This window comes from Caenispirillum bisanense, assembly GCF_900230255.1.
Lineage (GTDB): Bacteria > Pseudomonadota > Alphaproteobacteria > Rhodospirillales > Rhodospirillaceae > Caenispirillum > Caenispirillum bisanense_A.
In genome coordinates, this window is sequence record NZ_OCNJ01000004.1 from 333,399 (window position 1) to 444,600 (window position 111,202).

Consider the following 111,202-nt stretch of genomic DNA (forward strand, 5'->3'; position numbering starts at 1 on the left):
ACGTCAAGCCGCTGCTCGCCCTGTCGCCGCCGCTGGAGGACGCAGCGGTGCTGCGGCCGGTGGTGGCGTTCCTGGAAAGCGTGCTCGGCCCGACGGCGCCGCGCTGAGGCCGGCCGTCAGTCGAAGCGGCCGAGGCAGGGCGCAGAGGCGCAGTCGCCCGGCGTCTCAGCCGGCCGGCCGGCGGCGGCGGCGGCCAGGGCGCCGCGGGCGGCTGCCTCGCTCGGGTAGACGCCGAGCAACCGCCCCGCGCCGTCGCGCGCCCGCCACGCCGCGCCGCCGGGCAGCGGCTCGACGGTTCCGGCAGAGGTCTGGGCGTCGCAGCGGGTCATGGCTGGCGAATGATACGATAGCGCGCCTGCACGAGGCCATAGATGCCGAAGGCCACCAGCCCCGCCGCCGTCAGCCCGAGCAGCCACGCCCCGTAGGGCTGCTGCCGCAGGGTGGTGAGCGCCGCCGGCAGGCCTTGCTGGGCCTGGCTCGAATCGCCGCTCAGGCCGGCCAGCACCAGGAAGGAGCCGATGAGCGCCAGCACCAGCGCCTTGGCGCACAGGCCGAAGCGGGCGATGCCGTCGACCCAGCCCTCGCCGGCGACGCGCGGGTCGAGGTTGCGGCGATACTTGCGCTTCACCGCCTTGATCACCAGCACCACGGCGACGCCCCAGGCCACGACGCCGAAGGCGGCGATCAGCCACATGCCCCAGGTCCGCCCCATGAGCCAGGCGGTCGCGCCGCCCGAGCCGCCGCCGGCCCCACCACCGCCGCCGCCGCTCATGGTGGCCGCGAAGGTCCACACCAGCGAGGCGGCATAGACCGCCAGGGCGCCGTTGACGACGCCGCTGCCGACCATGCCGGCCCGCACCGCAAGCCCCTTGGCGTCGGCGCCGTGGTGGTCGACGTCGGCGACGCCCTGCACGAAGCGCCACAGGGTGAAGCCGAACAGGCCGACGGCCATGGCGCCCACCATCCAGGTGCCGCCGGGCAGGCTGAAGATCTGCTGGATGGCGCCGCGCGCGCCCGTCGTCTCGCCGCCGCCGCCGAAACCCCGGACGGCCGCCATCAGCGCCAGGACGCCGACGACCAGGTAAACGATGCCACGAGCGGCATAGCCGCCGCGGGCGGCATAGACGAGGCCGGTGCGCCCGCCCTCCTCGGCCTTGCGGCCGGCGGCGTCGGCGGTGGAGCGTGCCGTATTGGCCATGGTCGCGACTCCTGCTGTTTCCCCGCCAACGCCGCCACGACGGGGGCAGTTCCTCCCGAAGTTCCGCAAGAGGTTGCGCCGGTAGAGTCAGATCACGCTGGAGTAGATCGCGGTCGACTTCCGTCTGAGGCAAGCATCCACAATAAGATCTGTCATCATTTTTTCTTCCTCAATCCTGTTGACTGCAACCCTTCGGCAACATTAGCAATGGCTTGACCACGCCCCTCCGCCCGGCGCCCCGTGTCAGGACCCCGCCATGCCGCCCGATCCCGTTACGCCCCCCCTTCGCACCGCCCTGGCGGCGGCCGAGGCATGCCCGACCGGACGCTGCCCGCTCGGCGAGCGCCTGCTGGCGCTGGCGCCGGACCTGGCGGCCCTGCCGCAGATCGAGGCCATCGAGGCCTTCCTCGCCCTCGCCCAGGACGCCATCGGCTGCGCCGACGCCTGCCCCTGCGCCGCGCCGCTGATCGACGGGCTGCAGGCCGCCGTCGAAGGGGAGAGCTGACCATGCCCATCGTCTGGCGCGACAAGATGAGCGTCGGCCATCCCGTCATCGACGAGGATCACCGCACCCTCATCGCCATCATCAACGACTTCGAGGACGCCGCGGCGGCCGGCAGCACGGCCGCCCTGTCGACCATCCTGCGCCGCCTGCACGGCTACGCCCGCGAGCACTTCGCCCGCGAGGAGGCGCTGCAGGTGCGCATCGGGTTTCCCTTCGCCCAGGCGCACGGACAGGAGCACCGCCGCCTCATCGCCCTGGTGGAGGACAAGGCGCGCGCCTGGTTCGTCGACCGCGCCCAGCCGCTCGGCCCGCAGGGGATGGAGGAAATGGCCGGCTTCCTGCGCCGCTGGCTGGTGGAGCACATCCTGACCCAGGACCGCGCCATGCAGCCCTACATCGAGGCGGCGCGCAGCCGCGCCAAGGCTCAGTCGGCGGCGGCGGCGGGCGACGAAGACGACGCGGATTCGAAGATCGCGTAGATCTTGCGGCAGGCTTCCAGGGTGCGCCATTCGCCGCGGAAGCCGGCCGGAATGACGAAGGCGTCGCCGGCGGCGAAGGCGCGCACGGCGCCGGCCTCGTCGGCCAGCTCGATACGGCCCGACAGCAGGACGCACAGCTCGTTCTCGGTATAGGCGACACGCAGGGTGCCGACGGCGCCTTCCCACAGGCCGCAGTGGAACTGCCCGGTGGTGTCGCTGAAGACGTTCCACACCGCCTGCTCGCCCGAGCCCGCCGCCAGTTTCTCCGGCGCGGCGGTGAACCGTTCTGCCGGCACGGCGGCGGGGTCGATGGGGCGGACGGCGTCGATGGGCAGGCTCATGGCGGCTCCGGCGAAGGGACGGTGGGCAGGCGCCAGAGTAGCGCGGCCGCCCCGCGCCTCACAACCGCCCGGCCACCACCCGGTGGCGCAGGTCCCAGCGGCGGTCTTCCTCCGGCGCCGGCGCCAGATCCCACCACCAGCCGTCGCCGCCCTGCGGGTGCGGATGGCCGAACAGCAGGTCTTCCGCCAGGCATTGGCCGTCGGCCCGCAGCACCCGCTCCGCCGTCACGTCGGTCACCAGCAGCGCGAGCCCCGGCGCCTGCGCCAGGGCCTGCACATGGGCGGCGATGACGGCGCGGCAGAAGGCGTCCAGCACCTCGGGCGTCGCTTCGGGCAGGTGTTCCAGCGCGTGGCGCGGGTTGAGCGGCAGCTGGCTGAGGCAATTGAGCGACAGCACCAGGTCGGCCTCGGCGAGGTGGGGAATGTCGGCCGGCGGCACCGCCGGCACCGCCGTGGCGTCCAGGCAGGCGGCGGCGATGCCGGTGACGTCGCGGCTCTCCAGCGTCACGGTGGGGAAGCGCCGCGCCTGCCGCCGGCTGCGGCCGAGCCAGCAGACGTCCACCAGCACCACCCGCCGGAAGGCTGCCGCCAAGGCCTCCAGCGGCACGTCGAGCAGCAGCCCGGCGCCGACCACGACGCAGAGGTCGCGCCCCGGCGTCGCCGCCACCGCCGCCTCCACCTGCGCCCGCGTCGCCTCCAGATGCGGCTGCCAGGCCTCGCGGCAGCGCCGCCACCGCGCCTCGACGGCGATCAGTCCGTGCAGGTAGCCGAGCCGCTTGAGCGGCCGCGGGCAGGGCGTCAGGGCGTGGACCAGGGCTTCGCGGATCACGGGCGGTGCAGCGGGCTCTGGTCCTTCACCCGGTCGATGATGGCGTCGACCAGGCTGCGCAGGGCGGAGACGGTATTCTCCGCCGCCCAGACCTCGTAGATCTCGTCGCAGGACCCGGCGCGGCAGGTGACGGGGCGGGTGTGGACGGCGCCGTAGATCTCGCCGGTCACCCGCCGCAGGTCCTCCATGCGGGCGCGGATGCCGCCGTCGCCGAAGGCGTCCTCGGGGTAGAACTCGCGCGCCAGCGTCGCCGCCACTTCCTCGAGGCAGGTCGCCTGAACCTTGAGCGCCGCCCGCATGCGGTGGGGCACGCCGCTCCAGTATTCGCGCTCCGACGCCTGCTCGCAGGTGGACGCCTGCTCGGCCATGGCGTCGAGCAGGGTGAAGTCGGGCCGCTCGGCGGCGCAGGCCGGCGTGGCGGCGGCGAGTCCGGCCCCGACGACGGCGGCGGCGGCCAGGCTGTGGGCGTTCATGGCGCTTCCCGGGTTCCCTCAGCGGCGGCCGAACAGGCGCTCGATGTCCTTGAGCTTGAGCTCGACGTAGGTCGGCCGACCGTGGTTGCACTGCCCCGAGTGTGGCGTCATTTCCATCTGGCGCAAGAGGGCATTCATCTCGTCGGCATTGAGCAACCGCCCGGCGCGCACGCTGCCGTGGCAGGCCATGGTGCCGCAGACGTCGGCCAGCCGGTCCTTGAGCGCCAGCGCCTCGCCCAGTTCGGCCAGTTCGTCGGCGAGGTCGCGGATCAGGCCCTTGACGTCGCAATCCCCCAGCAGCGCCGGCACCTCGCGCACCAGGATGGAGCCGGGGCCGAACGACTCGATGACGAGGCCGAGCGCCGCCAGCTCGTCGGCGCGGGCGGCGACACGGTCGGCGTCGGCCTCGTCCATCTCCACCACCTCGGGCAGCAGCAGGCCCTGGCGGGCGACGCCGTCGGCATCCAGCGCCTGCTTCATGCGCTCGTAGACCAGCCGCTCGTGCGCCGCGTGCTGGTCGACGATGACGATGCCGTCGGCCGTCTGGGCGACGATGTAGGTGCCGTGCAGCTGCGCCCGCGCCACGCCGAGCGGATGCTCGGACGGCGACGGCGCCGGCGTGGGGGCGGCACCGACGTCGCGGCCCTGCGGCGGGGCCGACAGGTTGGGCAGGCGGGTCGGCTGCTCCCACAGGCCGCCGCCGGCCGGCGCCTGCGCCGCGAAAGCCGAGGCGACGTCGCCGAGCGACGGCCGCGGCGGCGGCGTCCAGCTCCACGCCGACTGACCGCTCCGGCCGAGCGGCAGGGCGGGGCGGCGCATGTCGGCCGCTCCCTCGCCTTCCGGCCGCACCGCGCCGAGCGCCCCGATGGCGACGGTGGTGGAGGCGCGGTGCCCCGCTTCGGCCAGGGCATGGCGCAGGGCAGAGACGATGAGGCCGCGCACCAGCGCCGCATCGCGGAACCGCACCTCCGCCTTGGCCGGGTGGACGTTGACGTCCACCTCGCGCGGCGGCAGGTCGAGGTAGAGAGCCAGGATGGCGTGGCGGTCGTGGGCCAGGAAATCCTGGTAGGCGCCGCGCACCGCGCCGGTCAGCAGGCGGTCCTTCACCGGCCGGCCGTTGACGAAGAGGTACTGCTGCTGCGCGTTGCCGCGGTTGTAGGTGGGCAGGCCGATGTGCCCGGTGAGGCGGATGCCCTCGCGCTCGGCGTCCACCGGCAGGGCGTTGTCGAAGAACTCCCGCCCGATGACGCCCGACAGCCGGTCCAGCCGCCGCGCGAACAGGTCGCCCTGCGCCGCCCCCAGCTTCACCACGCTGCGGGTGCCGTCGGTCAGGGTGAAGCCGACCTCCGGGTGGGCCATGGCGAGGCGGTTGATGACGTCGGCGGCGTGCTGCGTCTCGGTGCGCGGCGCCTTCAGGAACTTGAGGCGGGCGGGCGTGGCGTAGAACAGGTCGCGCACCTCCACCCGCGTGCCGGGCGGGCCGGCGGCGGGCTCGGGCTCGGCCTTCACGCCGCCTTCGACCGCGATGCGCCAGGCGCTCTCGGCGGCGCGGGTGCGGCTGGTGATGGACAGGCGCGAGACCGAGCCGATGGACGGCAACGCCTCGCCGCGAAAGCCCAGGAAGCCGATGTCGAACAGGTCGTCGGTGGGCAGCTTGGAGGTGGCGTGGCGCTCGACGCAGAGGCTCAGGTCCTCGCGGCCCATGCCCTTGCCGTCGTCCTGCACCACGATGAGCGAGCGGCCGCCGTCGGCCAGGGTGACGTCGATGCGCCGGGCGCCGGCGTCGAGCGCGTTCTCCACCAGCTCCTTCACGGCGGAGGCGGGGCGTTCCACCACTTCGCCGGCGGCGATCTGGTTGACGAGCGTCGAAGGCAGCAGACGCAAGGACACGGGGTTCTCTCAGCCGGTGGGGAGGAACCACATACGGTATTGTCTGCGGGCCGGAACCGCAAGATGCCGGATCAGGAGAATTCGACTCGGGCGTTACCCGCGGGCGCCGCGGGATCGTCCTGCTTTACCCGCGGGCGCCGCGGGTCTGGGGCAAGCCGGGACCCGGGCGGGTGGCGCGCGGGGCGTAGACGAAGCCGTAGGCCGGATAGGTGCGGCTGCCGAGCGTGTCGCCGGGCTCGAACCAGAAGCGGGTCTGCGACCAGTCGTTCTTCGGGCTGACGTCGACGACGCGCATGCCGAGGTGCACCTTGCCCTTGGTGTCGCGGCTCCAGCCCCAGTTGGCGTGGTCGACCAGGATGGTGCGCTTGTCGATGACCTTGGACACGATGGCGACGTGGCCGGACCGCAGGTGACCGGTGCGCTTCAGCACCAGCACGGCGCCGGGCTTCGGCGTGTTGCCGCGGTCGTAGACGCCGGCGGCGTTGTCCCACCACTGCCAGCCGTCGCCGCGCAGGGCGACGGAGCCGTAGGCCTGCACGTACTTGACGCAGGTCCAGCGGATGGAGCGCGCGGCCGCCTGCTGCTGCTGCTGCACGGCCTTGGGCGGCTTGACGGTGGTCGCGGCGGCGGCCTGCACCACCGGACGCTGCGGCGTGGCGATGGCGCCGGGCTTGGCGGCCTGGCTGCTCGCCGCCTGTTTGGCGGCCTGGGTCGTCGCCGCCGGTTTGGCAGCCTGAGCGGGCGCCGCCTGTTTGGCGGCCGTCGGCGCGGCGGGCTTGGCCTCGGGCTTGGCGATGGCGGTCACGGCGACCGGCTTCGTCACGGCCACGGGCTTCGCTTGGGCGATGGCACCGGGGGCGACGGTGGTCTTGGCGGCAGGAGCCGGCTTCGGCAGCGGCACGGCGACCCGCTCGAGGCCCGGCTTGGCGGCGGGCAGCGGTGCCTTGCCGGTGCCGGCGGCGAGGGCGGGGGAAGCGGACACGGCCGCGCAAACGAAGCCCGCCATCAGCGTCTTCAGCGCGGTCGCGCCACGGCCCGGGGCCGTGGTCTGGCGGGTGGCAGCGGCGTCGGTGACGCGTCGCAGGAGCATCCGTCGTAGTCCGGGTCCATCAGTGGTAGGGCGGGAGTGTGATCGACGCCGACGATGCCGTCAACGGCCCCGTTCAAATCGAGGGGGATTTCTCGACAATTTTTGTCGATGCCCCGCCTTTCCGCCTCCACGGCGGGCGCCGGGGCACCGGCCTCCACGGCCGAAGCCGGTGGCGCCGTGGATGGCCGGGTCGAGCCCGGCCATGACAATTTTCTTCTGTCTTTTCAAAACATTGTCATGCCAGGCCACCGAGCCGGGCATCCACGGCGTGCAACGCGCCGGTCGTGACGGATGCCCCCTACACCTCCCCGCGCGCCGCCAGGGCCGTCATCCGGTCGGCGATGCGGCAGGCCAGCGCCTGGATGGTCAGCGACGGGTTGACGCCGCCGCTGGTCGGGAACAGCGAGCCGTCGCAGATCCACAGGTTGGGGATGTCCCAGGTGCGGCCGTCGGCGTCGGCGACGCTGGTGCGCGGGTCGGCGCCGAATCGGCAGCCACCCATGAGGTGCGCCGTCGACGACGACGAGAACACGTCGCTGCCGCGGATGGCGCGCAGGCCCTGCTCCATGAACCCCATGGCGTGCTGGAACAGCCGCTTGTCGTCGTCGTGGTAGCCGAAGGTCACCCGCGCCACCGGCAGGCCGTGCTCGTCCACCTGATCGGCGAGTCGCACCCGGTTGGCGTCCTGCGGCAGGGTCTCGCCGACGATGCGCAGCCCGGCGTAATGGTTGTAGTCGGTCATCTTCTGCCGCAGCGGCATGCCCCACAGACCCGTGTTGGCGATCTCGTGCGCCCATTCCACCGGCATGGGGCCCTGGCTCATGAAGGCGTAGTGGCCGGGGAAGTCCTTGCCGTCGTCGGTGTAGTTCCAGTGCTCGCAGGCGGCCATGGACGGTGGCCCCTTGTACGAGCGGATTTCCTCGGGGAAGCGCGCCCATGAGGCGTGGTTGGAATGCACCATCAGTGACGCCCCCACCAGCCCGCTCGAATTGGCGAGCCCGTCGGGGAAGCGGTCGGTGGCCGAGTTCAGCAGCAGGCGCGGCGTTTCCACCGAATAGCCCGCCACCACCACGTGGCGCGCCTTCTGCCGCCGCCAGTCGCCGCCGCCGCGGCGGTAGAGCACGCCGGTGGCGCGGCCGCGGTCGTTGGTCTCCACCCGCCCGACCATGGCCTGGTCGCGGATCTCGGCCCCCGCCGCCACGGCGCGCGGGATCCACACCGTCAGGGCGCTCTGCTTGGCGTTGGTGGAGCAGCCGTACTTGCAGAAGCCGCGGTAGACGCACGGGTGGGCCAGGCCGCGCGGCGCCGACAGAGTGGCGAGCGGCGTCGGCGACCACGGCACGCCCAGCGCCTCGCAGGCCTCGGCGAGCTTCAGGCCGGCGGCGTTCACCTCGTGCGGGCGGTCGGGGTAGGGCCCGCGCCGCCGCCCCCAGGGGTAGCGCACCGGGCCGGCGATCTTCAGCGCTTCCTCCACCTCCTCGTAATAGGGCTCCATCTCCTCCCAGCTGACCGGCCAGTCGTGGCCGTAGCCGAGCTGCGAGCGGGCCTTGAACCACTTGGGGCGGAAGCGCAGCGACACCATCTGGTAGTGCACCGTCGAGCCGCCCACCGCCCGGCCCGAGTTGTTGGAGCCGAGCGTCACCGGGTCGTCGCCGTCGACGATGCGGTCGTCGTTCCAATAGAGGTCGTGCTGCGACCGTTCGTCGGAGGCGAAGTCCTCCAGCGGCCGCCACCACGTACCGGCGTCGAAGGCGACGACGGAGAAGCCTGCCTCCGCCAGCCGGCAGGCGAGCGTGCCGCCGCCGGCGCCGGTGCCGACGATGGCGAAGTCGACCGCCTCGTCCTCGCGGTAGGTGCGCATGGGCACCCAGCCGCCGCGCCGGAACACGTCCGGCGCCCGGCCGCCGACCGCGACGGGCTGGTTCGGGACGCGCCCGGTCATGGCTTTTCCTCGGCTTCCCACGGGTCGCGCTGGCCGGGCTGCAGGCGGGCGTAGCCGCGCGGGCTGGCCGGGCCGCCGAAGCCGATCTCGCTCCACGCCGCCGGATGGGCGTAGTAGACGGCCACCACTTCGAGCTGCAGCATCTCGCTGAAGAACCGGCCGGCCTCCAGCCCCTGCCACGCCGCGGCGACGCGCACCGTGCCGGCCTGCACCGATTGCAGGATCTCGTCCTGGCGGCCGCCGGCGAGGTCGGTGAATCCCGTGCCGAAGCGCGCCTGCGCCTCCGCCTCCATGCCGCGCAGGGCCTGCTGCCACGCCTGCCCCATGGGCGGCAGCGAGGCGTGGCGGTAGCCGTCGGAGCGGCCGCGCGCCAGCTTGTCGTCGATCCACGGCGCGATGGGCACCGGCTGCGGCATCATGCGGGCGCAGACGGCTTCGAGGACGGCATAGTCGGGCGGGTCGAGGAAGCGCGGCGGCGGCACGTTCTCCAGCCGCTCGCGCACCGCCGCGCGGGTGGCGTCGTTCCACGACGGGCTGTCCCATTTGGCGAGCACGTCGTAGTCGCGGTAGGGGGTGTGGAAGGTGCCGTGGCCGGTCATGGCTCCTCGTCCTCCAGCAGCAGCAGGGCCGCCAGGCCGGCCAGCGCCACGCCGGTGAAGCCCGGCGGCGCCGGCAGCGGCGGTCCCTGCAGGATCATCTGGCTCCAGGTCTTCCAGCCGCCCATGTTGCGGTGGATGCCGTAGGCGTGGAAGGCGACGCCGGCCAGCCCGAGCAGCGCCGTCGCCCCCGACAGCGACCGCGCCGCCGCGATCACCGCCGGCCCCGGCTGCACCGCGGCGGCGGCCAGCGCCACGGCGGCGGCGGGCGGCACCGTCACCGGCAGCACCATGTAGGGGTTCTGCCAGGCACCACGGAAATGCAGCAGCGCCACCTCCGCCACCGTGCCGACCAGCCCCACCGAAGCGGCGAGGCCGAGGCGCTGCGCCGCACTCCGCCGCGTGCGCCGGCCGCCGCCGATGAGGGTGCGCGGCCCGTGCTCCGCCCCCGGCTCCTCCAGGCGCTTGGCGGCGAGGCCGAACAGGCCGGCCAGCAGCATGGTCCCCGGTGCCCCGAGCGGCGCGCCGTAGAACAGGTTCATCCACCCGAGGCCGCCGGGCCGCTTGAGGATGTTGTAGGCGTGGAACCCGAGCCCGCCGGCGCCGGTGGCGGCGAGCGCGCCGTAGATCGCCTCCGCCCCGCGCCCGGTGCGCCGGCGCGACAGCAGCCCGCGCAGGGCGGTGACGAGCCCGAGGGCGCCGAGGCTCGGCGCCACCCCCATGGCCGGGTTGCGGTAGTGCGCCCGGGTGTGCTCCAGCCCGCTGTCGGCCATGCCGCTGAACGCCAGCAGCGCCGCCGCGCCGTGTAGCAGTTGCACCGCCCGCTCGCGCAGCAGGCGGCGAAAGACGCGGCGGCGGCGGCGCGGCGGGCGGATCTCGGGAGCGGTGGGATGCAGCGCGGCGGCGAGGGCATGGCCGGCGGCCAGCGCGGCGAGGGCACCGACGCCGACACGCCGCGGACTACCGAACAGCAGGTCGTCGCGCCGGCTGGGTTCCGGTGCGGCCGGACGGCGGCGCCGGCCGATCAGAAAGGCGGCGACGCCCTGCCGCGGTCGTGCCAGTCCTGCCCCGAGCTCTGCCGCATGCCTCCTCCGGCCGTCGATGACGCTGATGGGGAGGCAACGCCCGCACCGTCGACCGGGGTTGCCGCATCAGCCGGCGGCGGCGTCCTCGGCCGGGTTGGTGAAGAAGGGGCGCAGCGCGCCGCAGGCCTCGCAGTCGGTGGAGAACTGCGGCCCCTGCTTGCGCAGCCGCGCCGCCTTGCCGCACGCCGGGCAGGCCGCCTTGATGGCGGTATTGCCATCGCAGGCGCGGCACTTGAAGTAGTAGCCGAAGCGGCCGTAGCGGATTTCCACCGCATCGCTGCCGCACTTGCCGCAGACGTGCGGCGCCCCGGCGGCGGGCGCGGGCGCGGGAGCCGGGGCGGGCGCGGGTTCGGGCGCCGGCTCTGGCACAGCCTTGCGCCGGCCGAGCGTCGGCTCGCGGCGCTCCCGCTTGGGCGGAGGTGGCGGAGGTGGCGGAGGCGGTTCGGGCGCCGCGGGCTCCGCCGCCGCGCCGCCGAGCGGCCGGTGGTTCTCGATGAGGAAGTCGGCGATGCGGTCCATCTCGTAGAGCCCCAGTTCGCCGAGCGTGCGGGCGAGCAGGCGGCGCGGCCGGCGCGACTCCACCAGGGCGCGCACCGTGTCGATCACCTCGTCGGCCTTGATGACCGCCGGGTCGAGCGCCCCCTTGCACGAAATGCGGCCCTGGTCGGAGATGGCGACCAGCACGTCGTAATGCCGTTCCTCGATGCCCGGCGCCAGCACGCCGCGCCGGCCGGCCGAGGGCTCCAGACGGTCGGCCAGCACTTGGCGCAGGAATTCCGCCTGCAGGCGCGCCTGGTTGATGGGCGAGGGCATGCCCTTCGGGCGGTTGTCGAACCACCGGGTCCAATGACCGCGGACATCGATCTGCACGGCGTCGCTGACGCTCTTGCTCTCGACGATGACGAAGCCGTGCGGGTGCAGGACCAGATGGTCGATCTGCGCCGCGTCGCCCTCGTGCTCCAGGCGGATGCCGTTGAAGACGTGGATCTCCGGGTCGCGGGCGAAGCCGCGCTTCAGGTAGAAGGCGATCTGCTCTTCCGCCTTGCGACCGGCGGCACCGAACTTGTCGGCGGCGACGAAGGCGTCCAACTCCTTCAGGATCATGGTGCGGCGCATCCCCCTGCTCACGATTCGTTCGTTCTTTACGGGCAGGCGAGCGCCGACGCAACCGGCCGAAGGTCATGGCCCCGAGGGACCGGTCTGGTCCCCGCCGGCCCGGTCGTGTATGCCGGAGGAAACGGGAGGAACGGCATGATCGGCGGCGGCGGACCCCTGGCGGCCCTGGCAGTGATCCTGCGGCTGGCCCTGCGCGACCTGCGGGCGGCGCGGCGCAGCCTGGCGATCCTGGTGGCCGGCATCGCGCTGGGCGTCGCCGCCATCGCCGGCGGCGGCTCGGTGGCGGGCACGGCGCTGGAGGGCACGCGCGGGCAGGCACGCCTCGCGGTCGGCGGCGACCTGTCGCTGCGGCTGTTCCACCGCCCCTTCACCGCCGCCGAGCAGGAGGCCCTGCGCACCGCCGGCCGCCTGTCGCTCACCGCCGAACTGCGCCCGCGCGCCGTCGTGCCCGGGGGCGACCGCGGCACGCTGGTGGAGCTGAAGGCCGTCGACGCCGTCTATCCGCTGGTGGGCGCCGTCGACCTCGCGCCGCCGCAGCCGCTGGCCGCCGCCCTGACGCGCGGGCCGGACGGGCGCTGGGGCGCGGTCGCCGACGCCAGCCTGTTCGACGCCCTCGCCCTGCAACCCGGCGACACCCTGCGCCTCGGCGCCCTGACCGTCACCCTGCGCGCCCGCCTGGAGGCCGAGCCCGACCGCACCTTCCGCGCCCTGGAGCTGGGGCCGCGGGTGATGATCGCCGCCGAAGCCCTGGCCGAAAGCGGCCTCGCCACGCCCGGTGCGCCCGTCTACCACTACGCTCGTCTGTTGCTGCCCGAAGGTGCCGACGCCCGCGCCGCGGCGCAAGGCCTGGAGGATCGCTTCCCCGACGCCGGCTGGCGACTGGTGGAGGCGGCCGACGGCGTGCCGGGCCTGGAGCGCGTGCTCGCCATCGCAGAAGCGCTGCTGGTGCTCATCGGGCTGGCCGTGCTGCTGGTCGGCGCGCTGGGCGCGGCGGGCGCCGTGCGGGCGCACCTGACGGCACGGGCGCAGCGGCTGGCCGTGCTGCGCGCGCTCGGCGCCTCGCCGGCCGCGGCGGCGGCGGTGGGACTGGCACAGGTGGGGCTGGCGGCGGGGGTCGCCGTGGCGCTCGGCCTCGGGCTCGGTGCCGCGGCGGCGCTCGCCTGCCGGCCGCTGCTGGCGGGGCTCGGGCTCGCCGGGGCGGCGGGGGTGGTGCAGCCGCAGGCCCTGGCGGCGGCGGCCGGGTTCGGGCTGCTGGCGGCGGGGCTCGCCGCCCTCGGGCCGCTCGACACCCTGGCGCGCACGCCGGCGCCGCGCCTGCTGACCGGCGCCCCGGCCGCCCCACCGCGACGGCGCCGCCGCATGGCGCTGCTGACGGCGGCGGGCGCCGGAGTGGCCGGGATCGCCGCGGCGGTGCTGACCGACCTGCCGGTGGTGACGGTCGTCTTCCTCGCCCTGGTGACCCTGGCCGGCCTCGCCGCCGCCGGTGGGGCGGTGCTGCTGCGGCGGGCGGCGGCGCGGGTGCGGGCGCCGGGACGGCCGGTGCTGCGCCTCGCCCTCGGCGCCCTCGCCCGCCCCGGTGGGCCGACGGCGCCGGTGATGACCACCCTCGGCCTCACCCTGACGGTGCTGGTGTGCATCGCCGCGCTCGACGCCAACGCCCGCCGCCACCTTGCCGCCACCCTGCCCGCCAGCGCGCCGGAGACCGTGCTGCTCGGCGTACCGCCGGAGGCCGCGCCGGCGCTCGTGGCCGATCTCGCCGCCCTGCCCGGCCTCGACCGGGTGCGCGCCGTGCCCTTCCTGCACGGCACGCTGGCGGCGGTGAACGGCGTGGCGGTGCGCGAGCGGCCGGTGCCGCGCGACATGGCCTGGGTGGCGCGCGGCGACCGCGGCCTGTCGTGGGCCGCCGAGCCGCCGCCCGATACGGCCATCGTCGCCGGCACCTGGTGGGACGCTGCCCCGAGCACGGAGACGCGCCTGTCGGTGGATGCGCGGGTGGCGGAGCGCCTCGGCGTCGGGGTCGGCGATACGCTCACCCTCGCCATCCTCGGTCGGCCGGTGACCGGCACCATCGCCAACCTGCGGCGGGTGGACTGGGCGCGGCTCGACCTCGACTTCCCCATCCTGCTCAGCCCGCCGCCCGAGCCGCCGCCGCACACGGTGGTGGTGGCCCTGTGGGGCACGCCGCAGGGCGTGGCGGCGGCCCGCGACCGCGCCGCCGCGCGCCTGCCGACGGTGGCGGCGCTCGACCTCGCGCCGGTGCTCGATAGGCTGACGGTCTTCGTGACCGGCGCCGCGACGGCGCTGACGGCGGCTTCCGGCCTGACGCTGGCCGCCGCCCTGGTGGTGCTGGCCGGCGCCACGGCGGCGGACCAGCGGCGGCGGGTGCGCGAGGCGGCGGTGCTGACCATGATCGGGGCGACGCCGCGCCAGGTGCTGGCGGCGGGTCTGCTGGCGCACGGGCTGCTCGGGCTGGCGACGGCGGCCGCCGCCGTCCCGCTCGGGCTCGCGGCGGCCTGGGCGGTGCTGGCCGGCGCCCTGCCGGGCACGTGGCAGACGCCACTCGCCGCGCCGCTCGGGCTGGCGGCGGCGGCCGTGGCGCTGCTGGCGGCGGTGGGCTGGGGCGTCACCGCCGCCGCCCTGCGCCACTCCCCGGCGGCGGTGCTGCGGCAGGTGGGGTGATCCCCACACCCTGACGGGGTCCCCTCGTCGGGAAGCGGACGGCGCGACCGCGCCGCGCGGCCCCTGCCGTGGGAGGCAAGCGCGCGCCGCGCGCGCCCGGCGCCTGAGGGCGGTGCAGGGATCGTTCCCGATCCCTGCACATCACGGACAAAGGTCGCCGGCGTCGGGGGCACGGGTGGTGGCGGCGCAGAAGCTCATGCGGTGGTAGGACGTGCCCGAGGCCCGGTCGAGGTGGGTGACGCTGCGCACCGCCATGCGCACGCCGCCGCCGGGCAGCAGGAAGGCGTGCCGGCCGGGCGAGGTGGCGCGGTAGAATTCGTTCTCCTCCGCCGCCACCGGCTCCAGGGTCTCGCGGGCACCGGCGAAGCAGCCGCGCACGGCCTCGGCCAGGGCGGCCGCGCGGGCTTCCGCCTCCTCCGCCGAGGCGAGGTCGCCGACGTCGCAGAAATAGGCGGCGTCGGCGCCGACGTCGGCGGCGATGCCGCAGACTTCCGCACCGGCCAGGGTCTCGGTGGCGACGTAGGCCTCCCAGTCGCTGTTCCAGGCGCCGGCGATGGGCTCGAACCGGGTCGCGCCGGCTTCGGCGACGCGCGTCAGGAAGGCGCAGGAGTCCGAAGGGGCGGCGGCGGTCTGCGCCATGCAGGCGTCGAAGCGCTCGACCAGGGCGGCGAGGGCCGGGCGCTTCAGGGCGGCCGGGCGGGTCGGCGCTGCGGCGGCGAGGGCGTCGCCGAAGCAGCGGGCGGCGGCATCGTCGGGATCGTCGAGGAAGGGCGTGTCGTCGGCGCCGTCCACCGCCACCGCCGTCAGGCGCACCGGCGCCGCCGGGTCGAGCGCCCGCTCGGCGGTCATGGTGCCGACGCAGCAGGAAGCGCAGTCGGGCACCGCCGACGGCGGGGGGTCGTCCTGTCCGCCGTCCGGCCGCCCGAGATCGAGCAGCGCCGCCGGCGTCAGGGCGGTGGTGACGCGCAAGCGGTCGCCGTCGAGTTCGGCGGTGTCGAGGCCGCCGTTGCAGCGGTCGCCGCCGGCCCACACCACCTCGGTGCGCAAGCGCCCGCGATCCTCCGCCACCGCCACCAGATCACCGAACCAGCCGGTGCCGCCGAGGGTGAAGGCGGTCTGCACCAGGGCGCGGCCGTCGGGCAGGGTGCCGACGCGATGGGTGGCACCGTAGGCGAGGCCGAACGGCGCCAGCGCCGCGCCCGGTACCGCCACGAAGCCGTCCTCCACCGTCAGCGGCACATGCGCCGTGCCGGCGGTGCAGTCCTCCAGAGCCACGCCCTCGGCCTCGCCCGCATCGGCGAGCAGCACGGCGGTCAGGACGCATAGCGGATGGACTTCGCCCGCCGGCAGCCGGTCGGTCGGCGGCGGCGCGGCGCCGAGGGCGGCCAGGCGGGCGCGGTACTGGCCGGCGACGCAGGGCGCCGCGGCCCAGACGGCGGCGGGCGCCGGCTCCTCGTCGGCCGCGACGGTGGGCGCCGGGCAGGCGCGGTCGCGGGCGGCGATCCAGGCGCGCTGCTCCTGCGTCAGGCGCTTGGCGGCCTCGGGCTTGGCGGCCTTGCGGGCGGCGAAGGCCTCCGCCAGGGCCGCGTCCAGCGTCGCGAGCCCGCCGTCGGCGCAGATCAGCCGCTCCATGGCACCGCCGGCGGCAGTGCAGTCGAAGCTCGGCTCCGCCGCCGTCGCCGGCGCGGCGCCGAGCAGCGCCAGCAGCGCGCCCGTCAGGCACCCGATTCCCTTGCCCATGACGTCCCCCGATCCCCCCTCGTCCGCCGAAAGTAGAGCCACCCCCCACGACGGCCGGCAAGATTGACCTTCGCCATACGCGCTGGTGGACTCTCCTGCGGCCTCGGCATGGGGAATGGCGCCGGGACGTCGCCGGAAAGGGGGAAGACCGTCATGACCACTCACACCTTCGGCCGCTTCGGCTCGGCCGTCGCGCTGGCCGCCGGCCTCGCGCTGCTGGCGCCGGCACCCTCCGCCGCGGCGGCGGACCTGGCGACCGACCGCAGCGGCGGCTGCCGCGTCGAGGCCCCGGACGGCCTCGCACCGCAATGGCACGGCGCCTGCCGGGGCGGCCTCGCCGAGGGCCGCGGGGTGGTGCGCCTGTTCGCGGGCGGACAGTTCCGCAGCGCCTTCTTCGGCACGGTCGCGGGCGGCCGCTGGCGCTTCGGCGTCCACGCCACCGACACGGGCTACGCCGCCGGCGCCTTCGACGCCGCCGCACCGCTGCCGAGCGACGACCGCAACACCCTCATCCGCGCCTTCGACGAAGCGGCGGTCGCCGCCGAGGACCTGGCCGAGACCTTCGCCCGCGCCGGCAACAAAGCCTCCGCCGCGCACTATCGCGACATGGCGGAGCGGCTGGCCGGGCAGATGGACTGAGGGCGGGGCAACGACCCGCCCCGACGCCGCGAGCGTCGCCTTTCTGCCGATCGCGACTCGCGGTATGCTCGGCGGGTGTGAGGGACCGGTCGAGGGGGGATCACGACCATGCTTCGCCTGTTGTTGCTGGCCGCCGCAGTGACCGGCCTCGCCGGCTGTGCCGCGGCGCCCGCTCCGGTCGCCGACGCCCCGGCCGCGGACCGCTGGCTCGCCGCCATCGAGGACGCCGCCGTCCCGACGGAGGCCGAACGCGCCTTCGACCTCGTCGCCCTCACCCCCGCTACGCCCGGTCTCGTCTGGCGTGACGGCGCCGTGAAGATGGTCGCCTGGATGTCGCAGGCGAGTTACGACCGCTTCTACGCCGGCCGCAGCGAAACCACCCTGCCGGCGACCAAGCCGATCCTGTGGGTGACGGCGGCGCCGCAAGTCCAGGCCTTCTGCCGCGGCCTCGCCGCCGCCGATCCGACGCCGCGCCTCAAGCAGTACCTCGGGCTCGCCGCCGACTGGAGCTACGACGTCTTCGTCGAGTTCTGGGTGCCGCCCGCCGGCCTGCTGCGCCCCTGCCCCGACCAGGAGGTCACCGACGCCACCTGCGAGGTGGCGGCCGGACCGGCGGCGGCGGAGGAACCGTGGTACGCCGACCTCTACCGCGCCTCCTACCTGCCGACCGGCGCGCCGTGGACGCGCCTCGGCTATACCTACGACTGGAGCCCCGACAGCCCGGACAACCACGGCGCCAGCGAGTTCATGGTGCGCCCAGGCACCACCGTCGCCATCGCCGGCGCCGTCCCCACCGCCGCCTACTGCCGCTGAGCCGCCCGCCGACGTCGCCGCGCTCGACACGCCAGTCCTCCCTCGCCGACTTTGGTCGGGAGCTTCAGAATATGCCGAAAGTAGGGAACCCTGTACCCGAGCGGGAACAACTCCTAAGCAATACTGAGGATGTTTCACCTGGAGTTGGCTGATTTTTACCTGGAGTTGGCCTATTCAAGTACGGCACGCCTGATACTTGGCGGCTTAGTTGGCCGCAGGCTATAAGGGGGTATTCCGCAAGGGGGGAGAGGGGGGACTGTTCATGCGCCATCAGGCTAGCGAGGGGGAGCGTGACTCGCGGCGCCACGTGTTGATCCTGGACGACGATCCGGTCAACCGGTCGATGATGGCCACCTTCCTCGCCGCCGAAGGATTTGCCGTCCGCGAAGCCGCCACCGCGAGCGAGTGCCGGGCGGCCCTGAAGGCGGCCATGCCCGATCTGCTTCTCGTCGACATCCGGCTGCCCGACGCCAACGGCATCACCTTCGCCCAGGAAGTCCGCGCGTCGAGCCCCGTCGGGATCATCTTCGTCACCCAGCAGGACAACGAGATCGATCACGTCCTGGGGCTGGAGTCGGCCGGCGACGACTACATCACCAAGCCGATCAACCTGAGAATCCTGGCCGCCCGGGCGCGCGCCCTGCTGCGGCGGCGCGCCCTCGACGGCCAGGCTGCGTCGCGGGCGGGCGTGGTGACGTTCGGCCCGTTCGTCATGGACCTCACCCGCCGCGAGCTGGCCACGACCGGCGGCGCCATCATCGGCCTCACCCGGGGGGAATTCGACCTGCTGGCCGCCCTGGTCGAGGCCGAGGGCCGCGCCTTGTACCGCGACTACCTCGCCGAGGTGATCGGCAGCCGCCTCGGCGAGAGCAACGGGCGCACCGTCGACTCGCTGATCGCCCGCCTGCGGCGGAAGCTGAGTGCGGTCGACGGCGGCGGCGGGCTCATCGTCACGGTGACGAGCGTCGGCTATCGGTTCGCCGGCGCGGCCAGCCGCGCCTGATCGGCGGGCCGGATCTGGTTCAGGCGCTGCCGGCGGAGCCGCGCGACGAAGGACATCAGCCCCACCTTGCGGGCCTGCCGCAGCGCGCGCAGATCGTCGCCCAGCCTGCCGGGCGGCGCGGCCGGCGCCTCCCGTTCCATGCGGCCCGCGACGTCGGCCAGGGCGGTCAGGCCCATCGCGAGCGCGCCGCTGCGCAGCCGGTGCGCCAGCGCCCCCACCTGGACGCCGTCGGCCGCCGCCGCGGCGGCGTCCATCTCGTGCAGCACCTGCCGCGAGGTGCGCTGGAACAGGCGCGCGAGGCGCAGGGTTTCCGTCACCCCCAGCAGATCCACCTGCTGCGCCACGGCGCGGGCGTCCAGGACGGTCTGCGGTCGCTGACCGCGGCTGGCAAGGGCGGCCTCCAGCGCCGACAGGACGATGGGCTTGGACAGGCCGCCATCACCGCCGGCGGCCAGGAACGTCTCGTGCAGGCCGGCATGGAGATCGGCCGTCATGGCGAGGATGGGAACGCGATCGCGACCCGCCAGGACCTCGGCCTGCCGGATGCGACGGGTGGCTTCCACGCCGTCCATGTCCGGCATGTGCACATCCATCAGGATCACGTCGAAGTCCTCGCCCTCCGCCAGTGCCAGGGCCTCGTGACCGCTGGCGGCGAAGTGCGGCACATGACCGAGGCGCGACAGCAGCAGCCGGGCGACGCTGCGGTTGACCTCGTCGTCGTCGACGACCAGGAGCCGCAGCGGCACCCCCTCGCCCGCGGCGACCACCGGCGCAGGGGGGGCCTCCAGCGCGGGAATGGCGGGAATGTCCAAGCGGAAGACACTGCCGCGGGGTGAGGTCTGCTCCAGTTCCAGGGTGCCCCCCATCCGCTCCGCCATGCGCCGCGACAGCGCGAGCCCCAGCCCGACGCCGCCGAACCGGCGGGTGATGCGATCATCGGCCTGCACGAAGTCGCGGAAGACGGCCTCCCGCAGGTCGTCGCCGATGCCGATGCCGGTATCGCTGACCCGCAGGATCAGGCGCGGGTCCTCGGTCGTCCCGCCCCGGCCGACGGCAAGGCGGACGCCGCCGCGCTCGGTGAACTTGATGCCGTTGCCCAGCAGATTGATCAGGACCCGCACCAGGAGCGGCCGGTCGGCGCGGATACGGGCGGGAACGGCCTCGTCCACCGTCACGGACAGCTCCAGCCCCCGGGGGGTCGCCTGCGGCCGCAGGAGGTCCGCCACCTGGGCCGCCAGGTCCCTCACCGCGACGTCCTCCAGGACCGGGGCGGCCTCGTCCGCGCCGTCGCGGCCGTACTCGAGGACGCTGTCCACCAGCGTCCGCAGGGTGTCGCCGGCGGTCAGGGCGGTGCGCAGGGTCTCGGCCGACGCCCGGTCGAGGGACCGCCCGTCGAACGCCTGCAACATGCCCAGCAGGCCGTTGAGCGGCGTGCGGATCTCGTGGGCGATGACGGCCAGGAAGCGCGACTTGGCGCGATCGGCCGCCTCGACGACTTCGAGGGCCCGCCGCGCCTCCTCCTCGCCGGCCAGGGCGCGGCGGGTGGCTTCGGCCGCTTCCACGGTCTTGGCCTCCACCAGCCGGTTCAGCTCCGCCTCGCGCCGCAGATGCTGGCGCTTGCGCCAGTGCAGAAGGCCGTACAGGGCCAGCAGGACGGCCGCCACGGCGGACAGCCGGAACCAGACCGTCTCGTGCCACGCCGGCAGAACGCGCAGGGACAGGTGTACCGGATCGCTCCACAGCCCGCTGCTGCCGGTGCCCTTGATCTCCAGGCGATGCAGCCCCGGCGGCAGGTTGGTGAAGACGGCGCGGCGGTGGAGCGCGTCCGTCTGCACGGGCGGACCGTCGTCCAGCCGGTAGGCATAGAGGTTCAGCCCGGGATTGGAGTAGTCGAGGGCGGCGAAGTCCACCTGGACGCGGTCCTCCGACGCCCCGACGACGATGTCCTCGCCGGGCAGGAGGCGCCGGTCGTCGACCACGACGCCGGTCACCACCAGGGGCGGACGGTAGGCCCATTCGGGCAGCGGCGCCGGACGCATGGCCACCAGCCCCCCGAAGGCGCCGAGCGCCAGCGTGCCGTCCGTCAGGCGCGTGGCGGCGCCGGACCAGAAGGTCCTGACCTCCACCCCCTCGGCGACGCCGAGGAGGCGCACGGCGCGGGTGTCCGGGTCGATGACGGCCAGCCCGTCGCCGGTGCCCGCCACCATGGTGCCGTCCTCGGCTTCCACCAGCGACAGCACCGAGCCGCTCCGCAAGCCCTGGGGACGGCCGACACGCGCAAAGCGCGGCGGGTCCGTCTCCGCCGGGGTGAGGATGCCGATGCCGTTGGAGGTGGAGGCCCAGAGGCGGCCCCGGCTGTCCTGGACGATGTCGGTGACCAGATCCCCCGGCAGCGAAGTAGCGTCGCCGGGGACATGGAGATACCGCTGGAAGGTGCCGGCCTCGGGGTCGGTCAGCAGGTTGAGCCCGCGGTAGGTTCCCACCCACAGGCGCCCGTCACCGTCGCGCGCCAGCGCCGTCACCTGGTTGTCGCTCAGGCTGTGCGGATCCTTCGGATGGTAGCGGTAGGTCCTGAAGCTGCCGTCGGCGAGCGATAGCCGCGCGAGGCCCTTGGAACTGCCGACCCACAGCGTTTCCCCTTCCAGCTCCAGGGCCCAGACGTTGGCGCGGTCCAGCGGCGCGAAGGGGACGACGGCGCCGCTGGCCAGGTCGATGCGCGACAGGCCGCCCGTCTGGCCCACCCACAGGCTGCCGTCGCCAGGATCGGCGATGGCCTGGACCGGACCTTCCGGCAGGCCCGACGGCCAGCGGGCGCCGGGCATCTCTCCCAGCCGGGCGACGCCGTGGAAGCGGAAGCCGAGCCACAGGCCGCCGTCGGCCGCCGGCGTCACCGCCCGGACGTCGGTACCCGGCAGGCCGCTTTTGCGGTGGGGGATGATGGTCATGACGCGCGGGTTGGTGGGCAGGTGCCGATGAACGCCGCGCAGGCTGCTGACCCACACCATGCCCGAGCGGTCCACCAGCAGGCCGGTGACGGAATTGTCGCCCAGGCTGGTGGGACTGGTGGGGTCGCGGACGATGCGGCGCACGCTGTCGGTCTCCCGGCGCAATTCGCGCAGCCCGTCGCCGTAGGAGCCCATCCACAGCACGCCCGGCGCAGGCTCCGCGAAGGCCGTCACCCGGTATCCCGGAAAGCCGAGCCGGGGATCGACGACGGCGCGCAGCGGGTCGCCGGCCAGCCGCCCGACCCGGCCGCGCTGGGTGCCGAACCACAGGGTGCCGGTGCCGTCCTCGAACAGCGCCGAGACGGTGTCGCCCTCGGGCACGGTGGCGATTCTCGACCAGGGGGCGCCGTCGCCGTCGCGTCGCAGGATGGCGCCGGCCATGCCGACCCAGACCCGTCCGGCGCGGTCGACCAGCACGCTGCCCGCCTCGCCGGGGGGCAGGTCGCTCTGCCGCCACCGGCCGTCGGCGGCGTCCAGGTGGAACAGTCCCTGCCGCCCGGGCACCCACATCCCCGCCGCGCCGTCGGCCACCAGGCCGTGGGCCCGCCCCATGCTGACGTCGGCGTTGCGATGGGCGACGAAGCGTTCCGTCGCGTCGTCGAACCGGAACACCACGCCGGAGCCCGTGCCGAACCACACCCGCCCGGCGGCGTCGGTGGCCGTGGCGGTGACGATGTCTTCCGGCGGCGATCCCGCGATGTCGGGGTCGTGGCGGAAGACCCGCATGTGGTAGCCGTCCCAGCGCGCCACTCCGCCGGGGGTGGCGAACCACATGAAGCCGTGCCTGTCCTGCGACACGCCGAGGGCGACGGGATAAGGCAGTCCGTCCGCCGGCGTCAGGTGGTGGAAGACCGGCGGCGCGAGCAACTCCCAGCCGGCCTCGTGCGGCAGGGGGGAGGGGGCGGCGGCGGCCGCCGCCTTGCCGAGCAGCAACGCCACGGCCAGCAGGAAAGCGAGAAGCGGGTGCACGCGGACCGTCCCGACGCTGCGACAGAGGAAGACGCCCCGGGGGCGGCCCGGGCGATCTTGCCGGGAAGGCCGCCACGGTGTCGACATGCGCCGCGGCGGGACGGCGCAGTTGTGGACCGGGGTCAACATCTCGTTCGCAGCGTGTCCACAAGGGCGCATCACGCTGCGGCCCCATGCTTTGCCATGCATGGGGGGATCATCTTGAACACAGTGGCTGTACGCGCCGGCATCCTGGAACGGGCCGGCGTCTGGGTGGAAAGCGGGCCGGTGCAACTGGTCATCACCGTCCTGATCATCGTCAACGCGATCATTCTCGGTCTCGACACCTCCAAGACGGTCACCGACGCCATCGGTCCGCAACTGCACCTTCTGGATCAGGCGATCCTCGGCGTGTTCATCGTCGAACTCGTCCTGAGGATCGGCTACCGCCGGCTGTCGTTCTTCCGCGACGGCTGGAGCCTGTTCGACTTCGCGGTGGTGCTGATCGCCGTGGTGCCCACGACGCCGGGCCTGGCGGTGCTGCGGTCGCTGCGCGTGCTGCGCGTGCTGCGCCTCATCACGGTGCTGCCGCGCCTGAAGATGATCGTCTCGGCGCTGATCTCGTCGCTGCCGGGGCTGGGCATGATCATGCTGCTGCAGAGCCTCATCTTCTATGTCGGGGCGGTCATCGCCACCAAGGTCTTCGGCGCGACCTTCCCCGATTGGTTCGGCACGCTCGGGGCGTCGCTGTACACGCTGTTCCAGATCATGACCCTGGAAAGCTGGTCCATGGGGATCGTCCGTCCGGTGATGGACAACTACCCCTACGCCTGGGTCTTCTTCGTGCCGTTCATCCTGATCGCCACCTTCACCATGCTCAATCTGTTCATTGCCGTCATCGTCAATGCCATGCAGACCCTGCATGAAGAGGAAGCAGCCGAAATCACCGACGAGATCCGCTCGGCGGCCCATGTCGAGGGCGAGCAGCTCGCCCTTCGCCTGGAGCAGATGCAGGCCGAACTCGTCGCCATCCGCAGCGCGCTGGAGCAGCGGCCGCCCGCCGCCGGGTGACGCGGCGTGATGGACGGCAGTCCATATCCTGTCCACAGGACGTGCATGGTCTTACGCCAGGGTGGCCGGCGGGGCCATGCGGTTCCTGCATGACGCCCGTTCACCCACGACGAGAGGGGAAAGTGGAATGAAGACGATTCTGTTGGCGGCCGTCGCGGCCTTCGGCCTGACCGTTGCGGCCGGGGCGCATGCCGCCGGGGGCTACAACGACCCGAAGGGCGATCCGCAGTACACCGCCTGCGTCGCCAAGGCCCTGAAGGACTATGAAGGTGGCGGGCAGCCGAGCAAGGTGGCCGGCCAGACCAATGCCGAGGCCTGGTGCACCTGCGTGTGGAACGAAACCCCGGACAACTTCTCCGGCGATCTCGTGAGCTTCGCCGAGTCCGATCCGGGCAAGGCGGTCAACAAGCTGTGCGAGAAGCACTCCGGCTGGGGCAACTGAGCCCGCTCGCGCCGGCCGGGAGCCTCGCGCTCCAGGCCGGCGTACTCGCCGGGGCGCAGCCGGCTCACCCGTGCTTGCGTCCGGTGATCATGGCCCGAACCAGATTCTCCCGGTGCAGGAGGCTGGAGACCACGACCCCGAGGAGATGCACGACCACGAGGCCGAGAACGGCATCGGCGGCGCCCTCGTGCAGGGTTTCGATCCACCCGACACCCCAGAAGCGGTCGGTGACCATCAGGGCGCCGGACCCGGCGGTGACGAACACCGCCGCCAGCAGCAGGAGGATCATGGCGCCCCCGGCCGGGTTGTGGCCGATGTGGCGCTCGGGATGGCCGGAGGCGAGGCTCCGCACATAGGCGAGGACGGCGCCGGGACCCCTGACGAAGTCGGAGAACCGGGCGTGTCGGCCGCCGACGAACCCCCACAAGAGGCGAAACCCGATCAGCGCGAGCGCCACGTAGCCGGCCGCGTTGTGGATGGCGGCCTGGTCGTCGGCGAGGTAGGCCGTCGCCATGGTGGCGACCAGCGACCAGTGGAACAGGCGAACCAGCGGATCCCAGACCCGCAGGGTGTCGGCGGCGGCACGCATCGCGTCAGCCCTGCGTCTTGACCTTGACCACCTCGGCCGTCACCGGGTGGACGTAGACCTCGACGCGCTTGCCGTCCTTGTCCATGCCCTTCATCTCGATGCAGCCGTCCTCGGTGTCCATCTTGCGGACGTCGTAGCCCTGGCCCTCGAGCATGGCCGCGACCTCCTCCATGGTCTTGCGGGGGCCCTCCGTGGGGGCGCAGAGGTCGGCGGCCATGGCGGCCGGCGCGAGGGCGAGAAGGGTGGCCGCGACCGTGGCGGCGGCGAACTTGCGGATCATGTGACGCATCCTGTCTGGTAGAGGGGAAGGCGCCGGCCCGTCGAACCGAAGGGACCGGACCGACCGGCCGGCGCTGGAAGAAGAGAAGTCTGGACCGATCCGAAGGGGCGGATCACACGACATCCCGTCGTGCCCCTTCTGTATGGTCCTTCGCGCCTGAACCGACGCTGAACGGCCGCTGCCCCAGGATGCGCCTCGGCAGCGGTGCGGCCTCGGGCCGCGCGGGCGACCGGCAGAGGCCCCGTCAGCCGGCTTCCGTCGCCGCCAGCACCGGCTTCAGTTCGGCCAGCCAGTCCATGTAGTTCCGGTGGTAGGTCCGATGCTCCGGGTCATCCTGCGTCAGAGCGGCATAGCGCTGCAGAACCGGCACCTGCGCCCGGACGAAGTCCGCCACGATGCTGGACTTGAGGCGCGGCAGGAGGGCGGCGAAGCCGGTCACCAGATGACCGCCGCCGCGGCCGTCGCCGGCTGCCCGCGCGAGCGCCGGCAGAACGTCCCGGTTCGCCGCCAGGCAGACCTCGGCGTGCATCCGCAGCAGCATGGCGTCCTTTTTCAGGCTCGCCACTTCGTCGTCGAAATCCGTGCGGTCGACGATCCGGCCGCCGCTGTAGACCACCGGCGCCGCCTCCGACGTGTCGCAGGCCCAGCCGGCACGCGGGATCAGCAGATCCGCCTGGTCGACCTCCTCACGATAGGGGAAGAACGGCATGGTGCGGCAGCGTGCCGGCTTGTCGGCATGGATACCGCACAGACCGGCCGGCGTGAGTTCGGGGCACGGGAAGCTCTTGGGCTGGTAGGCCGTCGGCATGAGTCGCACCGCGACCGTCTTGCGGTTCGGCAACCGGACCGTCAGGCCGAACCGCGACGCCGCCTGGAACTCGGCATTGCCCTGGCGGATGGGCGTCCAGACGACGGCGAGCGGGAAACGGCCGGCATGCCGCAGCGCATCCCCGAGCGTCAGGGGCAGCCATCCGGTGCAGCATCGTCCGCAGGCGGTACAGGCGAAGCGCCTGTCGGCCGTCATCCGCAGCACTTCTTGTATTTCTTGCCCGATCCGCACGGGCAGGGGTCGTTGCGGCCGACCTTCTCGACCCGCCGCGGCGCCCCCTTGGGGTTCATCTGCGCCTCGGCATAAACCCAGCGTCCGTCTTCGCGGTGGAACAGGGCCGCCTCGTGATGCTCCAACTGCTGGCCGAGGCGCTCGAACCGCGCCCGGAACTCGACCCGCCCCGTCTCGTCGTCGGGGCCGCCGCCGGTGACGTCGACGATGGTCAGGCCCGTCCACGTCACGCCCTCGGCCGAGGCCGCCGACTGCTCGGCATCGAACACGTCGGCCAGCGCCGCTGCGTTCGTCCGCTGGAGATAGTCGATACGGCCGACGACATAGGCGGTGTACCGCGACCGCATGAGGGCCTCGGCCGTCGGCGCGGCGGCACCGTCGAGCAGTCCACCGCAACACGCCGCGAAAACATGCCCCGAACCGCACGGACAGGCATCATCGCCAGCCACTCTCGCCGTCATCCCAGTTCCCCCCTGGCGTTGTCTGGTGCGGAACGATAGCCGTGCCGCCCGACCCCGTCCATAGCCCCCGTTCCACGGGGGGACATGCAGCCTCAGCAACGGCGCCGCGCCAAGCACGGCGCCCTGTCGCCGCCACCGCCGACAGTGCGGAAGAGCGAAGCCCTCGAAGTCCGGCGGGAGCCTGTCGACCGCCGCCGCACCTTGCTGGTCTAGAAGACTGAGTCTTCTATTTTTCCGCTCGATTGAGGCAATTCGCTGCCTTGGCGGAAGATTGCTGCAAAGGCTGCCGCCACGGCAGCACCATCGAGTGCGCCCGCGAGGGATTCGAGCGCCTCGGCCGTCAGTGGATGGTCGGCCCCGGGGCCGACGCCTGTTTCCAGAAGAGCGCGGACGTAGCCCGGCTCGAACTCGGGGTGGAACTGCACCGATATGGCCCGGCGTCCGGCGTAATGGACGCCGCCATAGGGCGAGTGGTCCGTCTCCAGCAAGACCTCGGCCCCCGTCGGCAGGCGCACGATCTGGTCCTGGTGGAATGACAGGGCAGCGATGCCGGCGGCCTGCCCGAAGAGCCGCTGTCCCGTCGGCGTCAGGCGATGAACATGACGTCCGACTCCCCATCCCCGATCGGATTTCTCCACGCGACCGCCGAAGGCTTGCGCCATGATCTGGTGGCCGAAGCAGACGCCGCCCACGGGCTTTCCGGCCGTCACGTAGCCGGTCACCTGATCTCTCAAGACATCGATCCACGCATGCCCGTCATAGACGCCGCAGCGCGAGCCGGTGATGAGCACGGCGTCCACCGTCTCCGGCGCGGGCAGCGGTGCGCCGTCGCGGAACCACGCCCGGCTGAACGACGCCTCGGGCAACACGGGAGTCAGCCACCGCTCGAACATGTCGGCGTAGGTGCCGAACCGCGGAATCAGGAAGTCCGCAGGCCGGTCGGCTTCGATGATGCAGATGTGCACGGGTGTCTCCGCAAGAGGCACGGCCGGGAGTGCGCACCACCCCCGGCCGGAGGGCGTCAGCGCAGGTCGACCCAGACGGACTTCGTCTGGGTGTACTGGGTCAGGGCTTCCAGGCACTTGTCGCGGCCGTTGCCGGACTGCTTGAAGCCGCCCCACGGAGTGGTGGCGTCGCCGGCCTCGTAGGCGTTGATCCACACGATGCCGGCGTCGATGTCACGGGCAAAGCGATGCGCCGTCTTGACGTTCGTGGTCCAGATGGAGGCCGCCAAGCCGTAAATGGTGTCGTTGGCCACGGCGATGGCGTGGTCCACGTCATCCACCGGAATGATCGAGGCGACCGGGCCGAAGATCTCCTCCTGCGCGATCCGCATCGAATTGTCGACGTCGGTGAACAGCGTCGGCTCGACGTAGCAGCCCGCCTGGAAGGCGTCCGGCACCTTGCCGCCGAAGGCGAGACGAGCCCCTTCCTTGCGGCCGATGTCGACATAGCCGAGCACCCGCTGTTGCTGCTCCGCCGTCACCAGCGGCCCCATGGTGGTGGCCGGGTCGAGCGGGTCGCCGGGCTGGTGGGCGGTACGTGCGGCCTCCGTGAAGTGGTGGATGAACTCCTCGTAGACCGGTCGCTCGACCAGGATGCGGGATCCGGCGGAGCAGACCTCCCCCTGGTTGCCGTAGATGGCGCCGACGGCGGTGGCGGCGACGGTCTGCAGATCCTCGCAGTCGGCCAGGACGATCTGCGGGGACTTGCCGCCGCATTCGGTGGTGACGCGCTTCATGTTGGACTGGCCGGCATAGATCAGCATCAGCTTGCCGACCTCGCCCGAGCCGGTGAAGCCGATCTTGTCGACGTTCATGTGCAGGGCCAGCGGCTTGCCGGCTTCCTCGCCGAAACCGGTGACGACGTTGAACACGCCGTCGGGGCCGCCCGCCTCGACGAACAGCCGCGCCAGCAGCAGCGCCGACAGCGGCGACTGCTCGGCCGGCTTCAGCACCACGGAATTGCCGGTCGCCAGCGCCGGGCCGAGCTTCCACGCCGCCATCATCAACGGGTAGTTCCACGGCACCACCAGGCCGCAGACGCCCAACGGCTGGCGAACGATGTAGTGGACGGCGGACGCCGTGGTGTTGGTGACGACGCCTTCCATCTTGTCCACCGCCTCGGCGAAGAAGCGGATGCTGGACAGCGAGCCCGGAATGTCGATGTTCAGCATGTCGGAAATGGGCTTGCCCATGTCGAGGGTGTCGAGCAACGCGAACTCTTCGGCATGGGCCTCGATGAGGTCGGCGAAGCGGGCGAGCACGGTCATGCGGTCGCGCGGGTCACGGCGGGACCACACGCCGGACCGGAAGGCGCGATGGGCAGAGGCGACGGCGCGTTCCACGTCGACGGCAGTGCCGCGGGCGACCTCGGCGACGACCGCGCCCGTCGCCGGGTTGACGGTCTCGAACCGGCCGCCGCCGACGGCGTCGACGAAGCGACCGTCGATGAACAACCGCCCCTCGGGCACGAGGGTCGCGGCCTTGTCCTTCCAATAGGCGAGAGTGTGAGCCATGTCAGAGGAGTCTCCAGGGGTCAGCGTGACGTGCGGTCACGCGTCGCGATGACGGAAATGACGATGAGAACCAGCGACATCAGGACGATCAGCGTGCCGACGGCATTGATCTCGGGCGTCACGCCGCGCCGCAGGGTCGAATAGATGTACATGGGCAAGGTGTTGTCGCGGCCGGTGAGGAAGAAAGTCACCGGGATCTCGTCGAACGACAGCACGAAGGCCAGCAACCCGGCGCCGATGATGGCCGACCTGATGTTCGGCAACGTGACGTGGAAGAAGGTGCGCAACGGACTGGCGCCGAGGTCCGACGACGCCTCCTCCAGCGACTTCGGCAGACGCTGGAGCCGCGCGTAGACCTGCGTCACCACGACGCCGATCAGGGCGGTGGCATGGCCGAAGATGACCGTCTCGAGGCTGAGGTTGAAGCCGATCAGCTTGAAGAGGTTCAGCATGGAAATGCCGGTGACGATACCCGGCAACGTGATCGGCAACAGCACGAGCCGGCGGAACAGGGTCTTGCCGATGAAGTTGAAGCGATGCAGCGCAATCGCCGCGACGACGCCGACGACGAGCGTCAGGGCGGTGGCCAGCGTGGCGACATAGAAGCTGTTGCCGATGGCCTTCAGCAGGTCGGCGTTGGAGAACAGCTTCTCGTACCATTGCAGGCTGAAGCCGGTGATGGGCCAGGTGAGCGACCGCGAGTCCGAGAAGCTGAAGGCGATCAGTACCCAGATCGGAATGTAGAGGAACGCCATCAGCAGGGCGACGAAGGTCATGAAGGCCGTGTCGGCGGCGTAGCGCGACACCAGGCCGGGAGCGGCGCGCTGCCGGCGCTGTTCTGGTACGGCGGCATGCTCCGCCGCCGGCCGCAATCGGGCGGCGAGGCCGGAAGTCCGGGTCATGTCAGGTGCCTCCGGTGCGGCTGGACTTCTCGATGCGGTCGGACAGCGACACGATGAGAAGCACGATGACCAGCATCACGATGGACAGGGCGGAGCCGAGCGGCCAGTTGAGCGCAGCACCGAACTGCGTGGCGATGACCGAGGCGATGAGGTTGCCGTCGGGACCACCGACCAGGAACGGCGCGATGAAGTCGCCGAACGACAGGCAGAAGGTCAGCGTGAACCCCGCCGCGATGCCGGGCGCCGACAGCGGCAGCGTGACCCGCAGGAAGGTCTGCCACGGCCCCACACCGAGGTCCGACGACGCCTCCGCCAGGTTGGGCGGGATGCGTTCCAGGGCGGTATAGATCGGCATCACCATGAAGGGGATGAAGATGTAGGTGAGCGTCACCACCATGGCGAACTGGTTGTAGAGGAAGATGTCCGACGGCTCGGAGATGATGCCCACCGACATGAGGAAGGAGTTGAGGATTCCCTCGGTGCCGAGGATGGTCTTCCAGATGTAGGCGCGCAGCAGGTAGCTCACCCACAGCGGCGCGATGACGGCCATGTAGAGCCACGTCCGCACCGCCTGCCAGCGACAGCGGAACACCAGGAAGTAGGTGAAGGGATAGGCCAGCAGGAACGACGCCAGCGACACCAGAAGGGAGATCTTCAGCGTGCGCCACAGCACCTGGACGTACTGCGGGTCGGTGAACAGCAGGATGTAGTTGCCGAACTGGAAATCGGGCTTGAAGCTCGGGTAGGACTTCACCCAGAAGCTGTAGGTCATGAGGATGCCGTAGGGCACCAGCATGAAGACCACGATCCACAGCAGCGGAATGCCGAGGACGATGAGCCCCGGCAGGGTGCGGCGGTCGAGTGTCATGGGGCGCCCCCGCCCGGAAAGACGAAGACGTTGTGAGGTTCCACGGCCACCGCCAGACGGCTGCCCAGGGGCGGCAGGCCGCTGCGGGCGAGGCTGTCGGGGAGCAGGCTGTCGACGTAGATGGTCTCGCCGCCGTCGAGTTCCAGCGCCGTCCGCAAGCCGAGGCCATAGTAGACAACTTCCGACACACGGCCGCTGAGGATGTTGCCGCACGCGGCCTCGGGAGGCACCACCCGCAGCTTTTCAGGCCGGAAGCCGACCGTCACCACGTCGCCCGCACGCTGCGGCCGGTCCGTCAGGGCCGTCAGCTCGATGCCCGAAACAGCAACCTTCGCCGTCCCGCCGTCGGCCGCCACCACCCCGCCCGGCAGGAAGTTGGTCGTGCCGATGAAGTTGGCGACGTAGGGCGACGCCGGATGGTCGTAGATGTCCTGCGGCCTGCCGTCCTGGGCGACGCGGCCGCTTTCCATCACCACCACCCGGTCGGACATGGTGAGCGCCTCTTCCTGGTCGTGGGTCACCATGACGAAGGTGATGCCGACCTTGTCGTGCAGGTGCTTCATCTCCATGCGCATCTGGTCGCGCATGCGGGCGTCGAGCGCCGACAGCGGCTCGTCGAGCAGCAGCACCTTGGGCTTGCGCACGATGGCGCGGGCCAGGGCGATGCGCTGGCGCTGGCCGCCGGACAGCTGGTGCGGCATCTGGTCGATCTTGTCGGGCAGCCCGACCAGCCGCAGCACCTCGACGACCGCCGCATCCCGCTCGGCCCGCCCGACGCCGAGCATCTTCAGGCCATAGGCGATGTTCTGGCCGACCGTCATGTGCGGAAACAGGGCGTAGTCCTGAAACACCATGTTGACGTCGCGACGGTGCGGCGGCTCCCAGGTCACGTCCTTTCCGGCCAGGAAGATGCGGCCGTGCGTCGGCTGCTCGAAGCCGCCGATCATGCGCAGCAGGGTGGACTTGCCGCAGCCCGAGGGGCCGAGCAGCGTGACGAACTCGCCGTCCTCGATGGAGAGCGAGACGTCGTCCACGCCGATGATGGATTTCGTATAGTGCTTGGAGACACGCTCCAGCTCGATGATGCCGGCCATGGTGATGGTCCCTGCTTGCAGTGCAGTCTCATGGGACGGCCGCGGGCGCCGGGACGCCCGCGGCCGCCTCCGCGTCAGGCGCTCACTGCGCCTTCACGGAGTTCCAGGCGTTGGTGTAGGCCTCGAAGCGGTCGCCGAGCGCGGTCCAGATCATCAGGCTGTCGATGTAGGCGGGGTCGTCCTGGTGCAGGGCCTTGAACTGCTCGGGCGACATGCAGTTCTTCGCCGCCACCGGGTTCACGGCGGAGTAGCCGTTGACGTTGGCGACGCCGCACTGGCCCAGTTCCGACAGCTGCATGTCGAGGAACTTGTAGGCGCATTCCTTGTTCGGCGTGTCCTTGACCACCATCCAGCTGTCCATCCAGCCTTCGGCGCCTTCCTTCGGCACGAACTCGGTGACCTTGATGCCTTCCTTGGCGAGCAGCGACGACTGATAGCCGGCCCAGGAATTGGAGATGACGACCTCGCCGGCCTTGTAGAGGTCGACCAGTTCGCCGGCGGTCGCCCAGTACTTGCGCACCAGCGGCTTCTGCTCGACGAGGGCCTCCCGGGCCTTCGCGATCTGCTCGTCGCTGAGCGTGTAGATGTTCATGTCGCCGTTGCGACGGGCTGCGACGTAGATGGAACTCTTGTCGTCCCACAGCGAGACTTTACCCGCCAGGTCCTTGTTCCACAGATCGGCGATGGAGGTGGGGGGCGTCTGGAAGGCGTCGTCACGGTACATGAGGACGATGGCGCCCCACGAATAGGGCATGCCGTAATAGTCGCCGTCGCGCTGAATCCCGTCGAGGCCGAGAAACTTCGGATAGATGTTCTTCCAGCCGGCGATCTTGTCGGTTTCCAAGGGTTCGACGAAGCCGAGGTCGATCATCAGCGCCGTGGTGTCGATGGACGGAGTGATGAGGTCATAGACGCCGCCGCCCGACATCAGCTTGGGCGCGAAGTCGTCGTTGGATCCGACATAGGTGGCGTTGACCTTGCAGCCGGACTCTTCCTCGAACTTCCCGATGAAGGAGGGGTCGGCATAGCCTTCCCAGGTCAGGACATTGACGGAGCCGGCGGCCAGCGCCGGGGTGGACAACATGGTCAGGCACGAAGCCGCCGCAATAATCTTTTTCATCTCTAAGCCTCCACTGTCTTTTTTCAGTGTTCCCCGTCGGGCGTCTTTCCACCCTTATTTGTTTTTCTTACGATTGTTCCGATGTCGACGCCCAGCGCCGCCGCCGCCTTCCGCTTGCTGCCGTGCTCGCGAATGGCGGCTTCGATGATGCGGGCTTCGAAGGCGGCGACCTGTTCGCGCAGCGGTGCGCCTTCCGGGGGCGCACCTGTCGCCGTCGACGGGCCGGCACCGATTGCCGCAGCGCCGTCGGACAGGTTCTGCAGGCGCCGCGGCAGTTCGTCCTCGTCGTCGCCGAGCACCGAGATCTGCTGCAACAGGTTCACCAGTTCGCGGATATTGCCCGGGTAGGCGTAGGCCCGCAGGCGCCGAAGAAGGTCGGGCGCCAGCGCCAGCGGCGTCGCGCGGCGCTGGTTGATGCCGGCGACGGTGCGGTCGATCAGGTGGTCGAGCAGCTCCGGCATCTCGCGCAGGGGCTTGAGCGGCATGTTGACCACTGCCAGGCGGTAATAGAGGTCGGTGCGGAAGCGCCGCTCCTCCGCCAGCGCCAGCAGGTCGCGGTTCGTCGCCGAGATGATGCGGACGTTGACGCGGCGCGGCTTGGTGCTGCCGACGCGCATCACCAGCCCGTCTTCGAGGAAACTGAGGAGCTTGGCCTGCAGCGTCAGCGGAATCTCCCCCACTTCGTCCAGGAACAGAGTCCCGCCTTCCGCCGCTTCGATGAGGCCTTTCTTGCCGTCGGTGGAGGCGCCGGTGAAGGCGCCCTTCTCGTAGCCGAACAGTTCGGACTCGAAGAGGGTCTCCGGGATGGCGGCGCAGTTGACGGCGACGAAGGGATCGGTGGCGTTGGAGACGAAGGTGTGCAGGTGGCGCGCGATCTCGGTCTTGCCGACGCCGGACTCGCCGGTGATGAGGACGCGGGCGTTCTGCAGCAAGGCGCGTTCTCCGCGCGCCATGATGCGGTCGAGATAGGGCGACAACTGGCGCTGGCGGGCGAAGTCGGGCCGGATCTTGCGCTCGACACCGCCGGCGAAGGCCGCCGCATCGCGGTCGCCGCGCGCCACCCGGCGGGCATGGTCGAACACCGACAGGTCGCGCAGGATGACGAGCAGGGCACCCGGCAGTTCAGGAATACGCCGGACGGTGACGAAGATGGCGCCGATGCCGTCGCTGTGCAGCAAGGCGTCGCCGACGCGCCCGCCGTCGATGCGCTCCGTCACCGCCGTCCAGTCGAGGGAACTGTCTGCCACCAGTTCCCCGAAAGGGACACCGGTCGGCTTCCGCACCGTGAAGCCGCCGACAGCCTGGGCCTCCTTGTTGCAGAAGGCCACCCTGCGGGCGGGGTCGATCACGATCACGCCATCAGGCGAAGCGTCGAGCGCGGCCAGGAGAAGGCGCATCTTCTCGGCGGTTTCGGCGGCTGCCGGCTCCAGTGGGCTGCTTTTCAGGATCATCGACGGCCCCCTGCCTGGAGGCGTTGACCGCGCCGTTCGTCGCCATGACGGGCAGGCCGCAGGCAGAGCACGAGGGACGGACTGCCGCGCAGTTCGAAGTAGCTCGCCGTGACCTCCACCCACATCCGTCCATCGGGGCGCACGACCTGGGCAGAGAACGGCGAGCGTGACGTGGCGGCGGGCGACGCCTGCACGTCCGCCACCACCGCGTCGAGTGATCGGTCGAACTCGACCAGAGCCGCGAAGCCGCGCAGCGCCAGGACCTCGGCCTGACCGTCGAACAGCGCCTCGGCAGCGATGTTGGCATAGACGAGATCGCCCTCCGGGGTGACGACCACCACCGGGTCCGGCAACGCCATGAGAACCGACTGAAGGCTCTCGATTTCACCCTTCAGCATGGTCTCGCGGCGGATGTGCTTGCTGACGTCGCGCACCGTGCCCCACATGCGGTAGAGGCGGTTGCCGACGATGTGGCCACGCACGTCGTTCTCCACGTCGATGAACACGCCGTCGTAGCGCAAGTCGCGCGACGGCTTGCCGTTGACGTCGAAGTTGGCCTCGATGAGGCTGCGGACGAAGGCCTCGTTCTCGGGCGTCCGCGGGAAGATCTCCGACACCGGGCGGGCATTGAAGTCGACGTCGGCGGGGGTGCGGTAGAGCCGCGCCATGGCGTCGTTGCAGAACCGCCAGCGCGGGCCGTTCTCGAACACCTGCCGCACGACCTCGTGCTGCGGCGCCGACAGGTCGACCGGATCGGCCCATTCCATGCACCACCCGGCGTCGGCCGACGCGGCGACGATACCGGCCAGGATTTCGTTGGCTTCGGCGAGAGCCGCGACGTCGTCGAGAGCACTGCCGGCCGGCCACTTGAAGAGGCGCAGGCACACCTCCCCGGCCACCTCGGTCCAATCGAAGATGGCGGTGGTCGGCACGATGTCTCCCGACGACGTGCGCAGCCCCAGCGGCACCACGCTTGCGCGACGAGCAGGGGGCGCGGCAAACAGGGCCGCCAGCTGTTCGCGGGCGTCCAGGGAGTAGACGAGATCCCACCGGGCGCCCACCAGGTCGTCCGGGCTGTATCCGAGGAAGGCCGCCTGGTGAGAGTCGGCCGTGACGATGGTGCCGTCCCCGGCGAGGACGTCGATCAGGGGCCCCGAATTGGCGGCTAGGCTGAAGTTTGCGATCGTCACGGCCTTCCTCTTTCGCGCGAGATGGATGGTCAGGGGACGCAGTGAAGGTAGCGCTCCACATCCCAGTTGGTAACCTCGCGGAGGAACCGCGTCCATTCGTCCCGCTTGTACTCGTCGTAGACCTCGTACAAGCGCCCGGGCATGGCCGCCCGCACCACCTCGTCCTTCTTCAGCGCCTCCAGGGCGTCGTGCAGGTTGAGGGGAATGAGCTTCACCGGCTCGCCCGACTGCCACACCGTGGTGACGTTGCGGCTTTCCGGCTTGCCCGGGTCGATGCGGTTGCGGATGCCGTCGTCCATGGCCTTGAGCAGGGCACCACAGAACAGGTGCGGGTTGACCATCGCGTCGACGGCCCGGAACTCGAAGCGGTCGGGCGACGAGATGCGGATGGTGCAGCTCCGGTTCTGCAGGCCCCAGTTGGCTCCGATGGGCGCCCACAGGCCGTAGTCGTTGAACCGCCGGTAGCTGTTGACGGTGGAGGCGCCGAGGCACGTCAGGGCGTCGATGTGGGCGAGCGAGCCGCCGAGGACATGGTGCCCCAGTTCGGTCGGCAGCCAGCCGCCGTCCTTGTTCTCGAACTCGTTGACGCCGCCCTTGGAGTAGGCCCACTGCTCCTCCATGCCCGGCAACTCGCCGTCGACCAGGTGCTGCACCTCGCGACTGCCGCCGGTCCAGACCGAGCAGTTGTGGTGACAGCCGTTGGCGGCGTAGCCCATGAAGGGTTTGGCCATGAAACAGGCGATCAGGCCGCGCTGGCGCGCCACCTCGGCGCAGATCTGGCGATAGGTGGTCAGGCGGTCGCAGGTCGCGAGGGCGTCGTCGAACTGGTAGTTCAGTTCGATCTGGCCGGGCGCGTCCTCGCAGTCGCCCTGGATCATGTCGAGCCCCATGGCGCGGGCGTAGTCGGATACCTGCATCCAGACGTCGCGCGCCGACTCGAACTGGCCGATGTGGTAGGCGAAGGCCTCGGTGATGCCCTCGTAGGGCTGGACCTCGCCGGCCTTGGGCTTGAGCCAGAGCATCTCGGGCTCCAGGCCGACCCGCAGGTGCAGCCCGTTGTGCGCGGCGCGGAACTCGGCGTCGAACCGCTTCAGGTTCCCGCGGGTGTCGTACTCGTAATACATGCCCGGATGCTCGGGGTCTTCCAGGCTGTAGTAGAGGGTGCAGAACACCCGCGCCACCCGCTTGTCCCACGGCAGCTGCACGAAGGTCTCGGGGTCCGGCAGGGCGATGCACTCCATGGCGTTGGAGTCGAACCCGATGAGGTTGCCCTTGAAGTCCGGCGTGACGTTGGTGACGCCGCCCATCCAGGTCTGCACGCCCTTGCGCGACAGGGCCATCCAGTGGCGGGCCGGCGCCGCCTTGCCCATGACGCGGCCGGTGATGGAGATGTACTGGTAGTAGATGTAGTCGACGCCGAGCGACTCGATCTTCTTCTGCACCCGCTGCACCAGTTCGGCGCGGCCCGCCGCTTCGATGTCGCGGTGATAGTCGGTATGGGTTTTCACGGCGGATCTCCCTGTTCGTTCCGTGTCAGCCTTCCAGGTACCGGGCGCGTTCTTCGGCGCTGACGGCCTTGGCGAGGCTCGCGTATTCGGCGCGGCAGGCGGCCGCGAAGTTGTCGATGAAGGCCGCACCCCAGATGCGCCGGGCGGTGTCGCTGGCATCGAGGCGGTCGGCCGCCTCGGCGAGGTCCCGCGGGAAGCGCTTGGCGCCCGGCGCCACGTCGTCGGGACCGGCGGCCTGGGTGGCAGCGGGCGCCGGCAAGTCGCGCTCGATACCGTCCAGCCCCGCGCCCAGCATCAGGGCCATGGTCAGGTAGGGGTTGCAGTCGGCCGGCGGGACGCGGAACTCGAGACGCGCCGACGGGCCGGCATGGGGCACCGACCGCACGGCCGTCGTGAACGGATGTTCCGCCCACGTGAGGGACTTGGGCGCCCAGCTGCCGGGGGCGAGGCGGCGGTAGGCGTTGACGGTCGAGGTGCAGAGCGCGAAGGCATCGGGCACCACGTCCATCATGCCGGCGATGAACTTGCCGGCCAGGGCGTTGGTGCGCCCGTCGTCGGCACTGAACAGGTTGCGACCGCTGCGCACGTCCTTCAGCGACAGGCAGATGTGCCCGCCGATGCCCGGATAGTCGGCGCCGAGGTAGGGCATGAAGCTGACCGTCTTGCCGTTGCGCCGCGCGAAGGAGCGGGCGGCGAGACGGAAGAAGGCGGCGTCATCGGCGGCGCGCAGACCCTCGGTGGCCGCGAGAGTGGCCTCCAGGCAGCCCGGGCCCAGCTCCACGCCGAGGCCGAACAGCGCCACGTCGTGGCCGAGGATGTGGGCCTCCATGGCGGCGATGAACTCGGCGTAGGTGTTCGCCGTGGTTCCCGACCAGCACTTGTTGTCGGCCGCGAACTTCTTCAGCCCGGTGAAGCCGGCGGCGCGCACCGAAGCGGCGTCCTCGTCGAGCAGGATGAACTCGAACTCGAAGGCGGCGTCCACCGCGAAGCCGAGGGCGGCGGCGCGCTGCAGCTGGCGGCGCAGCACCTGGCGGGGCATCAGCTCGCGGTCCTCGCCGGCCAGCTCGGCGATGATGGAGACGGCGCCGGGCTCGCTCGGATTGCGGCGAACGGAGGCCGCGTCGATCTCCACTTCTTCGGTATAGTAGCGGCTGCCGCCGAACAGCGAGTCGGTGACGTCCCAGAACGGCAGGACGTTGGCGAAGCGCGCATCTTCGGCCCACGCCAGGAACTGCGGCCGCCGCAGGCGGCGCTCGCGGAACACGCTGGCGAGATCGAACTGCCCGACGTGGACCACCTCGGCGTCGAGCCGGTCGAGCGCCTGTGCAAGTGCGTTCATCAGGATCTCCGTGTCATGCAGGGCTTCATGCCGGCACCGCGGGTGCCAGCCCATGTTCCAGACGGACCCGGTGCGCGGTGAGAGGACCCGGTCCGACGCCGAGGCCGAGGATGCCGACGGGCACCCCGGCGCGGCGGTATTCGACGAGGCAGGGCACCTCGCCCACCCGACTCAGGTCGCCCGACAGGACCTCGGCCGTATCGGCCAGAGCAGGTGCTCCATAGGCTTGCAGGCGCAGGCCGTGCTGGTCGCTCCAGAAGGACGGCATGGGGGCGAAGGGGACCGCCGGCAAAGGCCGGCCGTGTTCGGCAGCGGCGATGGTTTCGGCGGCCCGTTTCGCCGTCTGACCGGGGACGCACCAGTGCTCCACACGACGAGGGGCGCCACCGAACAAGGCGTTGGGGAAGCGCGCCACGTCGCCGACGGCGAGGATGCGTTCGGCGCCGACGGCTACCATCCGGTCGTCGCAGAGCACCCCGTCACCGAGGTCGAGGCCGGCGTCGCGCAGCCATTCCACGTTGGGCAGCGATCCGACCGCTTCGACCACCACGTCGGCCTCGATGGCAATGCTGTCCGAGAGGATGGCCGTGACCGCAGCGTCGCCCTCCAACAGAGACCGCACTCCGACGCCGAGGCGGAGATCCACCCCGTTGCGACGATGGAAGGCAGCCATCGCCGGGGCGACCCGAGGCCCGAGGGCGCCGACCATCGGCCACACCATGGGCTCGACCACCGTCACGGCGCAGCCGAGGCCGAGGGCCGTGGCGGCGAACTCCATGCCGATGAAGCCGCCGCCGACCACCAGCACCCGCACGCCAGGCCGCATCCTCGCCGCCAGCCGGACCGCATCGTCGAAGGTCCGCAACACGTGCCGCCGGTCCTCCCCGCCCTCGCAAGGCAGGCGGCGCGGCCGCAGCCCGGTGGCGGCGACAAGCCAGTCATAGGCGAGCGTGCCGCCGTCGGACAGGACCAGCTGCCGCTCCGTCGCCCGGACGGCCTCCGCCCGGGTGCCCAGGCGCCAGGTGACGCCGGTCGCCGGCAGGCGGCTTTTCAGGACGAGCTTGTCGAAGGTTGCTTCGAGGGCGTCGGGCGCGGGCCCCAGCAGGGCCTGGATCGCCTCCTTGGACAGCGGCGGCCGGTTGTAGGGCACATGAGGCTCGTCGCCGACGATCGTGACCGCCGCTTCCGGCAGAAGGGCCAGCACGGCCTCGGCGGTTCGCAGGCCGGCCAGCGAGGCTCCGACGACGACGACGCGAGGGGGCGACGCCATGGTCTCACGCCTCGATCTGAATGGCCTGTTCGGGACAGGCGTCCGCCGCGGCTTCGACGTCGGCGCGCAAGGCGTCGTCCACGTCGGTCAGCCACACCAGGTCGCCTGCGTCATTGAAGGAAAACACCTGCGGCGCGGCGATGACGCACTGGCCGTGCATCAGGCAGATGCTCATGTCGACGTTGATTTTCATTTTCTTGCCTTCCCGTTCTTCAGTCCCGGTTTTTTTGTGTGGGACCGTCTTGTTCGTTGGTGTGGGCCTCAGGCCCGGTCGAAAGCGATCGGCATGCGGATGGCGCCCGTGTTGCCGCTGTCCGGCAGCCATTCGACCTCGCCGTTGAAGCGCGGGTTCTTCAGGCGCTGGGCTAGCAGCTTCAGGGCCTCGGTCATGTCGCCGCGGGCAATGAAGTGGCCGAGGCAGTGGTGGGCGCCGCCGCCGAACCCGAAATGCGGTTTGCGCTCGGCGGTGATGTCGAAGACCTCGGCGTCGGGCATCAGCGCCGGATCGGTGGCCGCCGCCTGCGAATAGAGGTGCAGCGTGGTTCCCGCGGCGATTTCGAGGTCGTTGAAGGTGAAGGTTTCAGTCGCTGCCCGGGTCACCCAGGTGACGGTCGGGCGCACCCGCATCACCTCCTCCACCGCCGCCTTGGCGAGGTCCGGCTGCTCGGCCAGCAGCGCCCACTGGGCGGGGTGCAGGATGAACTGCTCCATGGCGAGGCCGATCTGGTTGCGCGTGGTGTCGATGCCGCCGAAGATCGCCAGCACGATCATGTCCAGCAGTTCCTGGTCGGACAGCTGCGCCTTGTCGCGGTTGGCCTGGACGAGCATGCCGACGAAGTCGTCCGTCGGGTTGGCGCGGCGCTCGGCGACGACCTCTTCGGCGTACTGGAACAGGCGCTCGATGGCGGCCTCGATCTTCGGCAGGTCCTGCTTGAACGTCACGCCGAGCGCGAGACCCATGTCGGCGGCCATGTCGGCCAGCTCGCGCCAGCGGTCGAAGGGCAGGCCGAGCAGGTCGCAGATCACGCCGGTGGCGTAGGGCTCGGTGAAATCGGCGATGAAGTCGCATTCGCCGCGGTCGATGAACTGGTCGATGAGGCGGTTCGCCAGGGCCTGAAACTTGGGCTGCAAGTCGGCGATGAGCTTGGGCGAGAAGGCGGGGTTGGCCATGCGGCGCAGCCGGGCGTGCGTGTCGCCCTCCTGGCACAGCAGCATGTCGCACCACCAGCGGGCGAACTTGCCCTCGACCCCATTGTGCTGCGGCCACAAGTAACTCCCCTGCCGCAGCTTGGGGTGGCGAAGAAGCTTCTGGACCTCGTCGTAACGGAGAACGGCGATCCCGTATGTCGTGCGCGCATACCAGCTACGGGTGCGCGCATCCTTCACTTCTTGCGACCGGATGGAGAACTTGGGATTGGCGACGTCGAGGTAGGGAACGTCATCGACCACTGTGAGCGTCATCGCTGGCTCCGGGAGGATTTGTTTCTGTCCTCCCAGTTCAGCAAGCCTGATGCCAAGTCCGTGGCGGCCGCCAAAGAAAGCGCAACCACCAGCATTTTCAGTGGCTTGTCTCCAACCGCCGTGGCGCCGCGGCGGATATGCCGGCCGATTGGCGGCGTCGGCGCTGCGGTACTACATCGGGGGCGATGAGGAAATGCGCTCACGGGCTCATCGGTCCGAGGCGCCACGCCGGCCCCGCTGAACCACAAAATCGTCGGGGATCCCGCAGGGACAACGACGGTTGGGACACTTGCGTGACAGCCGATCAAGGGAATGGGTGCAGAGTGACGTTGCTGTGGACTATGGTGCCCGCAGGAACCGGCGCGGTTCAGTGAGAGGCGCTCTTGCGCTGCCTACAACCGAAAATGCACCTACTCATGGCGCCCAGATGTTGCATATACAACCGGAGCAGCCTAGCGACCGCAGCCGGAGGCGAGGCTTCTGACTTCATGTATCAGCCTCGACGAACCAGTCCCGGGAGGGCGAGACCCCGATGATCATCGCCTGTCGCTTCCTCTATTTGCCCGGTTCCCTGTGAAAAAACGCTGTCCGCCGCCGCGTTTCGCGGGGTGCGGCGGCGGACGCTTGTTTACAGCTACAAAGTCAGAGACTGCAGTAGAGGATTACGCGGCCAGCATCGCTGGCGCGCAGGTCCTTGATCTTCGCTTGATCGGGCGCGCCTTTCGGGCAGAACTCGCCGCGAATTTTTGCCACTCTGGCAGCGCCGGGGAAGACAAAAGCGGATTTTTCGCGCCACTCTTTCAGCGACACGCGCTCAATAGACTTGCCGTCGTCGATCTGGGTCACTGTCAACGCCTCCTGCCCCGGCTTCACCTCCATCATGTCGAGAGTTAAGCTGATGAAGCCTTCATTCTCTGAATATAGTTTGAGGGCATAGACATCACTACCAAACAGCAAGCCGGGCTCCTTGTACTCGGCCACCTGCTGGTCTTCGCGCAAGAAGCACAGCACGTTGCGGAGCGGCAGGATTTCGGAGCCCACCAGGAAGGGGCGCTCCGCTTGACCACCGGAAATCTTGCCCTTGTCGAGCATCGCCGAGCAGGCTTCGGTGAGGGTTTCCCGTGCCCATCCTGCAGCGAAGTCAGCATAGCGGCCGAAGGCGGGCATGCCCTCGGCGCGATGGCGGTACTGACCGGCGATCGCGGCCACGTCGAGGGCGCCCTGCAGCGTCTTCTTCTCGCCGTCGATGTCGATGCGGAACTGTTCGAAGCCTTCGTCGAGCAGCTTAGCAACATAGGCGTTGCCGGCGGCCAGCACGCGCTCGCGCTGCGCTGCGTCGACTTCCTCAACAAAAGGCGCCACAGCGTCGCGCACCGCCGCCTCGACCTCGTCCACATCCTTGTAGGTGAGGTTCATGCCGTTGATATCGGCTATGGCCTGATCGGCGAGAGCGGTGACCACAGCCGTACGCCGGGCATCCGCAGCCGCGACGTAGGTGGCGCCAAGCGTCTGCCCCAGTTCCTCGAGGGTGCGAGCACGGATGTCGGCCAAATCATCGAGAGCACTCCAGCTCACCGCAATCGAGTCGAGGTGGCTCTGGAAGACGCCGATGTTCGCCTTCGCGATCTCCGCCACCTTGGCGTCGACGGCGGCTTCGTAGGCGGCCAGTTCGGGCAGTGCCGGCTCGCGCCGCACCTGCGCGAGCACCGCCTCGCGGCGGCGGCGCAGGTCGGCGATGGCGTCCATTTCTGAGCCGGCATCCCCAACCTCGGCGGTGGCAGCCACCAGCACAGCCTTACGGGCCTTGAGGCGGAACGCATCGACCGATGCTGCGAGATCCCGCTTCTGGTTGTCCGACAGGATAGCGCCGAGGGTGAGGTCGATCTCGTCGACTCGTGCGTTGACCACTTCGAGGTTCGCCATGGTCGGATCTAGCGATCCGGCCCAGCCGGCACTGTCAGCCAGCACGCGATCGGCAACCGCCTTGCGCTTGGCGGCCCAGGCATCGTCGATAGCCTTCTTGGCGGCCAGCGGCGGCGTCTCGCCAAGCCACGCCAGCGCCTTGCTCACAGTTTTCTCGGCAGCGCGCAAGCCATCCAGGTCGTCGGAGGTACCGGCTATGTGGGCCACCTTGGCGTCGACCACCTTGGCCGCCAACAACTCCTTATAGCGCATGGCGTCGGTCACGACGTTCTGCACATCGCCCATGGTGACGGCGCCCCGCAGGTTCATGCCATTGTAGCCGACCAGTTCGGTGACTTCGGCGGCGGTGTCGAACATGGAGGCAAGGGCGTAGGTGTCTTCGGGGAAGGCGCCGCGCATGAGGTCCATTGCGAACCAGCCATCCATCCGGTCGTCGTCCTGGCGACGGACGACCATCTCGTTGCGACTGCGGGAATCGGCGATGGTCTCGTAAATCTTGTCGGCAAGCCCCCGCTGAGTGCGATAGAGCGTCTCGCAAGCCTTTCTGAACTCGCCGTGCAGGCCGTCATTGCCGAGCCAGTAGTAGGCTGGAGAGCCAAAGTACCGCTGCGACAGGTCGTCGCTGTAATGGGCGAGGACACCCGCGTTCGGGTTTGTATCGGCGAACAAGCGCAGTCTCTGGCCGGCGGGAGCCGAATTGTACCAAGCGATGAAGGCGTTACAGTCGGGGCTCCTGTACTCACCCGGCGGCAGAAGGCCGACCAGACGGTTGGGCCGCGGCGTCGCCAGTTCTATCTTCCGCAGGGACTCGCCCTCGGTGATGGTGGCCAGAATGCGCTCGGCCGTCTTGGGCTGCTCGCCGGTCTTCTTGAGGACGATCTTACCGCCTTCCATGCAGCGGTCGGGAATCTCTATCGTGCCGGCGGCCATGTCGATGGTGCCACCGAACTGGTCGGGGAAGGGCGCCGCGGGCGTCGCCAGCCAGTCCTTGTACTGAACCTGGAGCTGACGGGCGGCATCGTTGAAGAAGCCAGTGACCTTGGTGCGGCCGCTGGCGCGGGTGCCGGAGTGATCCTTGTCGGCCAGTTCCACCCAGGCTGTGAAAGCCGCGCCTTCTGCTTCATAGACCGACAGCGTGACGTCGAACCGCGATTCCCGTTGCCAGGTCTTGCAAGTGTAGCTGCCGGTCCAGTCGCCGAGGATGGGGCCGGAGCCTTTGACGATCCCGACCGGCGCCGACGCCGCGGCGGGAGCAGCGACGACGGGCGTCGTCGGGGCTACGGGTACGGCAGGCGCCGGGCTCGGGGCCGATGTCGCGGGAGCCAGGGCAACTTCCTTAGGCGCTGGGGCCGGTGCCGCCGCCGTCTGGGCAGGCGATGTCGGCGCCGGGGCGGGCGCGGCGACAGCGGTCGCCGCCGCCCGCCACTCACCGGCCTTCTCCGCAAAGCCTCGCCACGCCTCGGCCCCGCCGGGACCCGTGCCGACGATGGTTGCACGCGCCGCCGCCGGGCAACGGTCGGCCAGGACACGCGACCCGATCACCTGCACAAGCGGCGGAAAATCTGCGGAAGCAAACCGGGCGGGGTCCTCGGCCTCGATGTGCAGCACCACGTCACTGCCGCACCATCCGGCGCCGGCGTCCTTTGCGACGATCTTCATGCCGTGGCGCGAGGAATGGGCGATCTGTTCGTCGGCGGCGACGGCCGGAGCGGCAACCGCCGCTCCCACCGTCAGACCAGCCGCCGCGGCAAGGAGGGAGCGGCGCAACGCCATCAGATGATCTCCCACATGCCGTCGCCGCTCTTGCAGACGGTCGCCTGCTCGGTGGCGTTCTCACCGTTCTTGGAAACCTCCATGCGCATGTCGCGGCACTGGGTGGTGGCAGCCACTTCCTCAACCACCAGATCATCGAGGTTGGTGCTATCGGCCGAACCAGCAGCGGCCGAGGTGCGCGCATCAGCCAGCATCGTGTCGAGGTCGCGTGACTGGGTCAGGCCAACGCGCTGGTCGGTTACCGCCAACTGGTCGAGATCCGTGCTGGCGGTCTGCACCGACGGCGCCTTGCGCACCAGGGGCTCATAGACGTAGCCGATGGTGCGGTTGTTGCGGCCGACCATGATCCAATCCGAGCCGGCGACGCGTCCGATTGCCTGGAACCGCTCGCCGGCCTTGAGGCCGCCGACAACGGCCGCTTCGGTGGTCGGGGCGGCCCGCAGGTTGGCGCTCTTGTCGGTGATCCATGTCTCGCCCAACACCTCAAGGGAGGCCGGCGCCTGGACGGCGCGGTCGCGCACGATGGCAACGCGGCGTTCGGCAGTGCCGGTGCTTACCGGCGTGATACGAGCAGCAGCGCCGCTGTCGGGATTGGACCAGGTGATCGTCTCGCCATCGCGGGCACTCCCCAGTGCCTGTCCGGCCTGTCGGCTGACCTGCGCCTGCTCCTGCTCGTCCAGCATGCTACCGATCATGTCGCCGATGACGCCGCCGATGACGCCGCCGAGGGCGATCGCCGCGATCTTGCCGGCACCCTGACCGAAGGCCGAACCAATGGCAACGCCGGCGACAGCACCAACGACGCGGCCGATGTCGCGGTTGGTGGTCTGGCAGGCGCTGGTGGCGAGAACGGCCACTATCGCTGTTGTTGCAACTAGGCTCTTTCTGAACGACATGACGAACATCCCCCTTTTTCATACGGTCCATAGGCGAAATCGTTTTTGCAGCATCCCTTTGAGGTTCTCAAGGCAAACTTCTGCCAACTGTAGGGCTTTTCCCAATCCATCTTGGAGCGACGCGGCGGAGCGGCGGACAGCCGCGCGGTAGATCGTCCCGCCGACATTGGGCGCGCCTGACCACAGTCTCAGCCGCATGTCATGGCCCCGATCCGGCCGCTGCCGGTCCCGATCCGGGAGCCCACCATGCCCGACGCCTCTCCCCTCGCCGCGCTCGACGCCCTGCCGCCCCTGTAGACGACGGAGGCCCGCGAGACCGCCGAACTGATCCTGCCGCTGCGCTTCACCTGCCGCTGGCACGCCCTGTCCTGGTACCCCGTCGAGCGCGACGGCGACGTCCTGTTCGGCTTTACCACCCGCGTCGTCCCCGAGTGGCGCCACGTCCACATCCGCGAGCTGCTCGACCGGCACCACGGTGATGCCGTCGTGCTCGACGGCAACCACCGCCCGGCCCCCGCCCCCGACGTGCCGGAGATCTGGGCCCATCGCCTCGACGACATCACCCCCTTCCGGCCGTCACGGGTGCGTCTGCCCTGACGGTCACCCCGGCGGCATCGCCGCCTCACCAAGGAGACCCGCATGTTCACGTTCGCCATTCCCGCCTCGCCCGCCAGCACCGCCGGTCGCGGCGGTTCGACCGCTGGCAGCCTCGGCACCGCCCTCGGCCGGACCCTGCTCACCGGCTGCGCCCCGTCGCTTCCCGCGACGCCGTCCGCGTCGCCCGACATCACCCTCATCAAGGTCGAGGTCAACATCGGCACCGGCCGCTGACGACCGCCAGTTCCCATCCTGCCCATCGGGCGGTCGGCCTCGTGCCGACCGCCCTTTTTCATGCCCGGAGTCCCGTCATGACCGTCCCTTCCGCATCCGGCGACACCGAGATCCTCCTCGTCGCCATCGCCCTGTCGCAGGGCGCCCGCATCGTCGCCCGCCACTATCACCTGAGCCCCTCCGACCGCGAGCGCCTCGGCCACGCCCTGCTCGGCCTGATCGACCTCGGACACGTCGCCGCCTATGCGATCCTCCCGGTCGCCTATGCCGGCGCCATGGATGACGCCGAGGCGGACCTCCGCCAGGCGGTCGGAGTCGTCGCGGCCGACGCCGTCCTTGCCGCAGGCGACCGGGCGCACCCGCGCGACCTGACGCATCCGCAGATGCTCGTCGCCGCCTGGGCGTTCGAGACCCGCCTCGGCACCCGCCCCACCGCCGCCGCCAAGGCCGGTCCTCTCGACATCGTGCTGCAGGCCGATCCGGCCGACGACGACGAGACCGGCATCACCCTCCCCGGTCTCGACGGCCTCTGGACCCTCTCGGCCTGGACGCCCCTGTGACACGCGCAGGCGCGCCGGAGCGCCCTGGCGCGTCTGCGCTCATCCCTCAGGAGACTTCCCCATGCCCGCGCTGATCCTCACCAAGGCGCTGCTCGCCGATCCCCCGGCCGTGCCCGACGGCGCCGCCAAGCTGCGCCTGTTCGACAGCCGCACCCGCGGTTTCATCGCCGAGATCCGCCGCAGTTGCATCACCTTCTACTTCCGCTACCGCGACGCCCGCGGCCGTGACCGCGAGGTCAAGCTCGGCCGCCTCGGCGACGTCACCCTCGACCAGGCCCGCCGCCGCGCCGAGCAGTTGAAGGCCGAAACCAGCCTCGGCGCCGATCCGGTCGCCGAGGTCCACAGGAAGAAGGCGGTGCCCACCGTCCAGGCCTTCATCGACGAGCGCTACATGCCCCACGTCCGCGACACCCTGCGCAGCCACGCCACCGTCGGCGCGTTCTGCCGCCGCATCGTCGCCGCCCTCGGCCGCAAGGCGCTGGACGAGGTCACCCCGGCCGACGTCGCCGCCTTCCGCAAGCACCTGATGGAAGGCGCCCTGTCCAACGCCTCCGTCAACCGCCACCTCGCCACCCTGCGGGCACTGTTCAACCTGGCGCGGCGCTGGCAGCTCTACGAGGGGAGCAACCCGGCCGCCGCCCCCCGGCATGCTCGCCGAGCGTCATCGCGACGTCTACCTGTCGGCCCAGGAGACCCAGGCGCTGGTGCATGCCCTCGACCGGGAGCCCGACCGCGACGCCGCCGCCGCCCTGATGCTGCTGTTGCTGACGGGGGCGCGGAAGAGCGAGGTCCTGAACGCCCGGTGGGAGCATGTCGACCTCCACCGCAGCCTGCTCACCGTCCCCCGCTCCAAGTCGGGGCGCACCCGCCACATTCCCCTGTCGCCGCTGGCGGTGCAGGTGATCGTCCACCAGCACCAGCGCCACCGTCCCGGCGGCGACGGCGGCTGGGTGTTCCCTGGGAAGGGGGTGGGAAAGGCGCGGGAGGATCTGCGGGGGCCGTGGAAACGGGCCAAGGTGGCTGCCGGGCTGCTGCCCGACACCCGCATCCACGACCTGCGCCACAGCTTCGCCTCGGCGTTGGCGAACGAAGGAGTGCCACTGAATGAGATCGGCGTCATCCTCGGCCACAGCCAGCTCGCCACCACCGCCCGCTACGCCCACCACGCACCGCAGCGCCTGGTGGAAACGGCGACGGTCGCCGCGAGGGCGTGGAAGCTGGTCGAGGGGCCGGGTGTCGAGTGACTCTGCCGGGGGCTGTGGCTCCCGGCTTTTTTTGCGGCGGCTCTAGCTGCGCCAGACGTCATGGCGCCGCCGGAAGGTCCATTGCGGAGGGGCGGGGCTGACGGACAGCGGCGGACACTCGCCCGCATCCCGGGACCATCGCGGACTTTCGCCGGCGGGGGATAGCCGTGGGACGCCTTGCCAGCCACCGGACGGCAGACATGGAAAAGGCCTGAAAGCTGTTCGCTCTCAGGCCTTTATTGGCGCGCCCGGGAAGGTTCGAACTCCCAACCTCCTGATCCGTAGTCAGGTGCTCTATCCAGTTGAGCTACGGGCGCTTTTTGCTTCGGCGGTGCGTCCCGCCGAGGGCGCTGTATGTATCGCGGCCCTGCGGGGTCTGCAAGCAAAAAAACGTCATGCCGTTCTTTTTTCCGTCAGGTCGGCCGCCGACGGGGCGGGAGGGCCGATTCCTGCCACTGCACGGCAGCACCTCCTCCACCGCGGGATGCCGCGGAAATGGCCGGCGCAAATGCGGCTTGTCCCACATCTTCCCATTCAGTACACTCGCGGCCCATAAGCCTTTCGGGGGAATGCGCGCGTTTTTCCGGGCTGGAACAAGTTGTTAACGATACCCCTGGCCGGGTCCGAACCATAAAAAGGTAAAGCTCGATGGCGCTGTCGAAGAGTGGTCTGTTCGTGGTGGGCGCGACCTTTGCCCTCGCCGGATGCTCGGTCGCGACCGACGCTCTGTTCCCCGCCGACGACGGGACGGGCCAGACGACCACCATCGGGGCGTCGAGCGGTGAGAGGGGCGGGGCGCCGACCGTGAGCGGCGAGCCGCTGGAAATGGGCACCGGCACCTTCGAGCCGAGCCAGGTCTCCTCCTTCCAACCGAGCGGCACCTTCGTCGGCCAGAAGGTGCAGCAGTTCCACAAGGAACTGCAGGCCCTCCAGGGCACCCTGCGCAACCGCAACCAGGAACTGCAGCAGCTGCGCAACGAGGTAATGGCCGACAGCGCCGGGTATCACGAGCGCGTCGCCTCCATCAACGCCCGCCTGCAGGTCGGCACCACCCCCGGCAACCCGACCCTGGTGCAGCGCTGGAACGAGGCGCAGACCCAGCTCGACGAGATCAATTCCAACATCGCCTACATGAACCAGCTGTCGACGCAGATCGCGTCGGACAGCGCCATGGCGGCCTACCTGCTGGAAAGCATCCGCGCCGCCTACAACCTGTCGGGCGCCGTGGAGCTGGACCACGCCCAGCTGCGCACCCTGGAGGACGAGACGGCCCAGACGGTGGTGCTCATCGACCGCCTGCTCGGCGAGCTGTCGGAAGACGTGGCACGCCAGCAGACCTACGTCTCCAACGAGCGCAACAACCTCAACACCCTGGCGGTCGCCATCAAGACCGGCCAGACCTACGGCCAGTCGCTCGGCTACCGCAACCTGGTGCTGTCGGGCAACCAGCCGGCGCTGTCGGCCATCGGCCCGGCCGGCCTGCCGGCGGCGCGGCTCGGCGGTCAGCCGCTGGTGGTGATCCGCTTCGACGACCCCAACGTCGCCTACGAGCCGGCGCTCTACAACGCGCTGAGCAGCGCCCTGGCGCAGAACCCCAATGCCGGGGTGGAAGTGGTGTCGGTCAGCCCGACCAACGCCATCCGCGGCCGCGAGGCGCTGAACGCCAACACCGCCCGCCGCCACGCCGAGAAGGTGGTGCGCTCGCTCACCGACATGGGCCTGTCCGGCGACCGCATCCGCCTGAGCGCCACCACCAGCCCCGACGTGCCGGCGCCGCAGGTGCAGGTCTACGTGCGCTGACACGAGGCTTCAGGCCCGACGAGACGAAGGCGCCCCTCCGGCCGGAGCGGGCGCCTTTTTCGTGCACCTCAGCCCCGCCTCAGGCCCGGATCGCCGCGAAGCACTCGACCAGGAAGCCCACCATCGCCGCCACGGCGGCACTGCCGCGCAGGTCCTGGTGATAGGCGAGCCACAGGTCGCGTGTCAGCCGGCGCGGCGACACCGGCACGAGCCCCGCCTGCACCGCCGCGAAGGCCGGCAAGGCGACCACACCCGCCCCGCCCTGCGCCGCCGCCATCTGGATGGCGAGGTCGTTGGAGCGCAGCACCACCGGCCGCTCGCCTGCTTCCTCCAGCAGCAGCATCTGCTGCGGCAGGTGGTCCAGGCTTTCGTCGAAGGCGATGAAGGCCACGTCGGCCGCCGGCGTCGCCTCGGCATAGCCGGGCGCGGCGAACAGACCGTAGGCGAGGCTGCCCGCCAGCCGCACCACCAGCGTCGGGTCTGCCGGGCGGCCGACGCGCAGCACCACGTCCGCCTCGCCGCGGCTGAGCGACACGGTGCGGGCCTCGCCCAGCAAACGCAGGTGCAGGTGCGGATGGCGACGCCGCAGGTCCGCGAGGCGCGGCGCCAGCAGCATGGAGGCGAAGAGCGGCGGCGCGCTGACCGAGACGGTGCCGGCCACGGTCTCGCGGCTGCCCTGCAGGCTGCGCTCCAGCGCGAAGGCCTCGTCCTCCATGCGCCGCGCATGTTCGGCCACCCGCTGCCCCGCTTCGGTCAGGACGTAGCGGCCGGAGCGGCGGTCGACCAGCTTGGCGCCCGTCGCCGCTTCCAACGCCGCCACCCGCCGCGCCACGGTGGCGTGTTCCACCCGCAGGCGCCGGGCCGCCGCCGACAGGGTGCCGGCATCGGCCAGGGCGGTGAAGTGGCGCAGATCGTCCCAATCCAGCATGGGAATTTTCTCACAGTCGGTGGGCAACCTTGACGAATTTCGCACAAGACGCGGCTGCGGCACAGTAGCCGCATGCACATCCCCTCACCGGAGCCTCCGACATGACCCGCCCCGACTCCGTCCGCAAGATCGTCCGCATCACCGGCCGGCCCGGCAGCACCGCCGCCCTGCGCGAAGCCCTGCTCGCGCTGGAGCCGCCGACCCGCGCCGAGCCCGGCTGCCGCGGCTTCACCTTCTACCAGGCCCTCGGCACGCCCGCCGTCTTCCTGCTGCACGAGCACTTCGACTCGCCCGCCGCGCTGGAGGCGCACATGGCGCAGCCCTACACCCAGGCCTTCTTCGGCCTTGGTCTGGTGGAGGCGACGGCCGTCGTCGCCGCGCAGTGGGAGGAGTGACCATGGCGCGCCGCAAGCTGCCCGCCCGCGCGCAGGTGATCCTGACGCCCATGATCCTGTCGTTGCTGATGTCGGGGGTGGTCTCGGCCGTCGCGACGCTCACCGCGACGGGCCTCGCGCCGGGGGTGACCGGCACCATCCTGCACGCCTGGGGCCTGTCCTACGTCATCGCCTGCCCGACGGCCATCGTCGTGCTGCCGCTGGTGCGGCGCATCGTCGGCCTGCTGGTGGAGTCGCCGGCCTGATCGGCCGGCGGCACCCCTGCCCTACAGCCCGAAGCCGTCGTCGCGGCGGCGGCGCAGGGCGAGCACCGCCTGGGTGCGGCTGCCGACGTTGAGCGTCTTGAGGATGCCGGTCACGTGGCTCTTCACGGTGGAGAGGTTGAGCCCCATGCGTTCGCCGATTTCCTGGTTGGACAGGCCCTCGGCGAGCAGGCGCAAGACCTCCTGCTGGCGCTTGGTCAGGCCGGCCGGCAGCGAATCGAGGGCGCCGTCGCGGAAGCGCACGGGCTCGCCGCCGCCGTTGGTACCACGGTCCAGCCCGCCCAGGATCGGCGGCAGGTAGGTGCCGCCCGCCAGGACGAGGCGGATGATGTTGAGCAGCAGCCGCTGGTCGGTGGTCTTCGGCACGAAGGCCCGCACCCCCTGCGCCAGCACGGCCCGCATCTCCTCGGCCGCATCCAGCATGGAGAACACGAGCACGGGCGTCGGATCGGCCAGGGCGACGATCGCCTTCACGTCGTCCAGCCCCCGCACGCCCGGCATCCGCAGGTCGAGCACGAGCAGGTCCGGCCGCTCCCGCCCGTTGCCGGCGGCGGCCTGGAACAGCGCGCGGACCTCGTCACCACTACCCACTTCTTCCACCACCGGCGCCGGCTGAATGTCCGACAACAGATGGCGCAACCCACACCGGACGATGGAATGGTCGTCCGCCAGAACGATTCGCATGGAGCACCCCTCGTGTTCCCCACCCTCACGCAACCCACCGGGGAATTGGGCCGCGTCATGCCCCCAGGCACGAGTCCCTTGTACCACGGGGGTGGGGGCATGGCGATATCCGAAAGGTTGATGTTGGGGCTTAGGTGCCGCGAAATGGCCCTTGGCGGCGCGCCGAATCGTCGCTTTGCTGGAGCCATCGAAGACACACGAGAGGACACACGATGGCGCATCCCCGCTTCCTGGTGGTCGAGGGCAACGTGCGAGAGGCCAGCGAGGCGCTGGAGAAGGCCGGCGCCACGCCGTTCGGGCCGCTCTACGCCGCCACGCTGCAGGCGCTGCATCCCGGTGCGGTCTGCGACATCGTGCGCCCCGCCGACCCCGACGGGACGCTGCCGTCCGGCGCGGCGCTGGCCGATTACGACGCGGTGGCGTGGACCGGCTCGGCGCTCAACGTCTACGACATGACGCCGCCCATCACCCGGCAGGTGGATCTGGCCCGTGCGGTCTACGACTCGGGGGTGCCGTTCTTCGGCTCGTGCTGGGCGCTGCAGGTCGCCACGGTGGCGGCGGGCGGAGTCGTGCGCAAGAACCCCAAGGGCCGCGAACTCGGCATCGCCCGCAAGATCACCCTGACCGAGGCCGGCCGCGCCCACCCCATGTACGCCGGCAAGGGCCCGGTGTTCGAGGCGGTGTGCATCCACCAGGACGAGGTCGAGACCCTGCCGGACGGCGCGGTGCTGCTCGCCTCCAACGCCGTCAGCACGGTGCAGGCCGCCGAGATCCGGCACGGCCGCGGCGCGTTCTGGGGCATCCAGTACCACCCGGAATACGACCTGCACGAAATCGGCCACATCTGCCTGCGCTACGCCGAGCGGCTGGTCGACCAGGGCTGGTTCGACAGCGTCGAGGCGGCAGCCGACTTCGCCGCCAAGTGCGACGCCCTGGTAGCCGACCCGGACGGGCGCAAGGACCTGCGCTGGCAGCTGGGGGCCGACGAGGACGTGCTCGACGCCGCCATCCGCCTGCGCGAGATCCGCAACTGGATCGAGCACCGCGTCCTGCCGTCCATGGCCGAGCGCGGGCGCTGATCCCGCCGGCTCAGTTCACGCCGACCTTGCGCGCCGCCTTCAGCAGGTTCTCCTTGCCGTGGGCGGCGCAATAGCCCGACAGGTTCTCGACGAAGGACTCGAACACCCGCCAGTCCAGCACGGTGTCGCCGGAAACGCCGCTCAGGTAGCCGTCGAGCCACAGGAACATGCCGGCCACGTCCTCCTGGCTGCTGGTCTGCACGACTTCCACGAACTCGCGGCAGGAGGCGCTGCCGAAGTCGATGTTGCCCGACGCCGCGGCGGGCTGGGCGAGCAGCAGCAGGGCGGCGGCGGTGGCGGCGGTCTGGCACAGGGTCTTCATGGCGGGTCCTTTGCGAACGGAGGATCAGGAACGGACGGTGCCGGCCGGCGACGCGGCGGCGCGGCGGCGCAGGACGACGAGGGCCACCGTCACCGCCGCACCCGCCACCAGCAGGCCGATGCCGAGCACCGGGCGCTGGGCGATCCACGCCAGCGCGATCACCACCAGCGACAGCGCGAGCGCGAGCGTGCCGGCGATGAGGCTCAGCCCGGCGCCGACCACCTGGCCGAGCAGCGGGATCACCGAGGCGGCGACGGCGAGGATGGACAGCGCCGCCCGCAGGCCGATGGTCATGACGACGAAGCCGACGAGGCGCAGGATCCAGGTCAGCAGGGTGTTCTCCTGCTCGGCGGTGCGGAACATGGCGTCGGCGGGCACGATGCCCTCTTCCAGCAGTTCCACCTCTCCCGTCGGCGTGGCGAAGGGCACGAAGCCGTCGCCGTACTGCTGCGACACGACGCTGACCGCCGTCGGCTCCACCACCGCGAAGCGGACCCGCAGGTCGCCCACCTGCGGCGCGGCGGGGTCCTGGCCGAGATAGAGCTCCTCGCCGTGACGGCCGACCGGACGGCCGACGACGGCGGCGGGCAGCGACGCGGCGTGATCGGCGAGCGCCAGCGGCCGGCTGCGGTCGATGCGCGACACCAGATCCTCCGACAGGCGGAAGGCGCCGAGGGTGACATGGCCGGCCTGCCAGCTCTGGCTGGTCAGCGGCATGGCCGAGGGATTGCGGTGCCCCTCCGGCTGCTTGAAGCGCGACGAATCGGCGAGACGGCTGTCCCAGCCGCGGGAATAGCGGTAGGTGGTCACCGTCTCGGTGCCGCCGCCCAGCTTCTCACGGGTTTCGGACGAGGTTTCCTCGCGCCACTGGTACATCTCGACCGTGCGCACGAGGCGCAGGGCGGTGACGGCGATGCCGAAGGTCGGATCGGTCAGGCGGTCGGTGGTGGTCGCGGTGCCGGAGACGTGCAGCAGGCGCCCCTCGTTGGCCGGGTCGACGCGATCCACCGCGGCCGGTACGACGGCGGCGGCGCCGCTCGCCAGCGCGCGGCTGCGGTCGACGGCGCGGCCCTCGTTCCAGCTCAGCAGCACCACGGCCGCGATCACCAGCACGGTGCCGACCACGATCCCCTTGATCGCCGAACCGAGTCGGCCGAACCAGGACCGATGGGTGACCTCGGTCACCGTATCGCCGTCGTCGAGCATGGTCGCCTCTCCCCTGTCCTGTCGTTCTGGCCATGACGGACGCCCGTCAGCTGCGGGTTCCGGTGCCGGCGGAGCCTTTCTTGCGCGTCTTCATTTCCGGCACGCCGATCCAGCCGCCGCCCGACGCCGGCGCCGTCTCCTCCGCCTCGCCCTCGGCCGGATCGCCGCGGTGGTAGGCGAGCGCCTCGGCCATGGCCGCGTCCAGCTCGCGCACGCGGGTCGAGTCGGAGGGATGGGTGCTGAGGAATTCCAGTCCGTCGCCGCCACCGCCGCCGGCCGCCGCCATGCGCTGCCAGAAGCGCGGCGCCTCGCGCGGGTCGTAGCCGGCCATGGCCATGAAGATCATGCCGAGGCGGTCGGCCTCCGATTCGTGCAGGCGGCTGAAGGGCAGCAGCACGCCGACCTGGGCCCCCAGGCCGAAGGCGGCCTGCAGCAGGCCGCTGCCGACCGAGTCGTCGTCGTCGCCCGCCAGCAGCCCCACCACCAGGGCGCCGGCGGCCTCGGCGAGCATCGCCTGGCTCATGCGTTCGTTGCCGTGGTTGGCGACGGCGTGCGCCACCTCGTGCCCCATGACGACGGCGAGGCCCTGCTCCGTCTCGGCCACCGGCAGGATGCCGGTGTAGACGGCGACCTTGCCGCCGGGCATGCAGAAGGCATTGATCTCCTCGCTGTCGACCAGGACGTATTCCCAGTCGTAGCCGGCGAGTCGCTCCGCCTGCCCCTGCTGCGTGAAGTAGTCTTCCACCGCCCGCTGGATGCGCCGGCCGACGCGGGTGACCATGCGCGCCTCGGCGGTGCCGTCCACCACGTCGCTTTCGTCGACGAAGTCGGCGAAGGCGGCCGCCGCCTGGCTGCCGATCTCGGCGTCGCTGATGAGGCTGACCTGCTGCCGGCCCGTGATGGGCACGGTCTCGCACGCCGCCAGCACCAGCACGGCGAGCACCACCAAGAACCGCCGCATGCCGGCCCCCCTTTCCCCCCGGGGGCGACCGCGCCGCCAGCGTCCCCCCTCGGAACGGGCGGGTTCCCCCTGTAGCCCTCTTCGCACCGCGCCCGTCGGCTGTCAATTGGACCGATCGGGAAGGGCGAGGCCGAGAAACTCCATACCGCCGGCGTCACACCATCGTCATTTGCAATCAGTTTGGAATTCTGGAACAGTCATCCACATGAAGACGACCGATGCAGTCACCCTGTTCGCGGCGCTCGCCAGCGAGGCTCGCCTGACCGTCTGGCGCCTGCTCCTTCAGCATGTGCCGGGCGGCCTGACCCACGGCGACCTGGCGGCGGCGCTCGGCATGCCGAAGCCCACCTTGTCCTTCCACCTCCGCGACCTGCGGATGGCGGGGCTGGTGGACAGCCGCAAGGACGGCCGCACCGTCGTCTACACCGCCAACGCCCCGGCGGCGGAGGCCCTGGCGGCCTTCCTGCTGGAAACCTGCTGCGGCGGCCACCCGACGCTCTGCACCGACCGCCCTGCTCCGGAGACGACCATGAGCCTGGCCCCCGACAAGGTCTATAACGTGCTGTTCCTGTGCACCGGCAACTCCGCCCGCAGCATCATGGCCGAGGCCATCCTGCAGCGCGAGGGGCAGGGCCGCTTCCGCGCCTTCTCCGCCGGGTCGCGTCCGCGCGGCGAGGTGGCGGGCGAGGCGCTGACGCTGCTGGCCCGCAACACCCTGCCGACCGGCCACCTGCGCTCCAAGAGCTGGGACGAGTTCGCCAAGGACGGCGCGCCGGTCATGGACTTCGTCTTCACCGTCTGCGACGACGCCGCCGGCGAGGTCTGCCCGGTGTGGCCCGGCCAGCCCATGACCGCCCACTGGGGCGTGCCCGACCCGGTATCCTTCGTCGCCGATGCCAAGCAGCGGGCGCTGTTCTTCGCCGACGTCTACCGCATGCTAGCCAACCGCATCAGCATCTTCTGCGCCCTGCCCCTGCGGTCGCTCGACCGCCTGGCGCTGCAGAAGCGGCTCGATGCCATCGGAGCCATGGAAAAGACCCCTGATGTCGACGTCGCGTAGTAAGCCCGCCATGGGCCTGTTCGAACGCTATCTGACCGTCTGGGTGGCGCTGTGCATCATCGCCGGCGTCACCCTCGGCACCCTGATCCCGGCGCCGTTCCAGGCGCTGGGGCGGATGGAGGTGGCGCAGGTCAACCTGCCGGTCGCCGCCCTCATCTGGCTGATGATCGTGCCCATGCTGCTGAAGGTGGACTTCCGCGCCCTCGGGCAGGTGAAGGAACACTGGCGCGGCGTCGGCGTGACCGTCTTCGCCAACTGGGCGGTGAAGCCCTTCAGCATGGCGCTGCTCGGCTGGCTGTTCGTCGGCTGGCTGTTCCGGCCCTGGCTGCCGGAGGCGCAGATCGACAGCTACATCGCCGGCCTCATCATCCTGGGCGCGGCGCCCTGCACCGCCATGGTCTTCGTGTGGAGCCACCTGACCGACGGCGAGCCGCACTTCACCCTGAGCCAGATCGCGCTCAACGACACCATCATGGTATTCGCCTTCGCCCCCATCGTCGCCCTGCTGCTCGGCCTGTCGAGCATCATCGTGCCGTGGGAGACGCTGATCGTCTCGGCCGTGCTGTTCGTGGTGGTGCCGGTGCTGGTCGCCCACCTGTGGCGCAACGCCGTGCTGGCGCGCGGCGGCGAGGCGGCGCTGGCGAAGCTTCTGAAGACCATCCAGCCGGCGTCGCTGGCGGCGCTGCTGCTGACGCTGGTGCTGCTGTTCGGCTTCCAGGGCCGCCAGATCCTCGACCAGCCGCTGGTCATCGCCCTGCTGGCGGTGCCCATCATCATCCAGGTGTTCTTCATCTGGGGCTTCGCCTACCTGCTCAACCGCTGGACCGGCGAGCGGCACTGCATCGCCGCGCCCTCGGCCCTCATCGCCGCCTCCAACTTCTTCGAGCTGGCCGTCGCCACCGCCATCGGCCTGTTCGGCTTCGAAAGCGGCGCCGCGCTCGCCACCGTGGTCGGCGTGCTGGTGGAGGTGCCGGTCATGCTGACCGCCGTGAAGATCACCAACGCCACCCGCGACTGGTACGGCCGCGGCCGCACCGTCGCCGCCCGCACCCGGAGCGCCGCCCCATGACCACGCGCATCGCCATAAACGGCTTCGGCCGCATGGGCCGCCTCGCCCTGCGCGCCGCCTTCGACCGGCCGGACGTCGCCTTCGTCGCCATCAACGAGATCAAGGGCGGCCCCGAAGTCGCCGCCCACCTGCTGGAGTTCGACACCGTGCACGGCCGCTGGCCGCGCGCCATCGGCTTCGACGAGGCGGCCGTGACGGTGGAGGGCCGCCGCCTCGCCTTCACCGAGGCGCCGAGCCCCGCCGACATCCCGTGGACGGGCGACGAGGTCGACGTGGTACTGGAGTGCTCGGGAAAGTTCCGCACGCCGGAAAGCCTGCAACCCTACTTCGACCGCGGCATCCGCAAGGTGATCGTGGCGGCCCCGGTGAAGGACGACCGGGCGCTCAACATCGTCATGGGCGTCAACCACGGCCTCTACGACCCGGCGAGGCACCACCTGCTGACGGCGGCGTCGTGCACCACCAACTGCCTCGCGCCGGTGGTGAAGGTGATCCACGAGCAGATCGGCATCGTCCACGGCTCCATCACCACCATCCACGACGTCACCAACACCCAGGTCATCGTCGATGCGCCGCACAAGGACCTGCGGCGCGCCCGCTCGGCGCTGAACGCGCTGATCCCGACCTCGACCGGCTCGGCGACCGCCATCGCGCTCATCTACCCCGAGCTGACGGGCAAGCTGAACGGCCATGCGGTGCGGGTGCCGCTGCTCAACGCCTCGCTGACCGACTGCGTGTTCGAGGTGGCGCGCGACACCAGCGCGGAGGAAGTCAACGCCCTGTTCCGCGCCGCCGCCGAGGCCGGGCCGCTGAAGGACATCCTGGGCTTCGAGCCGCGCCCGCTGGTGTCGACCGACTTCACCGACGATCCGCGCTCCGCCATCGTCGACGGCCCCTCGACCATGGTGGTGAACCGCCGCCAGGTGAAGGTCTACGCCTGGTACGACAACGAGTGGGGCTACGTGAACCGCATGATGGAGCTGGCCGCCCTGGTCGGCCGCACGCTGTAGGGCCGCCATGTCCGCCGATCTCCGTTCCTATGCCGGCGTCACGGCCGCCTACTGGGCCTTCACCCTCACCGACGGCGCGCTGCGCATGCTGGTGCTGCTGCACTTCCATCGCCTCGGCTTCACGCCGGTCGAGCTGGCCTTCCTGTTCCTGCTCTACGAGGCCATGGGCATCGTCACCAACTTCTTCGGCGGCTGGATCGGGGCGCGCTTCGGCCTGCGGCTGACGCTGTTCTCGGGCCTGGCCGTACAGATCGCGGCCCTGCTGCTGCTGTCGCGGGTGAGCCCGGACTGGACCATGGCGCTGTCGGTCGCCTGGGTGATGACGGCGCAGGCGCTGTCCGGCGTCGCCAAGGACCTCACCAAGATGAGCAGCAAGTCGGCGGTCAAGCTGGTGGTGCGCGAAGACGCCGCCGGCGGCGGCCAGAGCCTGCTGTTCCGCTGGGTGGCGCTGCTGACGGGGTCGAAGAACGCGCTGAAGGGCGTCGGCTTCTTCCTCGGCGGCTTCCTGCTGTCGACGCTCGGCTTCGCGCCGGCGCTCTATGCCATGGCGGCCATGCTGGCGGTGGTGCTGGGCTTGTGCCTCGCCACCCTGCGCACGGAACTCGGCAAGGCCAAGAGCAAGATCAAGGGGCGCGAGCTGTTCTCCAAGACGCGGGAGATCAACCTGCTGTCGCTCGCCCGCGTCTTCCTGTTCGCCAGCCGCGACGTGTGGTTCGTGGTCGGCGTGCCGATCTTCCTGTCGTCCACCATGGGATGGGACTTCTATGCCGTCGGCACCTTCATGGCGGTGTGGGTGATCGGCTACGGCATGGTGCAGGCGAGCGTGCCCAGGCTGTTGCGCCGCACCACCGACGCCGCCACCGGCGCCCGTGCCGCCCGCGTCTGGGCCGCCGTGCTGGCGGTGATCCCGGCCGGCATCGCGCTGGCCCTGTCGCCCGGCGTGCTGGGCCTGACCGGGGCCGACACGGCGGTGGTGCTGATCGGCGGGCTGCTGCTGTTCGGCGCGGTCTTCGCCGTGAACAGCGCCGTGCACAGCTGGCTCATCGTCGCCTATTCCGACGCCGACAAGGTCGCGCTCAACGTCGGCTTCTACTACATGGCCAACGCCGTCGGCCGCCTGGGCGGGACGTTGCTGTCCGGCGTGATCTACCAGCTGGCCGGGCTGCCCGCGACCCTGTGGGCGAGTGCCGCCATGCTGGCGGTGTCGTTCCTGGTGGCGCTGGCGCTGCCGAGTACCGCCCCCGGCAGCGCCGTCAGCCGCGAGGAGCCAGCAGGATGACGGCGGCCCCGAGCAGGCACAGGGCGCCGCCCATGGCGTCCCAGCGGTCGGGCCGGGCGCCTTCCACCAGCCACATCCAGGCGATGGACGACAGGATGTAGATGCCGCCGTAAGCGGCATAGGCGCGGCCGGCGAAGGGGGCGTCGACGCGGGTGAGCAGCCACGCGAAGGCGACGAGGCAGACCACCCCCGGCCCCAGCCACAGCACCGACTTGCCGAGCCGTGCCCAGGCCCAGAAGGCGAAGCAGCCGGCGATCTCGGCGGCCGCGGCGGCGACATAGACGGCGATGAAGGACACGGTCGGGCGGGCTCCCTGCGCTGTCGCCGCAGGGTCGGCCATCGCGGGCGCCAGTGCAAGAGCCAGCGGCCGTCAGCCCTTCAGCCAGGCGGCCACCGCGTCGGGCCGCGGCACGCCGCCGGCATGCACCACCGTGCCGTCGACCACGACGCCGGGCGTCGACATCACGCCGTAGCCCATGATGGCGGCCATGTCGGTCACCTTTTCCACCTCGACCGCCACGCCCAGCTCGGCGGCCTTCTTCTCGATCAGGGCGGCGGTGGTGACGCAGTTCCGGCAGCCCGACCCCAGCACCTTGACGTGTTTCATGATGGGTCTCCCATGGATCAGGGCATCAGCCCGTTGAACAGGTAGCCGACGGCCATGAAGGCGAGCGCCAGGAAGCCGCCGAACCACGCCAGCCCGCGGACCTTCAGCACCTTGCGCAGAATGACGAACTCAGGCACCGAGATGGCGACGACGCTCATCATCAGGGCCAGCACGGTGCCGATGGGCACCGCCTTGGCGAGCAGCGCCTCGGCCACCGGGATGACGCCGGTCGCATTGGAATAGAGCGGGATGCCCGCCAGCACCGCCACCGGCACGGCGTACCAGTTGTCGGCGGCGGCGAAGCGGGCGAAGAAGTCCTGCGGCACGAAGCCGTGCAGGAAGGCGCCGATGCCGACGCCGATCAGCACGTAGAGCCACACCCGCCCGACGATCTCGCGCACCTCGCCGGCGGCATAGGCGATGCGGCCGCGCAAGGTGGTGTCGGGCGCCGGCATCGCCACCTGCCCCATGCGGATCTTCCACACGTAATCCTCCACGTGCCGCTCCATGCGGAAGCGGTCGGCCAGCCAACCGCCCAGGATGCCGACGGCCAGCCCGGTGCCGACATAGAGCGCGGCGATCTTCCACCCGACGACACTGCCGAGGATGACCACCGCCACCTCGTTGATCATGGGCGAGGCGATGAGGAAGGCCATGGTGGCGCCGAGCGGGATGCCCGCCTCCAGAAACCCGATGAACAGCGGCACCGACGAGCACGAGCAGAACGGCGTCACCGCGCCCAGAAGCACGGCCAGCACATAAGCGACGCCGCGCGGCTTGCCCTCCAGGTAGCCGCGCACCTTCTCCGGCGCCAGCACGCTGCGGAACAGGCCCATGACGAAGATGATGACGACCAGCAGGGTGAAGATCTTCGTCACGTCCTCGACGAAGAAATGCAGCGCATCGGCCGTCCGCGTCGCCGGCGCGAGACCGGCGAGGTCGTAAGCGGCCCAGTCGGCCAGCAGGGTGAAGACCTCGAACATGACGTTCTCCGCCGCGCCGTCATGCCTTCAGCATGCGACCTGTCCTGCGGCGGCGGCAGCGGGCATCCGGCAGCCCAGCCATGCACCAGCGGCGGGGAGGATCGGCCCATTACATTACCCCTTGATGCATCGCCCCACCTCGCCTATCATCATCCACAGATCGAGAGGAGCCCGTCATGGCGAAAGCCGCCCCCGACTACACCAGCCGGTCCTACTGGAACGGCATCATCAAGATGAGCCTGTCCAAGTTCTTCATCCTGCGGGTGCTGCACGAGCGGCCCATGCACGGCTACGAGATCGCGCAGGCGGTGGAGCGGACCACCAGCGGCTGCTGCTCGCCCTCGGAAGGCGCCATCTACCCGGCCCTCAAGGAGTTCGAGACCGGCGGCTACGTGGTGTCGGAGACGGAGGTGGTGTCGGGCCGCGAGCGGCGCGTCTACACCCTCACCGACAAGGGCCGCGACGCCTTCCGCACCGCCGTCGACGCCTGGATGGAGGTCACCGACAGCCTGCAGGCCGCCCGCGAGGTGGTGGACCGCCCGCGCGCCGTCGCCGGTGGGGGATGCTGCGGCTGACGCGGCGTCTCTCTTCTTTGCCCCGACACTTTACCCAACGATGCAATAACCCCTGCTGTATGGGAGCCCGTTCATGAGCGAGACGACTTATCCCGTGGTGGTGATCGGCGCCGGCCCCGTCGGGCTTGCCGCCGCGGCGGAACTGGCGGAACGCCGCCTGCCCTTCGTGGTGCTGGAGGGCGGCGACAGCGTCGGTGCCGCGGTGCGGCAGTGGGGCCATGTGCGGCTGTTCTCGCCGTGGCGCTACAACGTCGCCCCGGCGGCCGAGCGGCTGCTGGCGGCGGCGGGCTGGCAGACCCCCGACCCCGACGAGATCCCGACCGGCGCCGACATCGCCGACCGCTACCTGGCGCCGCTGGCCGCCCTGCCGGCGCTGGCGCCGCACATCCGCACCGGCGCGCGGGTGGCCGCCCTCACCCGCCGCGGGCTCGACAAGCTCACCGACCGCGACCGCGCCGCGCACCCCTTCTCGCTACGTTTGGCGGACGGCGAGCGCATCCTCGCCCGCGCCGTCATCGACGCCTCGGGCACCTGGGGCTCGCCCAATCCGCTGGGGCTCGACGGTCTGCCGGTGCCCGGCGAGGCCGAGGCGGCGGATCGCATCGCCTACGGCATCCCCGACGTACTGGCCGACGCCTCGCCCTATGCCGGGGCGCATACGCTGGTGGTCGGCGGCGGCCATTCGGCCATGAACGTGGTGCTCGACCTGCTGGCGGTGCAGGAGCGGGCGCCGGAGACGCGCATCACCTGGGCGCTGCGCCACGACCGCCTGGCGAAGATCGAGGGCGGCGGCCTCAACGACAAGCTGCCGGCCCGCGGCGACCTCGGCCGGCGCGCCGTGCAGGCCATCGCCGACGGCCGCGTCGCCCTGCTCGCCCCCTTCGGCACCGAGCGCCTGAGCCGCGACGGCGCCGCCCTCACCGTCCACGGCCTGCAGGGCGAGACGCCGGTGGCGCTGGCGGTGGACCGCATCGTGGTCGCCACCGGCTTCCGCCCCGACATCGCCCTGCTGCGCGAGGTGCGCGCCGCGCTCGATCCCTCGGTGGAGGCGCCGCCGGCGCTCGCCCCGCTCATCGACCCCAACCTGCATTCCTGCGGCACCGTGCCGCCGCACGGGGTGGCGGAACTGACCCACCCGGAGCCCGGCTTCTACATCGCCGGCATGAAGAGCTACGGCCGCGCGCCCACCTTCCTCATGGCGACGGGCTACGAGCAGGTGCGCTCCATCGTCGCCGAGCTGGCGGGCGACCATGCAGCGGCGCGCGAGGTGCGCCTCGTGCTGCCGGAAACCGGCGTCTGCTCGGCCCCCGCCCTGCCGCAGGCGGCGGCGGAGAGCGGTGCCGGCGGCTGCGGCGGCCCGGCCCCGGCGGCCATGGACGCCTGCTGCGCCGCCGACGCCAAGGACGCCGACGGGTCGGGTTGCGGCTGCGGCGATGCGCCGGCGAAGGCTGCGCCCGCCATGGCCCGCTGCTGCGGAACGGCGGCATGACGCGGCGCGGCTTCCTGGCCGCCCTCGGCGTCGGTCAGATCGCCTCGTGGGGGACGCTGTACTACAGCTTCCCCCTGCTGGCGGTGCCCATGGAGGCCGACCTCGGCGTCGACCGCACGGCCCTCTATCTGGCGCCGACCATCGGCCTGCTGATCGGCAGCCTGGCCGCCTACGGCGTCGGCGGGCTGATCGACCGTGGCCGCGGCCGGTTCGTCATGGCCGGCGGCGCCCTGCTGGCCGCCGTGCTGCTGGTGGCGTGGAGCCGGGTGGAGAGCGTCGCGGCGCTCTATGTCGTCTTCGCCGGCCTCGGCCTGGCGCAGGCGGCGACGCTCTACGACCCCGCCTTCGCCGTAGTGGCACGACGCTACGGGGCGGAGGCCCGCAAGGGCATCACCGCGCTGACCCTGTGGGGCGGCTTCGCCAGCACGGTCTTCGTGCCGGTGGTGCAGATGCTGCTCGACCGCATGGAATGGCGCGAGGCCCTGCTGGTGCTGGCGGCGGTGAACCTGCTGCTGTGCCTGCCGCTCTATGCCGCCGCCATCGACCGCCGCCACGACGCCCCGCCGCCGGCGCCCCACCCGGAGCCCGACGCCGAAGCGCCGGCACCGGCCCGGCCCGCCGCCGCCTGGGCGCTGCGCCAGCCGACCTTCTGGCTGCTGGCGACCGCCTTCACGCTCTACTACGGCACCTTCTCGGCGCTGACCTATCACCTCTATCCGCTGCTGCTGGAGCGCGGCCTGTCGGCCGAGGCGGTGGTGGCGGCCATCGCGCTGATCGGCCCGGCCCAGGTGGCGGGGCGGCTGTTCGTGTGGATGCTGGCGCGCGACCGCTCGGTGCGGGTGGTGGGCGGCGCCACGGTGGCGGCACTGCCGCTCGCCCTGGCGCTGCTGCTGGTGGCCGAGGGGCCGGTGCTGCTGGCGACCTTCGCCCTGCTCTACGGCGCGGCCAACGGCATCATTACCATCGTGCGCGGCGTGGCGGTGCCGGAGTTGCTGACGCGGGAAGCCTACGGCCGCCTCAACGGCCTGATCGCCGTGCCGCAGACGGTGGCCAAGGCGGTCGCCCCGGTGGCCGCGGCGGCGCTGTGGAGCCTGGACGACAGCTACGGCCCGGTGCTGCTGGCGGCGGTGGGCGCGGCGGTGCTGGTGGCGGGCGCCTTCTGGGCCGCCGCGGCCGCCAGCCTGCGGCTGCACCGGCTGAAGCCCGGCTGAAACGACGAAACCCCAGCGTTTCCGCTGGGGTTTCGGTGGTGGGCGCGACAGGGATCGAACCTGTGACCCCTACGATGTCAACGTAGTGCTCTCCCGCTGAGCTACGCGCCCTTTACCTCGGGACCGGCCAGGCTGCTGTGGCTGCCCTGCCGTGAGGGCGCCTTATGTACCGCCCCCTCAGACCCTTGGCAAGAACTTTTTTGTGCCCCGGCGCCGGCTTGCCGACGGGCCGCAGCCCTTGCATCCGCGGCCCGCCACGCCACGTTATCCCTACCGCCTCCGGCGGAGGTCGCAGCCGGCGGCGCGGCGCGCGGCAGACCTACTGGCGGCGGGCGGGGCGGTAGGGTAGGCTGGCGACCATGAACCAGACACGACGCGACATCCCGGCTCCCGAGGCGGCAGGGGCCGACAGCCCATCGGCCGCCGAGCTGTCGCGCCGCCTCTCGGTTTCCGGGGTTCTGGCGGTCGACCTGCCGGAACGCCAGACCCTGCCCATGGTCTTCGCCTCGCCCCATTCGGGCAGTGCCTACCCCGACGACCTGCTGGCCGCCTCGCGGCTGGACGCCAACGGCCTGCGGCGGTCGGAGGACTGTTTCGTCGACGAGCTGTTCGCCGACGTGCCGCGCCTCGGCGCGCCGCTGCTCAAGGCGCTGTTCCCGCGCGCCTACCTCGACCCCAACCGCGAGCCCTACGAGCTCGACCCCGCCATGTTCGCCGAGTCCCTGCCGGCGCACGTCAACACCACCTCGGCCCGCGTCGCCGCCGGCCTCGGCACCATCGCCCGCGTGGTGGCGAGCGGCGCCGAGATCTACGCCCGCAAGCTGTCCTTCGCCGAGGCGGAAACGCGGGTGCAGAGCCTCTACCGGCCCTACCACGCGGCGCTGCGGCGGCTGATCGACGACACCGTCGGCCGCTTCGGCTTCTGCCTGCTCATCGACTGCCACTCCATGCCCTCGGGCAGCGGGGAGGGGCGCACGCCGCCGCCCGACATCGTGCTCGGCGACTGCTTCGGCATCTCCTGCGCCCGCAGCGTCACGGTGCTGGCCGAGGACCGGCTGACGGCGCTCGGCTATTCGGTGGCGCGCAACGCGCCCTATGCCGGCGGCTACACCACCCGCCACTACGGCCGCCCCGAGCACGGCGTGCACGCCATGCAGATCGAGATCAACCGCCGCCTCTACATGGACGAAGACACCTTCGCCCGCCACGGCGGCCTCGCGCGCCTGCGCGACGACCTGCGCAGCCTGGTGGAGTCGCTCTCCGCCCTCGGCCGCCACGACCTGATGCCCTACCCGCGCCGGCGCTGAGGCGCCGGCTGGGCGTCGTTCCGGCGCCTCCCGCGGCGCCGTCTTCCCCCATTCCGCACTGCCCGGGTCGGCCTCTTGACCAGCGTCAAGGCCGCGGCCTTCCCGATCCCTAAGGTGGACCCCACGATCCCGCGGCCGCTGCGGCACGGATCGCTCGGGACCTGATCCAACCCTTGGGGGACCGCAATGTCCGAACGCCTGACCAAATCGGCGGCCCGCAATATCTTCTACGGGGGCACGCTGTTCTTCCTGGCGATCTTCATCGCCCTGGTGGCGCAAAGCCACGCCTACATCGTCGGCACGTCGTCGAACTCGGAGAACCTCACGGACTCCGTCGTGCGCGGCAAGCACGTGTGGGAAAAGAACTCCTGCATCAACTGCCACACCATCATGGGGGAAGGCGCCTACTTCGCACCGGAACTGGCCAACGTCTGGGACCGCTACGGCGGGCCGGACGACGCCGAGGGCGCCCGCGACACGCTGAAGGCGTGGTTCGCCGCCCAGCCGACCGGCATCCCCGGCCGCCGCCAGATGCCTCAGTTCAACCTCTCCGAACAGGAGATGGACGACCTGATCGACTTCCTGAAGTGGACCAGCGAGATCGACGACCAGAACTGGCCGCCGAACGACGCCGGCTGATCGACAGACCGCACCGAAAGCGGAGACACTCGTCATGAAATACCAATCGCAAAAGGTCGCGCTCTACTACATCGGCGGCGCGCTGACCCTGTTCCTGGTGCAGGTGCTGGTCGGCGTCCTCGCGGGCACCGTGTACGTGATGCCGAACCTGCTGTCCGAGCTGCTGCCCTTCAACATCATCCGCATGATCCACACCAACGCGCTGATCGTGTGGCTGCTGATGGGCTTCATGGGCGCCACCTACTACCTGCTGCCCGAGGAAACCGAGCGCGAGCTGCACAGCCCGAAGCTCGCCATCATCCAGTTCTGGCTGTTCTTCGGCGCCGCCCTCGCGGCCGTGGTCGGCTATGTGTTCGGCATCCACGAGGGGCGCGAGTTCCTGGAGCAGCCGCTGGTCATCAAGGTCGGCATCGTCGTCGTCGCCCTGATGTTCCTCTACAACTGCACCATGACCCTGCTCGCCGGCCGCAAGACCGCCGTCGCCAACGTGCTGATGCTGGGCCTGTGGTTCGTCGCCATCTTCTTCCTGTTCGCCTTCTACAACCCGGGCAACCTGGCGCTCGACAAGATGTACTGGTGGTGGGTCGTCCACCTGTGGGTCGAGGGCGTGTGGGAGCTGATCATGGCCTCCATCCTGGCCTTCCTGATGATCAAGCTGACCGGCGTCGACCGCGAAGTGGTGGAGAAGTGGCTTTACGTCATCGTCGCCCTGTCGCTGTTCACCGGCATCCTGGGCACCGGCCACCACTACTACTGGATCGGCACCCCCGGGTACTGGCAGTGGATCGGCTCGGTCTTCTCGACGCTGGAAGTGGTTCCGTTCTTCGCCATGGTCGTCTTCACCTTCGTCATGGTGTGGAAGGGCGGCCGTCAGCATCCCAACAAGGCCGCGCTGCTGTGGTCGCTCGGCTGCTCGGTCATCGCCTTCCTCGGCGCGGGCGTCTGGGGCTTCCTGCACACGCTGGCGCCCATCAACTACTACACCCACGGCACCCAGGTGACGGCCGCCCACGGCCACCTCGCCTTCTACGGCGCCTACGTGATGCTGAACCTGGCCGTGTTCACCTATGCCATGCCGTATCTGCTGAAGCGTGAGCCCTACAGCCAGGCGCTCAACCAGGCCGGCTTCTGGCTGATGACGGGCGGCATGCTGTTCATGACCTTCGCCCTGACCTTCGCCGGCGTCGTCCAGACCCACCTGCAGCGCGTCAACGGCGACGATTACATGAGCGTTCAGGATGCACTGGGCATGTTCTTCTGGATGCGTCTCGGCTCCGGCATCGCGGTGCTGATCGGCGTGATCCTGCTGCTGGCGGCCTTCGTGCCGGTCGGTGCCCGCCGCACGGTGCCGAAGGCGCCCATCCCGACGGCCACGCCGGCCGAATAACCGCCGAGGCTCCTGTTCCTCTCCCTGGCCGGCGCCCTTCCCTGACCCGCAGGGCGCCGGCCTTCTTTTTCCCGAGTTTCCTTTTTCGTTGGAGGCCGTCATGCGTGACGCCGCTCAGGCCGCCGAGGCCGCCACCACCGCCGACATCCCGTTCTACGTCCCCGCCGGCAGCGAGTGCACCCTGTTCATGGAGGCGCACCGCCACCGCCTGCCGCTGCTGCTGAAGGGCCCGACCGGCTGCGGCAAGACCCGCTTCGTCGCCCACATGGCCGCCCGCCTCGGCCTGCCGCTGCACACGGTGTCGTGCCACGACGACCTCACCGCCGCCGACCTCACCGGCCGCTACCTTCTGAAGGGCGGCGAGACCGTGTGGGTGGACGGGCCGCTGACCCGCGCCGTGCGCGACGGCGGCATCTGCTACCTCGACGAGGTGGTGGAGGCGCGGAAAGACGTGACGGTCGTGCTGCACCCGCTGACCGACGACCGCCGCGTCATGCCGCTCGACCGCACCGGCGAGCTGATCGAGGCGCCGGCGAACTTCATGCTCGTGGTGTCCTACAACCCCGGCTACCAGAACGTCCTGAAGAGCCTGAAGCCCTCCACCCGCCAGCGTTTCCTGGCGCTCGACTTCGGCTACCCGAAGCCGGAGCTGGAGGCCCAGGTGGTGGCGTCGGAAACCGGCGTCGACCACGACACCGCCGCCATGCTGGTCGGCCTCGCCCACCGCATTCGCGGCCTGAAGGGCGTCGACCTGGAAGAGGCCGTCTCGACCCGTCTGCTGGTCTACTGCGCCACCCTGCTGAAGGCCGGCCGCCCGCTGGACGAAGCCGTGCGCGCCGCCATCATCGAACCGCTGTCCGACGAGGCCGACGTCAAGGACGGCCTGGCCGAAGCCATCGCCGCCATCCTGGGCTGACGGGACGGCTCGCGCCCGGCGCGACAGAACAGGGAAAGGACGAGGCCATGTTCGAATGGCTGGAACTGGAAGAGCAGGTCGGCAAGGTCTGGCACCGCCTGGTGGGCGACGCGGCGAGCTATCCGCACCACCCCGACGCCGCCGTGACCCTGGCCGAGGTGCGCCCCATGCTCGGCGTGCTGTTCCGCAGCCTGGGCGGCGGCGCCGCCGTGGAGCTGGCGGCCGTCGGGCAGGAGGACAGCAGCCACCGCCTGACGTGGCGCCAGCGCCTCGGCATGGACAGCGAGAAGCTGCCGACGGCGAGCCTGGGCGAGGCCACCCTGCGGCTGCCAGAATCGCTCGACCTGTTTCCCGACCCGGCCGCCAACCGCGACCTCTACCTGTGGCTCGCCGCCTTCTTCGCCGCCTCGGAGGCACCGCCGCTGGTGAGCGACGGCGACCCGCTGCGCCGCGACCTGCGGTTCCTGCGCGCCGCCCATCGGGGCGTCGCCGCGGCGCTCGCCGCCTTCCCCGGCATGCGCCGCCGCTACCGCCGCCTGTGCGACGACCTGCTGGCGGTGCGCCCGCGCCGCCCGGCCGCCGAGATCGAGACGCTGGTGGAGCAGGTGGTGCAGGCCCTGCTGTCCGACGGCGCCCCGACCGCCGGCGCCGCCCATCTGTGGGCCGCCGTCACCGGCCCCGATGAGGCGCTGATCGACGGCTTCGCCGCCCCGGCCCGCTACCGCCCCTTCCTGCCCGTGCCCCTGTGGGGCGAGGTGCGGCCGGGCGTCACCCAGGCCCGCCCGCAGACCAGCCCCGACGACGACGACGCCCAGGCCGGCAAGGGGCCGGAGGACCAGCGCAAGCGCAAGGCCAAGCGCAAGAGCCTCGACCAGGCCGACCGCGACGACCCGCTCATCCTCAACCGCTTCGAAAAGATCCTCTCCATCGCCGAGATGGTGAACGTCAACCGCGGCAAGGAGGACGACGACGAGGAAGACGCCCGCAAGGCCGCCGACGACCTGGACGAGATCGTCGTCTCGCAGAACAGCAAGAAGGCGTCCACCCGCCTGCGCCTCGACCTCGACCTGCCGCCCGACGCGGTGGTCGGTGGGGCGCTGACCGGCCGCTTCACCTATCCGGAATGGGATTACCGCCGCGAGACGCTGCTGCCGAACCACTGCCAGGTTCTGACCGGCACCGCCGAGGAGGAAGGCGAGGACTGGCAGCCGACCGACGAGACGCGCCGCCTCATCCGCCGCGTGCGCCGCCAGTTCGAGGCGCTGCGCCCGCGCATGATGACCTTCCACCGCCAGGCCGACGGCGACGAGCTGGACCTGGAGGCGCTGGTGCGCGCCCGCGTCGACGAACAGGCCGACGGCACCCTGTCGGACCGCGTCTACCAGAAGACCCGCCCCTTCACCCGCGACCTGTCCGTCGCCGTGCTGGTGGACGTGTCGCTCTCCACCGACGCCTGGATCGACGACCGCCGCGTGCTCGACGTGGAGAAGGAGACGCTGTCGGTCTTCCTGTCCGGCCTGAACGCCTGCGGCGACGAGAACGCCGTCTACACCTTCACCAGCCGCAAGCGCGACTTCGTGCGGGTGCAGACGGTGAAGGACTTCGACGAGGGCTTCGGCCCGCAGGTGCTGCGGCGCATCGCGGCGCTGCGGCCGGGCTACTACACCCGCATCGGCGCCGCCGTGCGCCATGTGGCGGCGCAGCTGGACAAGCGGCCGCACCGCAACCGCCTGCTTCTGGTGCTCACCGACGGCAAGCCCAACGACGTCGACCACTACGAAGGCCGCTTCGGCATCGAGGACACTCGCAAGGCCATCCTGGAAGCCCGCCGCAAGGGGCTGTCGGTGTTCGGCGTCACCATCGACAAGAAGGCGCAGGACTACTTCCCCGCCCTGTTCGGCCGCGGCCGTTACGCCATCGTCGGCGACATCTCCCGCCTGTCGCGGGCCCTGCCGCGGATCTACCAATCCCTGTCGTGCTGAGGAGGCCATGAACGCCGAGCCGCACCACACCGCCTACGCCGAGCCCGACCTGTCGCGCGACGCCACCACCGCGGACGAGGAGAGCCCCGCCGACTGGGGCGCCCTGTCGGCGCTGCCGGGAAACCCGCTCATGTGGATCCTCATCCTGTCGGAGCTGGCGGTGTTCGGCGCCTTCCTGGCCGGCTTCGCCGGCGCCCGCCTCATGCAGCCGGAGCTGTTCGCCGACAGCCAGGCGCAGCTGAGCCGCCTGTTCGGGGGGCTGAACACCCTGGTGCTGGTGACCAGCGGCTGGTTCGCCGCGCTCGCCGTGCGCAACCGGGCGGAAGGATCGATCGGCCGGGCGCGGGTGTGGCTGGCGGCGGCGGGTGGGCTCGGGATGGTGTTCCTGGCGGTCAAGGCGGTGGAATACGGCGGCAAGATCGACGCCGGCATCGGCCTCGAGACCAACACCTTCTGGACCCTCTACTACCTGATGACGGGCTTCCACGCCCTGCACGTGGTGATGGGGCTGATCGTCCTCGCCATCGTCGGCTGGAAGGCGAGCCTGGAGAACCTGGAGACCGGCGCCGCCTTCTGGCACATGGTCGACCTGATCTGGGTGCTGATCTACCCCGTCGTCTACCTCATCCGCTGACCCCTCGGGAGCAGGAGCCGCCCCATGAGCGACCTGAACACGCAGCCGACCCGCCCCGCCCTCGCCCTCACCTGGGCCCTGCTCGCCGGCCTGACGCTCGGCAGCATGGCGACCGCCCTCACCGACGGCGACGCCGCCTCCACCGCCGCGCTGGCGGGCACGCAGGTGGCGCTGATCCTGGCCCTGACGGCGGTGAAGGCGCGGCAGATCCTGGCCGTCTACCTGAACCTGCGCACCTCCACCGCCGGCTGGCGCATGCTGTTCGGCGCCTTCGTCCTGGCCATCCTGGGCGTCGTGCTGGGCGGGCATCTGCTGGTGGGGGTGGTGTAGCCCGAGGCTCCTCCCCCCCGCCCGCCGCTTGACTGTTACGCGGTACGTAACATATAACAGGAGCGAGGGAGCCGGGAGGGGGAGACGATGGCGATCCGGAGCTGCCGCGACAAGCGGACAGCGCGCTTCATGGCAGGCGAACGCATCAAGGAGTTCAGCGGCCACGAGCGTCAGATCGTCAAGGCGATCGCGAAGCTTCAGGCGGCCGAGCATCTGGTCGACCTCCGATCACCGCCGTCGAACCGGTTCCACGGCCTCGGCGGCGACCGTAGCGGCAGCTACAGCATCCGCATCAACGACCGCCTGCGGCTGTGCTTCCTATGGCAGTTCCTGGAGCCGGAGGATGGCCGTGATCCATTGCTCCTGCGAGGCGAAGCCTACGACGTCGAGATCGTCGACTATCACTAGACCGCCTGAGGTGACCATGCCCTTCGAAGCCATCGACGCCCTGCCCGCCGTTCATCCGGGCGAGATTCTTGCCGACGAGTTGGAGGCTCTCGGCCTGAGCATCCGGCGCTTCGCCGCCCACATCGGCGTTCCGCCCAACGCGGTGAGCGCTATCATCAACGGCCAACGCAGCGTCAGCCCGCAGATGGCCCAGCGCCTGGGCCGCGCCTTCGGCACCTCGGCCCGTTACTGGATGAACCTGCAGCTCAACCACGACGAAAAGCGCGCCCGCGAGGAAATGCAGGACGCGCTTTCCGCCATCGAGCCGCTGGTGGCGCCGTAGGGGAGCGTCCGCTGACCGAGTCGTGGCACCTCACCGCCCGAACAGCCGGCGGTCCCAGACGACGGGCTGTTCGGCCGGAGCGGGCAGGGCTACGAAAGCGGGGTGGAGGGGGTTTACCAGCACGTTGCGGTCGACGCGCGTCACGGCCGAGGGCACCGACAGGGCCAGCGACCGGCCCGCCATGATCCATGCATCGCCGGCGGCGCGGCAGGCGGAGAGGTCTTCGCCCGCCCAGTCGGCCAGCGCGGTTTCGTCCAGATGCTCGACCGCCTCGTCCGGCAGGTCCACGGCGACGTAGCGGTCGCCCCTAGGCAACCCACCGCCCGCCGCATGCACCAGACGCTCCAGCATGCACAGCGCATAGCTCGAACCGCAATAGATCACCGGCCGGCCGGGGCTGTTCCAGCGGCCGCCGAACAGGCGTGCCCCCTCGCCGGAGAACACCGGGTGGCGGCGGCCCTGGATGCGCCAGACCCTCACACCGGCAGGCCCCATTCCAGGTTCGCGAGGATGCGTTCCACCCGTCGCGCGCCCGGCTCGGTCATGGCGACGTCGAGCGGCGGGCGGTGTTCCAGCAGCGGGTGGGGCGTGGTGAGGAAGGCCGCCGCGGCGGCCTCGTCGTCCCACACCGCCTGCGCCTCGGCGACGATGCGCGCCAGGCGCTCGGTGCGCTCGCTCTCGGCCGGGGTGAGACGGGTGCGGCGCTTGTACGTGGCCTCGGGCACGACGCCGTAGACGAAGTGCCGGCGCGCCGCGGCATCGGCGAAGACACGCCGGGCGAGTTCCGCCACCGCCCGCTTCGGAATGCCGGCCAGCACCAGCTCTTCCAGATCGCGCACCGACGCCACGGGCTGGCCCAGGACGTCCGGGCCGCCCATGGCGTCGGCGATGTCGCGTGGCTGTGCGGTCATGGGATCCTCCGTCGCCTCTGCGGCAGACGTAGGATCACATGGCGCGCCGATCAACGTCAAACGATACCGAACACCTCCCCCTACGCCGCCGCCAGCTCCAGGCGCCGCCACACGGCCGCCAGGGCTTCCACCAGGCGGCGCATCTGCAGGTCGTCGTGGTGCGGGCCGGGGGTCAGGCGCAGGCGTTCGGTGCCGCGTGGGACCGTCGGGTAGTTGATGGGCTGGATGTAGATGCCGAAGTCGTCGAGCAGGATGTCGGTCGCCAGCTTGCAGCGCGCCGCGTCGCCCACCAGCACGGGCACGATGTGGCTCGGGCTGCGCATCACCGGCAGGCGCCATTCGTGCAACAGGTGCTTGAGGGTCGCCGCCCGCTCCTGGTGCTTTTCCCGCAAGGCTGGGGTGCGGCGCACCACGGCGATGCTCGCCTGCGCCGCCGCCGCGATGGCCGGCGGCAGGGCCGAGGAGAAGATGAACCCCTGGCCGTAGGAGCGGATGGCGTCGCAGATCTCCGGCGTCGCCGCCACGTAGCCGCCGACCACGCCGAAGGCCTTGGCGAGCGTGCCCTGGATGATGTCGACGCGGTGCATCACGCCGTCGCGCTGCGCCACGCCCGCGCCAGTCGCGCCGTAGAGGCCGACGCCGTGCACTTCGTCCAGGTACGTCAGCGCGTTGTAGCGCTCCGCCAGATCGCAGATTTCGGCGATGGGGCCGAAGTCGCCGTCCATGGAATAGACGCTCTCGAAGGCGATCAGCTTGGGCCGTTCGCGCGGCTGGGCGGCGAGCAGGCTTTCCAGGTGGTCGAGGTCGTTGTGGCGGAAGACCACCTTGTCCGCCCGCGAATGCCGGATGCCCTCGATCATGCTGTTGTGGTTCAACTCGTCGGACAGGATGAGGCAGTCCGGCAGCAGGGCGCCGAGGGTCGACAGCGCTGTCAGGTTGGCGGTGTAGCCCGAGGTGAAGACCAGTGCCGCCTCCTTCTCGTGCAGGCTCGCCAGCTCGCGCTCCAGCGCCACGTGATGGCGGCTGGTGCCCGAGATGTTGCGGGTGCCACCGGCGCCGGCGCCGCATTCGTCCACCGCCGCATGCATGGCGGCGAGCACCTCGGGGTGCTGGCCCATGCCGAGGTAGTCGTTGCTGCACCACACGGTCACCGGCTGCGGTGCGCCGTCGACGAAGCGGGTGGCCGCCGGGAAGTGGCCGGCGTGGCGCGCCAGTTCGGCGAACACGCGATAGCGGCCCTCGGCCTTCAGCGCGGCGATGCGGTCGTGGAAGAAGGCGGTGTAGTCCATGGCGGCGGATCCCGGTACCAGTGGCTGTCTGAGCCTCACCCTGCCGCAGGCAAGCGCCTCCGCCATTGAGTTTGGTCAAGGCCGGACGATTTGACCGGCGTCAAAGTCAGCTCCGGCGGCGCGGGGCACCATGGCGGAACATCGCCACCGGAGGACCGCCCGCCATGCCCGTTCCCCCGCCCGACGCCGTCCTGGTGATCGCCGGCCACGGTTCCGCCCGCGACCCGGCCGCTGGCGCGCCCACCCTCGGCATCGCCGCCGCCGTCGCCCGCCGTCGCCTGTTCCCCGCCGTCGGGGCGCTCGTGAAGGGCGAGCCGTCGCTGGCCGACGCGCTCGGCCGCCTCGGCCCCGACCGCCGGGTGCTGGTGGTGCCCCACTTCGCCGGCCAGGGCGTCTTCGCCACCCGCCTCATCCCCGCCCTCTGCGCCGAGCACGGCCGCCACATCGAGGACCTGCGCATCCTGCCCGCCCTCGGCGGATCGGAACGGGTGATGCGGCACGTGGAGTCGCTGCTCGGCCACGTCGCCGACGCGGTGGCCGACGTGCCGGACCTGCTGGTCATCGGTCACGGCTCGCCCGCCGCCGCCGGCGGCGACCGCAGCGCCGACGAGCTGGCGCAGCACCTGGGCGGCGGCCCCGTCTGCCGGTCCGCCCACACCGTGTTCCTGGAACACGCGCCGCGCCTGACCGACTGGACCCGCCTGCCGCTCGGCCGCGACGTGGTGGTCTGCGTGCTGCTGGCGGCGCGCGGCACCCACGCGCGGCAGGACGTGCCGGCCGCCTTCGGCCTGCCGCTCGGCACGCCGCTCATCGGCCCGGCCGGCGAGGCGGTGGGGCCCTTCGTGGTCGGCGACCGGCGCCTGTGGCTCTACGCCCCGCTCGCCGACACCCGGCGCATGGCCGAAGCCGCCGAAGCCGCCGCCCTGGCGGCGCTGCGGCAGGCGCCGGTGCGGGCGACGGCGGCGTGACGGGGCGCCGCGGCGTTTGACGCGCCCCCTGCCGCCCGGCATACTCGGGCCACGCGACGGTTGCCCCAGGTGGGTCAAAAGCCCGGGGATGAAAAGGGAATGCCGGAACGGACCGACCCGCCAAGGGGTCCGAAGCCGGAGCTGCCCCCGCAACTGTGAGCGGCGAGCCTGGGTGCCACGATGCCACTGACCAAGCCGTGCGAGCGGTGCGGCCGGGAAGGCGGTGCTCCGGCGACGACCCGCGAGCCAGGAGACCTGCCGGCGCGACGTCACTCATCCTCCGGTCGGGGTGATCCGGGGGTGCGGGCATCCGTCGTGGTGGCGTGCATCATTCCGTTCCGCCGAAGGGCGGCCGGGAGATGTGCGGCAGCGCAGGGCTCCGGCAGCGGACCCCCGTCTTCCCCGCATCGCACGGCCGCGACCTTCGGCGCCCCCACAGGAGCGCCAGGATGACGCACGGGTTCGACCGTTTCTCCATGCCCTTCCCCCTCACCGTCGGGGAGGGCCGCTGACATGCACATCGTCGACGGCGCCCTCGCCGCCCCGGTCATCGTCGCCGCCTCCGCCGTCGCCGTCGGCGGCACGGCGGTGGGTCTGAAATCCCTCGACGCCGACACCCTGCCGCGGGCGGGGCTGTTGTCGGCGGCCTTCTTCGTCGCGTCGCTGGTGCAGGTGCCCATCGGGCCGTCGTCGGTGCATCTGGTGCTCGGCGGCATGGCGGGGCTCATGCTCGGCTGGGGCGCCTTTCCGGCGCTGGCCGTGGCACTCGCCCTGCAGGCGGTATTCTTCGGCTTCGGCGGCTTGACCGTGCTCGGCGTCAACCTGGTGAACATCGCCGCACCGGCCGTGCTGTTCGGGCTCTTGTGCCGGCCGCTGGTGCGCGGCGCCTCGCCGGCCCTGGCGGCGGCGGCGGGGGCCGTGGCGGGCGGCGGCGCGGTGGCGCTGACGACCATCCTGGTCGGCCTGTCGCTGGCACTGTCGGGCGACGCCTTCATCCCCGCCGCCAAGCTGGTGTTCCTGGCGCACGTGCCGGTGATGCTGGCCGAGGCGGTGGTCACCGGCGCTGCCGTCGGGCTGGTGCGCAAGGTCAAGCCCGACGCCTTCGGCCTGCCGCGGATCGGCGCGGAGGGCTGGAGCCGTGCTTAAGCCGCTGCTGCTGGCCGTCGCCCTGGCAGCCGCCACCGTTGCGTCCGCCCAGGCCGGCGAGGTCTTCGCCTTCGCCTCGGCCGTCAACGGCGTCGTCACCGGCGAGATTTCCGCGGGCGGCGAGCCCGCCGCGCCGGGCACAGTCGTCACCGTCACCGGCCCCGACGGCGCGTCCCTCGGCGAGACCGTCATCGGCGCCGACGGCCGATTTACCTGGCGCCCCGCCGCGCCCGTCGCCCACACCTTCGCCGCCGACCTGGGCGAGGGGCTGGTGGCGCGCCTGACCGTGCCGGCCGAGGATCTCGCCCCGCCCGCCGACGACCACGCCCTGCGGGCGCTGATCGCCGAGGCGGTGGAGGCGCAGGTCCGTCCGCTCCGCCGCGAGCTGGCGCAGTACAAGGAAGACGCCGGACTGATGGATGCGGTCGGCGGGATCGGGTACATCTTCGGGATCTTCGGCGTCGCCGCCTGGGTGGCGAGCCGCCGCCGGCAGCGGACGTCCTCCGCCGCCTGATCCCGGACGCGAGGCCCATGACCGACACCCGGCCCGGACAACGGGCATTGCGCACCTTCGCCGCCGGCCCGTCCACGGGCCTGCGCCGGGTGGATGCGCGCATGCGGATCATTGCGGCGGCCGCCTTCGCCGTCGCCGTCGTCTCCCTGACGTCCGTCTCGTCGCTGCTGGCAGCGCTGGCGGCGGGCTTCGGCCTCGCCGCCTGGGCGCGGCTGCCGGCGGCGGAGACGGCGCGGCGGGTGGTGGCGGTGGACGGCTTCATCGTCCTCACCCTGGTCATGCTGCCCTTCACCACCCCCGGCGAGCCGTTGTTCAGCCTGTGGGGCTTCCCCGCCTCGCGCGAGGGGCTGCATCACGCCGTCCTCATCGCGCTCAAGGCCAATGCCGTCATCCTCGCCCTGCTGGCGCTGGTGGGGACGGTGCCGGAAACGGTGCTGGGCCATGCGCTCGCCCGCCTCAAGGTGCCGGAGAAGCTGGTGCAGTTGTTCCTCATGACCGTCCGCTACATCGACGTGCTGCACCAGGAGGCCACGCGCCTGCGCACCGCCATGAAGGCCCGCGGCTTCCGCCCGCGCACCGATCTGCACACCCTGCGCAGCCTCGGCTGGCTGGTCGGCATGCTACTGGTGCGCTCGCTCGAACGGTCGGAACGGGTGCTGGCGGCCATGAAGTGCCGCGGCTTCACCGGGCGCTTCCCGCTGCTCGACGACCTGCGCGCGACGCCCGCCGACTGGGTCTTCCTGGCCGGCGCCGTGGCCGCCTGCGCCTCGCTGGTGACGGCGGACCGGCTGGCATGAGCGCGCTGTTCACCCTTTCCGACCTGCACTTCGCCTACGGCCCCGAACGCCCGGTGCTGACCGGCGCCTCGCTGACCCTGGCGCCCGGCGAGCGCCTCGCGCTGGTGGGCGACAACGGCGCCGGCAAGTCGACACTGCTCGCCCTCATGGTCGGGCTGCTGAAGCCGCAGGGCGGCACCATCGCCGCCTTCGGGCGGGACCGCCGCACGGAAGCCGACTTCGCCGAGATCCGCCCGCGCGCCGGCTTCGTGTTCCAGGACCCCGACGACCAGCTGTTCTGCCCGACGGTCGCCGAGGACGTCGCCTTCGGCCCGCTCAACCTGGGCGCCGGCAAGGCGGAGGCGCGGGCGGTGGTGGCGGAGACGCTCGCCATGCTCGACCTGACCGACTTCGGCCCGCGCGTGACGCATCACCTGTCGGGCGGCGAGAAGCGGCTGGTGTCGCTGGCGGCCGTGCTCGCCATGAAGCCCGAGGTGCTGCTGCTGGACGAGCCGACCAACGCGCTCGACGCCCGCCACCGCGCCCGCCTCATCGAGATCCTGCGCGGGCTGCCGCAGGCCATGGTGATTGTCAGCCACGACGCCGCCTTCCTCGACGCCCTGGCGACGCGGCGGCTACGGCTGGAGGACGGCCGGCTTCAGGCGATCACGTAACCGTCCGCTTCCTCCGCCGCCGCCGTGGCGAAAGCGAAGTCGGCGGGGCGGCAGGCGTGGATGCGGTAGAGCGGCTCGCCCTTGCGCACCGCGTCGCCCGGCTTGCGGAACAGGTCGAGCCCGGCGCCCTTGTCGAAGGGGCAGCCGGCCAGCCGGGCGATGCCGTTGATGCGGGCGCAGTCGATGGCGGCGACAGTGCCGTCGGCGGCGGCCGGGACCTCCTTCACCAGCGATCCCGGCTCCACCGCTGCCGGGGCCGGACCCTGGGCCGCCATGATGGCCTCCATGCGGGCGAGGGCGGCGCCCGACTCCAGCAGCTCGCGGGCGCGGGCCTCGCCGCCGCCGCCGCGCACGCCGCCGTCGAACTCCAGCACCCGGCCGGCGACGGCGAGCGCCTTGGCGCGCAGGTCGGCGGGGGCGTCGGCGTCGCCGCGCAGCACCGCCATGACGTCGCGCGCCTCCAGCACCGGGCCGATGCCGCGGCCGATGGGGGCGCGGCCGTCGGTGGTCATGACGTCGATGACGAGGCCGAGCGCGTCGCCGACGTATTCGAACATCTTGCGCAGGCGCGTCGCCTCCTCGTGGCTGCGCACCTTGGCCGAGGGGCCCATAGGGATGTCGATCAGCAGGTGGGTGGAACCCGCCGCCGCCTTCTTGGACAGGATGGAGGCGACCATCTGCTCCTGCGTGTCGATGCCGAGCGGCCGTTCGACGGAAATGAGGATGTCGTCGGCCGGCGACAGGTTCATGTGGCCGCCCCACACCAGACAGCCGCGTTCCGCCTCCACCACCGCCCGCATCTCGTCCAGCGTCAGGTCGACGCGCGCCAGCACCTCCATGGTGTCGGCGGTGCCCGAGGGCGAGGTGATGGCGCGCGAGCTGGTCTTCGGCATGGGCAGGCCGTGGGCGGCGACGATGGGCACCGTGATCATGGTGGTGCGGTTGCCAGGGATGCCGCCGATGCAGTGCTTGTCGACCACGATCGGGTAGGGCCACGTCAGGCGGTTGCCGGCCTCCACCATGGCGCGGGTGAGGCCGAGCACTTCCTCGCTGGTCATGAAGCCGGCGGCGGCCACCAGGAAGGCGGCCAGTTCCATGCGGCTGTAGCGGTGGGCGGCGATGTCGTCGATGATGGCGCGGTACTGGTCGTCGCCGAGCACGCGGCCCTCGATCTTGCGGCGCACCGCTTCCAGGCTGCGCGGCGGGCCGGCGAACTCTATATGCACGTCCGTACCCTCGGGCAGGCCGAGGCGGGCGAAGGCCTCGATGGACAGGCCCAGCTCGTCGGGCTCCACCAGGGCGCAGCCGCCGTCGGCCTCCACGACGTTGACGGTGGCGAGGATGCGGCGGCGGCCGCCGTGGACCTCGATCTTGGCCAGCGCCCGCAGGCCCTCCACCCGCGTCAGGGTGCAGGCCTCGCTGACGAAGGCGACGTTTTCCGATCGGGTATCCACCGGCACGCGGCGCAGCTTGAGCATTCGTCCAGGTCTTTCAACGGCGTATCATCCGGCAGCAGTCTAGCATGATCATTTCCGCCAGCTACCGCACCGACATTCCCGCCTTCTACGGCGACTGGTTCCTCGCCCGCCTGCGCGAGGGCATGGTGCGGGTGCGCAACCCTTACAATGCCAGGCAGGTGTCGGAGATCGCCCTGACGCCCGAGGCGGTGGACGGTTTCGTGTTCTGGACCCGCAACGTGACGCCCTTCCTGCCGGTGCTGGAGGAGGTGGCGGCGCGCGGCTTCCCCTTCGTGGTGCAGCACACGGTGCTCGGCTACCCGCGCAGCCTCGACCGCGCCGTGGTGGCGCCGGAACGCGCGGTGGCGGCGCTGCACCGGGTGGCAGAGCGCTTCGGCCCGGCGAGCGTGGTGTGGCGCTACGACCCGGTGGTGTTTTCCTCCCTCACCCCGCCGGACTGGCACCGCGACGCCTTCGGCCGGCTGGCGGACGCGATGGCCGGGGCGACGGACGAGGTGGTGGCGAGCCTGCTGCAGGTCTACCGCAAGACCGCCCGCAACATGGCCGCCGCCGCCGCCCGCCACGGCTTCACCTGGGACGACCCGCCGGAGGCCGCCAAGGCGGCGCTGCTGCGCGACCTGTCGGCGCTGGCGGCGGACAATGGCCTGCGCCTGACCCTGTGCGGCCAGCCGGCGCTGGCGGCGATGGCGGACCTGCCCGAGTCGGCCTGCGTGGATGCCGGTCGGCTGTCGACAATCGCCGGGCGACCGCTGGCCGCCCTGAACCGCCCGCACCGCAAGACCTGCGCCTGCGCCGAGAGCCGCGACATCGGCGCCTACGACACCTGTCCGCACGGCTGCGCCTACTGCTACGCGGTAAGGAGCCCCGACCTTGGTCGTATACATCACAAGGCACATGACGTAGGGGCAAGCTGGCTCTGAGGACGTCGAGTGAAATGGGTTCCTTGCGAAAAAGTATACATCCCGCAGCATAGCCGTGGGCACTCCACAACCAGGGCGCGGCAACATCGATCCAAGACGTCAGGTTTTCCAATGGGTGGGCTAAAGCTCCAAAAGGAAAAGGGTATATCCGCTCCATTGTCACAAGGGGAGGGCGAAGACCATCCCCTGTGATGACGGTTGCGCCCACAGACGAACAGGACTAGACCGGAAGAGGATTGAACAAATAGCCATGAGTTTTCTGGGGAGGTTGCCATGTCGAACGACAAGATCCTTCGTTCGCTGCGCATCGGGGACGACACGCGCGCTGGTCTCGTCACGGTAAGACGGGTTCTCGCCGACCACATCGACGGCATCATCGATGCCTTCTATGCCTTCGTCCAGCGCACGCCCGGCATGGCCGACGCCTTCCGCAGCCACGACAGCCTGGCGCACGTGAAGGCGGCGCAGCGGCGTCACTGGATGTCGTTCCTGTTCGCCGGCGAGTGGGGCGCCGAGTACCAGGAAAACTGCCGCCGCATCGGCGCCGCCCACGCCAAGTACGGCGTGCCGCCGACCACCTTCATCGCCGGCTATTCCTTCTTCCTCGACGAGCTGGCGGCCCACCTGGTGGCCGACAAGCGCCGCCGCCCGGAGGAGTTGAAGCAGGCCCTGCGCGCCGCCCAGGCCGTCGCCTTCATGGACCTGTCCATCAGCCTCGGCGTCTACTTCGACATCGAGCGCACCCGCACCACCAGCGCCGTGGAAGCCGAAAGCCGCGGCTTCCAGGACACCATCGGGACCATCGTGCACGGCCTCGGCGCCGCCTCGACCCAACTGTCGGCCGCCGCCGCCACCCTGGGCGGGGCCGCCGGCTCGCTGCGCGGCGAAGCCGCCACCGCCGGATCGGCGGCGCAGCAGGCGTCGGAGAACGTGCAGGCGGTGTCCGCCGCCGCCGAGGAACTGTCGTCCTCCATCCGCGAAATCGAGCGCCAGGTGCAGCAGATCGCCGAACGCACCAGCGCCGCCGACGTCAAGGTGCGCGACACCACGGCGGTTGTCGACCGCCTGCAGACGGCGGCGAGCGAGATCGGCAAGATCGTCGGCCTCATCGAATCCATCGCCAGCCAGACCAACCTGCTGGCGCTCAACGCCACCATCGAGGCGGCGCGCGCCGGCGACGCCGGCAAGGGCTTCGCGGTCGTCGCCAACGAGGTGAAGACCCTGGCCAACCAGACCACCCGCGCCACCGCGGAAATCGGCGGCGTCATCGAAGGCATGCGTACCGCCGTCGACCAGTCGGCCAAGGCCATGACCGAGATCGCGACCATCATCCGCGGCATGACGGAAATCAGCACCGCCATCGCCGGCGCCGTGGTGCAGCAGTGCGCCGCCACCGACGAAATCGCCCGCAGCGCCGGCGAGGCCGCCGACTGCGCCCGCCGGGTCCACGACGTGGTGGAGCGGGTGGAACACTCGGCGGAAACCTCGCAGCGCGCCGTGGCCGAGGTCGACGCCGCCGCCCACGGACTCGCCGATCAGGCGGGGACCATGACGGGCAGCGTCGACGGGTTCCTCGGCGCCCTGAAGAAGATCGCCTGAGACCGCGGCGGCGGGCCTGCAGGCCCGCCGTGCGCCGTGCCCCTCAGCGCTCGAAGCACGCCTCCACCAGCTGGGCGAAGGCCCGCGCCCGGTGGCTCATGGCGTGCTTCTTCTCGGGCTCCATCTCGCCGAAGGTGACGTCGTAGCCGCCCGGCACGAACATGGGGTCGTAGCCGAAGCCGCGGCTGCCGCGCGGCGGCCACACCAGTTCGCCGTTCACCTTGCCCTCGAACACCTCGGTATGGCCGTCGGGCCAGGCGAGGCAGAGGGCGCAGACGAAGTGCGCCCGGCGGTCGGAGTTGCCGCCGGCGGCCATCTCGCGATGGACCCGCTCCATGGCGACCTTGAAGTCCTTGCCCGGCCCGGCCCAGCGCGCCGAATAGATGCCCGGCGCGCCCTTCAGCGCCACGACGGCGAGGCCGCTGTCGTCGGACAGCGCCGGCAGGTTGGCCGCCGTCGCCGCCGCCTTGGCCTTCAGAACGGCGTTGCCGACGAAGGTGTCTTCGGTCTCCTCGGGCTCGGGCAGGCCGAGCGCGCCGGCCGACACCGCCTCGACCCCGAAGGGCGCCAGCAGCTCGTTGATCTCGCGGACCTTGCCGGCGTTGTGGCTGGCGACGACGAGGCGGCCGCCTTCGAACCTGCGCGCCATGGCCGTCACTCCGCCAGGCCGACGGCGGCGCGCTGGGTGGCGGCCAGTTCGGCGACACCCTTCTTCGCCAGCGCCATCATGGCGGTCAGCTGGTCCTCGGCGAAGGGTGCTTCCTCGGCGGTGGTCTGCACCTCGACGATGAGGCCCTTGGCGGTCAGCACGAAGTTGGCGTCGGCCTGGGCGGTGGAGTCCTCGGCGTAATCCAGGTCGAGCACCGCCTGCCCGTCGACGATGCCGCAGGAAATGGCGGCCACCTGGTCGTGCATGGGCACGGCGGTCATGACGCCGAGGCTCACCAGCTTCTGGAAGGCGAGGTGCAGGGCCACCCAGGCGCCGGTGATGGAGGCGGTGCGGGTGCCGCCGTCGGCCTGGATGACGTCGCAGTCCACCTTGATCTGCATCTCGCCCATGGCCTTGAGGTCGACCACCGAGCGCAGCGAGCGGCCGATCAGGCGCTGGATCTCCTGCGTGCGGCCCGACTGCTTGCCGCGCGCCGCCTCGCGGTCGGTGCGGCTGTGGGTGGCGCGCGGCAGCATGCCGTATTCCGCCGTCACCCAGCCGCGCCCCTGACCGCGCAGCCAGCTCGGCACCCGCTCGTCGACGGAGGCGGTGCACAGCACGTGCGTGTCGCCGAAGCGTACGAAGCACGACCCCTCGGCATACTTGGCGAAGCCGGGTTCGAGCGTGACGGAGCGAAGGGCATCGGCGGCACGGCCGGAAGGACGCATGGGAACTACCTCGGGTCAGGCGGGAGAAAGGAATACAGCCGGGCAGGCTACCCCCTCGCCCCGGACTTGAAAAGGGTGCGGCTGTCCGGCCCCGGCACGCACCGAGCCGAAACGTGACCCCCGGCGCGCGTTGACGCCTCGGGGCGGCTTCCCTACATTCGCTGCGGTCGTATCCTGAGGATGGCGCTGCGTGTCGACGCGTACCACGAAGACCGGCAAGACCACGCCCATCGTCGAGCTGAACGAACGCTCGCGCGAGATCCTGCGGCATGTGGTGGACGCCTACGTGCAGACCGGCGAGCCGGTCGGCTCGCGCACGCTTTCGAAACGTCTGTCCATGTCGCTGTCGCCGGCCACCATCCGCAACGTCATGGCCGACCTGGAAGACCTCGGCCTGCTCTATGCGCCGCACACCTCGGCCGGGCGCCTGCCGACGGAACTGGGCCTGCGCATGTTCGTCTCGGGCCTGCTCGAGGTCGGCAAGCTGGCCGAGGACGAGCGCGCCCGCATCGACGCCCAGTGCGCCGCCCGCGGCAAGAGCCTGCCCGACGTGCTGTCGGAGGCGACGCGCACGCTCTCGGGCCTGTCGCTCTGCGCCGGCCTCGTGCTGGCGCCGAAGACCGAGAGCCCGCTCAAGCACATCGAATTCGTCAACCTCGGTCCCGGCCGGGCGTTGGTGGTCATCGTCACCCAGAACGGCGTCGTCGAGAACCGCATCATCGAGGTGCCGCACGACCTGCCGCCGACCTCGCTGGTCGAGGCCTCCAACTACCTCGCCGCGCGCATGACCAACCGCACCCTGGAAGAGGCGCGCGAGGAGATCCTGGCGGAACTGGAAAGCCACAAGTCGGCGCTCGACGAACTGACGTCGAAGGTGGTCTCGGCCGGACTCGGCACCTGGGCCGGCGGCAAGTCGGACGGGGCGCTCATCGTGCGCGGCCAGTCGCACCTGCTGTCGGACGTGACCGCCATCGAGGATCTGGAGCGCATCCGCAATCTGTTCGACATGCTGGAAACGCGCGAACAGATGATCCGCCTGCTCGACCTGGTGAACCGGGCCGAGGGCGTGCAGATCTTCATCGGTTCGGAAAACGACCTGTTCACGGCGGCGGGCTGTTCCATGATCGTCAGCCCGTTCCGCAACGGCGCGGAGGAGATCGTCGGCGCCATCGGCGTCATCGGCCCGACCCGCATCAATTACGCCCGCATCATCCCGCTGGTGGACTACACCGCGAAGGTGGTCGGCAGACTCATTGGTTGAGGGAACTGAGAACTCATGGCACAGCAGCACAACCCGTCCCAGCGTGAACCCGGTCACGAGGCTCCGGCCGAGGCGGACGGCACCACCCCCGGCGGCACCGCCGACATGGGCGAGCCGAGCCCGCAGGCCGGCGACGTCCCGCAGGGCGACGTGCCGCCCGACGCGGCCCGCAGCGCCGCCGGCGACAACCTGGCGCCGGAAGACCGCATCGCGCTGCTCGAGTCCGAAGTGGAGCGCCTGAAGAACGAATACATGCGCGCGCTCGCCGAGGCCGAAAACGCCAAGCGCCTGGCCGAGCGCCGCATCGAGGACAACGCCAAGTACGCGGTCGCCAACTTCGCCAAGGAGATGCTGCAGGTCGCCGACAACCTCGACCGCGCCCTCATGGCCGCCCCGGCCGACCGCCGCGCCGAGAACGAGCTTCTGAAGAACCTCGCCGTCGGCATCGAGATGACGCAGAAGACCCTGGCCGGCGGCCTGGAGAAGTACGGCGTCACCAAGATCGAAGCCCGCGGCGCCGCCTTCGACCCCAACCTGCACCAGGCGGTGCAGGAAGTGGAGCGCACCGACATGCCGACCGGCACGGTGGTGGACGTCTACCAGGACGGCTACATCATCCGCGACCGCCTGCTGCGCCCGGCCATGGTCACCGTCTCGCGCGGCGGACCGAAGCGGGAGGCCGGCACCGGCGGTGCCGACGCCGCCGGACCGGGCGGCGTGAACACGACGGCCTGATCGGGTGTTACAGACGGCGGAGGATGACGATCCTCCGCCGTTTTCCGTTCCGCCCGCCGCCGGAGAGCCGCCGCATGCGCCCTGCCCTCGCCGCCGCCTTCGTGGCGCTGGCCGCCGCCGTTACCGCCGCCACCCCGCCCGCCGCGGCGCAGGGGCTGCCGACCATCGCCGTCGGTGCCGCGCCGGCGAAGGTGGTGGAGGTGGTGCGCGGGCCGGACGGCGGCCCCTTCATCCGCACCGAGGGCGGGCGTTGGCTGCGGCCGCGGGTGAGCATCGGGCACATCTCGCTGGTGACGGCCCAGGCGCCGCCCGCCGCCGCGCTGCCCCCGCCGGAGGGCCTGCTGCCGCAGTCGACGGTCGCCGTCGGCGGACGCGACATCGCGGCCGCCTGGCTCGCCGGCGCCACCGACCGCTACGGCCACGCCGTGCTCGGCGACGGGCTGGAGGCCGGGCGGCTGGCGGTGGAGACGGCGGCGGGGGAGCGTCTCGCCGTCGACCTGCCCGACGCGGAGGTATTCGAAGACCTGACGCCGCGCCTCGCCGACCTCGACGGCGACGGCCGCGACGAGGTGCTGGTGGTGCGCAGCCACCGCGACGTCGGCGCCGCGCTAGTCGTCTATGGCGTCACCGAAGCCGGCGCCTTGGCGGAGAAGGCGGCGACGCCGCCGCTCGGCCTGCCCAACCGCTGGCTCAACCCGGTGGGCGTCGCCGACCTGGACGGCGACGGCGCCCCCGAAGTGGTGACGGTGGAGACGCCCCACATCGGCGGCATCCTGCGGGTGTGGCACTGGCGCGACGGCCGGCTGGTGCGCGGCGCCTCGGAGGGGAACGTGTCCAACCACGCCGTGCGCTCGCCGGTGCTCGGGCTGCACGCGCTGACCGACGTCGACGGCGACGGCCGCCCCGACGTGGTGGTGCCCAACCAGTCGCGCAACGAGCTCCGCATCTTCAGCTTCGCCGACGGCCGCCCGCGCGAGTTGGCGACCGTGCCCCTGCCCGGCGCGGTGGCGACCGCCATCGTGCCGGTGCCGCGCGGCCTGGTGTTCGGCAGCACCCTCGGCGATCTGGTGGCGATCAGCTGGTGACGGAGGCCCTGCCGCCCGTCCTTGGGGCGACACGGCAGACGCCGCCAGTCACGGGAGACGGCTCAGGCCGGCACGGGCTGCGCCGGCAGCGGCACGCTCTCGCCCGCCAGGTAGATGTCGACGGCGGGCGGCAGCGGCTGGTCGATGAGGGCGAAGCCGGCCCGGATGGTGAGCGCCCGCACCCGCGCCTCGGCGCTGTCGGGGTCGCCGGCCGTCAGCGCGGCGAGGCAGCCGGCGGTGGTCTGCGCCCGGCGGGCACAGGCGGCCATGCCGCCGCCGTGGTCGCGGCGATGCACCAGGATCTGGTCGCGCATGCCGAGCGCGGTGTGGCGCAGCACCGAGTCGTCGCAGGCGTCGAACAGGGCGGCGAGGAAGACGTCTTCGTGCTGGCGCAGGTCTTCCACCTTGCCCAGGTCGGCGGCGCGCTCCACGTGGCGCTGGGCGCGGGCGAGGGCGGCGAGGTCGCGCGCCGTGCCGTGGATGCAGGCGAGCCGCGCGACGAAGCCCATGAGCAGGCCGTGGGCCACCACGACGCGGCCCAGCGCCTCGCGCTCCAGCCGCACGACGAAGGTGCCGCGCCCGACCACGATACGCACGAGGCCGCTGGTCTCGAGGATCTTCAGGGCTTCGCGCACCGGCGCCCGGCTGACGCCGAACATGGTCGACAGCTTGGTCTCGACCAGCCGCTCCCCGGGTTCGAAGCGGCCGTCCAGGATGGCGGCGGAAATGCGTTCGGCCACGCTTTGCGTCAGCGTGGGCGATCGCGCGATGGTCTCGTCGTTGTGCATCTGTCGGTACTCGGCACCGTGCGACGGCCGCCCGGGGACCCGGCCGTCTACCCCCTCCCTACAGGATTGCGCCGGCCGCCCCCTCGGTCCGTCCCCACAACCGAACAGGCCGGTGCCCTGCACCGAAAACACCTATTAGCCGAATGGTATCCTCCGAATGGTCAAGGGTCAACGCATGGTCGCACGACCGCCCGGCCCCTGACCCGAGGTCAAGGGTGCCGGGCGCGGCGCCATGCTACCTACTAGTTCCTAGGTCGAGGAAAGCCGGCACCGGATGGGGCCGGCGACGGATCAGGAGGAGAGAATATCCGTGGCCCGGTGGTTCTCCGGGACGCCGTCCACCATCACCACGTCGCCGACGAGGTGCCGGGTGCGCAGGGGGCGCAGCTCGGCGTAGGCCGGCGAGGCGTACCAAGCCTCGGCGGCGGCGCGGTCGGGGAACTCCAGCAGGACGATGTCGCCCGGCCAGGTGCCTTCCAGCGCCGTCTTGCGGCCGCCGTGGATCAGGTAGCGGCCGCCGAAGGGCGCCAGCGTCGCGTCGAAGCCTTCCAGGTAGGCGACGATGTCGGGGTGCATGCCGGCGGGCAGGAGGCTGGCGAGGACGTAGCAGGACATGGAACGCGATCTCCGCTGGGTGACGATGGACCCAGCATGGCGCGCCGGTAGCGGCGAAACGATTACCTTGGGCGTAATCGACGCGCCCCGCCGCCGGTTCTACAGTGACCGCATGAGGACCATTACCACCCCCGCTCCCGCCGCCCGCCCCGTCGGCGAGTTGCTGCGCGACTGGCGCCGCCGCCGCCGGCTCAGCCAGTTGCAGCTCGCCGTGGAAGCGGGCATCTCGCAGCGCCACCTGAGCTTCGTCGAGTCGGGCCGCGCCGCCCCCAGCCGCGACATGCTGCTGCACCTGGCGGAGACGCTGGACGTGCCGCTGCGGGCGCGCGACCTGCTGCTGACGGCCGCCGGCTTCGCACCGCTCTACCGCGAACGGCCGGCCGACGATCCCGACCTGGCGGCGGCCATGGCGGCGGTGCAGGCCATCTTGACGGGGCACGAGCCGCACCCGGCGCTCGCCGTCGACCGCCACTGGACGCTGCGGGCGGCCAACCGGGGCGTCGAGGCGCTGCTGGCGGGCGTCGCCGATGCGGCGCTGCTGGCCGCCCCCGTCAACGTTCTGCGCCTGAGCCTGCACCCCGACGGTCTCGGCCGCCGCATCGTCAACCACCGCGCCTGGAAGCGCCACGTGCTGGAGCGGCTGGCGCGCCAGGTGGAGGCCTCCGCCGACGCCGGGCTCGCCGCCCTGCGCGACGAGCTGGCTGCCCTGCCGGAGCCGGACGGCGGCGTCACGGAGGACGACGATGTGCCGGCGCCGGCCGGGCCCTTCGGCATCGCCGTACCGCTGCTGCTCGACCTGCCCGGCCACGGGCGCCTCGCCTTCCTCAGCACGACGACGGTCTTCGGCACGGCGCTGGATGTCGGGCTGGCGGAACTGACGGTGGAGGCCTTCTTCCCCGCCGACGCGGCGACGGCCGCGGTCATGGCGGGACTGGTGCGCGACACCTCGGCTGAAGAGTTTTCATCCGCCGCAGCGCCCGCCGGTCCGGTGGACCTGGAATGATGATAAGGTGGCCCTATGAGTGGCTCTGCCAATGGCCTTTGTGCCGACGGGTGGGCCGGTTCACGATCCGCCCCGCAGGGGACCGGCGCCATACCGAGTTGTATCGTGCCGCCGTCTACACCATCTTGACGTTTCCGTCGTTCCCGGAAAGTTTCCGGTCACGGCGCGGCCCCCGGGGCCGGCACGTCGGACGGGATGCAGGGCAGCGTAGCCGGGCGCCGAGGAGAGACGGCGCCTCAATCGAACGAAAAGGTCAGACGAAGATGCGGAACTCCTTGATGGCGGCCGTGGTGGCCGCGGTCGTCGCGGGCGGGCCGATGGCGGCGGCGCAGGCGCCGCAGGGCATGCCGGTGGAAGCGGCGCCGGCACAGACCGAAACCATGACCGACGAGCTGCTGGTGGTGGGCTCGCTGCTCGCCAATGAAAGCACCGTCATCCGGCCGGAAATCGACGGCCGCGTCGCCCGCATCGACTTCGAGGAAGGCGGCCGGGCGAAGAAGGGCGACCTGCTGGTCAAGCTCGACGACGCCAGCCTGAAGGCCGAACTGGCCCGCGCCGAGGCCAATCTGGCGCTCAGCCGCCGCAACTTCGACCGCGCCGACGAGCTGTACCGCCGCCAGAACCTGCCGGCCAGCTCGCGCGACGAGGCGCTCGCCAAGCTGCGGGCCGACGAGGCCGCCCTGCGCATCGCCCAGGTGGCGATGGAAAAGACCGAGCTGCGCGCCCCCTTCGACGGCATGCTCGGCCTGCGCCAGGCCAGCCCCGGCGATTACCTGCAGCCGGGCGCCGCCATCGTCGGGCTGGACGACGTCGACCCCATCAAGGTCGACTTCCGCGTGCCCGAGGTCTTCGCCCACCGCCTGAAGGTCGGCCAGTCCATCCAGCTGTCGGTGGACGCCGTGCCCGGCGAGAGCTTCACCGGCGAGGTCTACGCCATCGACCCGCAGGTGGACGTCAACGGCCGCTCGGTGCTGCTGCGCGCCCGCGTCCCCAACGACAACGGCCCGCTGCGCCCCGGCATGTTCGCCCGCGTCACCCTGATCCTCGACCAGCGCGCCGATGCCGTCGTGGTGCCGGAAGAGGCGCTGATCCCGCAGGGCAACGACCACATCGTCTTCAAGGTGGTCGACGGCAAGGTGGCGCCGCAGCCGGTGACGCTGGGCGTGCGCCGCAAGGGGGTGGTGGAAATCGTCTCCGGCCTTGCCGCGGGCGACGTGGTCATCACCGCCGGCCAGCTGAAGGTGGGCCCGGGCATGCCGGTGACGGTGATGCCGCCGCCGGGCGCCCAGGCGCCGCAGAACGCCGAGAAACCGGCCCAGGAGGGCTGACGCCGTGGTCCTGTCCGACCTTTCGATCAAACGGCCGGTCCTCGCGACGGTCATGAGCCTGGTGATCGTGCTGATCGGCATGATCGCCTACGACCGCCTGCCGGTCCGCGAATACCCCAACATCGACGAGCCGGTGGTCAACGTCGAGACCCGCTATCCCGGCGCCACGGCGCAGATCATGGAAAGCCAGGTCACCCAGCCGCTGGAGGAAAGCCTCGCGGGCATCGAGGGCATCGAGCTGATGACCTCCACCTCCCGCCCCGAGCAGAGCCAGGTGTCGGTGAAGTTCCGCCTCACCCGCAACCCGGACGAGGCGGCCAACGACGTGCGCGACCGCGTCAGCCGCGTGCGCGGCCTGCTGCCCGACGAGATCGACGAGCCCGTCATCTCCAAGGTGGAGGCCGACGCGCAGCCGATCATCTACCTCGCCTTCTCGTCGGACCGCCACACCCCCATCGAGATCACCGACTACGCCGACCGCTTCGTCAAGGACCGGCTGCAGAACATCGACGGCGTCGCCAACGTCCGCATCTTCGGCGAGCGGCGCTATGCCATGCGGCTGTGGATCGACCGCGCCCGGCTGGCCGCCTACGGCCTGACCGTGCAGGACGTGGAAAGCGCCCTGCGCCAGCAGAACGTGGAAATCCCCTCGGGCCGCATCGAATCGGCCGAGCGCGAGTTCACGGTGCTGGCGGAAACCGACCTGCGCACGCCGGAGCAGTTCGACGACCTCATCATCAAGCGGGCCGACGGCTATCTGGTGCGCCTGAAGGACGTCGGCCGCGCCGAGATCGGCGCCGAAAGCGAACGCACCGCCGTGCGCTACAAGGGCGAGTCCGCGGTGGCGCTCGGCGTCGTCAAGCAGGCGACGGCCAACCCGCTGGAAGTGAGCCAGGGCGTGCGCACGGTGCTGCCGATCATCGAGCAGGGCCTGCCGGAAGGCATGGCGGTCAACATCGGCTACGACAGTTCCATCTTCATCGACCGCTCCATCCAGAACGTCTTCACCACCATCGGCGAGGCCGTGGTGCTGGTGGTGCTGGTGATCTTCTTCTTCCTGCGGTCGGTGCGGGCGACGCTGGTGCCGCTCATGACCATCCCGGTGTCGCTGGTCGGCGCCTTCGCGCTCATGTTCGTGTTCGGCTTCTCCATCAACACCCTGACGCTGCTCGCCATGGTGCTGGCCATCGGCCTCGTGGTGGACGATGCCATCGTCATGCTGGAGAACATCCACCGCCACGTGGAGGAAGGGCTGTCGCCCGTCCAGGCCGCCTTCAAGGGCAGCCGCGAGATCGCCTTCGCCGTCATCGCCATGACCCTGACGCTGGCGGCGGTCTATGCCCCCATCGGCTTCATGGAAGGCCGCACCGGGCGCCTGTTCACCGAATTCGCCCTGACCCTGGCGGGCGCGGTGCTGGTGTCGGGCTTCGTCGCCCTGACCCTGTCGCCCATGATGTGCTCCAAGCTGCTGCGCCACGAGAAGAAGCACTCGGTGGTCTACAACGCCATCGAGAAGATCATGGTCGGCATGACCGAAGGCTACCGCCGCCTGCTGGCGTGGTCGCTGAAGGTGCGCTGGCTGGTCGCCCTGGTGGCGCTCGGCGTCGCCGGCAGCGCGTGGTTCCTGTTCGGCACGCTGAAGTCGGAACTGGCCCCGACCGAGGACCGCGGCACCATCATCGGCATCGGCATCGCGCCGGAAGGCTCGACGCTCGGCTTCTCCGACAAGTACGCCCGCCAGATGGAGCAGGTCTACGCCTCGGTGCCGGAGGCGGAGCGCTACTTCGTGGTGACCGGCTTCCCGGTGGTGTCGCAGATCGTCAGCTTCATCGGCCTGGAGGACTGGGAGACCCGCGACCGCAAGCAGCAGGACATCGTGAAGGAGATGCAGCCGCGCATGTTCGGCGGCATCCCCGGCATCATGTCCTTCCCGGTCAACCCGCCGTCGCTCGGCCAGAGCCCCATCGACAAGCCGGTGCAGTTCGTCATCCAGACCAGCGGCACCTACGAGGACCTGGAGGCCATGGTGCAGTCGGTGCTGGGCGAGGCGCGGTCCTATCCCGGCTTCCTCAACCTCGACTCCGACCTCAAGCTCAACAAGCCGCAGCTGTCGGTGAAGGTGGACCGCGAGAAGGTGGCCGACGTCGGCGCCGACGTGGCGGTCATCGGCCGGACGCTCGAAACCATGCTGGGCGGCCGCCAGGTCACCCGCTTCAAGCAGAACGGCAAGCAGTACGACGTCATCGTGCAGGTGGAAGACGCCGACCGCGCGACGCCGTCGGACCTGTCGGCCATCTATGTGCGCGGCGCCTCCGGCGAGATGATTCAGCTGTCCAACCTGGTCACGGTGGAAGAGACCGTCGCCCCGAAGGAGCTGAACCACTTCAACCAGATGCGCTCGGCCAAGATCACCGCCAACCTGGCGCCGGGCTTCGCCCTGTCGGACGGCCTGGGCAAGCTGGAGGAGATCGCCGCCAAGGTGCTGCCGCCGGAGGCCCTCATCGACTACGACGGCCCGTCGCGCGAGTACCGCACCAGCTCGGCGAGCCTGTATGTCACCTTCCTGCTGGCGCTCGGGTTCATCTATCTGGTGCTGGCGGCGCAGTTCGAGAGCTTCGTCGATCCCTTCGTCATCATGCTCTCGGTGCCGCTGTCGGTGACGGGCGCCCTGCTCGCGCTCAACCTCACGGGCAACACGCTGAACGTCTACAGCCAGATCGGCCTGGTGACGCTCATCGGCCTCATCACCAAGCACGGCATCCTGATCGTGGAGTTCGCCAACCAGCTGCAGGAGGAAGGCCGCTCCAAGCTCGACTCGGTGATCGAGGCGAGCGCGCTGCGCCTGCGGCCGATCCTGATGACCACCGGCGCCATGGTGCTGGGCGCGGTGCCGCTCGCCGTCGCCGCCGGTGCCGGCGCCGAAAGCCGTCAGGCCATCGGCTGGGTGATCGTCGGCGGCATGACCTTCGGCACGATCCTCACCCTCTTCGTGGTGCCGACCGCCTACATGCTGCTGGCGCGGGGCCACAAGAAGACGATCCCCGAGCCGCTCGGCACCCACGCCCCGGCGGAGTGACGCCACCGCCGCCGGAGGCTTCCCGCCTCCGGCGCGCGCCGAAGCCGAAGAAAAACCCCCGCCGCAGGACCTGCGGCGGGGGTTTTTCGTGTCACGCGGCCGGTGCGCGGTCCGTCAGATGACGGATTCCACCCATTCCAGCAGCTTGCTCTTGGGCAGGGCGCCGATCTTGGTGGCGGCGACCTGGCCGTCCTTGAACACCATGAGCGTCGGGATGCCGCGCACGCCGTACTTGGACGGCGTCATGGGGTTTTCGTCGATGTTGATCTTGGCGACCACGAGGCGTTCGCCCAGCTCGCCGGAGATTTCCTCTAGCGCCGGGGCGATCTGACGGCACGGACCGCACCATTCCGCCCAGAAGTCGACGAGCACCGGGGTTCCGGATTTCAGAACGTCGGCGTCGAACGAGGCGTCGGTGACCTGCTTCATAAAGGGTTCCTTTCGCGTTCCGGAGGGCGGGGCTGCGCCATACCGCCTCTTGTCGCATGGACTCTAGGAAGCGCCGCAACAGGCGTCAAGCATGGGGGGAGGAATGGCCGCTCTGCTAGAGATCGAGGTCATAGCGCACGAAGCTGGTCAGCCGTGCCAGCTTGTCGTACAGCGCCCGCGCGGTGGCGTTGTCGGCGTGGGTCTGCCAATAGAGGCGGTGCCAGCCGCGCCCCCGGCCGCGGCAGGCCAGCGTCTCGATCAGCTTGCGCGCCACGCCCTTGCCGCGCGCCTCGGGCGTCACGAACAGGTCTTCCAGGTAGCACACGGGTTTTTCCGACCATGTGCCGTCGTGCAGGATGGTGACGGCGAAGCCGATGACGCGCTCGCTCTGGGCGTCCACCGCCATCAGGCAGTTGACCGGCGAGGCGGGGTCGAGGATGCGGTTCCAGGTGTAGGCGGTCACCCGTTCCGGCACGTCGGCCTTGTAGAAGGCGACGTAGGCCGCCCACAGCGCCCGCCAGTCGGCCTCGTGGAAAGGTTCGGCGTCGCGGATCAGCACGGCGGGCAGGTCGCGGCGGCTCATCGTGCCATCTCCTCGATCAGCGTGTCCAGGCGGTCGGCGGGAAGCTCCATCAGACGCGGCCCGTCCGTCCACAACAGAGCACACCGCACGGGGCGGCCCGGGTACAGGTCCTTTAAGGCGCCGCGGTACGCGGCCATCTGGCGCAGGTAGGCGTCGGCGACGTCGGCGACGTCCAGCGGCGGCGGCCGGTTGGTCTTGTAGTCGACCACCAGCACCGCATCCTCGGTCACCACCAACCGGTCCACCTGACCCGCCACCACGTGCCGCCCGACCAGCCCGACGATGGGCACCTCCGCCCGCGAGCCGGGGCCGAACAGCGGCGCGAACACCGGCTCGGCGAGCACCGCCAGCGTCTCCGCCGCGATCTGGTCCTGCTCCGCCGCCTCCAGCTGCCACGCCGGGCGGGCGAGGAAGCGCGCCGCCGCCTCGGCCCGCGCCGTCGCCGGCAGGTCGGGCAGGCTCTGCAGCAGGCGGTGGATGAGGCGGCCGCGCTGGAAGCGCACGCGCTCGCGCCGCGCCTCGCCGCCGACCGGCGAGCGCACCGGCGGGTCCTCCTGCGCCGGCGCGGAGGGGGCCAAGGGGCGGGGCGGCCGCGGCTCGGCACCGGGGGCGGCGCGCATCCAGGGCGGCAGCGGCTCGCGCTCGGCGGCTTCGGCGCGCACCTCGCGGCGGCGGTCGGGCTCGGCGGTCTGCGGCGAGACGAGGCGCAGGACGGTGCTGCCCGCCGTCTCCGCTTCCGCCGCCAGGAAGGCGTCGTCCACCTCCGCCGCCAGCGGCTCCACGGCATCGCGGATGAGGTCGTACCAGCACCCCGCCGGTCGGCCCTTGCGGGTTTCCCAGCCGCAGACGATGAGGCGGTCCTCGGCGCGGGTCATGGCGACATAGAGCAGGCGGCGGTATTCGCGCTCGCGCGCCGCCTTGGCATCGTCCTTGAGGCCCTGGCAGACCTCCTCCGCCGCGTCGGAATTGGGCGGCCACAGCAGCAGCTTGTCCTCGCCGTCGCCGTGCCACAGCAGCGTCGGCCCGGTGGTCGGCACCTGCATGCAGTCGGGCAGGAAGACGACCGGGGCCTGCAAGCCCTTGGAGCCGTGCACCGTCATCACCCGCACGGCGTCGCGGTCGCCGCTTTCCAGGTCTCGCTTGATCTCGGTGGCGCCGGTCTCGAACCAGTGCAGGAAGCCCTGCAGGCTCGGCGCGTGGGTGCGCTCGTAGGCGAGCGTCATCGACAGGAACTCGTCGATGGGGTCTTCCGCCTCCCACCCCAGGCGCCCGAGCAGCTTGCGCCGCCCCTCCAGCGGGCCGGACAAGACATGGGCATACAGCTCGTGCGGCCGCAGGAAGTCGGCCCGGCGCAGCAGGTCGAGCAGGGCGGCATAGGCGCGGCCGTAAACGTCGTCGGCGCCCTGGCGGTCGGCCAGCGCCGCCCACAGGCGGCCCGGACGGCCATGGGCGAGGGTGAACAGCTCGTCTTCCGTCAGGCCGATGAGCGGCCCCTTCAGCACGCAGGCGAGCGTCAGGTCGTCGTCGGGCAGCAGCAGGAACTGACCGAGCGCCATGAGGTCCATGACCGCCATCTGCTCGGTCAGCACCATGCGGTCGACGCCCGCCACCTCGACGTCGAGTTCCTTCAGCGCCCGCACCAGGTCTTCCACGAAGGGGCCGCGGCGGCGCACCAGGACCATGATGTCGCCGGGGCGGATGGCGCGGTCGGCGCTCGCCAGCCGCTCGCCGCCCTTGACCATGGCGTCGATGCGGCGCGCCACCAGCCGGGCGAGGCGGGTCTGGGCGCTGTCGCCGGTGATGCGCTCGATGGGCGGCTTCCAGGCGTCGGGCTCGGCGAGGTCGGTGGGCTGTACCGGCGGCCACACCTCCACCACCCCCGCCTGCCCCTTGCGGAAGGGGATGTGGCGCACCGCCTCGCCGGGCAGCACGACGCCGTCCTGGGCGGCGGTGGAGGTGAAGACGGCGTCCACCACCTCCAGCACGGCCGGGGTGGAGCGGAAGCTGAATTCCAGCGGCACCTCGTCCCACGTCGCGCCGGCGGCCGGGACGTGGTCGGCGAACTGCTTGCGCATGCGCTCGAAGGCGTCGGGGTCGGCGCCCTGGAAGCTGTAGATGGACTGCTTGCGGTCGCCGACGGCGAAGACCGTGCGGGTCACCGTGTCGCGCGCGCCGACGCCGGAAAAGAACTCGCGCGTGATGGCGCCCACCACCGCCCACTGGTCGGGGTTGGTGTCCTGCGCCTCGTCGATGAGCAGGTGATCGAGGCCGGCGTCCAGCTTGTAGAGCACCCAGGCGGCGCGGCCTTCGTCCTCCAGCAGGCGGCGGGCGGTCTGTATGAGGTCGTCGTAGTCCATGCGGGCGCGCGACCGCTTCCAGCCCTCGTAGCGGCCGAGCACGGCGTCGGCGATGCGCAACAGCGCCGCCGTGGCGCTGGCGACGGTGCAGGCCTTCACCCGCGCCGCCAGCCGGCACAGGCGTTCGGCCTCGGCCGCCAGGATGTCCTCGGCCATGGGGTTGGCCTTGTAGACGGCCTTGGTGGCGAGGGTCTTGCGCAACTCGCCCTTGGCAGTCAGGAACACGCCGCACCAGTCGGCCCAGGCGACCACGCGCGCCGGGACGTCGCCGGCCAGGAAGGCGGCCAGCACGTCGGCCTTCTCGCAATCCTTGGCGCTGCCGCCCTGGAGCGCGGTGATGCAGAGGCGCAGGCCGGCGGCGTCGAAGGCATCGTCGGCGCAGGCGCGGGTGATGACGTCCTGCGGCTGCTCGCCCGGCTCGACGCCGAGCAGCCGGCACACCGCCGCCACCGCGCCGGGCAGCCCGCCGTGGGCGGCCAGCATGCGGCGGATGCGGCCGCGCTGGGTCGACAGCTGCGCGAGCAGGTCGGGGAACTTCATCTCGTGGACCAGCCGCGTCAGCGCCGCCAGCGACTCCGCCAGCTCCCAGTCCGCCCCGGCACGGGCCTGCGACAGCACGAAGTCCTGCGCCTCCGCCATGGCCTCGGCGGCATCGCGGTCGTCCATCACCTCGAAGTGGGGGGCGACGCCGGCCTCCAGCGGAAAGCGCCGCAGCAGCGCCTGGCAGAAGCTGTGGATGGTCTGGATCTTCATGCCGCCCGGCACGTCGAGCACGCGGGCGAACAGGCGGCGGGCGAGCCGCACCTGATCCTCCGACGGTGCCGCGCCCAAAAGCTTTTCCACCTGCGCCGTCAGGGCGGCGTCGGGCAGCGTCGTCCACAGGGCGAGGCGGTTGGCGAGGCGGGTCGCCATTTCCGCCGCCGCCGCCTTGGTGAAGGTGAGGCAGAGGATCTTGTCGGGCGCCGTGCCGGCCAGCAGCAGGGTCAGCACCCGATCGGTCAGCACCTTGGTCTTGCCGGTGCCGGCGGACGCCCCCACCCACACCGAGGCATCGGCACGGGCGGCGCGGCGCTGCGGCACCTCGGGGTCGTAGACCAGGGTCGTCGTCGTCGCCGTCATTCGCCGTCTCCGCCGCCGGCCGCCCATTCCTTGACGCGGGCGAGGTGCAGGTAATCGCTGTAGGCGGGCGCGTAGTCGGGATGCGGCCTCGCCTCGTAGGGGGTGGCCGGATCGTCGAACACCCGCACCAGCGCCTCCAGCCCGGCCAGCGCCTCGGCGGCCAGTTCCTCCGGGGTCTTCTCCTTGTGGGCGGGCCGGTCCTCGCCGCCGACGTCGCCACCCTTGAGGCGCCAGTAGCTGAGCGCCGACACCGGCTTGGCCGGCACGCCGTCGAACCCGCCGCGCATGGCGATGATGGCCTCCAGCGGCAGCTGCGGCGCATAGCCGGCGGCCACTTCCTTGGGGCTCGGCGGGGCGCCGGTCTTGTAGTCGAGGATGGCGAGGGTGCCGTCGCGCAGCAGGTCGATGCGGTCGGCGGTGGCGGTCAGGGTGAACGGGCCGGCGAGGCCGTTCACGGTCGTCTCGCCGCGGCGCTCCACGAAGGGCGTCTGGATGAGCGGTCGGCGGGCGGCCTCGTGCGCCACGAACCAGCGCGCCACGCTCTCGAAGCGCGGCCACCAGAAGGCCCACACGCCCGGCCGGTCCAGTTGCCCGGCGAAGACCTCGCGGCCGATGGCGAGCAGTTTCTCCAGCGGCTCGGCCGGCATGTCGTCGGGGTGGCGCAGGACGAAGGTTTCCAGCGCCTTGTGCACCAGCGATCCGTAGTCCGCCGCGCCGGGGTCGGCGTCGAGCGGGTCGAGGGCGCGCAGCTTCAGCACGTGCTCGGCATAGATGGCGTAGGGGTCGCGCATCCACTTCTCGATCTTGGTGACCGACAGCTTGCGCGGCCGCGCCTCCACCGGCGGCGTCGGGGCGGGGCGCGGGGCCGGCGTGATGCGGTCGGGGCGGTCGATGCCCTGCGCCCAGTCGAGCCAGTGCAGCCCCGCCTCCTGCCACATCGCCGCATCCAGGCCGCCGGCGCGCATCACCGTTTCCAGCCGCAGCAGCCAGCGCGACGGCACGGTGGGCGCACCTTCCACCCGCTCGGCGCGGGTCACCACCACTTCGGGGGCGCAGAACAGCTGGCCGAAATCGTGCGCCGACAGGCCGGTGCGCCATTCCGGGCGCGGCAGGCCGAAGCGGTCGCGCATGGGGCGGCTCATCCACGGGTCGTGGCCAGGGTCTTCCGGCCAGGTGCCTTCGTTGAGGCCGGCCAGGATCACCAGATCGGCCTGCATGAAGCGCGCCTCGATGAGGCCGAGGATGGAGAGCCGCGGGTGCAGGTTGTACTCGGGCCGCACCTGCACGCCGGTCGCCAGGGACTCGAACAGCGCCGGCCACGACGACGGCTTCACCGGCGGCAGGATGGCGCCGTGGTTGGCGAGGTCGACGGCCAGATCCGCCGCCGCCGCACCGGCGGGGCCGGCCCACAGGCGTTCCGGCCCGGTTTCCTCGTCGGTGGCGGCCAGTGCCTCGGCGACCCGCATGTGGGCGTCGGCGATGTCGGTCACCGCCACGGTCCCGTGCGCCATGAGGTCGGTGAAGGGCCGCAGGATGGCGTCGATGCCTTCCAGCCAGCGGCACAGGCGCTGCGCCTGCGGCTCGGTCTTCTCGCCGGTGTGTTCGGTTTCGAGCGCATGGATCAGGCCGGCGATGCCCGGCCGCGGGCGCGGCCCGCGCAGGGCGAGGCGTTCGAGCAGGCGCACCGAATCGCGGAAGCCGCGCAGGCTCTGGCCGCCGCCGGCCAGCGGGTGCTTGAGCAGCGCGAGAAGCGGCAGCGGGGCGAGATCGGCCGCCACCGCGTCGGCCAGCAGGCGCAGGTAGATGCCCGGCGGCGTGCCGCGCAAGGGGCGGCCGGCGGAATCGTCCATCTCCACCCCCCAGCGCTTCAGCTCGGCGGCGACGCGGCGGCCGATGTCGCGGTCGGGAGTGACGAGCATGACCGTGCGCCCGTCCGTCTCCAGCGCCGCGCGCATCATCAGCGCGATGGCCGTCGCCTCCTCGCGCGGGGTCGGGCAGTCGAGGCGGGTGATGCGGGCCAGCGCCGCCGGGTCGAGTGCGTCCATGCCGAGCCAGGCATCGGTGGTGGCGGCCGGGCGCATGGCCTCGCGCACCAGCCGCAGGCGGTCGGGCGGAGCCTGCGGCGCGGCGGCGTCGGGGTGGTATTCCGTCACCGCGTCACGCTCGACGCCGAAGCGGGCGAGCAGCAGCTTCAGGCCGTGCTGCGGGTGGCTCTGCTCCAGCGCCTCCCACGAGCGGTCGTCCAGCGCCGTGTCGAGCCCCGGCAGCACCACCGCACCGCGCGGCAGGCGGGCGATGCAGGCGAGCAGGTCGCCGGCGGCCGGCGTCGGGCGGGCGGTCTCGACGGCGATCACCCAGCCTTTCGGCGGCGCGGCGGTCCAGGCCTCCGTTTGCAGGCGTTGCAGGCGGTTGCGCCAGTCCACCCGGTCGAGGCGCCCGATCTCGGTCAGATGGGCCGGCCAGACCTCGGTGAGGATGGTGAGGAATTGCAGGGTGATCTGCCAGTGCTCGGCGTATTCGGCCGGCACCAGGGTCGCCAGGGCGTCGAACGACAGCTGTTCCGTCTGCACCTGATCGAGCAGCCGGCCCAGCTCCACCGCGAGGCGCGCCGCCTGTTCCGGCGGGGTCTTTTCCTCGGTGCCGGGCAACGGCATGGCCATCACCAGCCGGGTGAGCGCCAGCAGCCGCTGCATGGGCTCGATGGGCGGCGGCAGGTCGAGGTCGGGTGCCGCGCCCTCGCCCTGGAAGGCGGCGAACAGCGTCTCGTCCTCGTCGAGGTTGCCGAAGGTGAGCAGACGCGGCAGCAGCATGGGCCGCCCGCCGGCCCGCCGCAGGAAGGCTTCGCGCAAGGCCCGGCAGGCACGCCGCGTCGGCAGGAGCACGATGCCCTCCGCCAGCGCCAGCGGGTCGCCGCCGGTCTCGGCCAGGATGCCGGCCGCCAGCACGTCGAGGAACGGGCGGTGCGGCGCGATGGTGTGGACGCGGGCGATGGTCATGCGGGGCTCAGGCAGGCTGGGAAGCAGGAGGGGTCAGGGTGCCGGTCGCCAGTGCCTCGGCCCAGTCGTGGCGGCCGGCGGCGCGGGCCTCGGCGGCGGCGCGGTCCCAGTCGTAGGCGACGGCGCGGAAGGTCACCGACCAGCCGGCCGGGCCGCGGTCGAGCACGGCGTAGCGGGCGTGCGGGCTGCCCGTCTCCACCACGTGCGGCCAAGGGCGGTCGTCGTCGTAGGCGGGCAGGCCGACGCTGCCGGGGTTCACCACCAGTTGGCCGGTGGGCAGGCGGACCATGCGCGGCAGATGGGTGTGGCCGCACAGCACGAGGCCCTGCTCCACCCCGGCCAATCGCTCCGCCACCTGCGCCGGCCGGGCGGGGCGGAAATGGTCCGGCCCCAGGTCTTCCAGCAGGTAGCAGAGATCGTCGCCGCCGGGCGCGCCGTGGCACAGCAGGACGCCGCCGTCGAGCACCCGTTCCGCCGGCAGGCCGCGCAGCCAGGCGCGGTGCGGCTCCGACAGGCGCGCCCAGGTGAAGGCGTCGCTCTTGTTCATGCGCTCGGCGGGCAGGGTGAGCAACTGGCGCTCGTGGTTGCCGGCCACCGTCGGCAGGTCGAGGGCCAGCAGCAGGTCGGCCGTCTCCGCCGGACGCAGGGGGCCGGAGAGGATGTCGCCCAGGTTCACCGTCACGTCGGGGGCGTGCATCTTCACGTCGGCGAGCACCGCCTCCAGCGCGTGGAGGTTGCCGTGGATGTCGGACAGGACAGCGATGCGCACCCGTGGCCTCCTCGCCTGCTTGGCAGCGGCAGGCAGTCTACTGGTCGGAGGCGCCGCTGTCTTCCCCGAGCGTCAGCAGGCGTTCCGTCTCCTTGATCGCCGGGGGTGTGCCGACGTGGTACCACTCGCCGTCGTGGGCGATGCCGTGCAGGCGCCCCGCCGCCAGGGCGCGGTTGAACAGGACGTTCATGGAAAAGGCGCCGTTGGGCGCGTCGGCGAACAGGCGCGGGTGGCAGATCATGCAGCCGGAATAGATGTAGGGCGCCACCTCGCGCTCCACCCGCCGCCGCACCACGCCAGCGATGTCCATGAAGAAGTCGCCGTAGCCGTCGTAGCCGTGAGCGCTGGCGGACCGCACCAGCAGCAGCAGCGCATCCATGCGTCCGTCGTCCCATGCCGCCGCGAGGCGGCGGAACGCCGGCACCGGGCCGTTCAGCCAGATGACGTCGCTGTTGCACACGTAGAACGGCTGCGGCCCGAGCAGCGGCAGCGCCTTCTTCAGCCCGCCGCCGGTTTCTAGCAGGCCGTCCGTCTCGTCGGAGAACACGATCTCCGGCGCCGCCCGCCGCGCCAGATGGGCGCGCACCTGGTCGGCGTGGTGGTGCAGGTTGACGACGGCGGTGCGCACGCCCGCTTCCTCCACCCGGTCGAGCGCCCGGTCGAGCAGCGTGCGCCCGTCCACCGGCACCAGGCACTTGGGCAGGGTGTTGGTGATCGGCCGCATGCGGGTGCCGAGGCCGGCGGCCAGCACCATGGCGGTGGCGGGACCGGAGGCGGGAGCGGTCACGGGCATGGCGGCACGATCCTCTGCGCGGGCGGAACGTGGGTATCCACCCAGGCCTTCACCGGGGCCAGGGCGGGATGGGCGAGGCTGCGCTCGAACAGCCGCCAGACGCGCGGGATGTGGCGCAGGTACTGCGGCTTGCCGTCGCGCTTGTAAAGGCGCGTGAAGATGCCGATCACCTTGGCGTGGCGCTGGGCGCCGAGCACGGCGAAGCTGGCGGCGAAGGCATCGCGGTCGAGCTGCGGGAAGGCGGACAGGTAGCGCTCCGTCATGGCGGCGATGAGCCCGGCGTCGATGTCGCGGCGGGCGTCTTCCAGCAGGCTCATGAGGTCGTAGGTGACGGGGCCGACCACGGCGTCCTGGAAGTCGAGCAGGCCGCAGGCGGCGACCCCGTCGCACTCGGGCAGCAGCATCAGGTTGTCGACGTGGAAGTCGCGCAGCACCAGCGCGTCGGGCATCGCACCCGCCACCGCCGCCAGGGCATCGCGCCACGCCGCCAGGTACGCGGCGCGGGCGGCGTGGTCGAGGGCATCCTCGCCCTGGGTCGCCGGCACGTACCAGTCGGTGAGCAGGCTCGCTTCCGTCAGCAGCTTCTGCAGGTCGTAGGGCGGTACTCCCTCGGCCGGCGGTGCCGTGCGGTGCAGGGCGATCAGGGCGTCGACCGCCAGCGCGTAGAGGGCTTCCTCCGCCGGGTCCCCCTTGGCGAGCAGGCGGGTATAGGTGTCGTCGCCCAGGTCTTCCAGCAGCAGCAGGCCCGCCGCGGTGTCCTCGGCCAGGATGCGCGGCGCCGACAGGCCGAGGCCGGCGAGGTGGCGGGCGATGCGCACGAAGGGGCGCACGTCCTCCTGCGGCGGCGGCGCGTCCATCAGCACCTCGCGGCCGTGGGCGGGCGTGGCGACGCGGAAGTACTTGCGGAACGACGCATCGCCGGCCAGCAGGGTCACGGCGGCCTCGCCGCGCCCGGCGCGGTGCAGGAAGTCGCGCACCAGGGCGAGGCGCTCGGGCGCCAGGATGTCGTCATCGATCACGGGCGGCCTCCAGCAGGGCGGCGAGGCCCGACAGCGTCGCGGTGCGGGTCGCGCCGTCGGGGCCGATGGTCAGGGTGAGGTCGAGCCGCCGGCGCGGCAGATAACCGCCCAGGCGCTCCGGCCACTCGATCAGGCTGAGGCCGTCGGCGAAGGCGTCCTCCAGATCCAGTTCCAGGGCGTCTTCCGGCTTCTCCAGGCGGTAGAGGTCGAAGTGCCGCAGACCGGCCTCGCAGTCGGGGTCGTCGTAGACCTGCACCAGGGTGAAGGTGGGCGACGGCACCTCGGCGGCGGGATCGTCCAGGCGGGCGCGCACGAAGGCGCGGGCGAAGGCGGTCTTGCCGGCGCCGAGGTCGCCGCGCAGGGCGATCACGTCCCCCGGTCCGGCGACGGCGGCCAGGCGGGCGGCCAGCCGCGCCGTCGCCGCCTCGTCGGGCAGCGTCAGGGTCAGCGGAGCGGCGGCGGCGGGATCGGTCATGGGCGGGCGTCCGGTCCGGAGGGCGGCGGCTACAGCCAGGTCTGCAAAATGGGGATGAGCGGGATGTCGGCCGGCGGCATGGGATAGTCGCGCAGCCGCGCCGGCGCCACCCAGGCCAGGTCCTGCCCCTCGCGCGGCGTCGGCGTCCCGCGCCACTGGCGGCAGGCGTAGAGCGGCATGAGCAGGTGGAAGTCGGCGTAGCCGTGGCTCGCGAAGGCCAGCGGCGCGAGGCAGCTGCCGCCGACGTCGATGCCAAGCTCCTCGTCCAGTTCGCGGATCAGGGCGCGTTCCGGCGTCTCGCCGGGATCGACCTTGCCGCCGGGGAACTCCCACAGGCCGGCCATGCTCTTGCCGGGCGGCCGGCGGGCCAGCAGCACCCGGTTGTCGACGTCGATGAGGGCGACGGCCGCCACCAGGACGGTCTTCAGCCGCGCCTTGCGGCCCGCCTCGAAAGCGGCGCGGTCCAGCGTCGCCATCCGCACCGACAGGCGACCGTTGCGCGACACCGAGACGCGCATCTCCTGCCCGCCCAGGGTGAAGCCGGCCTTCTCCATCACCCGCAGGCTGGCGGCGTTGTCGGCGAGCGCGTTGGCGGTCAGGCGGGCGAGCTTCAGCTCGTCGAAGGCGAAGGCGACCACGGCCGCCACCGCCTCGCTGGCGTAGCCCTGGCCCCAGTGCTCGCGGGCGATCCAGTAGCCGGCCTCGGCGGTGTCGCCGGCGATGTTGGTCAGGCCGCAGGCGCCGACGAAAACCCCGTCCTCGGTCCGCTCCACGGCGCAGACCACCGCCTTGCCGGTCGCCATGTCGGCGGCGATGTCGGCGAGGAAGGCGGCCTCGGCGTCCGGCGGCAGCGGGTGCGGGATGTCGAGGGTGCGGGTCGCCACCTCCGCCGCGCCGACGCAGGCCCGCACGGCGGGGGCGTCGGCCGGCGTCAGCGGGCGCAGGCGCAGGCGCGCGGTGCCGAGCGGGAAGACGGCGGTGCAGCCGTCCTCCGCGCCGAGCAGGGCGCGCGCCCGGTCCCGGCCGTCAGGTGCGGTAGGAGCCATTGATGTCGATGTAGCCGTGGGTCAGGTCGCAGGTCCAGACGGTGGCCTTGCCCTTGCCGAGGCCGATGTCGACCTCCAGCACGATCTCCTTGCCCTTCATGTGGGCGACCACCGGCGTCTCGTCGTAGCCTTCGACGGCGCGGCCCTTGGCGGCCACTTCCACGCCGCCGATGCGGATGGCGAGGCGGTCGCGGTCGGCCTTCTCGCCGGCCTTGCCGACGGCCATGACGATGCGGCCCCAGTTGGCGTCCTCGCCGGCGATGGCGGTCTTCACCAGCGGGCTGTCGGCGATGGTCATGGCGATGCGCTTGGCGGCGCGGGCGCTTTCGGCCCCCGTGACGCGCACCTCGATGAACTTGGAGGCACCCTCGCCGTCGCGCGCCACCTGCTGGGCGAGGTCGAGCAGCACCTCGGTCAGGGCGGCCTTGAAGGCCTTCAGGCGCTTGTCGGCGGCATCCTTCACCGGCTTGTTGCCGGCGGTGCCGGTGGCGAACAGCAGCAGGGTGTCCGACGTCGAGGTGTCGCTGTCGACCGTGATGCAGTTGAAGGTCTTGTCGGTCGCCTTGGTCAGCAGCGCCTGCAGCACGTCGGCCGGCAGGGCGGCGTCGGTGACCACGTAGGACAGCATGGTCGCCATGTCCGGCGCGATCATGCCCGAGCCCTTGGCGATGCCGTTGATGGTGACGGTGACGCCGTCGATGGTCGCCTGGCGGGTGGCGCCCTTGGGGAAGGTGTCCGTCGTCATGATCGCGGCGGCGGCCTTCTGCCAGTCGCCGGACTCGTCGCCGCCGGCCATGGCCTTGGCGAAGACGGTGTCGAGGTTCTCGGTGATGCGCGCGTCGGGCAGCGGCTCGCCGATGGTGCCGGTGGAAGACACGAACACGTGCTCCGGCGCGCAGCCGATGACCTCGGCCGCCTTGGCGACGGTGCGGGCGACCGAGGCGGCGCCGACCTCGCCGGTGAAGGCGTTGGCGTTGCCGGCGTTGACCAGCACGGCGCGGGCGCGCGCCTTGCCCTTCTTCAGCGCCTCGCGGCACCAGTCCACCGGCGCCGACGGGCACTTGGAGCGGGTGAACACGCCGGCCGCCGTGGTGTTGGCCGGCAGCACCATGAGCAGCAGGTCGTCACGGTTCTTGTAGCGGATGCCGCAGGCGTGGGCTGCGAAGGTGACGCCGGTCAGGGCGGGCATCTGCGGGAACGCGGCGGGGGCGAGGGGAGAGACGGGCAGCGACATGGCGGTGCGGTGCGGCCTTCGGTGGACGGGACGGTGGGCTCGGAGCGGCGGGGCTCGGAACGACGAAGACGCGGGCGCCCCGCTGCGGCGACGGGGCCGGAGCGGGGCGCGCCTGCGCGGTCGGCAGTATGGCGTTACTGGGCGGCCTTGTCGCCCGTATTCTCGGCCGGCAGTTCCTTGCCGTCGAGGCCGAACAGCTTGACCTCGGCGCCCTTGCGCAGCTCGGCCATCTTCTGCTCGATGACCTGGCCGGCGACCTGCTGGCGCAGCTGGTCGCGCACCTCGTCCAGCTTCGGGGCTTCGCCCTGGCGGGTTTCCTCGACCTTGATGACGTGCCAGCCGAACTGGGTCTGCACCGGCTCCTTGCTCACCTCGCCGGCCTTCATGGCGAAGGCGGCCTCGGCGAATTCGGGGACCATGTCGCCCTTCTTGAAGAAGCCGAGGTCGCCGCCTTTCGGGCCGGACGGACCGGTGGACTTCTCGGCCGCGACCTTGGCGAAGTCGGCGCCCTTGCTGATCTCCGCGATCACCGCCTTGGCGTCTTCCTCGGTCTTCAGCAGGATGTGGCGGGCGTGGACTTCCGGCTCGGCCGGGTTCTCCTTGACGAACTGGTCGTAGGCCGCCTGGATCTTGTCGTCGGTGACCTGCGCATCGACCAGCTGCTCCAGGTAGACCTGCTGCAGCACGGTGTTGCGGGCTTCCTCCAGGCGCTTCTTGACCTCGTCGCTCTTGGCGAGGTCCTGCTTGGCGGCGGCCTGGGCGAGCAGCTTGGAATCCACGGCGCGCTCGATGAGCGGGCGGTAGACGGCTTCGAGCGGCAGCATGGCGAGCTGCGGCATCTGCTGGGCCATGGCCTCCTTCATGGCCATCAGGTCGGAGCGGCGGATTTCGTCCTTGCCGACCTTGGCGACGACCGGGTTGTCGGCCGCCTTGTCCTGCGCCATCACCGGCGCAGGCGCGAAGACGGCGGGGGCGGCGAGCGCGGCGGTCGCGAGAGCGGGAGCAACGAGCGCAGCGCGCAGGAACTTCACAGCCATGACGGGCTCCTTCGGGGCCTTGAAGAGTATGTGAAAACGACGGTTCCAAAAGGGCGACGCCGCACGGCGGCGTCGGCTGCCGCAGGCTGCGACAGCTTTCGGGCGAAACGAAGGCTTGCACAACATCACATCGCGGGCGGCCCTGCAAGCCGGCCGGCGCGGGCCGTTTCGTTGACAGTCTGGCCGCCCCGCTCTATGTGTTTGACCGTCACGGAAAAGGGTTTCGGCCTGCTTCCTCCGTCCACGTCCGAGGTAGAACTCTCCATGATCGGCGCACTCGCCCGGCGGATTTTCGGCACCGCGAACGACCGCATCGTCAAGTCTCTGCGCAAGAACGTGGAGCAGATCAACGCCCTCGAGCCGACGATCGAAGCCCTTTCCGACGACGAGCTGCGGGGCAAGACCGCCGAGTTCCGCCAGCGCCTCGCCGACGGCGCCACCCTCGACGACCTGCTGCCGGAAGCCTTCGCCGTGGTGCGCGAGGCGGGCAAGCGCGTGCTCGGCATGCGCCACTTCGACACGCAGATGATCGGCGGCATGGTCATGCACCAGGGCAAGATCGCCGAGATGAAGACCGGCGAAGGCAAGACCCTGGTCGCCACCCTGCCCGTCTACCTCAACGCCCTGTCGGGCGAGGGCGTGCACGTCGTCACCGTCAACGACTACCTGGCCCGCCGCGACGCCGGCTGGATGGGGCAGGTCTACCGCTTCCTCGGCCTGTCGGTCGGCGTCATCCTGCACGAGCTGTCGGATTCCGAGCGCCGCGCCGCCTACGCCGCCGACGTCACCTACGGCACCAACAACGAGTTCGGCTTCGACTACCTGCGCGACAACATGAAGTTCCGCCTGGAAGACATGGTCCAGCGGCCCTTCAACTACGCCATCGTCGACGAGGTCGACTCCATCCTGGTGGACGAGGCGCGCACGCCGCTCATCATCTCCGGCCCGGCCGAGGACGGCTCCGCCCTCTACACCGCCGTCAACGCCCTGATCCCGAATCTGGCCGAAGCCGACTTCGAGAAGGACGAGAAGGCGCGCGCGGTGACCTTCACCGAGGAAGGCACCGAGCACATGGAAGAGCTGCTGCGGCAGGCGGGCCTGCTCGAAGAGGGCGGCCTGTTCGACATCGGCAACGTCACCCTCCTGCACCATTCCAACCAGGCCCTGCGCGCCCACAAGCTGTTCACCCGCGACGTCGACTACGTGGTGAAGGACGGCAAGGTCGTCATCATCGACGAGTTCACCGGCCGCATGATGGAAGGCCGCCGCTACTCGGAAGGCCTGCACCAGGCGCTGGAAGCCAAGGAAGGCGTCGCCATCCAGGCCGAGAACCAGACGCTCGCCTCCATCACCTTCCAGAACTACTTCCGCCTCTATCCGAAGCTGGCCGGCATGACCGGCACGGCCATGACGGAAGCGGGCGAATTCGCCGAGATCTACAAGCTGGAAGTGGTCGAGATCCCGACCAACCGGCCCTTCGTGCGCGACGACCAGGACGACGAGGTCTACCGCTCCGCCCGCGAGAAGTACGACGCCATCGTCGAGCTGATCGAGGAGGCCCACAAGAAGGGCCAGCCGGTGCTGGTCGGCACCACCTCCATCGAAAAGTCGGAATACCTGGCCGATCTTCTGCGCAAGAAGAAGAAGATCCAGCCGTCGGTGCTGAACGCCCGCTACCACGAGCAGGAAGCCTGGATCGTGGCGCAGGCCGGCCTGCCCGGCGCGGTGACCATCGCCACCAACATGGCCGGCCGCGGCACCGACATCCAGCTCGGCGGCAACCTCGAGATGCGCGTCTGGCGCGAGTGCGAGGGCCTGGAGCCGCACACGCCCGAGCACGACGCCAAGGTCGCCGCCATCAAGGCCGACATCGAGGCCAAGAAGCAGCAGGCGCTGGACGCCGGCGGCCTGTTCGTCATCGGCACCGAGCGCCACGAGTCGCGCCGCATCGACAACCAGCTGCGCGGCCGCTCCGGCCGTCAGGGCGACCCCGGCGCCTCGCGCTTCTTCCTGTCGCTGGAAGACGACCTGATGCGCATCTTCGGGTCCGAGCGCATGGACAGCATGCTGCAGCGCCTGGGCCTGAAGGAGGGCGAGGCCATCGTCCATCCGTGGATCAACAAGGCGCTGGAAAAGGCCCAGACCAAGGTCGAAGCGCGCAACTTCGAGGTCCGCAAGAACCTGCTGAAGTTCGACGACGTGATGAACGACCAGCGCAAGGTCATCTACGAGCAGCGCCGCGAGCTGATGGACGCCGCCGACGTGGCGCAGCACATCGTCGATATGCGCCACGAGACCATCGCCGAGCTGGTGCACAAGGCGATCCCGCCCAAGGCCATGCCGGAGCAGTGGAACGCCAAGCAGCTGCACGAAGACGCCATGCGCATCCTGGCGCTCGACCTGCCGGTGGTCGAGTGGTTCAAGGAAGAGGGCATCGCCGAGGACGAGATCGTCGACCGCGTGACCGCCGCGTCCGACGACCGCATGGCCGCCAAGGCCGCCAACTACGGGCCCGACCTGTGGCGCATGGTGGAAAAGAGCCTGCTGCTGCAGATCCTCGACACCGTGTGGAAGGAACACCTGCTGCAGCTGGATCACCTGCGCCAGGGCATTTCACTGCGGGCCTACGCCCAGCGCGATCCGCTGAACGAATACAAGGCGGAAGCCTTCGAGATGTTCCAGCAGATGCTGGACCACGTGCGCGAGCGCGTCACCCAGACCCTCTCCCACGTCG

Annotated in this window: 106 protein-coding genes, 2 tRNA genes, 3 pseudogenes and 1 riboswitch (2 of these 112 only partly in view); of the genes and pseudogenes, 48 read left to right on the plus strand and 63 right to left on the minus strand. The window is 71.1% G+C overall.

Annotated elements, in window-relative coordinates; all coding sequences use genetic code 11:
- On the plus strand, nucleotides 1-107 hold the final stretch of the coding sequence (locus tag CRP50_RS11340) for an alpha/beta hydrolase (RefSeq protein WP_097279271.1). It extends 778 nt beyond the left edge of the window; only the last 107 of its 885 coding nucleotides appear in the window; its start codon lies beyond the left edge, outside the window; its stop codon occupies nucleotides 105-107.
- Nucleotides 108-116: 9 nt separating this feature from the next.
- Here the strand turns inward: CRP50_RS11340 and CRP50_RS11345 are convergent, their stop codons facing one another.
- Entirely contained in the window at nucleotides 117-329 is a 213-nt protein-coding gene (locus CRP50_RS11345; protein WP_097279272.1) for a hypothetical protein, read from the minus strand.
- Entirely contained in the window at nucleotides 326-1,198 is an 873-nt protein-coding gene (locus tag CRP50_RS11350) for a DUF1206 domain-containing protein (RefSeq protein ID WP_097279273.1), read from the minus strand. The genes CRP50_RS11345 and CRP50_RS11350 overlap by 4 nt, the downstream gene beginning before the upstream one ends.
- 256 nt (nucleotides 1,199-1,454) lie before the next feature.
- Here CRP50_RS11350 and CRP50_RS25565 point away from each other — a divergent pair, with 256 nt between their 5' ends.
- Entirely contained in the window at nucleotides 1,455-1,703 is a 249-nt protein-coding gene (locus CRP50_RS25565; RefSeq protein WP_176525130.1) for a hypothetical protein, read from the plus strand.
- Between the two features lie 2 nt (nucleotides 1,704-1,705).
- Nucleotides 1,706-2,182, plus strand: a complete 477-nt coding sequence (locus CRP50_RS11355) for a bacteriohemerythrin (RefSeq protein WP_101613996.1) — start codon at nucleotides 1,706-1,708, stop codon at nucleotides 2,180-2,182.
- Here CRP50_RS11355 and CRP50_RS11360 read toward each other — a convergent pair.
- The 9 genes from CRP50_RS11360 to CRP50_RS11400 all read right to left on the minus strand — a co-directional run bounded on the left by CRP50_RS11360 (nucleotide 2,128) and on the right by CRP50_RS11400 (nucleotide 11,556).
- Nucleotides 2,128-2,523 (minus strand): cupin domain-containing protein, encoded by a 396-nt coding sequence (locus CRP50_RS11360; RefSeq protein ID WP_097279275.1) that lies wholly within the window; start codon nucleotides 2,521-2,523, stop codon nucleotides 2,128-2,130. The two genes, CRP50_RS11355 and CRP50_RS11360, sit on opposite strands and share 55 nt — an antisense overlap.
- 58 nt (nucleotides 2,524-2,581) lie before the next feature.
- Nucleotides 2,582-3,352, minus strand: coding sequence for a hypothetical protein (locus tag CRP50_RS11365; RefSeq protein WP_097279276.1), 771 nt, complete (start codon nucleotides 3,350-3,352; stop codon nucleotides 2,582-2,584).
- Nucleotides 3,349-3,825: a hypothetical protein gene (locus CRP50_RS11370; RefSeq protein WP_097279277.1), complete on the minus strand. Its 477-nt coding sequence runs from the start codon at nucleotides 3,823-3,825 to the stop codon at nucleotides 3,349-3,351. The genes CRP50_RS11365 and CRP50_RS11370 overlap by 4 nt, the downstream gene beginning before the upstream one ends.
- Nucleotides 3,826-3,843: 18 nt before the next feature.
- Nucleotides 3,844-5,715, minus strand: a complete 1,872-nt coding sequence (mutL, locus tag CRP50_RS11375) for a DNA mismatch repair endonuclease MutL (RefSeq protein ID WP_097279278.1) — start codon at nucleotides 5,713-5,715, stop codon at nucleotides 3,844-3,846.
- A gap of 124 nt (nucleotides 5,716-5,839) precedes the next feature.
- Entirely contained in the window at nucleotides 5,840-6,805 is a 966-nt protein-coding gene (locus tag CRP50_RS25785) for a CHAP domain-containing protein (RefSeq protein WP_097279279.1), read from the minus strand.
- 298 nt (nucleotides 6,806-7,103) lie between these two features.
- Nucleotides 7,104-8,747: a GMC family oxidoreductase gene (locus tag CRP50_RS11385; RefSeq protein ID WP_097279280.1), complete on the minus strand. Its 1,644-nt coding sequence runs from the start codon at nucleotides 8,745-8,747 to the stop codon at nucleotides 7,104-7,106.
- On the minus strand, nucleotides 8,744-9,346 hold the full coding sequence (locus CRP50_RS11390; protein WP_097279281.1) for a gluconate 2-dehydrogenase subunit 3 family protein: 603 nt from the start codon (nucleotides 9,344-9,346) through the stop codon (nucleotides 8,744-8,746). The genes CRP50_RS11385 and CRP50_RS11390 overlap by 4 nt, the downstream gene beginning before the upstream one ends.
- A complete protein-coding gene (locus tag CRP50_RS11395) occupies nucleotides 9,343-10,161 on the minus strand; it encodes a hypothetical protein (RefSeq protein WP_245913442.1) in 819 nt (272 codons plus the stop codon). The genes CRP50_RS11390 and CRP50_RS11395 overlap by 4 nt, the downstream gene beginning before the upstream one ends.
- A 333-nt stretch (nucleotides 10,162-10,494) precedes the next feature.
- Nucleotides 10,495-11,556, minus strand: a complete 1,062-nt coding sequence (locus tag CRP50_RS11400) for a nuclease-related domain-containing protein (protein WP_141415113.1) — start codon at nucleotides 11,554-11,556, stop codon at nucleotides 10,495-10,497.
- Between the two features lie 123 nt (nucleotides 11,557-11,679).
- Between CRP50_RS11400 and CRP50_RS11405 the strand changes: the two genes are divergently transcribed.
- Nucleotides 11,680-14,223, plus strand: coding sequence for an ABC transporter permease (locus CRP50_RS11405; RefSeq protein ID WP_097279283.1), 2,544 nt, complete (start codon nucleotides 11,680-11,682; stop codon nucleotides 14,221-14,223).
- 141 nt (nucleotides 14,224-14,364) lie between these two features.
- Here the strand turns inward: CRP50_RS11405 and CRP50_RS11410 are convergent, their stop codons facing one another.
- Entirely contained in the window at nucleotides 14,365-15,963 is a 1,599-nt protein-coding gene (locus CRP50_RS11410) for a lysozyme inhibitor LprI family protein (RefSeq protein WP_097279284.1), read from the minus strand.
- Nucleotides 15,964-16,116: 153 nt separating this feature from the next.
- Between CRP50_RS11410 and CRP50_RS11415 the strand changes: the two genes are divergently transcribed.
- The 3 genes from CRP50_RS11415 (at nucleotide 16,117) to CRP50_RS11425 (ending at nucleotide 18,418) form a co-directional block, all read left to right on the plus strand.
- Nucleotides 16,117-16,602 (plus strand): hypothetical protein, encoded by a 486-nt coding sequence (locus CRP50_RS11415; protein WP_097279285.1) that lies wholly within the window; start codon nucleotides 16,117-16,119, stop codon nucleotides 16,600-16,602.
- A 108-nt stretch (nucleotides 16,603-16,710) separates the two neighbouring features.
- The gene (locus CRP50_RS11420) at nucleotides 16,711-17,415 is read left to right on the plus strand and encodes a hypothetical protein (protein WP_097279286.1); all 705 of its coding nucleotides are present in this window, start codon (nucleotides 16,711-16,713) and stop codon (nucleotides 17,413-17,415) included.
- 262 nt (nucleotides 17,416-17,677) lie between these two features.
- On the plus strand, nucleotides 17,678-18,418 hold the full coding sequence (locus CRP50_RS11425) for a response regulator transcription factor (protein ID WP_097279287.1): 741 nt from the start codon (nucleotides 17,678-17,680) through the stop codon (nucleotides 18,416-18,418).
- On the opposite strand, the gene CRP50_RS11430 is transcribed toward CRP50_RS11425, so the two are convergent.
- Nucleotides 18,385-22,392, minus strand: coding sequence for a hybrid sensor histidine kinase/response regulator (locus CRP50_RS11430; protein WP_176525131.1), 4,008 nt, complete (start codon nucleotides 22,390-22,392; stop codon nucleotides 18,385-18,387). The two genes, CRP50_RS11425 and CRP50_RS11430, sit on opposite strands and share 34 nt — an antisense overlap.
- A 210-nt stretch (nucleotides 22,393-22,602) precedes the next feature.
- On the opposite strand from CRP50_RS11430, the gene CRP50_RS11435 reads away from it, so the two are divergent.
- Both CRP50_RS11435 and CRP50_RS11440 read left to right on the plus strand, forming a co-directional pair.
- Nucleotides 22,603-23,442 carry an ion transporter gene (locus CRP50_RS11435; RefSeq protein ID WP_245913453.1) on the plus strand — a complete coding sequence of 280 codons (840 nt, stop codon included), beginning with the start codon at nucleotides 22,603-22,605 and terminating at the stop codon, nucleotides 23,440-23,442.
- Between the two features lie 127 nt (nucleotides 23,443-23,569).
- Nucleotides 23,570-23,884, plus strand: a complete 315-nt coding sequence (locus CRP50_RS11440) for a hypothetical protein (protein WP_097279290.1) — start codon at nucleotides 23,570-23,572, stop codon at nucleotides 23,882-23,884.
- A gap of 64 nt (nucleotides 23,885-23,948) precedes the next feature.
- Here the strand turns inward: CRP50_RS11440 and CRP50_RS11445 are convergent, their stop codons facing one another.
- From CRP50_RS11445 to CRP50_RS26060, 20 genes are all read right to left on the minus strand, one after another.
- Entirely contained in the window at nucleotides 23,949-24,473 is a 525-nt protein-coding gene (locus CRP50_RS11445) for a cytochrome b/b6 domain-containing protein (RefSeq protein ID WP_097279291.1), read from the minus strand.
- 4 nt (nucleotides 24,474-24,477) lie between these two features.
- Entirely contained in the window at nucleotides 24,478-24,753 is a 276-nt protein-coding gene (locus CRP50_RS11450) for a PepSY domain-containing protein (RefSeq protein WP_176525132.1), read from the minus strand.
- A gap of 244 nt (nucleotides 24,754-24,997) precedes the next feature.
- Nucleotides 24,998-25,777 carry a YkgJ family cysteine cluster protein gene (locus CRP50_RS11455; protein WP_097279293.1) on the minus strand — a complete coding sequence of 260 codons (780 nt, stop codon included), beginning with the start codon at nucleotides 25,775-25,777 and terminating at the stop codon, nucleotides 24,998-25,000.
- On the minus strand, nucleotides 25,774-26,274 hold the full coding sequence (locus tag CRP50_RS11460; RefSeq protein ID WP_097279294.1) for a YchJ family protein: 501 nt from the start codon (nucleotides 26,272-26,274) through the stop codon (nucleotides 25,774-25,776). Before CRP50_RS11460 ends, CRP50_RS11455 begins: the two co-directional genes overlap by 4 nt.
- Nucleotides 26,275-26,483: 209 nt before the next feature.
- The gene (locus CRP50_RS11465) at nucleotides 26,484-27,239 is read right to left on the minus strand and encodes a type 1 glutamine amidotransferase (RefSeq protein ID WP_097279295.1); all 756 of its coding nucleotides are present in this window, start codon (nucleotides 27,237-27,239) and stop codon (nucleotides 26,484-26,486) included.
- A 56-nt stretch (nucleotides 27,240-27,295) separates the two neighbouring features.
- Nucleotides 27,296-28,792: an aldehyde dehydrogenase gene (locus tag CRP50_RS11470; protein ID WP_097279296.1), complete on the minus strand. Its 1,497-nt coding sequence runs from the start codon at nucleotides 28,790-28,792 to the stop codon at nucleotides 27,296-27,298.
- A gap of 20 nt (nucleotides 28,793-28,812) precedes the next feature.
- A complete protein-coding gene (locus CRP50_RS11475) occupies nucleotides 28,813-29,694 on the minus strand; it encodes an ABC transporter permease (RefSeq protein WP_217992035.1) in 882 nt (293 codons plus the stop codon).
- 1 nt (nucleotide 29,695) lies between these two features.
- The gene (locus CRP50_RS11480) at nucleotides 29,696-30,562 is read right to left on the minus strand and encodes an ABC transporter permease (protein ID WP_097279297.1); all 867 of its coding nucleotides are present in this window, start codon (nucleotides 30,560-30,562) and stop codon (nucleotides 29,696-29,698) included.
- The gene (locus CRP50_RS11485) at nucleotides 30,559-31,656 is read right to left on the minus strand and encodes an ABC transporter ATP-binding protein (RefSeq protein WP_097279298.1); all 1,098 of its coding nucleotides are present in this window, start codon (nucleotides 31,654-31,656) and stop codon (nucleotides 30,559-30,561) included. Before CRP50_RS11485 ends, CRP50_RS11480 begins: the two co-directional genes overlap by 4 nt.
- 82 nt (nucleotides 31,657-31,738) lie before the next feature.
- Entirely contained in the window at nucleotides 31,739-32,776 is a 1,038-nt protein-coding gene (locus tag CRP50_RS11490) for an ABC transporter substrate-binding protein (protein ID WP_097279299.1), read from the minus strand.
- 23 nt (nucleotides 32,777-32,799) lie between these two features.
- Entirely contained in the window at nucleotides 32,800-34,227 is a 1,428-nt protein-coding gene (locus CRP50_RS11495) for a sigma-54 interaction domain-containing protein (RefSeq protein WP_097279300.1), read from the minus strand.
- Complete coding sequence (locus CRP50_RS11500; RefSeq protein ID WP_097279301.1) at nucleotides 34,224-35,417, minus strand: PAS domain-containing protein; 1,194 nt, start codon at nucleotides 35,415-35,417, stop codon at nucleotides 34,224-34,226. Before CRP50_RS11500 ends, CRP50_RS11495 begins: the two co-directional genes overlap by 4 nt.
- A 29-nt stretch (nucleotides 35,418-35,446) precedes the next feature.
- A complete protein-coding gene (locus CRP50_RS11505; protein ID WP_097279302.1) occupies nucleotides 35,447-36,925 on the minus strand; it encodes a glutamine synthetase family protein in 1,479 nt (492 codons plus the stop codon).
- Nucleotides 36,926-36,950: 25 nt separating this feature from the next.
- Nucleotides 36,951-38,264 (minus strand): glutamine synthetase, encoded by a 1,314-nt coding sequence (locus CRP50_RS11510; protein ID WP_176525133.1) that lies wholly within the window; start codon nucleotides 38,262-38,264, stop codon nucleotides 36,951-36,953.
- Between the two features lie 25 nt (nucleotides 38,265-38,289).
- Complete coding sequence (locus CRP50_RS11515) at nucleotides 38,290-39,534, minus strand: NAD(P)/FAD-dependent oxidoreductase (RefSeq protein WP_097279304.1); 1,245 nt, start codon at nucleotides 39,532-39,534, stop codon at nucleotides 38,290-38,292.
- A 4-nt stretch (nucleotides 39,535-39,538) separates the two neighbouring features.
- Nucleotides 39,539-39,727, minus strand: a complete 189-nt coding sequence (locus CRP50_RS11520; protein ID WP_097279305.1) for a ferredoxin — start codon at nucleotides 39,725-39,727, stop codon at nucleotides 39,539-39,541.
- A 68-nt stretch (nucleotides 39,728-39,795) separates the two neighbouring features.
- A complete protein-coding gene (locus CRP50_RS11525; protein ID WP_097279306.1) occupies nucleotides 39,796-40,995 on the minus strand; it encodes a cytochrome P450 in 1,200 nt (399 codons plus the stop codon).
- A gap of 642 nt (nucleotides 40,996-41,637) precedes the next feature.
- Nucleotides 41,638-44,691: a hypothetical protein gene (locus tag CRP50_RS11530; protein WP_097279307.1), complete on the minus strand. Its 3,054-nt coding sequence runs from the start codon at nucleotides 44,689-44,691 to the stop codon at nucleotides 41,638-41,640.
- On the minus strand, nucleotides 44,691-45,587 hold the full coding sequence (locus tag CRP50_RS11535; protein WP_176525134.1) for an SH3 domain-containing protein: 897 nt from the start codon (nucleotides 45,585-45,587) through the stop codon (nucleotides 44,691-44,693). The genes CRP50_RS11530 and CRP50_RS11535 overlap by 1 nt, the downstream gene beginning before the upstream one ends.
- A gap of 18 nt (nucleotides 45,588-45,605) precedes the next feature.
- The gene (locus CRP50_RS26060) at nucleotides 45,606-46,091 is read right to left on the minus strand and encodes a hypothetical protein (RefSeq protein ID WP_141415115.1); all 486 of its coding nucleotides are present in this window, start codon (nucleotides 46,089-46,091) and stop codon (nucleotides 45,606-45,608) included.
- A gap of 135 nt (nucleotides 46,092-46,226) precedes the next feature.
- Here CRP50_RS26060 and CRP50_RS11545 point away from each other — a divergent pair, with 135 nt between their 5' ends.
- The 4 genes and pseudogenes from CRP50_RS11545 (at nucleotide 46,227) to CRP50_RS26070 (ending at nucleotide 48,222) form a co-directional block, all read left to right on the plus strand.
- Complete coding sequence (locus tag CRP50_RS11545; RefSeq protein ID WP_097279310.1) at nucleotides 46,227-46,418, plus strand: hypothetical protein; 192 nt, start codon at nucleotides 46,227-46,229, stop codon at nucleotides 46,416-46,418.
- A gap of 77 nt (nucleotides 46,419-46,495) precedes the next feature.
- Entirely contained in the window at nucleotides 46,496-46,978 is a 483-nt protein-coding gene (locus CRP50_RS11550) for a hypothetical protein (protein WP_097279311.1), read from the plus strand.
- A 61-nt stretch (nucleotides 46,979-47,039) separates the two neighbouring features.
- Nucleotides 47,040-47,522: pseudogene (locus CRP50_RS26065) on the plus strand (Arm DNA-binding domain-containing protein); the annotation flags it as partial.
- A 103-nt stretch (nucleotides 47,523-47,625) separates the two neighbouring features.
- The gene (locus CRP50_RS26070; protein ID WP_245913443.1) at nucleotides 47,626-48,222 is read left to right on the plus strand and encodes a tyrosine-type recombinase/integrase; all 597 of its coding nucleotides are present in this window, start codon (nucleotides 47,626-47,628) and stop codon (nucleotides 48,220-48,222) included.
- 240 nt (nucleotides 48,223-48,462) lie between these two features.
- Here the strand turns inward: CRP50_RS26070 and CRP50_RS11560 are convergent.
- A tRNA-Arg gene (locus CRP50_RS11560) sits at nucleotides 48,463-48,539 on the minus strand.
- Nucleotides 48,540-48,870: 331 nt separating this feature from the next.
- On the opposite strand from CRP50_RS11560, the gene CRP50_RS11565 reads away from it, so the two are divergent.
- Nucleotides 48,871-50,022, plus strand: a complete 1,152-nt coding sequence (locus CRP50_RS11565; protein WP_176525135.1) for a hypothetical protein — start codon at nucleotides 48,871-48,873, stop codon at nucleotides 50,020-50,022.
- A gap of 79 nt (nucleotides 50,023-50,101) precedes the next feature.
- Here the strand turns inward: CRP50_RS11565 and CRP50_RS11570 are convergent, their stop codons facing one another.
- Nucleotides 50,102-50,950, minus strand: coding sequence for a LysR family transcriptional regulator (locus tag CRP50_RS11570; RefSeq protein ID WP_097279312.1), 849 nt, complete (start codon nucleotides 50,948-50,950; stop codon nucleotides 50,102-50,104).
- Between the two features lie 101 nt (nucleotides 50,951-51,051).
- Here CRP50_RS11570 and CRP50_RS11575 point away from each other — a divergent pair, with 101 nt between their 5' ends.
- Both CRP50_RS11575 and CRP50_RS11580 read left to right on the plus strand, forming a co-directional pair.
- The gene (locus CRP50_RS11575; RefSeq protein ID WP_097279313.1) at nucleotides 51,052-51,345 is read left to right on the plus strand and encodes a putative quinol monooxygenase; all 294 of its coding nucleotides are present in this window, start codon (nucleotides 51,052-51,054) and stop codon (nucleotides 51,343-51,345) included.
- 2 nt (nucleotides 51,346-51,347) lie between these two features.
- Nucleotides 51,348-51,590, plus strand: coding sequence for a DUF2798 domain-containing protein (locus tag CRP50_RS11580; protein ID WP_097279314.1), 243 nt, complete (start codon nucleotides 51,348-51,350; stop codon nucleotides 51,588-51,590).
- A gap of 21 nt (nucleotides 51,591-51,611) precedes the next feature.
- Here CRP50_RS11580 and CRP50_RS11585 read toward each other — a convergent pair whose 3' ends face one another.
- Entirely contained in the window at nucleotides 51,612-52,292 is a 681-nt protein-coding gene (locus tag CRP50_RS11585; RefSeq protein ID WP_097279315.1) for a response regulator, read from the minus strand.
- A gap of 212 nt (nucleotides 52,293-52,504) precedes the next feature.
- Between CRP50_RS11585 and CRP50_RS11590 the strand changes: the two genes are divergently transcribed.
- Nucleotides 52,505-53,371 (plus strand): type 1 glutamine amidotransferase, encoded by an 867-nt coding sequence (locus tag CRP50_RS11590; protein ID WP_097279316.1) that lies wholly within the window; start codon nucleotides 52,505-52,507, stop codon nucleotides 53,369-53,371.
- A 10-nt stretch (nucleotides 53,372-53,381) separates the two neighbouring features.
- On the opposite strand, the gene CRP50_RS11595 is transcribed toward CRP50_RS11590, so the two are convergent.
- From CRP50_RS11595 to CRP50_RS11605, 3 genes are read right to left on the minus strand one after another with little or no spacing between them, the layout of a single operon-like run.
- Nucleotides 53,382-53,693: an HdeA/HdeB family chaperone gene (locus CRP50_RS11595; protein WP_097279317.1), complete on the minus strand. Its 312-nt coding sequence runs from the start codon at nucleotides 53,691-53,693 to the stop codon at nucleotides 53,382-53,384.
- A gap of 24 nt (nucleotides 53,694-53,717) precedes the next feature.
- Nucleotides 53,718-54,899, minus strand: coding sequence for a TMEM43 family protein (locus CRP50_RS11600; RefSeq protein ID WP_097279318.1), 1,182 nt, complete (start codon nucleotides 54,897-54,899; stop codon nucleotides 53,718-53,720).
- Nucleotides 54,900-54,945: 46 nt separating this feature from the next.
- A complete protein-coding gene (locus CRP50_RS11605) occupies nucleotides 54,946-55,860 on the minus strand; it encodes a M48 family metallopeptidase (protein ID WP_097279319.1) in 915 nt (304 codons plus the stop codon).
- 205 nt (nucleotides 55,861-56,065) lie between these two features.
- On the opposite strand from CRP50_RS11605, the pseudogene CRP50_RS26490 reads away from it, so the two are divergent.
- The 5 genes and pseudogenes from CRP50_RS26490 to arsJ all read left to right on the plus strand — a co-directional run.
- Nucleotides 56,066-56,302 (plus strand): annotated as a pseudogene (locus CRP50_RS26490) (ArsR/SmtB family transcription factor); the annotation flags it as partial.
- A 93-nt stretch (nucleotides 56,303-56,395) separates the two neighbouring features.
- A complete protein-coding gene (locus CRP50_RS26495; RefSeq protein ID WP_416045208.1) occupies nucleotides 56,396-56,920 on the plus strand; it encodes an arsenate reductase ArsC in 525 nt (174 codons plus the stop codon).
- Nucleotides 56,904-57,989, plus strand: coding sequence for an ACR3 family arsenite efflux transporter (arsB, locus tag CRP50_RS11615; RefSeq protein WP_245913444.1), 1,086 nt, complete (start codon nucleotides 56,904-56,906; stop codon nucleotides 57,987-57,989). Before CRP50_RS26495 ends, arsB begins: the two co-directional genes overlap by 17 nt.
- A complete protein-coding gene (locus CRP50_RS11620) occupies nucleotides 57,986-58,999 on the plus strand; it encodes an ArsJ-associated glyceraldehyde-3-phosphate dehydrogenase (RefSeq protein ID WP_097279322.1) in 1,014 nt (337 codons plus the stop codon). The genes arsB and CRP50_RS11620 overlap by 4 nt, the downstream gene beginning before the upstream one ends.
- A gap of 7 nt (nucleotides 59,000-59,006) precedes the next feature.
- Nucleotides 59,007-60,278: an organoarsenical effux MFS transporter ArsJ gene (arsJ, locus tag CRP50_RS11625; protein ID WP_097279323.1), complete on the plus strand. Its 1,272-nt coding sequence runs from the start codon at nucleotides 59,007-59,009 to the stop codon at nucleotides 60,276-60,278.
- Here arsJ and CRP50_RS11630 read toward each other — a convergent pair.
- The 3 genes from CRP50_RS11630 to CRP50_RS11640 are packed head-to-tail and all read right to left on the minus strand — an operon-like array spanning nucleotide 60,253 to nucleotide 61,868.
- Nucleotides 60,253-60,618, minus strand: coding sequence for a YnfA family protein (locus tag CRP50_RS11630; RefSeq protein ID WP_097279324.1), 366 nt, complete (start codon nucleotides 60,616-60,618; stop codon nucleotides 60,253-60,255). The genes arsJ and CRP50_RS11630 overlap by 26 nt on opposite strands.
- 30 nt (nucleotides 60,619-60,648) lie before the next feature.
- The gene (locus CRP50_RS11635; RefSeq protein ID WP_097279325.1) at nucleotides 60,649-60,885 is read right to left on the minus strand and encodes a thioredoxin family protein; all 237 of its coding nucleotides are present in this window, start codon (nucleotides 60,883-60,885) and stop codon (nucleotides 60,649-60,651) included.
- A gap of 17 nt (nucleotides 60,886-60,902) precedes the next feature.
- Nucleotides 60,903-61,868, minus strand: coding sequence for a permease (locus CRP50_RS11640; protein WP_097279326.1), 966 nt, complete (start codon nucleotides 61,866-61,868; stop codon nucleotides 60,903-60,905).
- Between the two features lie 176 nt (nucleotides 61,869-62,044).
- Between CRP50_RS11640 and CRP50_RS11645 the strand changes: the two genes are divergently transcribed.
- The 3 genes from CRP50_RS11645 to CRP50_RS11655 all read left to right on the plus strand — a co-directional run bounded on the left by CRP50_RS11645 (nucleotide 62,045) and on the right by CRP50_RS11655 (nucleotide 65,143).
- Nucleotides 62,045-62,443 (plus strand): PadR family transcriptional regulator, encoded by a 399-nt coding sequence (locus tag CRP50_RS11645; RefSeq protein WP_245913446.1) that lies wholly within the window; start codon nucleotides 62,045-62,047, stop codon nucleotides 62,441-62,443.
- A 73-nt stretch (nucleotides 62,444-62,516) separates the two neighbouring features.
- Nucleotides 62,517-63,932, plus strand: coding sequence for an NAD(P)-binding domain-containing protein (locus CRP50_RS11650; protein WP_097279327.1), 1,416 nt, complete (start codon nucleotides 62,517-62,519; stop codon nucleotides 63,930-63,932).
- A complete protein-coding gene (locus tag CRP50_RS11655; RefSeq protein ID WP_097279388.1) occupies nucleotides 63,929-65,143 on the plus strand; it encodes an MFS transporter in 1,215 nt (404 codons plus the stop codon). Before CRP50_RS11650 ends, CRP50_RS11655 begins: the two co-directional genes overlap by 4 nt.
- 36 nt (nucleotides 65,144-65,179) lie before the next feature.
- On the opposite strand, the gene CRP50_RS11660 is transcribed toward CRP50_RS11655, so the two are convergent.
- A tRNA-Val gene (locus tag CRP50_RS11660) sits at nucleotides 65,180-65,254 on the minus strand.
- A 248-nt stretch (nucleotides 65,255-65,502) separates the two neighbouring features.
- On the opposite strand from CRP50_RS11660, the gene CRP50_RS11665 reads away from it, so the two are divergent.
- The 9 genes from CRP50_RS11665 (at nucleotide 65,503) to CRP50_RS11705 (ending at nucleotide 73,068) form a co-directional block, all read left to right on the plus strand.
- Nucleotides 65,503-66,450 (plus strand): N-formylglutamate amidohydrolase, encoded by a 948-nt coding sequence (locus CRP50_RS11665; RefSeq protein WP_097279328.1) that lies wholly within the window; start codon nucleotides 65,503-65,505, stop codon nucleotides 66,448-66,450.
- 186 nt (nucleotides 66,451-66,636) lie between these two features.
- Nucleotides 66,637-67,089 (plus strand): c-type cytochrome, encoded by a 453-nt coding sequence (locus CRP50_RS11670; RefSeq protein ID WP_097279329.1) that lies wholly within the window; start codon nucleotides 66,637-66,639, stop codon nucleotides 67,087-67,089.
- Between the two features lie 34 nt (nucleotides 67,090-67,123).
- Nucleotides 67,124-68,476, plus strand: coding sequence for a cbb3-type cytochrome c oxidase subunit I (locus CRP50_RS11675; protein WP_097279330.1), 1,353 nt, complete (start codon nucleotides 67,124-67,126; stop codon nucleotides 68,474-68,476).
- 100 nt (nucleotides 68,477-68,576) lie between these two features.
- A complete protein-coding gene (locus CRP50_RS11680; RefSeq protein WP_097279331.1) occupies nucleotides 68,577-69,392 on the plus strand; it encodes a CbbQ/NirQ/NorQ/GpvN family protein in 816 nt (271 codons plus the stop codon).
- A gap of 47 nt (nucleotides 69,393-69,439) precedes the next feature.
- Nucleotides 69,440-71,374 (plus strand): nitric oxide reductase activation protein NorD, encoded by a 1,935-nt coding sequence (locus CRP50_RS11685; protein ID WP_097279332.1) that lies wholly within the window; start codon nucleotides 69,440-69,442, stop codon nucleotides 71,372-71,374.
- A 7-nt stretch (nucleotides 71,375-71,381) separates the two neighbouring features.
- Nucleotides 71,382-72,008, plus strand: a complete 627-nt coding sequence (locus CRP50_RS11690) for a cytochrome c oxidase subunit 3 family protein (RefSeq protein WP_322090851.1) — start codon at nucleotides 71,382-71,384, stop codon at nucleotides 72,006-72,008.
- Between the two features lie 24 nt (nucleotides 72,009-72,032).
- Entirely contained in the window at nucleotides 72,033-72,338 is a 306-nt protein-coding gene (locus tag CRP50_RS11695; RefSeq protein WP_097279333.1) for a cytochrome C oxidase subunit IV family protein, read from the plus strand.
- Between the two features lie 87 nt (nucleotides 72,339-72,425).
- Entirely contained in the window at nucleotides 72,426-72,746 is a 321-nt protein-coding gene (locus tag CRP50_RS11700) for a type II toxin-antitoxin system RelE/ParE family toxin (protein ID WP_097279334.1), read from the plus strand.
- A 16-nt stretch (nucleotides 72,747-72,762) separates the two neighbouring features.
- Nucleotides 72,763-73,068 carry a HigA family addiction module antitoxin gene (locus CRP50_RS11705; protein ID WP_097279390.1) on the plus strand — a complete coding sequence of 102 codons (306 nt, stop codon included), beginning with the start codon at nucleotides 72,763-72,765 and terminating at the stop codon, nucleotides 73,066-73,068.
- A 30-nt stretch (nucleotides 73,069-73,098) separates the two neighbouring features.
- Here the strand turns inward: CRP50_RS11705 and CRP50_RS11710 are convergent, their stop codons facing one another.
- From CRP50_RS11710 to hemA, 3 genes are all read right to left on the minus strand, one after another.
- The gene (locus CRP50_RS11710) at nucleotides 73,099-73,548 is read right to left on the minus strand and encodes an RES family NAD+ phosphorylase (protein WP_097279335.1); all 450 of its coding nucleotides are present in this window, start codon (nucleotides 73,546-73,548) and stop codon (nucleotides 73,099-73,101) included.
- Nucleotides 73,545-73,979 (minus strand): antitoxin Xre/MbcA/ParS toxin-binding domain-containing protein, encoded by a 435-nt coding sequence (locus tag CRP50_RS11715; protein WP_217992036.1) that lies wholly within the window; start codon nucleotides 73,977-73,979, stop codon nucleotides 73,545-73,547. Before CRP50_RS11715 ends, CRP50_RS11710 begins: the two co-directional genes overlap by 4 nt.
- An 80-nt stretch (nucleotides 73,980-74,059) precedes the next feature.
- Nucleotides 74,060-75,268 (minus strand): 5-aminolevulinate synthase, encoded by a 1,209-nt coding sequence (gene hemA, locus CRP50_RS11720; RefSeq protein WP_097279336.1) that lies wholly within the window; start codon nucleotides 75,266-75,268, stop codon nucleotides 74,060-74,062.
- A 164-nt stretch (nucleotides 75,269-75,432) separates the two neighbouring features.
- Between hemA and CRP50_RS11725 the strand changes: the two genes are divergently transcribed.
- The 5 genes from CRP50_RS11725 (at nucleotide 75,433) to CRP50_RS11745 (ending at nucleotide 79,346) form a co-directional block, all read left to right on the plus strand.
- Complete coding sequence (locus CRP50_RS11725) at nucleotides 75,433-76,236, plus strand: CbiX/SirB N-terminal domain-containing protein (RefSeq protein WP_097279337.1); 804 nt, start codon at nucleotides 75,433-75,435, stop codon at nucleotides 76,234-76,236.
- A gap of 40 nt (nucleotides 76,237-76,276) precedes the next feature.
- A riboswitch (cobalamin riboswitch) is annotated at nucleotides 76,277-76,514 on the plus strand.
- A gap of 235 nt (nucleotides 76,515-76,749) precedes the next feature.
- Nucleotides 76,750-77,382 carry a cobalt transporter CbiM gene (gene cbiM / locus CRP50_RS11730; protein ID WP_097279338.1) on the plus strand — a complete coding sequence of 211 codons (633 nt, stop codon included), beginning with the start codon at nucleotides 76,750-76,752 and terminating at the stop codon, nucleotides 77,380-77,382.
- Nucleotides 77,375-77,896, plus strand: coding sequence for a cobalt ABC transporter permease (locus CRP50_RS11735; RefSeq protein WP_097279339.1), 522 nt, complete (start codon nucleotides 77,375-77,377; stop codon nucleotides 77,894-77,896). The genes cbiM and CRP50_RS11735 overlap by 8 nt, the downstream gene beginning before the upstream one ends.
- 17 nt (nucleotides 77,897-77,913) lie before the next feature.
- Nucleotides 77,914-78,693, plus strand: coding sequence for a cobalt ECF transporter T component CbiQ (gene cbiQ, locus CRP50_RS11740; RefSeq protein ID WP_097279340.1), 780 nt, complete (start codon nucleotides 77,914-77,916; stop codon nucleotides 78,691-78,693).
- A complete protein-coding gene (locus tag CRP50_RS11745; protein WP_097279341.1) occupies nucleotides 78,690-79,346 on the plus strand; it encodes an energy-coupling factor ABC transporter ATP-binding protein in 657 nt (218 codons plus the stop codon). The genes cbiQ and CRP50_RS11745 overlap by 4 nt, the downstream gene beginning before the upstream one ends.
- Here CRP50_RS11745 and CRP50_RS11750 read toward each other — a convergent pair.
- Nucleotides 79,331-80,824: a thymidine phosphorylase family protein gene (locus CRP50_RS11750; protein ID WP_097279342.1), complete on the minus strand. Its 1,494-nt coding sequence runs from the start codon at nucleotides 80,822-80,824 to the stop codon at nucleotides 79,331-79,333. The genes CRP50_RS11745 and CRP50_RS11750 overlap by 16 nt on opposite strands.
- 44 nt (nucleotides 80,825-80,868) lie before the next feature.
- Between CRP50_RS11750 and CRP50_RS11755 the strand changes: the two genes are divergently transcribed.
- Both CRP50_RS11755 and CRP50_RS11760 read left to right on the plus strand, forming a co-directional pair.
- Nucleotides 80,869-81,744, plus strand: a complete 876-nt coding sequence (locus CRP50_RS11755) for a DUF1848 domain-containing protein (RefSeq protein WP_097279343.1) — start codon at nucleotides 80,869-80,871, stop codon at nucleotides 81,742-81,744.
- Between the two features lie 273 nt (nucleotides 81,745-82,017).
- Entirely contained in the window at nucleotides 82,018-83,343 is a 1,326-nt protein-coding gene (locus CRP50_RS11760; protein ID WP_097279344.1) for a globin-coupled sensor protein, read from the plus strand.
- Nucleotides 83,344-83,386: 43 nt separating this feature from the next.
- Here CRP50_RS11760 and rdgB read toward each other — a convergent pair whose 3' ends face one another.
- Nucleotides 83,387-83,992 carry an RdgB/HAM1 family non-canonical purine NTP pyrophosphatase gene (rdgB, locus tag CRP50_RS11765; protein WP_097279345.1) on the minus strand — a complete coding sequence of 202 codons (606 nt, stop codon included), beginning with the start codon at nucleotides 83,990-83,992 and terminating at the stop codon, nucleotides 83,387-83,389.
- A gap of 5 nt (nucleotides 83,993-83,997) precedes the next feature.
- Nucleotides 83,998-84,720: a ribonuclease PH gene (gene rph / locus CRP50_RS11770; protein ID WP_097279346.1), complete on the minus strand. Its 723-nt coding sequence runs from the start codon at nucleotides 84,718-84,720 to the stop codon at nucleotides 83,998-84,000.
- A 190-nt stretch (nucleotides 84,721-84,910) separates the two neighbouring features.
- On the opposite strand from rph, the gene hrcA reads away from it, so the two are divergent.
- The 3 genes from hrcA to CRP50_RS11785 all read left to right on the plus strand — a co-directional run bounded on the left by hrcA (nucleotide 84,911) and on the right by CRP50_RS11785 (nucleotide 87,801).
- Entirely contained in the window at nucleotides 84,911-85,981 is a 1,071-nt protein-coding gene (gene hrcA / locus CRP50_RS11775; protein ID WP_245913447.1) for a heat-inducible transcriptional repressor HrcA, read from the plus strand.
- A gap of 15 nt (nucleotides 85,982-85,996) precedes the next feature.
- A complete protein-coding gene (gene grpE / locus CRP50_RS11780; protein ID WP_097279347.1) occupies nucleotides 85,997-86,716 on the plus strand; it encodes a nucleotide exchange factor GrpE in 720 nt (239 codons plus the stop codon).
- Nucleotides 86,717-86,790: 74 nt separating this feature from the next.
- Nucleotides 86,791-87,801 (plus strand): FG-GAP repeat domain-containing protein, encoded by a 1,011-nt coding sequence (locus CRP50_RS11785; protein ID WP_176525136.1) that lies wholly within the window; start codon nucleotides 86,791-86,793, stop codon nucleotides 87,799-87,801.
- 62 nt (nucleotides 87,802-87,863) lie between these two features.
- On the opposite strand, the gene CRP50_RS11790 is transcribed toward CRP50_RS11785, so the two are convergent.
- Nucleotides 87,864-88,589 (minus strand): GntR family transcriptional regulator, encoded by a 726-nt coding sequence (locus CRP50_RS11790; RefSeq protein WP_097279349.1) that lies wholly within the window; start codon nucleotides 88,587-88,589, stop codon nucleotides 87,864-87,866.
- 291 nt (nucleotides 88,590-88,880) lie between these two features.
- Nucleotides 88,881-89,204, minus strand: coding sequence for a DUF1330 domain-containing protein (locus CRP50_RS11795; RefSeq protein WP_097279350.1), 324 nt, complete (start codon nucleotides 89,202-89,204; stop codon nucleotides 88,881-88,883).
- A gap of 112 nt (nucleotides 89,205-89,316) precedes the next feature.
- On the opposite strand from CRP50_RS11795, the gene CRP50_RS11800 reads away from it, so the two are divergent.
- From CRP50_RS11800 to CRP50_RS11810, 3 genes are all read left to right on the plus strand, one after another.
- The gene (locus CRP50_RS11800; RefSeq protein WP_097279393.1) at nucleotides 89,317-90,207 is read left to right on the plus strand and encodes a helix-turn-helix transcriptional regulator; all 891 of its coding nucleotides are present in this window, start codon (nucleotides 89,317-89,319) and stop codon (nucleotides 90,205-90,207) included.
- Nucleotides 90,208-90,470: 263 nt separating this feature from the next.
- The gene (locus CRP50_RS11805) at nucleotides 90,471-91,535 is read left to right on the plus strand and encodes an efflux RND transporter periplasmic adaptor subunit (RefSeq protein ID WP_097279351.1); all 1,065 of its coding nucleotides are present in this window, start codon (nucleotides 90,471-90,473) and stop codon (nucleotides 91,533-91,535) included.
- Nucleotides 91,536-91,539: 4 nt separating this feature from the next.
- Nucleotides 91,540-94,611 (plus strand): efflux RND transporter permease subunit, encoded by a 3,072-nt coding sequence (locus tag CRP50_RS11810; RefSeq protein WP_097279352.1) that lies wholly within the window; start codon nucleotides 91,540-91,542, stop codon nucleotides 94,609-94,611.
- Between the two features lie 114 nt (nucleotides 94,612-94,725).
- On the opposite strand, the gene trxA is transcribed toward CRP50_RS11810, so the two are convergent.
- From trxA to CRP50_RS11865, 12 genes and pseudogenes are all read right to left on the minus strand, one after another.
- A complete protein-coding gene (trxA, locus tag CRP50_RS11815; protein WP_097279353.1) occupies nucleotides 94,726-95,040 on the minus strand; it encodes a thioredoxin TrxA in 315 nt (104 codons plus the stop codon).
- Nucleotides 95,041-95,155: 115 nt separating this feature from the next.
- The gene (locus tag CRP50_RS11820; RefSeq protein WP_097279354.1) at nucleotides 95,156-95,623 is read right to left on the minus strand and encodes a GNAT family N-acetyltransferase; all 468 of its coding nucleotides are present in this window, start codon (nucleotides 95,621-95,623) and stop codon (nucleotides 95,156-95,158) included.
- Complete coding sequence (gene addA / locus CRP50_RS11825; protein ID WP_097279355.1) at nucleotides 95,620-99,099, minus strand: double-strand break repair helicase AddA; 3,480 nt, start codon at nucleotides 99,097-99,099, stop codon at nucleotides 95,620-95,622. Before addA ends, CRP50_RS11820 begins: the two co-directional genes overlap by 4 nt.
- Nucleotides 99,096-102,095: a double-strand break repair protein AddB gene (gene addB / locus CRP50_RS11830; RefSeq protein ID WP_176525137.1), complete on the minus strand. Its 3,000-nt coding sequence runs from the start codon at nucleotides 102,093-102,095 to the stop codon at nucleotides 99,096-99,098. The genes addA and addB overlap by 4 nt, the downstream gene beginning before the upstream one ends.
- Before the next feature lie 7 nt (nucleotides 102,096-102,102).
- A complete protein-coding gene (locus CRP50_RS11835) occupies nucleotides 102,103-102,864 on the minus strand; it encodes a metallophosphoesterase family protein (protein ID WP_097279356.1) in 762 nt (253 codons plus the stop codon).
- Between the two features lie 37 nt (nucleotides 102,865-102,901).
- The gene (locus tag CRP50_RS11840; protein WP_097279357.1) at nucleotides 102,902-103,657 is read right to left on the minus strand and encodes a nucleotidyltransferase family protein; all 756 of its coding nucleotides are present in this window, start codon (nucleotides 103,655-103,657) and stop codon (nucleotides 102,902-102,904) included.
- The gene (locus tag CRP50_RS11845; RefSeq protein WP_245913448.1) at nucleotides 103,648-104,676 is read right to left on the minus strand and encodes an aminoglycoside phosphotransferase family protein; all 1,029 of its coding nucleotides are present in this window, start codon (nucleotides 104,674-104,676) and stop codon (nucleotides 103,648-103,650) included. The genes CRP50_RS11840 and CRP50_RS11845 overlap by 10 nt, the downstream gene beginning before the upstream one ends.
- Nucleotides 104,666-105,151 carry a tRNA (adenosine(37)-N6)-threonylcarbamoyltransferase complex ATPase subunit type 1 TsaE gene (gene tsaE / locus CRP50_RS11850; protein ID WP_097279358.1) on the minus strand — a complete coding sequence of 162 codons (486 nt, stop codon included), beginning with the start codon at nucleotides 105,149-105,151 and terminating at the stop codon, nucleotides 104,666-104,668. Before tsaE ends, CRP50_RS11845 begins: the two co-directional genes overlap by 11 nt.
- 29 nt (nucleotides 105,152-105,180) lie before the next feature.
- Nucleotides 105,181-105,627, minus strand: coding sequence for a (deoxy)nucleoside triphosphate pyrophosphohydrolase (locus CRP50_RS26500; RefSeq protein ID WP_245913455.1), 447 nt, complete (start codon nucleotides 105,625-105,627; stop codon nucleotides 105,181-105,183).
- 69 nt (nucleotides 105,628-105,696) lie between these two features.
- Nucleotides 105,697-106,197 (minus strand): annotated as a pseudogene (locus CRP50_RS26505) (GNAT family N-acetyltransferase); the annotation flags it as partial.
- A complete protein-coding gene (gene argJ, locus CRP50_RS11860; RefSeq protein ID WP_097279360.1) occupies nucleotides 106,178-107,431 on the minus strand; it encodes a bifunctional glutamate N-acetyltransferase/amino-acid acetyltransferase ArgJ in 1,254 nt (417 codons plus the stop codon). The pseudogene CRP50_RS26505 and the gene argJ, both read right to left, overlap by 20 nt.
- Before the next feature lie 134 nt (nucleotides 107,432-107,565).
- Nucleotides 107,566-108,468 (minus strand): peptidylprolyl isomerase, encoded by a 903-nt coding sequence (locus CRP50_RS11865; protein ID WP_097279361.1) that lies wholly within the window; start codon nucleotides 108,466-108,468, stop codon nucleotides 107,566-107,568.
- 264 nt (nucleotides 108,469-108,732) lie between these two features.
- Between CRP50_RS11865 and secA the strand changes: the two genes are divergently transcribed.
- Nucleotides 108,733-111,202 carry the 5' portion of a preprotein translocase subunit SecA gene (secA, locus tag CRP50_RS11870; protein WP_097279362.1) on the plus strand. 263 nt of this gene lie beyond the right edge of the window, so only the first 2,470 of its 2,733 coding nucleotides appear in the window; the start codon lies at nucleotides 108,733-108,735; the stop codon falls past the right edge of the window.

Coding starts and splice junctions, on each gene's coding strand:
- arsJ (WP_097279323.1), top strand. CDS start 59,007: ATGTCCGCCGATCTCCGTTCCTATGCCGGCGTCACGGCCGCCTACTGG.
- CRP50_RS25565 (WP_176525130.1), top strand. CDS start 1,455: ATGCCGCCCGATCCCGTTACGCCCCCCCTTCGCACCGCCCTGGCGGCG.
- CRP50_RS11470 (WP_097279296.1), bottom strand. CDS start 28,792: ATGGCTCACACTCTCGCCTATTGGAAGGACAAGGCCGCGACCCTCGTG.
- CRP50_RS11545 (WP_097279310.1), top strand. CDS start 46,227: ATGTTCACGTTCGCCATTCCCGCCTCGCCCGCCAGCACCGCCGGTCGC.
- rph (WP_097279346.1), bottom strand. CDS start 84,720: ATGCGTCCTTCCGGCCGTGCCGCCGATGCCCTTCGCTCCGTCACGCTC.
- CRP50_RS11405 (WP_097279283.1), top strand. CDS start 11,680: ATGATCGGCGGCGGCGGACCCCTGGCGGCCCTGGCAGTGATCCTGCGG.
- CRP50_RS11755 (WP_097279343.1), top strand. CDS start 80,869: ATGATCATTTCCGCCAGCTACCGCACCGACATTCCCGCCTTCTACGGC.
- CRP50_RS11590 (WP_097279316.1), top strand. CDS start 52,505: ATGGCGCATCCCCGCTTCCTGGTGGTCGAGGGCAACGTGCGAGAGGCC.
- CRP50_RS11515 (WP_097279304.1), bottom strand. CDS start 39,534: ATGGCGTCGCCCCCTCGCGTCGTCGTCGTCGGAGCCTCGCTGGCCGGC.
- CRP50_RS11355 (WP_101613996.1), top strand. CDS start 1,706: ATGCCCATCGTCTGGCGCGACAAGATGAGCGTCGGCCATCCCGTCATC.
- CRP50_RS11605 (WP_097279319.1), bottom strand. CDS start 55,860: ATGCGGCGGTTCTTGGTGGTGCTCGCCGTGCTGGTGCTGGCGGCGTGC.
- CRP50_RS11690 (WP_322090851.1), top strand. CDS start 71,382: ATGAACGCCGAGCCGCACCACACCGCCTACGCCGAGCCCGACCTGTCG.
- CRP50_RS11490 (WP_097279299.1), bottom strand. CDS start 32,776: ATGAAAAAGATTATTGCGGCGGCTTCGTGCCTGACCATGTTGTCCACC.
- CRP50_RS11700 (WP_097279334.1), top strand. CDS start 72,426: ATGGCGATCCGGAGCTGCCGCGACAAGCGGACAGCGCGCTTCATGGCA.
- CRP50_RS11785 (WP_176525136.1), top strand. CDS start 86,791: ATGCGCCCTGCCCTCGCCGCCGCCTTCGTGGCGCTGGCCGCCGCCGTT.
- CRP50_RS11655 (WP_097279388.1), top strand. CDS start 63,929: ATGACGCGGCGCGGCTTCCTGGCCGCCCTCGGCGTCGGTCAGATCGCC.
- CRP50_RS11640 (WP_097279326.1), bottom strand. CDS start 61,868: ATGTTCGAGGTCTTCACCCTGCTGGCCGACTGGGCCGCTTACGACCTC.
- addA (WP_097279355.1), bottom strand. CDS start 99,099: ATGACGGCGACGACGACGACCCTGGTCTACGACCCCGAGGTGCCGCAG.
- trxA (WP_097279353.1), bottom strand. CDS start 95,040: ATGAAGCAGGTCACCGACGCCTCGTTCGACGCCGACGTTCTGAAATCC.
- CRP50_RS11745 (WP_097279341.1), top strand. CDS start 78,690: ATGAGCGCGCTGTTCACCCTTTCCGACCTGCACTTCGCCTACGGCCCC.
- CRP50_RS11665 (WP_097279328.1), top strand. CDS start 65,503: ATGAACCAGACACGACGCGACATCCCGGCTCCCGAGGCGGCAGGGGCC.
- CRP50_RS11450 (WP_176525132.1), bottom strand. CDS start 24,753: ATGATCCGCAAGTTCGCCGCCGCCACGGTCGCGGCCACCCTTCTCGCC.
- tsaE (WP_097279358.1), bottom strand. CDS start 105,151: ATGACCGATCCCGCCGCCGCCGCTCCGCTGACCCTGACGCTGCCCGAC.
- CRP50_RS11570 (WP_097279312.1), bottom strand. CDS start 50,950: ATGCTGGATTGGGACGATCTGCGCCACTTCACCGCCCTGGCCGATGCC.
- CRP50_RS11425 (WP_097279287.1), top strand. CDS start 17,678: ATGCGCCATCAGGCTAGCGAGGGGGAGCGTGACTCGCGGCGCCACGTG.
- CRP50_RS11715 (WP_217992036.1), bottom strand. CDS start 73,979: ATGACCGCACAGCCACGCGACATCGCCGACGCCATGGGCGGCCCGGAC.
- CRP50_RS11410 (WP_097279284.1), bottom strand. CDS start 15,963: ATGGGCAAGGGAATCGGGTGCCTGACGGGCGCGCTGCTGGCGCTGCTC.
- CRP50_RS11495 (WP_097279300.1), bottom strand. CDS start 34,227: ATGATCCTGAAAAGCAGCCCACTGGAGCCGGCAGCCGCCGAAACCGCC.
- CRP50_RS11520 (WP_097279305.1), bottom strand. CDS start 39,727: ATGAAAATCAACGTCGACATGAGCATCTGCCTGATGCACGGCCAGTGC.
- CRP50_RS11645 (WP_245913446.1), top strand. CDS start 62,045: ATGGCGAAAGCCGCCCCCGACTACACCAGCCGGTCCTACTGGAACGGC.
- CRP50_RS11565 (WP_176525135.1), top strand. CDS start 48,871: ATGGCGCTGTCGAAGAGTGGTCTGTTCGTGGTGGGCGCGACCTTTGCC.
- addB (WP_176525137.1), bottom strand. CDS start 102,095: ATGACCATCGCCCGCGTCCACACCATCGCGCCGCACCGCCCGTTCCTC.
- argJ (WP_097279360.1), bottom strand. CDS start 107,431: ATGTCGCTGCCCGTCTCTCCCCTCGCCCCCGCCGCGTTCCCGCAGATG.
- rdgB (WP_097279345.1), bottom strand. CDS start 83,992: ATGGCGCGCAGGTTCGAAGGCGGCCGCCTCGTCGTCGCCAGCCACAAC.
- CRP50_RS26500 (WP_245913455.1), bottom strand. CDS start 105,627: ATGGCGACGCTGGACCGCGCCGCTTTCGAGGCGGGCCGCAAGGCGCGG.
- CRP50_RS11600 (WP_097279318.1), bottom strand. CDS start 54,899: ATGCTCGACGACGGCGATACGGTGACCGAGGTCACCCATCGGTCCTGG.
- CRP50_RS11705 (WP_097279390.1), top strand. CDS start 72,763: ATGCCCTTCGAAGCCATCGACGCCCTGCCCGCCGTTCATCCGGGCGAG.
- CRP50_RS11370 (WP_097279277.1), bottom strand. CDS start 3,825: ATGAACGCCCACAGCCTGGCCGCCGCCGCCGTCGTCGGGGCCGGACTC.
- grpE (WP_097279347.1), top strand. CDS start 85,997: ATGGCACAGCAGCACAACCCGTCCCAGCGTGAACCCGGTCACGAGGCT.
- hemA (WP_097279336.1), bottom strand. CDS start 75,268: ATGGACTACACCGCCTTCTTCCACGACCGCATCGCCGCGCTGAAGGCC.
- CRP50_RS11475 (WP_217992035.1), bottom strand. CDS start 29,694: ATGACCCGGACTTCCGGCCTCGCCGCCCGATTGCGGCCGGCGGCGGAG.
- CRP50_RS11360 (WP_097279275.1), bottom strand. CDS start 2,523: ATGAGCCTGCCCATCGACGCCGTCCGCCCCATCGACCCCGCCGCCGTG.
- CRP50_RS11680 (WP_097279331.1), top strand. CDS start 68,577: ATGCGTGACGCCGCTCAGGCCGCCGAGGCCGCCACCACCGCCGACATC.
- CRP50_RS11760 (WP_097279344.1), top strand. CDS start 82,018: ATGTCGAACGACAAGATCCTTCGTTCGCTGCGCATCGGGGACGACACG.
- CRP50_RS11630 (WP_097279324.1), bottom strand. CDS start 60,618: ATGGCCGACCCTGCGGCGACAGCGCAGGGAGCCCGCCCGACCGTGTCC.
- CRP50_RS11685 (WP_097279332.1), top strand. CDS start 69,440: ATGTTCGAATGGCTGGAACTGGAAGAGCAGGTCGGCAAGGTCTGGCAC.
- CRP50_RS11445 (WP_097279291.1), bottom strand. CDS start 24,473: ATGCGTGCCGCCGCCGACACCCTGCGGGTCTGGGATCCGCTGGTTCGC.
- CRP50_RS11455 (WP_097279293.1), bottom strand. CDS start 25,777: ATGACGGCCGACAGGCGCTTCGCCTGTACCGCCTGCGGACGATGCTGC.
- CRP50_RS11725 (WP_097279337.1), top strand. CDS start 75,433: ATGCCCGTTCCCCCGCCCGACGCCGTCCTGGTGATCGCCGGCCACGGT.
- CRP50_RS26070 (WP_245913443.1), top strand. CDS start 47,626: ATGCTCGCCGAGCGTCATCGCGACGTCTACCTGTCGGCCCAGGAGACC.
- CRP50_RS11790 (WP_097279349.1), bottom strand. CDS start 88,589: ATGCACAACGACGAGACCATCGCGCGATCGCCCACGCTGACGCAAAGC.
- CRP50_RS11440 (WP_097279290.1), top strand. CDS start 23,570: ATGAAGACGATTCTGTTGGCGGCCGTCGCGGCCTTCGGCCTGACCGTT.
- CRP50_RS11525 (WP_097279306.1), bottom strand. CDS start 40,995: ATGACGCTCACAGTGGTCGATGACGTTCCCTACCTCGACGTCGCCAAT.
- CRP50_RS11530 (WP_097279307.1), bottom strand. CDS start 44,691: ATGGCGTTGCGCCGCTCCCTCCTTGCCGCGGCGGCTGGTCTGACGGTG.
- CRP50_RS11480 (WP_097279297.1), bottom strand. CDS start 30,562: ATGACACTCGACCGCCGCACCCTGCCGGGGCTCATCGTCCTCGGCATT.
- CRP50_RS11820 (WP_097279354.1), bottom strand. CDS start 95,623: ATGAGCCGCCGCGACCTGCCCGCCGTGCTGATCCGCGACGCCGAACCT.
- CRP50_RS11695 (WP_097279333.1), top strand. CDS start 72,033: ATGAGCGACCTGAACACGCAGCCGACCCGCCCCGCCCTCGCCCTCACC.
- CRP50_RS11345 (WP_097279272.1), bottom strand. CDS start 329: ATGACCCGCTGCGACGCCCAGACCTCTGCCGGAACCGTCGAGCCGCTG.
- CRP50_RS11385 (WP_097279280.1), bottom strand. CDS start 8,747: ATGACCGGGCGCGTCCCGAACCAGCCCGTCGCGGTCGGCGGCCGGGCG.
- CRP50_RS11805 (WP_097279351.1), top strand. CDS start 90,471: ATGCGGAACTCCTTGATGGCGGCCGTGGTGGCCGCGGTCGTCGCGGGC.
- CRP50_RS11390 (WP_097279281.1), bottom strand. CDS start 9,346: ATGACCGGCCACGGCACCTTCCACACCCCCTACCGCGACTACGACGTG.
- CRP50_RS11865 (WP_097279361.1), bottom strand. CDS start 108,468: ATGGCTGTGAAGTTCCTGCGCGCTGCGCTCGTTGCTCCCGCTCTCGCG.
- CRP50_RS11550 (WP_097279311.1), top strand. CDS start 46,496: ATGACCGTCCCTTCCGCATCCGGCGACACCGAGATCCTCCTCGTCGCC.
- CRP50_RS11795 (WP_097279350.1), bottom strand. CDS start 89,204: ATGTCCTGCTACGTCCTCGCCAGCCTCCTGCCCGCCGGCATGCACCCC.
- CRP50_RS11510 (WP_176525133.1), bottom strand. CDS start 38,264: ATGAACGCACTTGCACAGGCGCTCGACCGGCTCGACGCCGAGGTGGTC.
- arsB (WP_245913444.1), top strand. CDS start 56,904: ATGTCGACGTCGCGTAGTAAGCCCGCCATGGGCCTGTTCGAACGCTAT.
- CRP50_RS11585 (WP_097279315.1), bottom strand. CDS start 52,292: ATGCGAATCGTTCTGGCGGACGACCATTCCATCGTCCGGTGTGGGTTG.
- CRP50_RS11620 (WP_097279322.1), top strand. CDS start 57,986: ATGACCACGCGCATCGCCATAAACGGCTTCGGCCGCATGGGCCGCCTC.
- CRP50_RS11415 (WP_097279285.1), top strand. CDS start 16,117: ATGACCACTCACACCTTCGGCCGCTTCGGCTCGGCCGTCGCGCTGGCC.
- CRP50_RS11670 (WP_097279329.1), top strand. CDS start 66,637: ATGTCCGAACGCCTGACCAAATCGGCGGCCCGCAATATCTTCTACGGG.
- CRP50_RS11675 (WP_097279330.1), top strand. CDS start 67,124: ATGAAATACCAATCGCAAAAGGTCGCGCTCTACTACATCGGCGGCGCG.
- CRP50_RS11460 (WP_097279294.1), bottom strand. CDS start 26,274: ATGACGGCGAGAGTGGCTGGCGATGATGCCTGTCCGTGCGGTTCGGGG.
- CRP50_RS11750 (WP_097279342.1), bottom strand. CDS start 80,824: ATGCTCAAGCTGCGCCGCGTGCCGGTGGATACCCGATCGGAAAACGTC.
- CRP50_RS11800 (WP_097279393.1), top strand. CDS start 89,317: ATGAGGACCATTACCACCCCCGCTCCCGCCGCCCGCCCCGTCGGCGAG.
- CRP50_RS11635 (WP_097279325.1), bottom strand. CDS start 60,885: ATGAAACACGTCAAGGTGCTGGGGTCGGGCTGCCGGAACTGCGTCACC.
- CRP50_RS11650 (WP_097279327.1), top strand. CDS start 62,517: ATGAGCGAGACGACTTATCCCGTGGTGGTGATCGGCGCCGGCCCCGTC.
- CRP50_RS11485 (WP_097279298.1), bottom strand. CDS start 31,656: ATGGCCGGCATCATCGAGCTGGAGCGTGTCTCCAAGCACTATACGAAA.
- CRP50_RS11535 (WP_176525134.1), bottom strand. CDS start 45,587: ATGTCGTTCAGAAAGAGCCTAGTTGCAACAACAGCGATAGTGGCCGTT.
- CRP50_RS25785 (WP_097279279.1), bottom strand. CDS start 6,805: ATGCTCCTGCGACGCGTCACCGACGCCGCTGCCACCCGCCAGACCACG.
- CRP50_RS11595 (WP_097279317.1), bottom strand. CDS start 53,693: ATGAAGACCCTGTGCCAGACCGCCGCCACCGCCGCCGCCCTGCTGCTG.
- CRP50_RS11350 (WP_097279273.1), bottom strand. CDS start 1,198: ATGGCCAATACGGCACGCTCCACCGCCGACGCCGCCGGCCGCAAGGCC.
- CRP50_RS11575 (WP_097279313.1), top strand. CDS start 51,052: ATGACCCGCCCCGACTCCGTCCGCAAGATCGTCCGCATCACCGGCCGG.
- CRP50_RS11420 (WP_097279286.1), top strand. CDS start 16,711: ATGCTTCGCCTGTTGTTGCTGGCCGCCGCAGTGACCGGCCTCGCCGGC.
- CRP50_RS11580 (WP_097279314.1), top strand. CDS start 51,348: ATGGCGCGCCGCAAGCTGCCCGCCCGCGCGCAGGTGATCCTGACGCCC.
- cbiM (WP_097279338.1), top strand. CDS start 76,750: ATGCACATCGTCGACGGCGCCCTCGCCGCCCCGGTCATCGTCGCCGCC.
- cbiQ (WP_097279340.1), top strand. CDS start 77,914: ATGACCGACACCCGGCCCGGACAACGGGCATTGCGCACCTTCGCCGCC.
- CRP50_RS11840 (WP_097279357.1), bottom strand. CDS start 103,657: ATGCCCGTGACCGCTCCCGCCTCCGGTCCCGCCACCGCCATGGTGCTG.